Below are 96071 nucleotides of genomic sequence, written 5' to 3' on the forward strand. Positions count from 1 at the left end.
GGATGCGGAACGGGGAGCAGGAGACGTAGTCCAGGCCGACCTCGTGGAAGAAGTGGACCGACTCCGGGTCGCCGCCGTGCTCGCCGCAGACGCCGAGCTTGAGGTCGGGGCGGGTGGCGCGGCCGGCCTCGGCGGCCAGCTTCACCAGGGAGCCGACGCCGTCCTTGTCGATCGTCTCGAACGGGCTGACGCCGAAGATGCCCTTCTCCAGGTAGGCCGTGAAGAAGGAGGCCTCGACGTCGTCGCGGCTGAAGCCCCACACCGTCTGGGTGAGGTCGTTCGTGCCGAAGGAGAAGAACTCCGCCGCCTCGGCGATCTGACCGGCGGTCAGGGCGGCCCGCGGGAGTTCGATCATCGTGCCGATCGACAGCTTCAGCGCCACGCCCGTCGCCGCCTCGACCTCCGCGATGACGGCGTCGGCCTCCTCGCGGACGATCTCCAGCTCCTGGACCGTGCCGACGAGCGGGATCATGATCTCGGCGCGCGGGTCGCCCTTGGCGTTCTTGCGCTCCGCCGCCGCCTCGGCGATGGCGCGGACCTGCATCGTGAACAGGCCGGGGATGACCAGGCCCAGGCGTACGCCGCGCAGGCCCAGCATCGGGTTCTGCTCGTGCAGGCGGTGGACGGCCTGGAGCAGGCGCAGCTCGTTCTCGTGGGGCTCCTGGCGGGACTCCGCCAGGGCCACGCGGACCGACAGCTCGGTGATGTCGGGGAGGAACTCGTGCAGCGGCGGGTCCAGGAGACGGACCGTCACCGGGAGGCCGTCCATCGCGGAGAACAGCTCGACGAAGTCCTGCTTCTGGAGCGGGAGGAGCGCCTTCAGGGACTCCTCGCGCTCGGTCTCCGTGTCCGCCAGGATCAGGCGCTCGACCAGCTCGCGGCGGTCGCCGAGGAACATGTGCTCCGTACGGCACAGGCCGATGCCCTGGGCACCGAAGCGGCGGGCGCGCAGCGCGTCCTCGGCGTTGTCCGCGTTGGCGCGGACGCGGAGGCGGCGCTTGCGGTCCGCGAAGGCCATGATGCGGTGGACGGCCTCGACCAGCTCGTCGGCGTCCTGGGCGCCCGCGTGCATCCGGCCCTCGAAGTACTCCACGACCGGGGACGGGACGACCGGGACCTCGCCCAGGTAGACCTTGCCGGAGGAGCCGTCGATGGAGATGACGTCGCCCTCCTCGACCACATGGCCGCCAGGGACGGTCATCCGGCGGCGCTTGGTGTCGACCTCCAGCTCCTCCGCGCCGCACACGCAGGTCTTGCCCATGCCGCGGGCGACGACGGCCGCGTGGGAGGTCTTGCCGCCGCGCGAGGTCAGGATGCCCTCGGCCGCGATCATGCCGTCGAGGTCGTCGGGGTTGGTCTCACGGCGGACCAGGATGACCTTCTCGCCCGAACGCGACCACTTCACGGCCGTGTACGAGTCGAAGACGGCCTTGCCGACCGCCGCGCCCGGGGAGGCGGCGATGCCCCGGCCGACCTGCGCCACCTTGGCGTCCTCGTCGAAGCGGGGGAACATCAGCTGGGCGAGCTGGGCGCCCGTGACCCGCTGGAGCGCCTCGGCCTCGTCGATGAGCCCCTGGTCCACCAGCTGCGTGGCGATACGGAAGGCCGCGCCCGCCGTGCGCTTGCCGACGCGGGTCTGGAGCATCCACAGCTGGCCGCGCTCGATGGTGAACTCGATGTCGCAGAGATCCTTGTAGTGGTTCTCCAGGGTCTCCATGATCCGCATCAGCTGGTCGTACGACTTCTTGTCGATCGACTCCAGCTCCGCGAGGGGGACCGTGTTGCGGATGCCCGCCACGACGTCCTCGCCCTGCGCGTTCTGGAGGTAGTCGCCGTAGACGCCCTGGTGGCCGGAGGCGGGGTCGCGGGTGAACGCGACGCCCGTGCCCGAGTCGGGGCCCAGGTTGCCGAAGACCATGGAACAGATGTTGACCGCGGTGCCGAGGTCGCCGGGGATGCGCTCCTGACGCCGGTACAGCTTGGCCCGGTCGCCGTTCCAGGAGTCGAAGACGGCCTTGATGGCGAGGTCCATCTGCTCGCGCGGGTCCTGCGGGAAGTCCCGGCCGGCCTCGGTCTTGACGATCTTCTTGAACTTGGTGACGAGCCTCTTGAGGTCGGCCGCCTCCAGCTCGGTGTCGACGACGACCTTCTTGGCCGCCTTCGCCGCCTCCAGCGCGTCCTCGAAGAGCTCGCCGTCGACGCCGAGGACGGTCTTGCCGAACATCTGGATGAGACGGCGGTAGGAGTCCCAGGCGAAGCGGTCGTCGCCGGCCTGCTTGGCCAGGCCCTGGACCGACTTGTCGGAGAGACCGATGTTGAGGACGGTGTCCATCATTCCCGGCATCGAGAACTTCGCGCCCGAGCGGACCGAGACGAGGAGCGGGTCGTCGGCCTGGCCGAGCTTCTTGCCCATCTTCTCCTCGAGGGCGACGAGATGAGCGCTCACCTCGTCACGCAGTGCCGTCGGCTCCTCGCCGCTGTCGAGGTAGACCTTGCAGGCCTCGGTGGTGATCGTGAAGCCGGGCGGGACCGGCAGACCCAGGTTGGTCATCTCGGCGAGGTTCGCGCCCTTGCCGCCGAGGAGGTCCTTGAGGTCCTTGTTGCCCTCGGTGAAGTCGTAGACGAACTTCACGCCCTCAACGCTCGCGGCCTGATCGGCTACCGGGAGATCTTTGTTTTCCGACACGGGTCTCGACTCCTCGAGGACGCGGTGGCTGCCCTGACGGCCAGGAACATACCCAGATCGAAGGCTTCTGGGTACGTCCACTTGCGCGTCGTGCGCGCGTAACCAGCCGTCCGCCAGGGGATCGAAAGTCAAGGCTGGGCAAGCGTTCAGCAGTCGATGTTTTCACTTCTTGAACGCAAGCATCGTTCCGGGCTCTAGTTTACGCTCATTTGAGCAGCGAGCGCCACGTCTGATTTCGATCGATGAACGATCAAGAGGTGGCACTCAGTGCCACCCTTTGAGGAAGTGCAGTCGCTCATGATCCGCTCATCTGAGCGCTACCCCTATCAAGGGTGGCGAGAATCACGCTGTCACGAGCGGCCCTGTTTCACCATCCGGACGACGTCACACCCCCCGCGCCGGGCGATGTCACACCCCCCGGCCCCGTCACGCGCCAGGGCCGTCACACCCCCAGCGCCGCCAGCCGTTCCTCCACCCGCTCCGGCGCGTACAAGTGCTCCACGACCAGCGCACCCGCGCCCACCAGCCCCGCCCGCTCCCCCAGCCGTGAGGTCACCACGTCCAGGCCGGCCGTCGAGCGCGGCAGCGCCCGCTGGTAGAGCAGCTCCCGCACGCCGGTGAGGAAAGGCGTCCCGGCGAGATCCCCGGCGATCATCAGCACGCCCGGGTTGAGCAGGGTCACGACCGTCGCCAGCACGTCCCCCACCTGCCGCCCCGCCTCCCGGGCCAGCGCCGCCGCCGTGGGATGCCCGGCGGCCAGCAGATCGCGCACGTCCGAGCCCGAGGCCGCCGGGATCCCGGTCTCCGCCAGCTTCCGCGCCACCGCGCCGCCGCTGGCGACGGCCGCGAGACAGCCGTACGCCCCGCAGCGGCACAGCGCCTCCGTGCCGACCCGGATGTGCCCGATGTCGCCGGCGCCGCCGTCCACGCCGCGGAAGATCGTGCCGCCCACCACCACCCCGGCCCCGATCCCGGTCGACACCTTGACCAGCACGAACGCCGAGCAGTCCGGGTGTCCGGTGCGCTGTTCGCCGTACGCCATGAGGTTGGCGTCGTTGTCGACGAGGACCGGGACCGGCGGTGCGCCCGTGTGGTCGGTGAACGCCCCGGCGAGGCGACCGCGTATGTCGTAGCCGTCCCAGCCGGGCATGATCGGCGGCTGGACGACCCGGCCGCTGTCGCTGTCCACCGGGCCGGGGACGGCGAGTCCGACGCCGCACACCTCGCCCGCGCGGCGGCCCGCCTTCTCCAGGAGTTCGGCGAACCAGCGGCCCAGTTCGCCGAGGACGGCGTCCGGGCCGTCCTCGACCAGCAGCGGGCCGCCGTGCTCGGCGAGGATCTCGCCGGTCAGGGAGAGGACGGCGGCGCGCGCGTGCCGGGTGTCCAGGTCGGCGGCGAGGACCACGGCGTGGGCGTCGTCGAACTCCAGGGTGATGGAGGGACGGCCGCCGAGCGGGGAGTCGACGGGGCCGCCGGCGCCCTCGCGCAGCCAGCCCGCGCGGAAGAGACGGTCCAGGCGCTGGCCGACGGTGGCCCGGGACAGACCGGTGGCCTGCTGGAGGGCGCCGCGTGTCGTCGCCCGCCCGGCGCGCACCAGCGCGAGCAGGTCTCCGGCGCCGGCCTGAGCGCCGCTCCTGCCCGTCCGTCCCGGCTGTCCGGTCATGCGCACCCCCTTGTGTTTCCCAACCCTGCATTACATATTGGGTTTTGCGTGTTAAATAGACGTAACCCTACGGTAGCCGCTGCCGAACCGACCGGCAGCAACGTCTTCGGGGAGCCCCGAGTGGATCGCACCACGCAGCTCGTCGCCCGGCCGGCGGAGTCCTCCGCCGTATACGATCCCGCCCCCGCGGCCGGATCGCTGCACCTCAGGGCGGTGGAGGTGCTGGAGGGCAACTGGACGGGAACCTCGACGGTCCCCTCGCGCAGGCTGTACCCGCACCAGTGGTCCTGGGACTCCGCGTTCGTCGCGATCGGGCTGCGGCACGTCTCGCCGCTGCGGGCGCAGACGGAGCTGGAGACGCTGCTGGACGCCCAGTGGGGTGACGGGCGGATCCCGCACATCGTGTTCAACCCCTCCGTGCCGCTCGACGCGTACTTCCCGAGCCCCGACTTCTGGCGTTCCTCGGCCGCGGGACGCGCCGCGGGCGCCCCGCGCACCGTACAGACCTCGGGCATCGTGCAGCCACCGGTGCACGCCCTCGCCGCCTGGCTGGTGCACCGCGCCGACCCGGGGCTGTCGCGGGCGCGCGGCTTCCTCGCCCGCGCGTATCCCCGGCTGGCCGCCTGGCACCGGTATCTGCTGCACCGGCGGGACCTGGGCGGGGGCGGGCTGGCGTCCGTCGTCCACCCGTGGGAGCAGGGGATGGACAACGCCCCCTCGTGGGACGCGCCGCTGGCCCGGATCACCCCGGCCCCGGCCCGCTCCTTCCGGCGCGCCGACCTGGACCACGGGGCGGCCGAGGACCGGCCGACGGATCTGGACTACGGGCGGTACGTGCGGCTGGCGACGGAGTACCGGGACGGCGGCTACGCCGACGGCGGCGGCGACTTCGCCGTCGAGGACCCCTCGTTCAACGCCCTGCTCATCGCCTCCGAGCACGCCCTCGCCCGGATCGCGCACGAGTTGGGCGCGACGGGCGCCGCCCGGCACGCGCGCGCGGAACGGCTGACGGCGGCGCTCGTCGCCCGGCTGTGGGACCCGGCCGAGGGGATCTTCCTCTGCCGGGACGTGCGCGGCGGGGGCCTGATCGAGGAGCGCGGGGTGTCCGGGCTGGTCCCGCTGCTCCTGCCGGGCCTTCCGCGCGAGGTGGTCGACGCCGTCGTCCGCACCCTGCGCGGCCCGCACTTCGGGGTGGGCGCCGCCACCCGACTGGTCCCGAGCTACGACCTGCTCGGCGAGGCCTTCGACCCGCACCGCTACTGGCGCGGTCCGGCCTGGTTCAACACCGGCTGGCTGCTGGAGCGGGGGCTGCGCGTCCATGGTGAGCGGGCCCTCGCGGACGGGCTGCGCGCGGCCTCGCTGGAGGCCGCGGGCGCCTCCGACTTCGCGGAGTACGTCGACCCGTACACCGGCGAGGCCTGCGGGGCGACCGGCTTCAGCTGGACCGCCGCGCTCACCCTCGACCTGCTGCACGACACGGAGGGCCTGCACGGCGACGAGAACGCGAGGCACGCCGGCGACGCCGGAGACGAACCGCACGACACCGAAAGCGTCAGGCGCGACACCGAGAACGCCAGGGACGACACCGTGCTCAAGGGAGGGGACCGGGGATGACGGACCGGCATCATCTGCTCGTGTACGGCGGGACGTTCGCCGCCGTCGGGGACCGCGGGGACATCAGCGGCGTGCGCGGCGCCGGGCCTCCGGACGGGCTGTTCGTCCGGGACGCGCGGCACCTCAGCCGCTGGCAGCTCACGCTCGACGGGGCCGTGCCGGAGGCGCTGGTCCCGGTCGCGGACGGGGACGCCGCGCGCTGCGTCCTCGTCCCGCGCGGCGGCCGGGCCGAACCGCCGTCCTGCGCGCTCTTCCGCGAACAGGCCGTCGGGGACAGCTCGTTCGTGGAGGCGCTGCGGGTCGTCAGCAACCGTCCCGTTCCGCTGACGGTCCGTCTGGCGCTCACCGTGGACGCCGACTTCACCGACCAGTTCGAACTGCGCTCCGACCACCGCACCTACGCCAAGACCGGAGCCGTCCGCCGCCGCCAAGTCCTCGACGACGGCGTCGAGTTCACCTATCAGCGGGGCGAGTGGCGGTCCGTCACCACGGTGAGCGCCGAACCCGCCCCGGACGCCGTGGAGGAGACCGGCACCGGCGCCCGCCGCCTGGTGTGGACGCTGGAGTTGGAGCCGCACGGCTCGGCCGAGCTGACCCTGCGGGCGATGGCCCGTCCGCACGGCGAGCGGCGGGCCCTGCGGGTGCCCAGCTCACCGGCCGCGATGACCGCCGAACTGCTGGCGCGGGAAGGCGAGTTCGTGGAGGGCGTGGCCTTCCCGACCGGCTGGCCCGAGCTCGCCGCCGCCTGTGCGCGGGGGCTCGCGGACCTGGCCGCGCTCCAGGTCCAGGCGACCGGCCCGGACGGCGAGGAACTGCGCGTCCCGGCGGCGGGCGCGCCCTGGTTCCTGACCCTGCTGGGCCGGGACGCCCTGCTCACCTCGCTGTTCGTCCTCCCCTACCGCCCCCGCCCGGCCGCCGCGACCCTCCTGGCCCTCGCCGCGACCCAGGCGACCGAGACCGGCCCGGAGTCGGTCGCCCAGCCCGGCAAGATCGTCCACGAGGTGCGGCACGGGGAGCTGGCCCACTTCCGCCAGGTCCCCTACGGCCGCTACTACGGCTCCGTGGACGCCACCCCGCTCTTCCTCGTGCTGCTGGGCGCGTACGCCGAGCGGACCGGCGACACGGATCTCGCCCGCCGGCTGGAGCCGCACGCCCGCGCCGCCGTCGGCTGGATGCTCGACCACGGCGGCCTCACCTCGCGCGGCTATCTGGTCTACCGCGCCGACCAGGGCGGTCTGGCCAACCAGAACTGGAAGGACTCCCCCGGCGCCATCTGCTCCGCCGACGGCGCCCGCGCGAGCGGCCCGGTGACGGCGGCGGGCGCCCAGGGCTACGCGTACGACGCGCTGCGCCGCACGGCGTGGCTGGCGCGCGCGGTGTGGCGGGACGAGACCTACGCGGCGCTGCTGGAGCAGGCCGCCGCCGATCTGCGCGACCGTTTCCAGCGGGACTTCTGGATGCCGGAGCGCTCCTTCCCGGCGCTCGCGCTGGACGGCGCGGGCCGCCAGGTCGACGCGCTCGCCTCGGACGCCGGGCACCTGCTCTGGTCCGGGCTGCTGGACAAGGAGTACGGGGAGGCCGTCGGCCGGCGGCTGCTGGAGCCGGACTTCTTCTCCGGCTGGGGCGTGCGCACCCTGGCCGCGGGGCAGCCGGCGTACCACCCGCTGTCGTACCACCGCGGTTCGGTCTGGCCGCACGACAACGCGCTGATCGCGCTGGGCCTGGCCCGCTACGGCCTGCACGACGAGGCCCGCGCGGTCGCCCACGGCCTGGTCGACGCGGCGACCGCGACCGGGCACCGGCTGCCCGAGGTCCTCGCGGGGTACGGCCGTGACACCCACGCCGAGCCGGTGCCGTACCCTCACGCGTGCGTACGGGAATCCCGCTCGGCCGCGGCTCCGTTGGCGCTGCTCACGGCGGTGGGCGGGGCCTGACGGGGTACTTGGCCGGGCATTTGCACGGTGTTTGCCGACCGCTGGCCGAGCGGGGTGAACACCGGCCCGGAGCAAGCCGTACGAAAAGGTGGCGGATCCGATCCCCCTGTCGGATCCGCCGATCCACCCGGCTTCGTACGGAAGGACCCTCGGGTGCCCGCCTCCACACGCTCCCGCCACCTGCCCGACCCGAAGGATCCTGGGAACGCCGGGCCTTCCGACAGCTCCGGCAGCACCGGCAGCTCCGGCGACGCCGAGAACCCCGAGACCAGCCCTGAGAACCCGGTGGACGTCGAGGGCGTCGGGGAGGTCCCCGAGACCGTCCCTGAGGACCCGGAGAAGGCCCCCGAGGGCCCGGAGAAGGTCCTTGAGCAGGACCCTGGGGAGGTCCCTGAGAACGCGGAGGCCGCCCCCGAGCCCCCCGCCCGTGCCTCCCTCAAGGCCCGTCTCGCCTACCGCCGCGCCTGGCGGGGCCGGCATCCGCGTGCCGCCGAGGCGCTGTGGTGGACGGCGACCGCGCTGTCCGTGGTGCTCGTGCTCGGGGCCATGCTGCTGCCCAACCAGCTCCAGCTGCTGCGCACGGACCAGTTCCTGCGGCTGCCCGGCGAGGCGATCATCGCGGCGGCCCTGCTGCTGGCGCTGCCGGCCAGGCCCCGCAAGGCGGTCGCCGTCACCGGCGGGGTGATCCTCGGGACGCTGACCGTGCTGAACCTGCTGGACATGGGGTTCGCCGAGTACCTCGGCCGCGGCTTCAACCCGATCCTGGACTGGGGCCTGCTCGACGACGCCCAGTCGTACATCGAGGACTCGATGGGCGAGGCGACAGCCGTCGGCGCGGCGATCGGCCTGGTGGCGCTGATCGTGGGGCTGTTCGCCGTCATGGCGCTGGCCGTGCTCCGGCTGAGCGGCGTGCTGGCGCGCCACCGGCAGACCGCGACCCGCGCCACCCTGGCCGCGGGCACGGTGTGGATGACCTGCTCCGCCCTCGGGCTCCAGTACGCCGGGGAGCCGATCGCCCTCGACCGCGCCGCGACCGCCCTCACCGGCAAGGCCGCGGAGGTGCGCAAGACCCTGCGGGACGAGGCCGAGTTCGCGAAGGAGACCCGTGTCGACGCCTTCGGCAACACGCCCGGCGACCAGCTCGTGCCCGATCTGCGCGGCAAGGACGTGATCTTCGCGTTCATCGAGAGCTACGGCCGCGTCGCCCTGACGGACCCGGAGATATCGCCCGGCGTCGACCGGGCGCTGGACGCCGGCCAGCAGGCGCTGACGGCGGCCGGTTACCGGGCCAAGAGCGGCTGGATGACCTCGTCGACGTTCGGCGGCGGCAGCTGGCTCGGGCACTCCACCACGATGTCGGGCCTGTGGATCGACAACCAGCAGCGCTACCGCACGGTGATGAGCAGCGACCACCTGAGCCTGACCAAGGCCTTCCAGAAGACCGGCGCGTGGGACACGGTCGGGGTCATGCCGGGTGTGCAGAAGGCGTGGCCGGAGCAGAAGTACTACGGGCTGGACAAGGTCTACAACGCCTTCCAACTGGGTTATCAGGGGCCGGCGTTCAGCTGGTCGACCATGCCCGACCAGTACGCCCTGGAGTCGTTCCAGCGTCTGGAGCACGGCAGGGACCGCGCCAAGCCGCTGATGGCGGAGATCATCCTGACCTCCAGCCACCAGCCGTGGGCCCCGGTGCCGGAGATGGTCGACTGGAAGGACGTCGGCGACGGTTCGGTCTTCGAGAGCGTCGAGAAGAAGGGGCAGAAGGCGGCCGACGTCATCAACGACTCCGACAAGTCCCGTGTGGCGTACGGCAAGTCGGTCGAGTACTCGGTGACCGCCCTCACGCAGTGGCTGGAGCGCTACGGCACCGACGACACCGTCCTCGTCTTCCTCGGCGACCACCAGCCGATCACCCGGGTCACCGGGAACACCGCCGTCCGGGACGTGCCGGTCACCATCGTCGCGAAGGACCCGAAGATGCTCGACAAGATCGCCGACTGGAAGTGGACGGACGGGCTGAAGCCCGCGCCGGACGCCCCGGTGTGGAAGATGAGCTCGTTCCGGGACCGCTTCCTGACGGCGTACGGCTCGACGCCGCATCCAACGAATTGAAGCGGGGGGCGGGGAGGGCTGGGGCGGCGGTCGATCAGCCCCCGGAGGTGTCCAGTTCCGCGTCCTCGCCGACGCCGGCGCAGTCGTAGGGGTCCTTCAGCCAGCCGTCCGGCAGCACCACCCGGTTGTTGCCGGAGGTCCGGCCGCGGGGCCCGTCGGCGCCGGTCGGCCAGGGCTGGTCGAGGTCCAACTCGTCGAGTCCGGTGCGCAGTTCGGCCAGCGAGGAGGTGATCGCGAGCCGCTTGCGCATCTCGGAGCCGACGGCGAAGCCCTTCAGGTACCAGGCGACGTGCTTGCGGAAGTCGACGACGCCCTTGGTCTCGTCGCCGATCCACTCGCCGAGCAGGGCGGCGTGCCGGACCATGACGTCGGCGACCTCGCGCAGGGCGGGCCGGGCGAAGGCCGTACGCCCCTCGAAGGCCGCGACCAGGTCCGCGAACAGCCACGGCCGCCCCAGGCAGCCGCGTCCGACGACGACTCCGTCGCAGCCCGTCTCGCGCACCATCCGCAGCGCGTCCTCGGCGGACCAGATGTCGCCGTTGCCGAGGACGGGGATCTCCGGGACGTGCTCCTTCAGCCGGGCGATGGCGTCCCAGTCGGCGGTGCCGCCGTAGTGCTGGGCGGCCGTGCGGCCGTGCAGCGCGATGGCCGTGACGCCCTCCTCGACGGCGATGCGGCCGGCGTCGAGGTAGGTGATGTGGTCGTCGTCGATGCCCTTGCGCATCTTCATGGTGACGGGGAGGTCGCCGGCGCCGCTCACCGCCTCGCGCAGGATGGCCCGCAGCAGGTGACGCTTGTACGGGAGCGCGGAGCCGCCGCCCTTGCGCGTCACCTTGGGGACCGGGCAGCCGAAGTTCAGGTCGATGTGGTCGGCGAGGCCCTCCTCCGCGATCATGCGGACGGCCTTGCCGACGGTCGCCGGGTCCACGCCGTACAGCTGGATCGAGCGCGGCTTCTCGGTCGCGTCGAAGTGGATCAGCTGCATGGTCTTCTCGTTGCGTTCGACCAGCGCCCGGGTGGTGATCATCTCGCTCACGAACAGGCCCTTGCCCCCGCTGGCTCCATCCTTTGCTTCGCCTCCGGCGAAGGCTTCGCCTTCGGCGAAGTGCCTGCACAGGGTACGGAAGGGCGCGTTGGTGATCCCCGCCATGGGGGCCAGCACGACGGGCGGCTGGACGGAGTGCGGGCCGATCCGGAGCGTGGCGTTCTGGGCGGGCGCGGTCGGGGGCACGGCCGTGGGCACGGTCGGGTGCGCGGTCGTGGGCGTCGGCGCGGTCGTGGACATCCGCTCATTCTCTCTCACCGTGCGGCGTTGCGACGATATTCATTAGTTAGGCGTACTATGCATGCATGCCCGAGCTCAGCCACCGCCGACGCCTGCTCGTCCTCGCGATCTGCTGCATGAGCCTGCTGATCGTGAGCCTGGACAACACCGTCCTCAATGTCGCACTGCCCTCCATGGGGCGCGACCTGCACGCCTCCACCTCCGGTCTCCAGTGGACGATCGACGCCTACACGCTGGTCCTGGCCGCGCTGCTGATGCTCGCGGGCTCCACGGCGGACCGGATCGGCCGCCGGAAGGTCTTCCTGGCCGGACTGGTGCTGTTCTCGCTGGGGTCCCTGCTGTGCTCGCTCGCGCCGAGCCTGGAGCTGCTGGTCGCGGCGCGCATGGTGCAGGCGGTCGGCGGGTCGATGCTCAACCCGGTCGCCATGTCGATCATCACCAACACCTTCACCGACCCGCGCGAGCGCGCCCGTGCGATCGGCGCGTGGGGCGCGGTCGTCGGCATCTCGATGGCGGCGGGTCCGCTGGTGGGCGGGGTGCTGGTGGAGTCCGTCGGCTGGCGGTCCATCTTCTGGCTCAACCTGCCGGTCGGTCTCGCGGCCCTTCTGCTGACCCTGCGCTATGTCCCCGAGTCCCGCGCGCCCAAGGCCCGGCGGCCCGACCCGCTCGGGCAACTGCTCGTCATCGCGCTGTTCGGCGCGCTGACGTACGCGATCATCGAGGCGCCGACGGCCGGGCTCGGGACGGTCCTGCCGTTCGGGGCGGTCGCGCTGGCCGCGCTGGCGGGCCTGCTGTGGTACGAGCCGCGGCGCGACGAACCCCTCATCGACCTGCGCTTCTTCCGTTCGGCGCCGTTCAGCGGGGCCACGGTGATCGCGGTCTGCGCGTTCGCCGCGCTGGGCGGCTTCCTCTTCCTGTCGACGCTCTACCTCCAGAACGTGCGCGGTCTTGACGCCCTGCACGCCGGTCTGTGGATGCTGCCGATGGCTCTGCCGACGTTCCTGTGCGCGCCGCTGTCCGGGCGGCTCGTGGGCAGCACGGGGCCGCGGCTGCCGCTGGTGGTCGCCGGGGTCGCGATGACGGCGAGCGGGGTGCTGTTCGCCGCGTTCGACGCGGAGACGTCCGACGTCACCATGTTCCTGGGCTTCCTGCTGTTCGGCATCGGCTTCGGTTTCGTCAACGCGCCGATCACCAACACGGCGGTGTCGGGCATGCCCCGCAGCCAGGCGGGCGTCGCCGCCGCCGTCGCCTCCACCAGCCGCCAGCTGGGCCAGACCCTCGGCGTCGCCGTGATCGGCGCGCTGCTGGTCGCGGGCATCGGAAGCTCCTCGTACCGCGAGACGTTCGTGTCGGCCGCGGTGCCGGGGTGGTGGGTCCTGACGGCCTGCGGCCTGGCCGTCCTCACGGTCGGCGCAGCCACCACCGGCCCCTGGGCCCGCGGAACGGCCGAACGAACGGCGAAGCAACTGGACGCCGAGGAAATCAGGGAGGCGGTGGGGGCACCGGGGCGGGGGTGAAGCCGAAATCGGCGGCGGTGTGATGGTGGCCACTCAACGGGCCTCGCCGGCACTGGGCGTGGCCGCCCTGGGCACGCTGTTCCTGTCCCTGGCACCGGAGTCGGGGATGCGGAACGCGCTGATGACGACGCCGGCCGTGCAGCTCGGCGGGGTCGTCCCGACCGGCCCGCTGAGCCCGCGGCTGCCGCGCGGGGTGCGGTGAGGAAAGGCACAGCTCGGTCAACTCGGCGGTGTGCAGGCCCCGTTGAGGCCAGCCTTGTTGCAGACTCCTTGCCGTCCGGGGTCCGCCCACGACGGAACACTGGAGGCGTCATGCCGCAGACCACGACGAGCAAGGTGAGCCGCTGGGACCAGCACGGCCGCGAACACGTGGTCCACGTCCGCCGCACGGGAGTGCAGCGCACCCTGGACTGCGCCACCTGCGGCTGGCGCAGGGGCGCGCAGTTCCTGCCCTGGCTGAAGGCGGAGGAACACCTCACAGAGGCCCACCAGGCGACGGTGAACCCGGGCAACGGCGCGAGACCCTAACCCGATCGCAGCGCCCTCAGCAGCAGTTCCACCACGGCCTCGAAGTCGGGGTCGGCCTCCGGGCGTTGCCAGAGGCTGGCGTAGCCGGGGTCGTGGAAGCGGGCGGTGGCCTGGAAGACGGCTCGGGCGTCGGTCGCGGGATCGGCGGAAGCGAAGGTTCCGGAGGCGACGCCCGCCTCGATGATCGTGGTGAGCTGGCCGGTGAGGTCGGCGAGGTGTTCGCCGACCACCGCGCCGGTCTCGCCGGTGAGGACCAGGTAGGTGGCGAAGAGCTCGGGGTCGTCGCCCGCCTTGCGGCGCTTGGCCTCGAAGAGGGTCGCCAGCCAGGTGCGCAGCCGGGTCTCGGGGGCGCGGTCCTCGTCGGCGGCGATGCCGGCGAGCTCCCGCGAGGTGCGGTCCAGCCAGCGCTTGGTCACCGCCTCGCGCAGCGCCGCCTTGGTGCGGAAGTGGCGGTAGACGCTGCCGTGGCTGACGCCGAGCGCGCGGGCCACGTCCACCACGGTGGCCTTGGCGGGGCCGTGGCGGCGCAGCACCTCCTCGGTGGCTTCGAGGATGCGCTCGGCGGTCAGGGTCTCGGACGTCTGCGGTGCCATGCTCCGACCGTACCGGGAGGCCGGATCAGCGTTCGCTGTCGAGGTGCGCCATGGCGGCCGCCGCGTACCGGTCGCCGGCGGCGGCGTCGGCGGGCACGGCCGCCTCCATCGCCGTGAGGTCCGCCTCGTCCAGGACGACGTCCAGGGCGCCCAGCGACTCCGTGAGCCGCTCCCGGGTGCGGGCGCCGATCAGCGGGACGATGTCCTCGCCCCGGCCCAGCACCCAGGCGATGGCGATCTGGGCGACGGAGACGCCCTTCTGCTCGGCGATCTTCCGCAGGGACTCCACGAGGGTCAGGTTGTGCCGGAGGTTGTCCCCCTGGAAGCGGGGCGAGTGGGCGCGGAAGTCGTTCGCGGCGAGCTGCCGGTCGGCCGTGAAGTGCCCGGAGATGAGCCCCCGGGACAGCACTCCGTAGGCGGTGACGGAGATGCCCAGCTCACGGGTGGTCGGCAGGATCTCCCGCTCGATGCCGCGCGTGATCAGGCCGTACTCGATCTGGAGGTCGGCGATCGGCGCGGTGGCGGCGGCCCTGCGGATCGTCTCCGCGCCGACCTCGCTCAGGCCGATGTGGCGGACGTACCCCGTCTCGACGAGTTCGGCGATGGCGCCGACCGTCTCCTCGATCGGGACGTCCGGGTCGAGGCGGGCGATGCGGTAGACGTCGATGTGATCGACGCCGAGGCGCTGGAGGGAGTAGGAGGCGAAGTTCTTCACGGCGGCCGGGCGGCCGTCGTAGCCGGCCCAGCCGCCGTCCGGGTCGCGCAGGGCACCGAACTTGACGCTGGTCAGGGCCTGTTCGCGGTGGGCGGCGGGCGCGGTGCGCAGGGCTTCGCCGATGAGGAGTTCGTTGTGGCCCATGCCGTAGAAGTCGCCGGTGTCGAGCAGGGTCACGCCGGCCTCCAGGGCGGCGTGGATCGTGGCGATCGACTCGGTGCGGTCCGCGTCGCCGTACAGCGCCGACATGCCCATGCAGCCGAGGCCGAGGGCGGAGACGCGGGGGCCTGTCGTTCCGAGGGTGCGGGTCTGTGTCGTCGTCATGTCCTCCACCCTGACATGACAGCTGACAGATTTCAATATCTGTCAGCTGTCACCTCCGGCCTCGCCGCCGTCACCCGTCGTCCGTCGCCCGTGGCCCGTCCGGTCGACGGGCCGGGCTGCCCGAGGACAATGGAAGATGTCGGCGTGCAGTCACCCGGGCGGCGCCTGCCGTCGACCCGAGCGGCCCTTCCGCGCCGCCCGAGGAGGCCGCCATGAGCATCCGAATCGGCACGTTCAACATGGAGAACCTCTTCCGCAGGCCCACGGCCTTCCGGCTCCAGGACCCGGCCGAGCGCGCGGAGATCCTGGGCGACTTCGCCCAGCTGGTCGCGCTCCTCGACCTGCTCGCCTACGGAGACACGGAGAAGAAGGAGATCGCCCGGATCGTCAAGAAGCACCGGGCCTACGCGGTCGACCCCGAGGACCCGCCGCCGATCTTCATCAACCAGGCCCGGCCGGGCAAGGACTCAGGACTGTTCAGGACTTCGGGGTCGGGGAAGAACACCACCGTCGAGGTCACCGCCAAGGGCCGTGCCGCGTGGGCCGGTTGGGCCGAACTGGGGCAGGAGGACCTCGACCTGGACGTGGTGCGGAACACCGGCCGGGTGGTCTCGGAGGTCGACGCCGACATCCTGCTGGCCGTGGAGGTCGAGGACCGGCTCACCCTGGAGCGCTTCAACACACAGGTGCTGGCCGGAGCGCTCGGCCGCCGCCCGTACCCCTACAACCTGCTGATCGACGGCAACGACAGCCGGGGCATCGACATCGGGATCCTCAGTCGTCACCCGATCACGTCCGTCCGGTCGCACGTCTTCGACACCGATCCGGAACGCCCCGACGAGCGCCTCTTCAGCCGGGACTGCCCCGAGTTCCAGATCGGGCTGAACGGGACGCCTCTCGTGCTCCTGGGCAACCACCTCAAGAGCAAGTTCCGCGACGACCCCGAGCTGCGGCTGGCCCAGGCGAAGCGGGTCGCGGAAATCTACGGGACCGCGCTGGAGCGCACCCCGCACGTCGTGGTCGCCGGGGATCTCAACGACGCGCCGGACAGCGAAACGGCCGCGGTACTGCGGGACACCGGTCTGCGCGACGTGATGAGCCACCGCACCTATAGCGGACTGCCCGGCACCCACGGCGACTGCAAGAGGGAGCGGGACAAGCTGGACTACCTGCTGCTGCCTCCGCCGCTGTGGGACGAGGTGCAGCACGTCGGCCTGGAGACCCGGGGAATCTTCGCGGACGACATCAAGTCCTTCGACACTGTGACCTCGAAGGTCGACGCGGCGTCCGACCATGCCGCGCTCTTCGTCGACCTGGACCTGTGAGACGCCCGAACGCCGAGTTCCCCGCACCAGGCACGGGTACGGGGAACTCCGGCCGGCCGGACGCCGGCCCCGCGGGAAGTGCTAGCAGCCGATGAGCCGCGCCGCGAGGTAGCCCTCGATCTGGTCCAGCGACACGCGCTCCTGCTTCATGGAGTCACGCTCGCGCACCGTCACCGCGTTGTCCTCGAGCGTGTCGAAGTCGACGGTGACGCAGAACGGCGTGCCGATCTCGTCCTGGCGGCGGTAGCGGCGGCCGATCGCGCCGGCGTCGTCGAACTCGATGTTCCAGTGCTGGCGCAGCGCCTGGGCGAGGCCCTTGGCCTTCGGGGACAGCTCCGGGTTGCGGGAGAGCGGGAGCACCGCGACCTTCACCGGGGACAGCCGCGGGTCGAGGCGCAGCACCGTGCGCTTCTCCAGCTTGCCCTTGGCGTTGGGCGCCTCGTCCTCGACGTAGGCGTCCAGCAGGAAGGCGAGCATCGCGCGGCCGACACCGGCCGCCGGCTCGATGACGTACGGCGTCCAGCGCTCGCCGGCCTCCTGGTCGAAGAAGGAGAGATCCTGGCCGGAGGCCTTGGAGTGCGCGCCGAGGTCGTAGTCGGTGCGGTTGGCCACACCCTCCAGCTCGCCCCACTCGTTGCCGCCGAACTGGAAGCGGTACTCGATGTCAGCGGTGCGCTTGGAGTAGTGGGAGAGCTTCTCCTTCGGGTGCTCGAACCACCGCATGTTCTCCTCACGCAGGCCGAGACCGGTGTACCAGTTCCAGCGCTGCTCCATCCAGTATTCCTGCCACTGCTCGTCCTCGCCCGGCTTGACGAAGAACTCCATCTCCATCTGCTCGAACTCGCGGGTGCGGAAGATGAAGTTGCCGGGCGTGATCTCGTTGCGGAAGGACTTGCCCATCTGCGCGATGCCGAACGGCGGCTTGCGGCGCGAAGTGGTCTGCACCTGGGCGAAGTTGGTGAAGATGCCCTGGGCGGTCTCGGGGCGCAGGTAGGCGACGGAGCCGGAGTCCTGCGTCGGGCCGAGGTGGGTGGAGAGCAGACCCGAGAACTGCTTGGGCTCGGTGAAGGTGCCCTTGTTGCCGCAGTTCGGGCAGTTGAGGTCCGCCAGGCCGTTCTCCGGCAGGCGGTTGTGCTTGGCCTCGTACGCCTCCTCCAGGTGGTCCGCGCGGAACCGCTTGTGACAGGAGGTGCACTCGGTGAGCGGGTCGGTGAACGTGGCGACATGGCCGGAGGCGACCCAGACCTCGGGGGCAAGGATCACGGACGAGTCGATACCGACCACGTCCTCGCGCGACGTCACCATGTAGCGCCACCACTGGCGCTTCAGGTTCTCCTTGAGCTCGACACCCAGCGGTCCGTAGTCCCAGGCGGCGCGCTGGCCGCCGTAGATCTCACTACAGGGGAATACGAAGCCACGGCGCTTGCTCAGGCTGACGATGGTGTCGATCTTGTCGGCGGCCACGGTGCTCTCTTCATAACGACGACGGGCGACGAAGCGAGATGCTTCCAGCGAATGCTTCAGCGTACCGGCGAGGCCTCCCCCTCAACCAAATCGGTCCACCGCTCAGACCTCGCCCCGACTTTTGCCGCGGGCCTCGCCGCAGACCTTGCCGTAGGCTTGTTGACAACGGTTTCCATATTTGTTGAAAATGAGTGTCATGAACGTACGACGACTCATACCGGGCACCGCGGTCGCGGCGGCCACCGCGCTCGGCCTCGCCACCCTCTCGGCCTGCTCCGGCGCGAGCGCCGCCGGGAACACGGACAAGTTCGACGTCGTCGCGTCGTTCTACCCGATGGCCTTCCTCGCCGAGCGGATAGGCGGCGACCACGTGAAGGTCAGCAGCCTCACCGGGCCCGGCCAGGAGCCGCACGACCTGGAGCTCAGCACGCAGCAGCGCGTCCAGGTCGAAGAGACCGACGCGCTTCTGTACCTCAAGAACCTCCAGCCCGCCGTCGATGACGCGGTGGCCCAGTCCGAGGTCAAGACGAAGATCGACGCCGCGAAGCTCACCACGATGGAAGAGCACGGCAGCGAGGTCGGCGGCCACGCGGCCGAGCACGACCACGAGCACGGCGGCGAGGAGTCCGGACTCGACCCCCACATCTGGCTCGACCCGGTCAAGTACGCCGAGGTCGCCAAGGGCGTCGGCGCCGCCTTCGAGAAGGCCGACCCGGACCACGCGGCCGACTACAAGAAGAACACCGCCGCCCTGGTCTCCCAACTGGACGCCCTGAACACGAAGTTCAAGACGGGCCTCGCCGACACCCGGACCAAGGTGTTCATCACCACCCACGCCGCCTTCGGCTACCTCGCCGAGCGCTACGGCCTGACCGAGGAGGCCATCAGCGGCCTCGACCCCGAGTCGGAGCCGAGTGCCGCGCGGGTCAAGGAGCTTGAGAAGATGGCCAAGGCCGACGGCGTCTCGACCGTGTTCTACGAGACGCTCGTCAGCGACAAGACCGCCAAGACCGTCGCCAAGGACGCGGGCCTGAAGACGGACGTCCTCGACCCGATCGAGGGCATCACCGAGAAGTCCCGCGGCAAGGACTACTTCGCGGTCCAGGAAGCCAACCTCAAGGCGCTTCAGACGGCCCTGGGAACCAAGTGACCTTCACGGAGGGCGTCATGGACACCGGCGTCACGGACGGCGAGCGCGAGCCCGTCATCGCACTGCGCGGCGTCAGCGCCGAGCTGGGCTCGCGCCCCGTCCTGCGCGGCATCGACCTGACCGTGCGCCGCGGCGAGGTCGTCGCGCTGCTCGGCGCGAACGGCTCCGGCAAGTCCACCGCCGTGCGCACCGTCATCGGGCAGGTGCCGGCGACCGCCGGGCGGATCGAGCTGTTCGGCACCGACCGCGCGCGCTTCCGCGACTGGCGGCGCGTGGGCTACGTACCGCAGCGCACCACCGCCGCGGGCGGCGTCCCGGCGACCGTCACCGAGGTCGTCTCCTCCGGACGGCTGTCCCGGGCCCGGTTCGGCGTTCTGCGCAAGGCCGATCACGAGGCCGTACGGCGCGCCCTGGACCTCGTCGGCATGGCCGACCGGGCCAAGGACTCCGTGAACGCCCTCTCCGGCGGCCAGCACCAGCGGGTCCTGATCGCCCGCGCGCTCGCCGCCGAACCCGAACTGCTGATCATGGACGAGCCGATGGCGGGCGTCGACCTGGCCAGCCAGGAGGTCCTGGCGCGGACCCTGGAGAAGCAGGTGGCGCAGGGCGCCACGGTCCTCCTCGTCCTGCACGAGCTGGGCCCGCTGGAGCCCCTCATCGACCGGGCGGTCGTCCTGCGCGACGGCTGCGTGACCCACGACGGCCCGCCCCCGCGCGCGGTCGGCCAGCATGCGCTGCCCGGCCACGACCACGTGCACCCGCACGCGCCGGCGGGCGCCGAACCGATCCGCACGGGACTGCTGAGCTGATGGACTTCCTGAACTACGCCTTCATGCAGCGGGCGCTGCTCGCCGCCGTCCTGGTCGGCATCACCGCCCCCGCCGTCGGCATCTACCTCGTCCAGCGCCGCCAGGCCCTCATGGGCGACGGCATCGGCCATGTCGCCATGACCGGCGTCGGCCTCGGCTTCCTGCTGTCCTGGTCCCCGGTGTGGATGGCCACGGCCGTCTCCGTCCTCGGCGCGGTCCTGATGGAGCTGATCCGCTGGTACGGCCGCACCCGCGGTGACATCGCCCTCGCGATGCTCTTCTACGGCGGCATGGCCGGCGGCGTGATGTTCATCAACCTCGCGCCGACCGGCTCCAACGCCAACCTCAACTCGTACCTCTTCGGCTCGCTGTCGACGGTGTCGGAATCCGACGTCACCGCGATCTGCGTGCTCGCCGCCTTCGTGGTCCTCGTCACCCTGGGGCTGCGCCGGCAGCTGTTCGCGGTCAGCCAGGACGAGGAGTTCGCGCGGGTGACCGGGCTGCCGGTGCGCGCGCTGAACCTGCTGACGGCGGTCACGGCCGCCGTGACGGTGACCGTCGCGATGCGCGTGGTCGGGCTGCTCCTCGTCTCCGCCTTGATGGTGGTCCCGGTCGCGGCGGCCCAGCAGCTCACCCGCAGCTTCGCGGCGACCTTCGCCATCGCCGTGGCCATCGGCATCACCGTGACCATCGGCGGCACCGTCACCTCGTACTACCAGGACGTCCCGCCCGGCGCGACGATCGTGCTGCTCACCATCGCCGCGTTCATCGCGCTGACCGCGCTGGCCGCCCCGCTGGCCAGGCGGCGCGCCCGCGCGGCGGCCGCCGGTCAGCCCGCCGGGGATCCCACGGAGTGTGCGATTCCGGCCACACGGGGGGCGGGCGACGGAGTCGGCGTCTGACCGCGCACAGTCCGGGCTGGCACAATGGCCCGGCAAGCCGCAGACGTGAGCCGAGCCATCGAAGGAGGCAACGGTGACGACCGCTGGACCGCCCGTGAAGGGCCGCGCCACCCGGCAGCGTGCCGCAGTGGCGGCGGCGCTCGACGAGGTCGACGAGTTCCGCAGCGCGCAGGACCTCCACGACATGCTCAAGCACAAGGGCGACTCCGTCGGTCTGACCACGGTCTACCGCACCCTCCAGTCCCTCGCCGACGCCGGCGAGGTCGACGTCCTGCGCACCTCCGACGGCGAGTCCGTCTACCGCCGCTGCTCCAGCGGCGACCACCATCACCACCTCGTCTGCCGCAGCTGCGGCAAGGCGGTCGAGGTGGAGGGGCCGGCGGTGGAGAAGTGGGCGGAGGCGATCGCGGCGGAGCACGGGTTTGTGAACGTGGCTCATACGGTGGAGATCTTCGGGACCTGTGCGGAGTGCTCCGCGGGTTGAGCGGTTCGCGCCGCGGGGGTGCGGGTCGGTTGTCCGCTGCGGGTCCACGGTGGCTGGTCGCGCCCACGCGGCGGAGCCGCATATGGATACAGCCCCGCGCCCCTGAGGGAACTGCCGCGACCTCGGTCATGAGGCTCAGCGTCGGCCGAAGCAGGTTTTGAGGTCGGCGTAGTCGTAGAACTTGCTGTTCTTCGTGATGGGCCGGCAGGTGGGCTTGAAGGTTGTTTCCTTCTCGTTGTAGAGCATGTGGACCAGGTAGCGGCCGTTCTTCTCGTAGACGTCCCACTGGATGTTCGAGCCGAGGGGGGCGACGTCCGCGCCGCGCCAGGGGTTGGCGGCGTAGGTGTACGGGTGGTTCGGCGTCGCCGGCTTCGTGCTGCCGGGCAGGCCCATCAGGGCGGCCAGCGGGATGATCTCCTCGGCGTGGGTGAAGCGGAGTTCGGCGCCCAGGGCGGCGGCGCCCGTCTTCCTCGCCTCGATCTGCTGCTCGATCTGCCGGAAGAAGTCGTCGAGCAGGACGTCCGCCATCTTGTACGTGATGTCGCTGCCGGCGAAGCCGGGGCCCTTCTCGTAGAAGTCCTCGGCGTCGCCGAGATACCCGAACCAGGCGGCCTGGGCGGTGGAGATGTAGCGCTGCATGTCCCAGCCCCTGCCGCCCGGGGACTCCTGGGCCATGGCGGGGGCGATGGCGTACAGGTTGTAGACCGCCGTCGCGGCGGCGACCTGGTCGGCGGCGCTCAGCTGGTCGACGAAGGCGTCCTCGAAGAGGCGGCGCAGGACGCCGCGGGCGGCTTCGTGGGTCTTCGGCTGGTCGGTGATGCTCTTCAGCGTGCTCGCGAGGCGCTGGTCGTTCGCGAGGTAGTCGCGGTAGGCCGCGCCGCCGGCGGCCTTGTGGAAGTACAGCAGGTCCTTGTCGGTGCGGGTCGCGCCGATGAGGGGCCGCAGCGCCGGGTCGGTCGCGGCGAGGCCGGCCGTGAACAGGTCGGCGCTGTCGACGGCCCGGCCCTGCCCCGAGCTGACCACGTCGATCTTCTCGCCGTCGCGGGCGATCCCGGCGAACAGGGACGGCAGCCGCTTCGCCATGCGGACGGCCGTGTCGTGGATCTCCTGCTTGCCGAGGCCGCTGAGGTCGCCGTAGCCGACCTTCGCCATCGCGGCCTCCAGCGCCCGCACCGTGGGGCCGAACTCCCGCCCCTTGCCGGTGAGTTGACCGTCCGCCGCCGCCTTGTCCCAGAGCGCGAGGATCAGGTCGCCGTCCTCGCTGTCGGTGGCGGAGCGGGAACCGTGCCGGGAGACGTTCTCCGTGAATACGGGGGTGTAGCCGGCCGGCGGGCGCCGGTCGCCGTGCGCGCTCCGCTCCGGCTCGTACGTGGCTTTCGTGCCGTAGCTGTCGCGGTGCGCCAGGTGCGTGGCGGAGTCGGCGTGGGCGGGCAGCGCGGTGAGGACCAGTGCACCGAGGGTGAGGGCGAGGGCGGGGGTGAGGCGTCTCATGGTGCGGGCCGTTTCGACGAGCGGGGGAGGGGGTGGCGATCCCCCGCAGCGTCGGCGGGCCCGGTGAACGCGCGGCGGCTACGAGGTGGCCTGCTGGTCTGGTGTTCCCCCTTCCATGGCCAAGAGTTCCTCATTGGGGATCGCCCCGCCGAAGCGGCGGTCCCGGGAGGCGAACTCGATGCAGGCCCGCCACAGGTCACGGCGGTCGAAGTCCGGCCACAGGACGTCCTGGAAGACCAGCTCGGCGTAGGCGCTCTGCCAGAGCAGGTAGTTGGAGGTGCGCTGCTCGCCGCTGGGCCGCAGGAACAGGTCCACGTCCGGCATGTCCGGGTAGTACAGGTACTTCGCGAGGGTCTTCTCGTTGACCTTCGACGGGTCGAGGCGGCCGGCCTTCACGTCCTCGGCGAGGGCCTGCGCGGCGTCGGCGATCTCGGCGCGGCCGCCGTAGTTCATGCAGAAGTACAGGGTCAGCCGGTCGTTGTCCTTGGTCTGCTCCTGGGCGATCTGGAGCTCCTTGGCGACCGACTTCCACAGCTTGGGCATACGGCCCACCCAGCGCACCCGGATGCCCAGCTCGTCGAGCGTGTCGCGGGTCTTGCGGATGAAGTCGCGGTTGAAGTTCATCAGGAAGCGGACCTCGTCGGGCGAGCGCTTCCAGTTCTCGGTGGAGAAGGCGTAGAGGGAGATGTTCTTCACGCCGATCTCGACCGAGCCCTGGAGCACGTCGAGCACGCGCTCCGCGCCGACCTTGTGCCCCTCGGTGCGCGGCAGGCCGCGCTCCTTGGCCCAGCGGCCGTTGCCGTCCATCACGATCGCCACGTGCTCGGGGACCAGCTCACCGGGGAGCTTCGGCGCGCGGGCGCCGGAGGGGTGCGGTTCCGGCGCCTTGTACTCCCGACGCTGCCGCCCCAGGAACCCGCGTACCACCATGTGACTCTCGTCTCCTCTGTCGCTTGCTTCTACTTTTCCACGTACCGCAGGGAGCGCAGTCCGCGCTCCAGATGCCAGTGCAGGTAGGCGGACACCAGTCCGCTGCCCTCCCGGACATGGCGCGCCTCGCACGCGTCCGCCGTCTCCCAGTCTCCCGTCAGCAGCGCGCCGAGGAGTTCCAGGGTCTGCGGCGAGGGTACGACGCTGCCGGGGACCCGGCAGTCGACGCAGACGCTGCCGCCGGAGGCCACGGAGAAGAACCGGTTCGGGCCCGGCATGCCGCATTTCGCGCACGCGTCGAAGCTGGGCGCGTAGCCGTTCACGGCGAGGGAGCGCAGCAGGAACGCGTCGAGGACGAGGTGGGGGGCGTGCTCGCCCCGGGCCAGAGTCCTCAGGGCGCCCACGAGCAGCAGGTACTGCTGCACGGCCGGCTCGCCCTCGTGGTCGGTGAACCGCTCGGCGGTCTCCAGCATGGCCGTCCCGGCGGTGTAGCGGGCGTAGTCGGTCACGATGCCGCCGCCGTACGGCGCGATGGTCTCGCTCTGCGTGCACAGCGGCAGCCCGCGCCCGATCAGCTCACTGCCCCGCGCGAAGAACTGCACGTCCACGTGCGAGAACGGTTCGAGCCGGGCCCCGAACTTCGACTTCGTCCGCCGCACCCCCCGGGCCACGGCCCGCACCCGCCCGTGCCCCCGCGTGAGCAGCGTGATGATCCGATCGGCTTCGCCGAGCTTCTGCGTGCGCAGGACGATGCCGTCGTCCCGGAACAGGCTCATCGCACACCACCGCGGGCCTGCCGGGGGTGCGGGGGTCGCCCCCCGCAATCACGCAGCATGACCCGATCGGCTTCGCCGAGCTTCTGCGTGCGCAGGACGATGCCGTCGTCCCGGAACAGACTCATCGCACACCGCTGTGGAACTGGCTCATGGGGCCATTCTCGCTTACCTCGGGAGGGTCGCGGGGTGGGCCCGTTAGGATCCCGCGGGTGGTGCGGTGGGCGCTGGGGCGCGACTTCGGGTGGTTGTGGGGTGCTTACGCGGTCAGCACGTTCGGGACGCGGCTGGCCTTCGACGCTTTTCCGCTGATCGCGGTGCTGGTGCTGCACGCCGGGCCGGCGGAGGTGGCGGCGCTGGCCGCGGTGGGGCCCGCGGTGGGGGCGCTGCTTGCGGTGCCGTTGGGGCCGTGGGTGGAGTTCCGGCGGAAACGGCCGGTGATGATCGGGGCGGACCTGCTGCGGTGCGCGGTGCTGCTGAGCGTCCCCGTCGCCTACTGGCTCGGCGGGCTCGGCATCGGTCAGCTGCTGCTGGTGTCGACGGTGGTCGCCGCGGCCGACATCTCGTTCACGGCGGCGAGCGGCGCGTTCCTGAAGTCGCTGATGCCGCCGGAGCAGCTGCTCGCCGCCAACGGCCGTCTGGAGTCGACGACCTGGACGGCCCTCATGCTGGGCCCGCCCCTGGGCGGAGCCGCGATCGGGCTGTTCGGCCCGGTGGTGACGGTCACGGCGGACGCGGTCAGCTACCTGCTGTCGGCGCTGGGACTGAGGGCGATCGGGAGCCGGGAGCCGACCCCGGTACGCAAGGACGCCTCCGGCGGCAAGCCCGCCCACGAGGGCCCCGCCCGCAAGGGCCTCGCTCACGAAGGCCCCGCTCAAGAGGGCCCCGCTCAAGAGGGCCCCGCTCACGAAGGCACCGCCCGCAAGAGCCCCGCCCACGAAAGCACCGCCCGCAAGAGCCCCGCCCGTGTCGACGCACCTCGTCGGCTCAGCGCAGGGGACCTGCTCGCGGGGTGGCGGCATCTGCTCGCGCATCCCGTGCTGCGGCCCCTGTTCCTCAACGCCGCGCTGGTCAACGGGCTGATCCTGGCCGCGTCGCCGCCGCTGGCGGTGCTGATGCTCGGGCCGTTGGGATTCGCGCCCTGGCAGTACGCGCTGGCCTTCGCCGCGCCCTGCGCCGGCGGACTGGTCGGCTCCCGGCTGGCTCCCCGACTGGTGGCCCGGTACGGCAGGCGGCGGGTGCTGCTCACCTCGGGGACGCTGCGCGCGTGCTGGCCGCTCGGCCTGGCGTTCGTCCGGCCCGGCGTAGGCGGGCTCGTCCTCGTGATGGTCGTGGAGCTGGGGCTGATCACCTGCTCGGCGGTGTTCAACCCCGTCCTCGCCACCGCCCGGCTGGAGCTGACCCCGACGGACAGGGTGGCCCGTACGCTCTCGGCGTGGTCGGTCGGCACCAAGGCGTCCGTGGCGGCCCTGACGGCGTTGTGGGGCGCCCTGGCGGCCCTGACCGGCCCGCGCACCGCCATCGCCCTCGCGGGAGCGCTGCTGCTGACGACCCCGCTCCTGCTCGCAACCGTGCGCCACAAGGAGACGCCCACGACGAAAGACCCCGCCCGAATCACCTAGCGCCCCGCACCGCGACGCGACCCTCCCGGCAACCGCAGGGCACGCGCCGCGACGCCGGCCCTCCCTGCGACCGACAACCGCTTCCGGGCCGGTCTGCCGCCGGCGTGGACGCTCGCCGACAGAACCGGCGGCGGCTGGTACGGCGCGAACGACGACGCCGGGATCGCCCGGACGCCGGACGGCGCCCCGGTCGTGCCGGCGGTACAGCTCACCAAGCCCGGCCGGGACGCTGGGCTGAGCCCTCAGTCGCCCCCGTCCGGGTCGGACCCCCCGGTCCTGGCCCGGACCTGGCCGGGCACGCCGTTCGGGGAGTTGGCCGGGTCGGCCGCGTCCCATAACAGGTTGAACCGGCGCTTCAGCGGCTCCACCTCGTTCGCGCGGGCGTTGACCGTGGTGGAGGAGTTCACGCTCAGCTGGTCCGCGTGGATCTCGTACGACAGCGCCCCGTCGAAGACGATGAAGTCGATCATCTTGCCGCGCCGGAAGTAGGGCGGCAGCTCCTCCAGGGCGACCACGCGGACGTCGATCCCCATGTCCCGCTGCTCGGTGCAGATCGGGACCAGCGCGGCGAACTGCTCGGGGCGTTTGACGATGAACAGCCGCCGCACCCTGATGCTCCGCTCCGGGTCGAGGATGGCCTCGCGCTGGGCGGTGAGGTAGCGGCCGGCCGGCTCGGTGTTCCAGAAGCTGTCGTCGACGACGGTGGTGCTGATGGCGTCGATGCTCTGCCGGGTGCACCTGGTGAGGGTCAGCAGCCAGTCGTGGTTCTCACCGGGACACTCGGCGACGAGGTTGGTGAAGTCCTCCATCTGCGCGGCCAGCCGGTCGATCTCCGCGTGCGCGAACGCGTGCAGGATGTCCGGGCCCATGGAGACGACCTTGGTGGCGTGCTCGGCGAGCCGGGGCACGCCGTCGCCGCGCAGTTTCTCCACCTCGTTGAAGAGCTTGGTCGCCTTGCCGATGTCGGCGAACCGCTTGTCCACCGAGTCCTTCACGGCGTGCATCTGGTTCACGAAGGACACGAGGAACTGCACGATCAGCACGATGCCGCCGCACAGCACGGACAGCACGAGCTGCCACGGGCCCTCCTCGTCGGAGCCGAGGACGTTCGTGAGCAGATAGACCGCGCCGCCCACCACGACGGTGACCAGGAGCTTCTGGGTCACATGCCGGGTGCCTCTGGTGCCGTCGAACGGGCTGGTCGGTGCATTCATCTCTCTTTCTCCCCCCGTCGGGATCGTGCGCGAAAGCGGTGCCGTGGTGCCTTGCCGTAACGGTGGTGCCGTGGTGCCGTCAGGGTGTGGTCAGCGCGTCGGTGCGGTCCTCGCGGCGGATCAGGTTCTGGAGGGCGAGCTGGTCGCGGACGCGCTGGGCCAGGGTGTTCCACTGCCTGCTGAACCCGGGGTGCTTCTCCAGCTCCTCCCAGGGCGTGCCGAGCGCGCGGTCGACGCGGGCCTGCGGCATCCACAGGTGCAGCAGATGGTCGACGAGGGGCCGCAGCACCTTCAGCGCGGCCCTGCGGTCGTCGGAGCCGAGCCTGAGGCCGTCGAGCTTGTCGGCGACGGTCGTCAGCAGCCAGTCGTGCAGGGCGAGATCCTCGCAGAGGTCGGCCACGGCGGCGGGCTCGGTGCCCGGCGGCAGCCGCAGCTCGACGATCCGCAGTCCGTCGCCGGCCTCGGTGAAGTGCAGGGACGCCTCCTCGCCGGCCGCCGTGGGGGACGCCGTCCAGCGCAGGCTGGTGTCGGCGGTGGTGAGCGGGGCGTCGTGGTCGAGCAGTTCGTGCCGGCGGGAGATCCGCGCCAGGAGGCTCTCGGCGATCGAGCCGACGTCCAGCTCGCCCTGCCGGCGCCCGGTCAGGAAGCCCTCGCGGACCGACTTCTCGGGAAGCCGGCCGACGGGGACGACGGAACCGGGGCGGACCAGGTAGTAGCCCCAGGGCTGCCGCCGGTCGGGGCCGCCGGCCGGGAGGGAGAAGGACGCCGTCGACTGGAGCACCCGGCCCTCGACGAGCGCCGCGCGGGCGGTCACCGTGCCGACGGCGCGGATCCGGGCCCCGTTGGCGGTGGGCAGCCGGCAGTCGACGCCGGTGAGGACGTCCGGGGAGACGGCGTGCCGGTTGGGGCGCCGGGACAGCCGGACGCGTTCGTCCGCCCGTAACCGCAGCAGCCGCTCGGCGGCCTGCTCGTCCACCGCGTCCCGGTTGGGCAGCAGGCAGGTCCGCACCTCGCCGCAGGCGAGGACGAGCCCCGTGGTCGCGCCCAGGCCGCTCATGTCACAGCCCCGGCGGGAAGACGTAGGAGGTGCGGTCCACGACGCCGGCCGGCACGGCGACGCCCTCGCCGGCGGAGCGCTCGGCGACCTGGCACAGCGCCTCCTCCTCGACGTGGACCTGGTCCAGGACGACGCGTACGGCGTGCTCCACGGGCAGGAAGCGGGCCGGGAGGATGCTGCACGTGGCGTACGCGGTGAAGGGCGGCGCGAGCGGGTTGAGGCGGACGACGGCCGGCAGCGCGTCCCAGTCGGCCGGGAACGCCTTGTCGTCCCAGGCGGCCGGACTCAGCACGGCCTGGCCGTTGTCGCGCAGCAGCCCGAGCCGGACGAGCTGCCAGACCGAGGCGAGGAAGGCGCAGGACCAGGTGCGCTCCTCCTCGGGTCCGCTCCACAGCTCGACGTCCATGAAGACGGAGTGGCCGCGCGCGCCGGTCTCGCTCGGCGGCTCCCAGACGGCTCCGGTGGAGTCCAGCGCGGCGGAGGTGCGCCGGGACGGGGCGCGGCGGCCGTTGGTGAGCCAGCCGGTGCGGCTGACGGGCGGGCGGAAGCCGTTGCTGCCGGGCGGGGGCGACTCCACCAGGCGGTGCAGGACGGCTTCGGCGAGGACGGCCCGGTCCCGGCGGCCGGATCCGGCGGCGGATCCGGCGGCGGATCCGGCGGCGGAATTGGCGGCTGGTCCGGATCCGGCGGCGGCGAAGGCCGGGCCGGCGCAGGCCGACTCGCGGGCCAGGTAGTCGATGGTGAGACCGGCCTCGGCGGCGGCGTCGAGCAGCGGCGGCACGAGTTCGGCGGGCGTGGACAGCCGGCTGAAGTAGTCGTCGATGAGGAAGCAGGTGCTGATCCGCGGCCGCCTGCCCGCCGGGAGCGGGCCGACGCCGGTCCGGGCGGCCTCCACCCAGGGCCGTACGGCGGCGAAGTGACGGCGCAGCCGGTCGGGTCCCTCGACGAAGTCCTCCATGTACAAGTGCCCTAATTCCAGGGAGAGATGGGAGAAGGGAACGGATTCGGTGCGCGGCTGCGCGCTGGTCTCCCGGAACACGGCGCCCGGCCCGCTCACAGCTGCCCCCAGTGCTTGTCCTCGGTCAATCGCTGCGCCAGTTCGCCCATCTTCTGCCAGGTCTCGACATTGGCGATGCGGCGGTCGTGGACGTCCTCGTCGGTGATGAGGCGTTCCTGCCACTGGAGGACGGGTTCCAGTGGAATGGACGACAGCACGCGGGTCTTGCCGATGCCGCGGCTCGCCGCGATTTCCTCGAGTTGTGTGTCGCACTGCCGCATCCACGCGTACTGGGCGGGCGAGACCTGCGACCAGAGCGGTGACGTGAGATCGGGAACGGCGGCCCGTACGAACCGGATCGCGGCGGAAAGCGCGTCCGCGTCATGGCCCATGGCGCAACCGGCTTCGACTATGCCCTGTTTCCCGTACACGAGTTCGGCGGCGGCCATCACGTGCTGGCGGGTCCAGCGGTGATAGACGAGCCATCGCGTTTTCAGCCGTCCGAGTCCGCCGCGGGGCGAGGTGGCGAGCAGGGCGAGGTCCATCGCATAACTGCGTCCGGCGCTCAAGTCGACGATGATGACGTCGAATTCGCGTTTCAGCCGCAGGACGAGGTCGACGCACCGGTGCAGGTTCTCCGCGTCGGTGACGAATTCGCCGCCGGAGCGGTCGCCGGGCAGCAGTACCAGCCGTCCGGAGCCGCCGGGCCGGCTGAGCAGGACGGGGTGTTCGGTGCGGGCCCAGACGTCGACCCGCAGGGGCTCGCCGACCTCGCCCTTCAGGTAGGAGTGCAGACCGCGCCCCTCGGCCTCCCCGAGGACGTCGGGCAGGTCGAACACGGCGGCGGCGGTGGGCGACCCGAAGTCGAAGTCGAGGTAGCAGACGTCGTCCCCGTCCAGCGCGCGGTGGTACGCGAGGTTGGCGCTGGTGACGGAACGGCCCGTGCCTCCCTTGTCGGAGGCGGCGAAGACGAGCACCGTCACCTCCCCTGCGGGCCGGCGTCGCCGCGGGCCCGGGCGAGGGAGTCGAGCCGGGACAGGACGCCGAGGGCGAGCGCGTAGGCGGTGCCGGGCTGGTCGCCGGCCAGTCGCCGGGCTCGGCGCAGGTCGGCCTCGATGGCCTTGATCACTTCTCCCTGGGGGCTCTTGAGGGCGGGTGCGGGCTGCTCCATCTGCTCCCGGCCGAAGAGGTGCGCCGCCTCGCTGATCAACGCCCCGGACAGGGCGGTGAGATCGGGGCTGCGGACCGGTTTCTGGTCGTACAGGCCGTGCGCGGCGACCATGCACTCGGTGATGCGCTCGGTGATGCTCCAGGACAACGGGCCCTGGCGGACCGGCGATTCGGGGTAGACGGCGTGGACGTTGTCCCACAGGCCGACGCCCTCGCCCTCGCTGAGGCGGCGCTGCCAGAGGTGGTCGAGGATGCTCTCGGCGAGTTGCAGCAGGCGGTCCTGGGAGGCGATGTTCCGTGACAGCGAGCAGAGTTGGATGGTCCGCTTGAGCAGCTGCGCGGAGAAGTCCGTCATCGTCCACTTCATGGGCGGGCCCAGGGTCTCGCTGCCCAGCAGGGGCAGGGTGACGCCGGGGTTGTGCAGGCCGATCGCCGGGTCGTCGCGGGTCATGCCGCTGGTGATCCGGCCGCGTTCGGCGAGGCGTTCCATGACGTTGACGGTGCGGGTGAGGTCGTCGTCGGTGGCGCGGCGGCGGACCAGGTCGTGGACGAGGATGGAGGCGACGGAGAGGGAGAAGTACTCCGACTCCAGTTGCTGGAGCGTGGTGCGCCAGGGGATCTCCTCCAGCGGCCAGGTGCCGTCGCCGAAGCGGGCGACGGCCGACCAGTACTGCTGGGTGATCTCCCAGCGCAGCCGCAGCGCGTCGGCGAGCTTCTGCTGCTCGGGGTTGAGCAGACCGAGGACGAGGGTGCGCTCGGAGAACAGGTCGGGGATGCCGTCGAGGGCGACCACGGTGAAGTAGAGGTAGGGGACGGGGCTGGCGACGCCCTCGGGCTGTTTGCCGATGGCCGCGGCGGTGTCCTCCTCCACGTCGACCGTGGGGGCGTTCTGCACCAGGCTCCAGGCCCAGCCGCACTCGAACATGCGGTTCTCGAGGCGCAGTTCGTCGGTGACCTCGGCGTCGAGACCGAGGATGAGGCTTTCGCTGATGACGGCGCGCAACTGCTTGAAGCGCTCCTGGAAGCGTTGCTGGACCTGCCGCGGGGAGAGCCGGCCCTGTCCGAGCAGCCGGGTGAGGGCCTGCCCCTGGTCGCCGGCGACGTTGACGACGTTGACGGTGAAGGAGCGCAGCAGGCTCACCATGGCGGCGGTCAGCCGGGCGCTGGTGGCCTCCCAGAGGCGGTCGATCTGGGCGAGGGTGCTCGCCCGCTTGGTCTTGGCCCGGTAGACCTTGAGGAAGCCGAGCGTGGCGAGGCAGAGGGTGACAGACATGGAGTAGGCGTCCACCACGCCCGTTTCCCGCTGTTCCTTGGTGATTTCCTGCTTCGGGTCCTCGGGCTCGAAGTAGTAGCCGCCGGCGAAGGTGGGGCTCTCCTCGCCGCGGTGCTGCTCCATGAAGTGGGTGAGGGCCTTGACGAGGTTCCCGGGAATGGCGGTGGAGTCTCCCGCGTTCCGCAGTGCCCATTCCACGTCCGACTGGGTGGTGTCGGGGTCGTCGAGACGGAACGCGGCGATGGTGGTGGCGGGGTACATCAGGCAGAGCAGTCGCTCCGCGTCGGCGACGCTGCTGCGGCCGCCCCATTCGCCCCAGTCCCATTCTCCGCCGTCGAACGAATGGCGGCCGATGGCCTGCCATACTTCGAGCAGGTTCTGTCTCGGCTTGATCTGCATGCCCATTCCCCTCACACAGGCCCGTCACCATGGAAAGAACGGATCGGGAGTCAGTTCTTCCGTCGCCCGCAGGCGAGGATCATTCCCGTGTATCCGTCGCGCACCAATTGCTGCGGATTGGCCATGCGGTGAATTGACACGTCGTCCGCGTAACCGCTCAGCAGGGTGCGCACTTCCTTCACGTCGACGGCCAGGGCCGGGAATTCCTGCGAGCCGACGTGATATCCCTCGGAGCCTTCCATGAAGGCGGTGGCGAAGGGCGCGCCGGGATTCAGGACGTGCATGAAGCAGCCGACGCCGCGGCGGAATTCCGCGAGGTCGGTGGTGATGGATTCGGCCACGAAGAACATCGTGCCGAGGTCCCAGCGGCGGTCGCTGCCGCAGAGGTCGAAGAGACTGCCCGGCTCGGGGGCTCCGACGGCCTCGCCGAGGCGCCGCTTGCGGACCTCGTCCAGCGTGGCATATGCCTCCTCCTTGCGGAGGACCTCCCAGAACTGGTCCCAGTGCGCGTCGAATCCGTCGCCCCGGAGGTCGACCTGACTGCGGAGGTAGTCGAGGTTCTGCGCCGACCGCTCGAGCAGGGTGATGCTGTCGCACCAGGGAAGCATGGCGAGCGCCGGGTAGAGATTGGGACCCGCGCCCACGTCGATACCGGAACCGCCCCGGTCCGTCGAAGCCCTGAAATGATCACTGAAGTGATCCCGTACACGGGAGAGGATCTCCTCGTCCACGGCCTGGATCTCCAGGTAATTGTGCTTGATGTACTCATCGGGATCGAAGTCGTCCCACGGGACATCAGCATTCAGTTTTTGCTCGGCGGCGGGCGGTCCCAAGGTCATTGGTTCAGCCTAGCAGCAGACGGAGGTCTTGAACGCGTGGATGCACCGGGCAATGATGGACGATCAGGTATGCAAATCCCACAAGAGCCGCCGTACATGTCATTCACATAGACCGGTCCTAGTCGATCCTTCACAAGGGGACTGTATGACTCCTCTTCCCGGAGATCGTTTTCCGTCGGTCGCCGGTTCGAGCCTGAGCCAGGTGTCCGTGAACCAGGTGTCCGCGAGCCAGATGTCCGTGAGCCGGGCACCGGGAGAAACGCGATTACGGATCAGAGCCGCCGGCGAGGAGGATCTCCCCCATATCGTCCGTCTCGACGCGGAGGCCTTCCCGTCCGACCCGTACCCCTACTTCGTGCTGAGGCAGCTCCTCGCCTCGTTCCCCGACTTCGTGTTCGTGGTGGCCGACGGGGAGGACCTGGTGGGGTACGTGCTGTCGACGCCGCCGAACGCGGCGCACAGCTGGATCCTCAGCCTCGGCATCACGCCCGGCCTGCGGGGGCAGGGGCTCGGCCGGCAGCTGATGACGAGGATCCTGAGCCGGCTGCGCGCGGAGAGCGTCCACTCCGTCTCGCTCTCGGTCGAGCCGGGCAACGACACCGCCGTGGCGCTCTACCGCTCCCTGGGCTTCCTCCCCGACCCGGGCGGCCCCCGCCCGGACTACTTCGGCCCGGGCGCCCACCGCCTGCTGATGACGCTCAGTCTGTAGAGCCGAACCGCCGCACGTACCGGCGCTGCCAGGGCGTCTCCACGGCGTGGCGGTCGTAGTGGCGGCGCACGAACCCGACCGCCTCGTCGGCCGGTACGCCGTCCAGGACGGCCAGGCACGCCAGTGCCGTCCCGGTGCGCCCGCGCCCGCCGCCGCAGACGACCTCCACGCGCTCCCCCTCCGCGCGCCGCCACGCCTCGGTGAGCGCCGTCCGCGCGTCCGCCCGGTCCGAGGGCAGCCGGAAGTCGGGCCACCGGATCCACCGCACCTCCCAGGGGAGTTCGGGGGGCGGCGCGCCGAGCAGGCAGAGCCCGTACGAGGGGACGGGGGCCGCCGGGTCGAGTCCGCGCCGCAGCCCCCGCCCCCGCACCAGCCGCCCGGAGGGCAGCCGCAGCACCCCCGGCGCCTCCGGGGACCAGGCCCAGGCGCCCCAACCGGCGTCCTCCTCCGTGCCGTTCCCGGCGTCCTTCTCGGCGTCATGCTCCATGGCCCCATTCGAACGGGTGCCGAACTCACGGGCAACCGATTTCGTCCCAGCGGTGGTCTGGAGGGCGAGGAGGGTGCTTGATGCAGGCCGAACTTGAGGGCCAGTTCCAGGATTTCGTCAGGGCACGGTGGTCACGGCTCGTCCGGACCGCGTACCTGCTCACCGGCGACGTCCACCACGCGGAGGACCTGACGCAGACCGCGCTGGCGAAGGCGTACCGGTCGTGGCGGCGCATCGCGCGCAGCGACAACCCGGAGGCCTATGTCCGGCGGATGCTGGTCAGCTGCAACAGCGACCGGTTCCGCAAGCGGCGGGTCACGGAGGCGCTGACCGCGGCTCCGCCGGAGCGGGCGGGCCGGGACGAGGCCGTCGGCCGGGTGGAGGAACGCGGCTCCCTGATCGCCGGACTGGCGCTGCTGCCCGCGAAGCAGCGGGCGGTGGTGGTCCTGCGGTACTGGGAGGACCTGTCGGAGGCGGAGGTGGCCGAGGTGCTCGGCTGCTCGCCCGGCACGGTCAAGAGCCAGGCCTCGAAGGGGCTGGCGAAGCTGCGGCGGTACCCGGGACTGGTGCGCGAGGGCCGCACGGTGTCCGGACAGGGAGGCGGAAGGTGAACCACGAGGCGCACGAAGCGCATGGGGCGCACGAAGAGCGCGCGGCGCGGGAAGCGCACGGGTCGCGGGAAGCGCGCGAAGCACAAGGGACAGACGACGAGCGGGACTTCGAGGAACTGGTGAGGGAACTGATGACGGACGACGCTTACACCATCGAGCCTTCGGCCGCGCCGTATCCGGCGATCCGGCGGCGGGGCGTGGCGGAGCGGCGACGGCGTGTCGTGGCGGTCGTGGGGGCGCTGGCGGCGGTGGTCGCGGTGCCGGCCGGCGCGTACGCCGTGGTCGGCGGGGACGGGGGGCGGGGCGCCGACACGGCGACGCCGATGTCGTCGGCCAGTGCCCCGCAGAGCACGTCCGCGTCGGGGCCCGCGACGGGCTCCGGGCCCGGACGGCCCGCCACGGACGGGCAGTTGCTCGACGGGATCACGTTCGACCAGGCGTCGCGGGCGCTGGAGCAGTGCCTCGACTCGGAGCACGTGGGACGCGCGGTCAGCGGGGACCTGGCCAAGGCCGAGAGCTACCGGATCATCCTGGCGGCGAAGAGCACGGGCGACTCCAACGACCCCGGCGACGGCGTCCACGTCGTCGGCGTGGCGGAGCGGCCGGAGGGCTTCCGGCTGATCTGCAACGTGAAGGACGGCGTGTCCGCCGGCATCAGCACCAGCTCGAAGGAGGCCAGTGGGCCGGACGTCGGTCTCGTCGTCCCGGACATCAACGGCGGTGACCTGTACCAGCAGTCGGTGATCGACAAGGGCAGCTGGAAGCTCCCGTTCCGCTGGGGCGTGATCGGCACGGTCGACCCGTCCGTGAAGAAGGTGACCGTCTCCTACGGCGACGGCGACGCCACGGCCGCCCTGGACCACGGCTGGTTCGTCGCCTCCGGCGTCCTGAACGAGCAGGTCACGAAGGCCCCGCACATCAAGGGCTACGACGACGGCGGCAAGCTGGTCTACGACTCGGACACCGACACGACGTACGACAAGATCCTGCCGTAGGGCAGTAGGGTCCCTGGTCGCCGCAGACCGCCGCCGCCAGGGAGTGCCCATGCCGTACACCGCCCCGCTGACCGGAGTCGTCCCGCCCCTGTGCACGCCCCTGACGCCCGAGGGGGAGGTGGACGTGGACTCGCTGCTGAGGCTGGTGGACCATCTCGTGGCGGCCAGGGTCAGCGGGCTGTTCGTGCTCGGCACGACGTCCGAGGCGGCCTTTCTGACGGACCGGCAGCGCAGGCTGGTCGTGGAGACGACGGTCGCACATGTGGCCGGCCGACTGCCGGTGCTCGCGGGGGCGATCGACATGACGACGCCCCGGGTGCGGGAGCGGGTCGCGTCCGTGGCGGACGCGGGCGCGGACGCGGTGGTGGTGATCTCGCCGTTCTACGCGGCCACCCATCCGGCGGAGATCGCCCGCCACTTCCGTCTGGTCGCGGCGGCCAGCCCGGTCCCCGTCCTGGCCTACGACCTGCCGGCCGCCGTCCACACCGAGCTCCCGGCCGACGTCGTCGTGGAGCTGGCCCGGGACGGGGTGCTGGCCGGGCTGAAGGACTCCAGCGGCGACCTGGCCGGGTTCCGGCAGGTCGCCGCCGGCGTCCGCGCGCACCCCGCCTTCACTCTGCTCACCGGCTCGGAACTGCTCGTCGACGCGGCGCTCGCGCTGGGCGCGCACGGGGCCGTGCCCGGTCTCGCCAACGTCGACCCGCACGGCTATGTCCGCCTCGACCGCCTCTGGCGCGCGGGCGACACGGAGGCGGCGCGCGCCGAACAGGAGCGGCTGTGCGCCCTGTTCGGCATCGTGCGGGTCGGCGACCCGGCCCGGATGGGCCGCAGCTCGGCGGCCCTCGGCGCGTTCAAGACGGCGCTGCACCTGCTGGGCGTGATCGCCGGCCCGACGACGGCGGAACCCCAAGTCCCCTTGTCCCAGGAGGAGGTGAACCGGGTCGAGGGCCTCCTGATCGAGGCGGGACTGCTGTGACCTGCCCGGCTGCGCCCTGTCGCACAGGGCCTACGCCCGCCCCGCCCCCGGTGTCACCAGTCCGGACTCATAGGCCACGATGACGAGTTGGGCCCGGTCCCGGGCGCCGAGCTTGCCCATGATGCGGCTGACGTGGGTCTTCGCGGTGAGGGGGCTCAGGCCCAGGTTTCCGGCGATCTCGGTGTTGGTGAGGCCGCGTGCGACCAGGGCGAGCACCTCGCGCTCCCGGCCGGAGAGGCACTCCGGTCCGGCCGTGGCGGGCGGGGCGGTGGCGCCGCGCAGGAAGCGGGCGATCAGCCGGGCCGTCGGGCCCGGCGACAGCAGGGCCTCGCCGGCCGCGACCGTGCGGATGGCGTCGAGGAGTTCGGCGGGTCTGGTGTCCTTCACCAGGAATCCCGAAGCGCCCGCGCGCAGCGCCTCCACGATGTTCTCGTCGGTGTCGTAGGTGGTCAGCACCAGCACCTTCACCTCGGCGAGGTCCTCGTCCGCGGCGATCAGCCGGGTCGCCTCGATGCCGTCGAGGTCGGGCATGCGGATGTCCATGACGACGAGGTCGGCCCGCTCGGTACGGGCCAGCTCCACGGCCTGCCGTCCGGTGCCGGCCTCCCCGACGACCGCCATGTCCCCCGCCGACGAGACGAGCAGCGCGAACGCCGACCGCACGAGCGTCTGGTCGTCGGCGAGCACCACCCGGACCGGGCCCGCCGTCACGCCGCCCGGCCTTCCACCGTCCGGCGTCTCCCCGTCCTGCCTCCCCCCGCCCGGCGTCCCCTCGTCCGACGTCATCGTCTCTCCCCCGTGGGCAGTACCGCGCTCACCTCGTAGCCCCGTCCCTCCCGTGGTCCCGCCGTCAGTGTGCCGCCCACGCTGCGGGCCCGCTCGCGCATGCCGAGGAGGCCGAAGCCGGGGACCGCGGCGCCGGCGCCGCATCCGTCGTCGGCGACCGTCAGCCGCAGGGCGCCCCCGTCGTCGTACACCTCCACCCGTATCCGCAGGTCCTCCCGGCCGCCGTGGCGCACGGCGTTGGTCAGTCCCTCCTGGACGATGCGGTAGACGGCCGCGCCGACCGCCGGCGGCACCTTCTCGGCGTCCACCGTCAGCTCGACCCGCGCCCCGGCCGCGCGGGCGCTCGCGGCGAGGTCGGGCAGGCCGCGCAGTCCGGGCAGCGGGCCGCGCGCGTCCGGTGCGCCCGGGTCGCGCAGCACCTCCAGCGTCGTACGGAGTTCGCTGCGCGCGCTGCGGCAGGTCCCGGCGATGTCGTCGAGCGCCTGGGCGACGGCCGCGCGGTCGAGGCGGCCGGGGTCGGCGGCCAGGACGTGGGCGGCGACGGAGGTCTGCACCCCGATCACGGTGATGCTGTGGGCGAGCAGGTCGTGCAGGTCGCGGGCGATGCGCAGCCGTTCCTCGGCGACCCGGCGGCGGGCCTCCTCCTCGCGGGTGCGTTCGGCGCGTACGGCGCGCTCCAGGGCGGCGGCGGCGTTCTCGCGGTGGACGCGGATGTAGCCGCCGAACATCAGCACGGCGACGATCCAGCCGGAGATCCGCAGGAACTCCACCATCCCGTCGATGTCGGTCAACGCGTTGAGGGTCAGCGTCAGGGAGACCACGCCGAGGCCGATGACGAGGGTGCGGCGGGCGGTGCCGGTCACAGCGACGGTGTACAGCGCGACCATGGCCGGTTCGACGGCCGCGATGTGGTTGTAGTCGAGCGCGTGGTAGGGCGCGAGGAAGGCCCCCATCGCGCACAGGACGAGCAGGGGCCGCCGCCTTCGCCAGGCCAGCGGCGCGTGCGCGCCGAGCAGCAGGCCCCAGCCGAGCGCGTCCGGGACCCGGCCGTCCACGAACAGGACGGCGATCACCGAGTCGACGGCGGCCACGGCGGCGGCGAGCCACGCGTCCGACCACCGGTGCGTCACCCAGCGGTGCACCGCTCCCCCTCTCCCCCGCGCCCATCCTGCCCGAGCGGGCGCCTCTCCGGCAGGGAGGGGCACCCTCGGACCGGCCTGAGCCCGGTTCACCTCGGCCCGGGCCCGGTTCACGTCAGCCGTTGACCTGTTCACGCTCGCGCGTCCGTTCCGGCTCCGGCTCCGGTCCTCGCGAGAGCGGTCCCGGCCACCACACGGCCCGTCCCAGCGCCACGCTCGCGCTGGTCACCAGGTAGGTGCGGACGAGGAAGGTGTCCAGCAGCACGCCGACGGCGATCACGAAGCCCAGCTCGACGAGCTGCACCAGGCCCATGTTGGTCAGCACCGCGAACGTCGCCGCGAGGACGAGTCCCGCGGAGGCGATGACCCCGCCGGTGCTGCGCAGCGCGGTGAGCGCGGCGGCGGCCGGTTCCGCGCCCCGCAGGGACTCCTCCCGCATGCGGTGCATGAGGAAGATGCCGTAGTCCACGCCGAGCGCGACCAGGAACACGAAGGACAGCAGCCCCAGCCCCGGGTCCGTGCCCTCGAAGCCGAACACCGGCCCGAAGACCAGCCCGCCGAGTCCGAGGGCGGCGCCCCACACCGCGACCACGGCAGCCACGAGGATCAGCGGCGCGACGATCGAGCGCAGCAGGGCGATCAGGATCAGCAGCACGGAGACGAGGACGATCGGCACGACGATCAGCCGGTCGCGGGCGTTGGTGTCCTCCAGGTCGATCTGCTGGGCGCTGGCCCCGCCGACGTAGGAGCCGTCGAGGCGCTCGCGCAGCCGCTCGATGGTCGCGGTCTCGGCCGCCGACTGGGGCGGCGCGGACGCGGTCACCGTGATCTCCGTCCAGCCGTGCCCGGTACGGCTCTTGCGCGCGTCGGAGACGCCCTGGGTGCCGCGGATCGCGGCGAGCGCGGCGTCGGCGCGGTCGGCCGGGGTCAGCACGTCGATGGGCTGCGCGGAGCCCTCCGGGTAGGCCTCGGCGAGGATCTCCAGGGCGGCGACGGACTCGGGAGGGTCGACGAAGGAGTCCTGCTGCTTGACGGTGCCGGGCAGGTTCAGCGCGCCCAGCGCGAGGGCGGCGAGCAGGGCCGCGCCGGCCGCCAGGACGGTCCTCGGCCGGCGGCCGGCGGAGGCGCCCATCGCGGCGAACAGCGACCGGCGGACCTTGGGCGTGCTGCCGTAGGCGGGCACCAGCGGCCAGAAGACGCGGCGGCCCAGCAGGACGAGGAGCGCGGGCAGCAGGGTCAGCATGGCGACGAGCGCGCACAGCACGCCGACGGTGCCGAGGGGGCCCATCCCCCGGTTGGAGTTGAGGTCGGCGGCGAGCAGGCACAGCAGTCCGGCGGCGACGGTTCCCGAGGAGGCGAGCACGGCGGGCCCGCAGCCGCGCAGCGCGGCCCGCATGGCGTCCAGGGGCCGTTCGACGCGCCGCAGTTCCTCGCGGTAGCGGGAGACGAGCAGCAGGGCGTAGTCGGTGCCGGCGCCGAAGACGAGGATCGTCATGATGCCGGAGCTCTGACCGGACACCGAGGTGCCGAAGGCCTGGTGGAGTCCGTAGGCGACGCCCAACGAGAGGAAGTCGGCGACGCCGGCCACGACGAGCGGGACCAGCCACAGCACGGGGCTGCGGTAGATCAGGATCAGCAGGACGGCGACGACGCCGACGGTGGTGTAGAGCAGCGGCCCGCCGAGCGAGTTGTAGACCTCGCTCGCGTCGGTGGCGAACGCGCCCGTCCCGCCGACCTCGACCGTCAGTCCGCCCTCGCCGTGCGCGACCTCGCGGACGGCGTCGACGAAGGCGTCCCGCTTGTCCTCGTCGGTGCCGGGCTCGGTGGTGACGATCGGGTACATGAGGGTGGTGCCGTCCGTGGACGGGATCCCCCGCGGCGTACCGGTCAGCGCGTGCTCCCCCGCGACCCGCGTGACCTGTTCCGCCGCCGTGGCCCGGTCCCCGGCGGTCAGCCCGCCCTCCCGGTGGTAGACGAGCACCAGCTCGGTGCTCTCGCCGCCCGGCAGCCGCTCCTGGAGCTCGGCGACCTGGGTGGAGTCGGCGCTCGCGGGCAGGTAGTCGGTGATCCGGTTGCGCTGCACGTCGGAGAGTTGCGCCGCGAACGGCGAGACGATCGCGAGCACGCCCGCCCACAGCGCGAGCACCAGCCAGGGGATGGCGCGCTTGCCCTTCGTTTTCCCGGCCCCCATGAGTCGGGCCTCCCTTCGGTACGGATGTCCGGTGACGAACACAAGACTTCCGCGCTGGGAGGGCCCATTCATCGCGCGTCAGGCTGAGTTGGCGGGTACCGCCACGGGTGGCCGGGTGGGTCCGATTACTCCCTGGGGCGTAACGGGTAGCCATGCGAGATGTGTGGCCGGAACGCTGGGGACTTCCGCGCCGCGCGCTTTCGCTGCCCCACCTGGTCCCCTTCACTGTCCACCGGGGGAGAGACGTTCATGGTGACCCTTCTGTTCGTCCACGGTACGGGTGTGCGCGAACCCGATTACAGCGCCGCGCTGGGACGTATTCGGACCGTGGTGGCTGGGCTCCGCCCGGACGTCCGCGTCGAGCCGTGCGACTGGGGCTCTGCCCTCGGGTCGTACCTGCGGGACGGCGGCGCGTCGATTCCGGGCTTCGTCGAGCAAGGCGGCGGGGGACCGGCGGCGCCCGCTCCGGAGAACGAGCAGACAGCCCGCTGGGCCCTGCTGTACGCCGACCCATGGGCGGAGCTGGAACTGTTCGCGCTGACCGCGGCAGCGGCCGGGCGGTCCCAACCATTCGTTCCCGGGACCGTCCCGCCAGGAGACGCACTGCTGACCTCCTTGGCCGCCCTGGAGTCCTCGGACGGAGTGCGGCAGGCCTGGGAAGACGCGGGCCTCGGCTTGCCACTGTCCCGGGCCGTCGCCGAAACAAGCGCGGCGGGGCCCCTGCGCCGGGCGGTTACGGTGGAGGCGGGCGGGCCCTCGCCTCTGCCCCGCCTGGCAGCGCGCGCCCTGGTGGCGTACGCCCTGGGACACGGCGGTGACACCGGACGGGTGCCGGCACCGGTGCGCGACGCGGTGGTGGACGTGCTGACCGAGACGCTCGGCGGCGACGCCCGGGGAGTGTCCGAGGCCCTCTCAGCGGCCACCCGTTTCTCCGTGCGTCTGTTCGAGCAGGCTTTGGGGTCCCGTCTGGTGGTGGCCCGCCGGACCGCGCTGAGCGGCCGGTCGGTCGGCTTCTTCGGCGACATCGTGCGGTACCTGGTCCGCGGCGAGGCCGTCAGGGCGTTCGTGGCCGAGAGGGTGCGCGCCCAGCCCGGCCCGGTGGTCCTGCTCGGGCACAGCCTCGGTGGGATCGTCTCGTTCGACCTGCTTGCCTCTGGCGTCCTGTTGGACGGTGCCCAGGAAGGTCCCGGCGCCCGCCCGGGACGCGTGGCCGCCCTGATCACCGTGGGCTCCCAGGCACCCCTCCTGTACGAGTTGGACGCCCTTCCCTCGCTGGCCCATGGCAGCGGGCTGCCGAAGGGCTTCCCACGGTGGGTGAACGTGTACGACCGCCGTGACTTGCTGTCATACCAGGCTTCGGGGGTGTTCAAGGGCGCGGTCACCGACGTGGAGGTGGACAACCGGCAGCCGGTCTCCGCCGCACACAGCGCGTACTGGTCGAACGACCGCTTCCACGCGGTGCTTCACGAGGTGCTGGACCGGGTCTCCACTTCATGACCTTCGCGGAGGTCATGCCAGGTACGGTCAGTCCGGTGAGCCTGCTGTCGGGACGTTTCCACAGCTCCGCCGCCGGGCATTCCGACCAGCATTCGTACCACGGTATGTACGAAGGGGAACACACGTGGCGACGCACAGGTTCGACGAGGTACAACTCGACCTGATCGCGGGCATGGTGGCGGTACTCGAGGAACCTAACGGCGGCCTGATGCGGGAGGACGGACGGCAACTGTGGCGCCGGCTCGTGCACGACACCGTCGAGCAACTGCCGCAGGACACCTATGGGGTGCCGCACCAGGAGTTCGTGAGCGTGGTGCGCGCGTGCGCCGCGCGCGAGGGCGCGCTGACCCACCTGGGCCAGGTCACCAAGCTGGTGTCCCCCGGGCTCGACCGACATCTCCAGCCCCTGCTGGACGAGTGGCGGGCGCACGGCGTCTACGGCGCACGGAGCTGGTACTCCCTACGGGAGGCCCTCGACCGTCGGCTGACCGGTCCGGCAGACCTTCCCACGTTGATGTCCCGGTCGACGGGCGGCCGCCGGATCCTGCCGCCGTACTGCCTGACTCCGTGGCAGGCGTTCACACATCTCGCGGACGCCAACGCACCGTCGTCCGGGCTGCCACCGAGCATGGTCCTGCTCGAACACCTGGCCCGTCACCCGGAGCTGAGCGCCTTCACGGCCGAGTTGCGGTCCTGGAACGATCACTTCGCCACCGAGTGGGGCCTGTTGAACCGCGCCGACGGGCTGTTGTCCCTGCGGGCGAGCCTGGAGACGTCACACGCACGGGAGTTGTCGTCACCGTCACGGCAGGTGTCGGAGACTTCTCCGCCGCACGAGCGAGTCATCGCCCGGGATGAAGTGATCGAACCGAGGAACGGCGCGGGCGGACCGTCGGACGAACCGGCCGTCACGCGGCTGGATGCCGAGGCACCGCCGGGCCGTCGCACCATCGATGTGTACATCAAAGTGACACCGGACCATGCTCCCCAGGCAACGGCGGGCGGGCGCCGCCGCAGTACCCGCAAGCCGCGCTATCACGTGTCCGCGTGCGTGAAGTACTGGGACTCCCTGAAGCTGTACAGACCAACGGGGACCGAGTCCGACACACCGGTCACCCGTGAGCAACTCGGCGCCTGCTTCTCCGAGCTGCTCACCAGGATGGCCCCGTTGTGGCACGACCGGTCGGAAGTGGTGGCTCTGGAGTTCTTCCTTCCGCTGGACTTGCTGGCCGAGCCCGTCGAGTGGTGGGACCGCGATCCGACCCGCAGGTTCGCCAATCCACTGCTGGGCACACACCAGGTGTCCGTCCACAGCCTGGAACGCGTGCAGCGCCCCGCACTCCACAACCCGTGGCGCATGCGCTGGGCCTACTTCAAGAAGAACGCCGCTGAGAACGCCGCTGACCGGGAAAGCGCGAAGAACGTCGTCCACGAGTGTCCCGCGGACCCGTTACTGTCCGACGATGTGCATCTGGGACAGCTGTACATGGCCGTCGGCAGCGACAGCGACGTGGCGGCGCTGATCCTGTGCGAAGCGCCCCTGCGCAAGGGCGAGTTGGGCCTGGAGGAAATGGGGCTGGCGCTGGACCTGGGCGTTCCCGTCCTGCTGTACCGGCGGGAGAACAGCGCGGCGGAAGCCTGGCGCGCCGCCGTGCGGGAGGCTCTGGCCGACGCCGGCCTCTCCGGTGTTGCTCTACGGGCACAGCGGTGGAAAACCGACACGGCGGCAGGCAGATCGGTGCCACACGCCCCCGCCACGATCCGGGCGATGGGCCTGGTCTGGGACGACCCCGAATACCTTCTCGACGGGGGACCGAGCGCTCCCGCCACTTTCGTAGGGGGTACCGAGTGAACGCGTCACCAGCGAGCGCGGAACCCCTGTACCGCGGCACGGGCGTCCCTCTGCTGGACGACGTCCCCTACGAGGAGCGAGCCTGGCCCGCAGGTCCGCCGTGGCGCACGTTCACCACCCCGCCCGCGATGCCCGCTCCGCCCGACGACGACGAGTCCGAGCGCAGACTGGGCAGTACGCGAATCCACCGGCTCGCCCGCCCTGACGAGGTCCGCCTGGTCAATGCCGCGCTGCTGCTGCGCAGGCCGCTGTTGGTGACGGGCCGGCCGGGCGTCGGCAAGTCAGGCCTCGCCTTCCTCATCGCCCGCGAACTGCGCCTGGGACGGGTGCTGCAGTGGGCGGTGACGAGCAGAACCACGCTCGGCTCCGGGCTCTTCGAGTACGACGCGGTCGGCCGCGCCCAGGCCCTGCACTCCAGAGCGCGGGACGACGAACCGACGGGCACCGGCGACTTCGTCCAGTTGGGCCCGCTGGGCACGGCGCTCCTGCCGTACCGACTGCCCCGGGTCCTGCTCATCGACGAGATCGACAAGTGCGACATCGACCTGCCCAACGATCTGCTCACGCTCTTCGAGGACGGCTACTACGCGATCCCTCCACTGATCCGTGTGAAGGCGAAGGAGCCCACGGTCACGGTGCACACGGCGGATCCGGGCGGGAGGGCGGAGGTCACCGGGGGTGTGGTCGGCTGTCACGTCTTCCCCGTCATCGTGATGACGTCGAACGGCGAACGCGAGTTTCCCGAGGCGTTCATGCGCCGGTGCCTGCGCATGGACCTGCCGGAGCCCGACGCCGCGGCGCTCGGGGAGATGGTGGCCGCCCACTTCGGTGACCGGCTGGGACCCCGCGAGGAGCAGCTCATCCACCAGTTCCTCAGACGCAGTGACCGAGTAGGAGGCCTGGCCGCCGACCAGTTGCTCAACGCGGTGCACCTCGTCACGTCGGGGCATTACCCGCGCGCTTCCACCGGGGAAAGCGGGGAGGCCGAGTGGGCCGACCTTCTCGAATCCATCTGGCATCCGCTGGGCGGTGAGGGGACGGAACCGGCGTGACGCAGCGTCGGTCGCCCGTCGGCCTCGACCCCCGCGACGTCGCCGACGCGCTCTGGCTCGCGAGCGCCCACCCGTGGCTGACCGAAGCGGCCGACACCCGGCCGGACGACCCTTCCGACGGCGGGAGAGGGGACGCGTCGGGGGGCTCCGACCGCCTTCCGCCCGGTGCCGCGCAGGAGCACGACCGGCCGGACAGCGAGGATGCCTCGGCCGAGGCACAGGCGTCCGCATCGGCGCCGGGCGCAGACGCGTTCTCCGCGAGCCACGCCGACGCTCCGGACCCCGATGTCCTCGCCGAGGGCCCGTGGCCTCGGATCACCGCGTCACACGCCCTGCCGGCAGCCTTGAGGCCGGCACCCTCGCCGGGTGAGCGCCCGTTCGGTCCGCGTGCCTGGGGTTTGGCCCTGCGCCCCTTCCGTACCGCGGTCGCATCCGCGTATACGAGCGAACTGGACGAGGACGCCACCGCGCACCGCATCGCGCTGGCACCGTTCCTGCCCCCTGTCCTGCGACCGGCTCCGGAGCGCCGCTGGCGGGCGGTCCTGCTGGTGGACACCGCCCCGCAGATGGCGGTCTGGCAGGGGACGGCGGAGCACTTCGCGAAGGCCCTCCGGCGGCTCGGTGGCTTCCGTGACGTCACCGAGCTGTCGCTGGACGTGTCGTCGGCCGAGCAGGCCGTGGTGACGCTGCCCGGACCGGCCCTCGGGGCGAGACCCCTCCCGCACCGCAGCCTGATCGACCTCACGGGCAGGTCGCTGGTCTTCGTCCTGACCGACGGGGTGGCACCCGCCTGGCGCTCGGGCGCGGCCCAGTGGCTGCTCGCCCAGTGGAGCAGGCGACAGCCGGTGACTGTGCTGCACACGCTGCCCCAGCGTCTGTGGCACCGCACCGGGCTGCACCCCACGCGGGTCAGGCTCCGCGCCGCGAGCCAGTGGGTGGCGGGCCAGCAACCCGACTGGGAGCCGGCCGAAGCGTTGTCCTCGATCCTCGGCTCGCTTACCGGCCCCGGGGTCACCGTGCCGGTACCAGTGCTCGAACCGCGACCCGAGTGGCTGGAGCCGTGGGCCCGCTTCGTGGGCGGGGACCGGCCGCGAGACCTGGTCGTCGCCGCCGTCCTCACCAGCACCGGCGCCCGGCCGGAGCCACCGGTGCCGCCCTCGGCCTCCGACCCCGGTGCCCAGGTGGCGGCGTTCCGTGGCTGGGCCTCCCCGGAGGCCTTCCAACTGGCCACCCATATGGCCGCAATCCCGCTCGACCTGCCCACGATGGCTGACGTCCAGCAGCGCACCATAACCGGCACCAGCACCGAACACCTCGCGGAGTTCCTGGTCAGCGGCCTGGTCTCGCCGCTGCTGAGTCTCGACGACGGCCGGTCGGCGTTCGCTTTCGGCGACGGAATCCGCGAGGAACTGCTCGCGTACGGTTCACGGAGCGTCACCGAACAGGTGATCAGACAGGCGGCCGAACTCAAGGCTCCGCACAGCGCCGCGGCGCGCAATCTGCTGGCGTATCTTCAGGGGCAGGACGCAACTCCGGCCCCGGCTGACGACACGGACGGGGAATTCCGGTTCATCGAGCGCGCGGTGCTGGGCGCGTTGAGTGGTCGTCACGTGCAGCGGGCCACGGAACTGGACGCCCTCGATCGCCGTGAGCCGGCATGGTCCGACGTCCTCACGGTCGGTACGCCTCCCGGCCCACCGACCGAGCCGGGTGATCCGTGGCCTCCGGAAGACACGGACCCGCCGGTGAGCGCTATCCCCACGGCTTCCGGTCCCCCCACCGGACCTCAGCTCTTGAGCGGGATTCCGCCACGCAATCCACGGTTCGCGGGCCGCACCACCCTGCTGAACGAACTCAGATCGAAACTGAGGTCGCACCTTCCGCTGCCGATCGCTCTCCACGGATTGGGCGGTGTCGGCAAGACACAGCTGATCACGGAATATGTGTATCGGCACGGCTTGGCATACGACCTGGTGGGGTGGATCCCCGCAGATCAGCCGAACCGGACCCTCAAGGGGTTCGTCGACCTCGCCGGCAGGATGGGACTCGACCATGGAGGGGAAGGGAGACGAGCCGTTCGGGCGGTGCTCGAGGCACTGCGCACCGGGGCCCCCTACGCCACATGGCTTCTCGTGTTCGACGAGGCGGAAGACCCCGAGTCTCTTCGTCCGTACCTGCCGAGCCAGCCCGCCCGCGGAGGTTTCGGCTCGGTCATCGTGACCTCACGCAACCCTCGCTGGGACCTGGTGGCCGAATCCCTGGAAGTGAACGTCCTCGAGCGCCCGGAAAGCATCGAGCTCTTCCGGCAGCGCAATCCCCGCCTCACCGTCGAAGAAGCCAACTCTCTCGCCGAGATCCTCGGGGACCTGCCCCTGGCCCTGGAGCAGGCCTCGACATGGTTCAGCGAAACCGGAATGCCCCCGGCCGAGTACGTGCGGCTGTTTGAGGAACGCGGCGCCGAACTCCTCTCGCTGCAACCGCCGTTGCAATACGAGGGAGTGGTCGCCACCACGTGGAACCTCTCCCTGGAACATGTCGGGACGAGGAACCCCGGCGCGTTGCAGCTCCTGCGGCTCTGCTCCCACCTCGCCCCGGACCCCATTCCCCGGCGTCTGTTCTCCCACGGGCGCCTGACGCCCATCGCACCCGAGATCGATCACATCCTGAGAGATCCCCTCATGCTCGCGCGGGCCCTCCGGGAGATCAACCGTTTCTCCCTGGCCCGAATCTACATGCCCACCAACTCGATCCAGATGCACCGACTCCTCCAGCACGTGCTGAAGGCCCAGATGACAGAGGAGGAGAGCGAGCACTTCCGTTCAGGCGCCCTGCAACTCCTGGCCGCCGTCAAACCGCATGATCCTTCCGATCCGCGGGACTGGCCGGACTTCGACGAGCTGTACCCGCACGTGATCGCCACCAGTGCCTGGGAGTCGAAAAACCCCTACGTGCGGCAGCTGGTCTATGACATGGCCAGGTACCTCTTCCACCTGGGCGAACACCGCGCCGCTCTGGACTTCTCCGACCGCGTGGACAGCGCCTGGAGGCGGTCGCCCAGCGAGTACGACTCCCAAGCCCTGCTGCTCGCCTTGCACCGACGTCTACTGCTGTGGTCGACGGGTCACTACGCGGAGGCGTCGGCGCTCACCGAGCAGGTCCTTGCCGCGTTCGACGCGATCATGTCGGAGGAGGACCGCCTCAGGGCCGAAAGCCACGTCACGAGCGATCGCAGAACGCGTGGCGACTTCCGCGGTGCTCTGGAGCTCGCCGAGGACATTCACGCCCGCTCGCTGCGCTTCTTCGGCCCGGAGGACCCGGAGAGCCTGGTGCATGGTGCCAATCTGGCCGTGTGCCTGCGCGTCAACGGGGACTTCCAGCGGGCGCACGAAGTGGACGAGTACATCTGGCAGCAGCGAGTGGAACTCATGGGAGCCTCCCATCCGTTGGCACTGGAGGCTGAGGCGGCGGTCATGCTCGACCGGCTCGAGCTCGGCCGGTACCGGGAGGCACTGGCCATGGCCGAGGAGTACCTGGGCGCGGTCATCGCGACGTACGGCGAGTCCCACCCGGCAAAGGTGCGGGCCACCGTCAGGCTCGCCGTCGCCCAGCGCCGGGCCGGCCTGCTGTCCGAGGCCGTGGAGAACACGGGTGCTGCTCTCAGAGCCCTGACCGGTCGCTACGGCGAACGGGCACTCGACGTCCTGCACACCGCACTGAACCACTCCGTCAACCTCAGGCACATCGGAGACCTCGGGCAGGCGCTGCACCTGGGCGAGGGCACCCGCGACCACTACGCGGACGTGCTCGCTCCCACGCACCCGCTCACGCTCACCGCCGACGTCAACCTCGCCGTGACGCTGCGGCTGCTGGGCCGCGCGAACGAGGCGCGGGACCTCGACGCGTCGGCTGTGGACCGCTTCACGGAAGCGCTGGGCTCCGCCCATCCATGCACGCTGATCGCCGGGATGAACCTGGCCAACGACCGGTTCGTCGCCGGGGACCTCCTCGCGGCTCGTTCCTTGGATGAGGGCGTACTGGACCGGATGGAGGTGCACCTCGGTGTGGCCCACCCTCTCACGCTGATGTTGCGTCTGAACCTCGCCACGGATCTGCGTGCCCTGGGGCACACATCCGAGGGGATGACCCAGCACGAACGGGCCGCGGCACAGCTGGGGCAACAACTCGGCGGCGAGCACCCCGTGCTCCTGGCCGCTCGGTCCTGGCAGCGGATCGACGCCGACATCGACCCCGCCTACCTGTAGTTCCCCTCCCTGACCACCGCACGGGTGCCTTCAGGGTCACTCGAGCGCATCACCTTCTGAACCACTGCGGGTACTCCGTCAGAACGGCCTCCAGCCCGTCGAGCGCCAGCGTCCCCGCGTCCAGCAACGACACGGCCTCCCACAGATGGCCCAGCCCGTTGTCGAAGAGCGTGCAGGTTCCGACGAGCTCCAGTATTTCGATCCGCATGACCGTGGAGCGCGGCACCGAGGCACAGATCTCCGAGGGCAGCCGCCCAATGACCGCGGCGCGCAGTCCGGGGTCCTGCATGACGGGTACGGCAGCCAGCGCCTCGTACAGCCTGCGCTGGTCGGCCAGTTCGAGCCGGCGGGGAGAGGCGGTCCGGGCAGCCTGGGTGACGTTCGATTCGCCTGCGCCGTCGAACCAGAGCGACGTCGGCATCGGGGCTCTCTCGCGGGTCTGTGCGGCCGCGTGGAACCGCTCGCGGAGTGCCGCGGCCAGGGAAGCCGTGTCGTGCGCCCAGTCGGGGTGGGCGGACAGCAGGTCTAGTACGGCGGCGCTGAACGCACCGGCGGCCTTCCCGTCCCGCGAACCGGATCCGGTAACCTCCCCCGGACCGCAGGCGAACAGCACTCGCTGCTCCTGTACCTGGCGCAGTCGTCCGCGCGGCACGGGGTCGGGCCGTAACGCTTGGGACGCTTTGGCTGCGTCGACGAAGGTCTGGCACGCGTCGACGATCCACAACTGCCGTGGGTGCCCGGGTACGAGATCGGAGCGGAACGCGGCCAGTGCCGCTTCCAGATCCAGGCTGCGCAAGTCGTCGGCCATGGCATCCGCGTACAGCAGACGGCGGTGTCCGTCCAGGTCGACCAGCCCGTGCCCGGACCAGGCGACGTACAGCCAGTCCGCGGTGGTGACGGCCGCCTCCCGGAACAAAACCTGGTGCACGCTGTCCCTCTGCGCTTCACGCCATTCCACTCCCGCATCCTTCAACAGGGCACGATGATGAGGCGACGGCGACGCCAGGACTGTGATCGCGGCGGGATCGACGCCCTGGTCGAGGAGCCAGGCACGGTGGGCCAGCGCGTCCCGGACAGGCCCGTCCAGTTCCCAGGTGCTCCCCGCCTCGTAGGTCTCGACCGCGACCAGCACCGCTCGGCCCCGCACCGGCTCCCCCTGTGCCTTCGTCATGAGCCGAGTGTCGCGGATGCTCCGGCCGTCGGCCAGACCCACTCACTGTGCGCCGCTACGACGGCGTGCGGGCCGCCGCCAGCAGGCGGGTCACGTCGTCCGCGCAGATGGTCAGGGCCGCCCCCACCGTGGTGAGGACCTCGCGTTCGGCGGGGGTGTACGGGCCGTCGGCCAGGGCGATGCGGGCGCCCTGGAGGAAGATCGATTCGCGGCCGGCGGGGGCGAGGTGCGGGGTGAGCGGGTCGAGGGCCTCGTGGAGCTCTATGGCGAGTCCGGGGGCGCAGGGTTCGCCGCAGGCGCGCCCGGTGTCGGCGGCGAGGGCCTCGACGAGGGCGTCGAGCTGTTCCTCGGTGCAGTCGGGGAAGCCGGCCGCGCGCACCGCCGTGGCCGCCGTCTCCAGCGAGGCGCGGGCGCAGGCGCCGCCCGCGGAGAGCACCGCGAGGGCGACGGTGTGCACGGCGTCGCGGAGCATCGCGGAGAAGCGCACGGTGGTGGGGTGGTCGAGGGCGTCGGTGCCGTAGTGGCGCAGACAGGCCGCGCACTCGACGACGGGCGCGCTCGCGCCGCGCGGGACGACGGGCACGCCCAGCAGGGTGAAGCGGCGGTGGCCGGTCAGCCGCTGGTAGTTGCGGTCGCCGCCGCAGCCGGGGCAGAAGAACTCGCCGTCCCCGACGGGCGTCCACGCGGTGCGGGTGCCCAGGATGCGGGCAAGCCCGGTGGCACGGCCGTCTCGTCCCCGTCCTGGCAGCACGTCGCACCTCCGTAACCGCGCGGCAACATCGCCGTACGTCTGCGTGATGTTAGCCACATCCCGGAGCCGTAGTCAGCACCCCGGACGAGACCTCTCCGTGACCTCCACGGCAGGATGGCCGAGATGTGCCGGGGCCCCGGCCGCCGCCCATGGCGGCCGAGGCCCCGAAACTCCCGGTCAGAGCGGTCAGCGCGTCGCGCGGTTGACGGCCGAGACGACCGCCTTCAGGGACGCACGCGTCGTGTTCGCGTCGATGCCGATTCCCCACAGGACCTTGCCGTCGATCGCGCACTCGATGTACGAGGCGGCCTGCGCGGAGGCGCCCTCGCTCATCGTGTGCTCCTGGTAGTCGAGCAGGCGCACGTCGATGCCGATCGACTCCAGCGCGTCGAAGAAGGCCGAGATCGGACCGTTGCCGGTGCCGGTCAGGACGGTGTCCTCGCCGTCCACGGTGGCCTCGACGGTGAGGGTGTCCACGCCGTCGGTGTCGGTGGTCGACTGGCCGTTGCGGACCTGGATGCGGCCCCACGGGTTCTCCGGGTTCGGCAGGTACTCGTCCCGGAAGGCCGCCCAGATGGCGCCGCCGGTGACCTCGCCGCCCTCGGCGTCCGTCTTCGCCTGGATGAGCTTCGAGAACTCGATCTGCATCCGGCGCGGCAGGTCCAGCTTGTGGTCGTTCTTCAGGACGTAGGCGATACCGCCCTTGCCGGACTGCGAGTTGACGCGGATGACGGCCTCGTAGGAGCGGCCGACGTCCTTGGGGTCGATCGGCAGGTACGGGACGGCCCACTCGATGTCGTCGACGGTGACGCCCTTGGCGGCGGCGTCGGCCTCCATGGCGTCGAAGCCCTTCTTGATGGCGTCCTGGTGGGAGCCGGAGAAGGACGTGTAGACCAGGTCGCCCACGTAGGGGTGGCGCGGGTGGACCTCCATCTGGTTGCAGTACTCCCACGTGCGACGGATCTCGTCGATGTCGGAGAAGTCGATCTGCGGGTCGACGCCCTGGGAGAACAGGTTCATGCCCAGGGTGACCAGGTCGACGTTGCCGGTGCGCTCGCCCTGTCCGAACAGGCAGCCCTCGACGCGGTCGGCGCCGGCCATCAGCGCCAGCTCGGCGGCGGCGACGGCGGTGCCGCGGTCGTTGTGCGGGTGGACCGACAGGCATACGTGCTCGCGGCGGGAGAGGTTGCGGCCCATCCACTCGAAGCGGTCCGCGTGCGTGGACGGCGTCGAACGCTCCACGGTGGCGGGCAGGTTGAGGATGATCTCGCGGCCCGGACCGGGCTGCCAGACGTCCATGACCGCCTCGCAGACCTCCAGCGCGAAGTCCAGCTCGGTGTCGGTGAAGATCTCCGGGCTGTACTGGTAGCCGAACTCCGTTTCGGGGCCCAGCAGTTTCTCCGCGTATTCCATCACCAGCCGGGTGCCGTCGACGGCGATCTGCTTGATGTCGTCCTTGGAGCCCCGGAAGACGACCCGGCGGAAGACCGGCGCGGTGGCGTTGTACAGGTGCACGGTGGCCCGCTTGGCGCCCTTCAGGGACTCCACGGTCCGCTCGATCAGGTCCTCGCGGGCCTGGGTCAGCACGGAGATCGTGACGTCGTCCGGGATCGCGCCCTCTTCCTCGACGATCGAGCGCACGAAGTCGAAGTCGGTCTGTCCGGAGGCGGGAAAGCCGACCTCGATCTCCTTGTAGCCCATCTTGACCAGCTGGTCGAACATCCGGCGCTTGCGCTCGGGCGACATCGGGTCGATCAGGGCCTGGTTGCCGTCGCGCAGGTCGGTGGAGAGCCAGCGGGGGGCGGCGGTGATCCGCTGCCGCGGCCAGCCGCGGTCGGGGAGGTCGACCTGCTCGTACTGACCGTACTTGTGGATCGGCATCTGGCTGGGCTGCTGGCGGTTCGCCATGGTGCGGTGGCTCCTCGTGGGTGGCCGGAATGGTCCGGAAAGGACGGCCGACGACGCAACACCAAGCACCGCGGGGAGGGGGTCGGCCTCGACTACAGGCCCTCGCCGCGGCAGCTAAGGAGAAGCAGCCCGAAACGCATAGTGCTCCGCACTCTAGCCGAGCGGCATCGGGCACGCGGGCCTGTCCCAGTATGCGGGACCGTCGGGAGGAATCGGGCAAAACGTGCGCCATACCACTCCGGCGGGAGACCTCGGCCCCTTTGTCACCGTATTTCACCAATCATGGTTGCCTCTAGTGACAGAAGGGTCACCCAGTGCAAAGGTGCCGGGCATGACGACCCACGGGGGCTTCGAGCCCGTCTTCTGCACCGTCGTTCCGCCGCACGTCCTCCACCGGCTGGCCCGCAACGACGACCCCGCGCTCTCCGGTCCCGCCCGCCGCACCCTGGTGCGCGACAGCGAGCTGCGCGCCGCGCGCAGCGTGACCACCGAGTTCCGTCTCGCCGCCGCCCCGGCGGCGAAGGCTCCCTCGGACCACCCGCTGCGGACGGTCTACGACGCCGGGCACCGCACCGACCTGCCCGGCGCCAAGGTCCGCGGCGAGGGCGAGGACCCCGGCCGCGACGCCACCGTCAACCGTGCATACTCCGGCCTCGGCTCCACCTTCGAGCTCTTCCTCAAGGCCTACGGCCGCCACTCCATCGACGGCGACGGCCTGCCCCTGGACGCGACCGTCCACTACGACCAGGACTACAACAACGCCTTCTGGAACGGCGAGCAGATGGTGTTCGGCGACGGCGACGGCGAGATCTTCGTCGACTTCACCAACTCCGTCGACGTGATCGGCCACGAGCTGGCCCACGGCGTCACCCAGTACACGGCGAACCTGACCTACTACGGCCAGCCGGGCGCCCTCAACGAGTCGATGTCCGACGTCTTCGGCGCGCTGATCAAGCAGTACACGCTCGGCCAGACCGCCGCCGAGGCCGACTGGCTGATCGGCGCCGAGCTGCTCGCCCCGAGCGTGACCGGGCAGGCCCTACGCTCCATGAAGGCCCCGGGCACCGCGTACGACGACGACGTCCTCGGCAAGGACCCGCAGCCCGCGACCATGGACGACTACGTCCGCACCGGCCGCGACAACGGCGGCGTCCACATCAACTCCGGGATCCCCAACCACGCCTTCTACCTGGCCGCCACCGCCCTCGGCGGCTTCGCCTGGGAGAAGGCGGGCCAGATCTGGTACGACGTCCTCACCGGCGGCGAGCTGCGGGAGCGGGCCTTCTTCACCGACTTCGCCAAGCTGACCGTCAAGGCCGCCCGCGAGCGCTTCGGCGACGGCGGCGAGGAGTTCCAGGCCGTGGAGAAGGCCTGGGAGCGGGTCGGGGTGCGGATCCTCTGACTCCGTACTAGACAGGAACCCATGCGGATTCAGGTGAGGCGCACGGGCGGGTTCGCGGGCATCGAGCGGCACGCCGAGGTGGACACCTCGGAGCGGTCCGACGCCCAGGAGTGGCACGCCCTGGCCGAGAAGGCGGTGGCCGACGGCCGGGGCGTGCCCCCGATCACGGTTCCGGACGGCTTCAGCTACCAGATCACCGTGGACGGGAAGACCGTGTACGCGGCCGATCCCCGGCTCACGGAGGAACAGCGCAGGCTCATCACGCGCGTACTGAAAGAAGGGGCGTAACTGGATGTTCCCGTCTGCCCGTTGACTTCCGTTACCGCTGGTACGGATGATCCGGCGCATGGCGACTGATCAGCGCGACGCGGCGCACCCGATACCTCAGTTCCCGGCCGGCTTCCTGTGGGGCGTCTCGACCTCGGCCCACCAGATCGAGGGGGCGGCCGACGAGCGCGAGCCGTCCGTGTGGGACGCCTTCACGGCCGAGCCGGGACGGGTCAAGGACGGCTCGACGGCGGCGGTGGCCTGCGACCACTACCACCGCTACCCCGAAGACGTGGCCCTGCTGTCCGGCCTCGGCGTGGACGCGTACCGCTTCTCCGTCTCGTGGCCCCGGGTCAACTCCCCCGGCGGCCTGGACTTCTACGACCGGCTGGTGGACGAGCTGTGCGCGGCGGGCGTCCGCCCGGTGCCCACCCTCTTCCACTGGGACCTCCCGGCGGACCTCGACTGGCTGGAGCGGGACACGGCGTACCGCTTCGCCGACCATGTGGCGGCGGTCGTCGCCCGGCTCGGCGACCGGGTGACGAAGTGGATCACCCTCAACGAGCCCGCCGAGCACACCCTGTTGGGCCACGCGCTCGGCACCCACGCCCCCGGCAGGCGGCTGCTCTTCGACGCGCTGCCGGTCGCCCACCACCAACTCCTCGGCCACGGACTGGCGGTCGGGGCCCTGCGCGCGGCCGGCGTCACCGACGTCGGCATCGCCAACTCCCACGGCCCGACCTGGCCGGCCTCCCGAGAACCGGCCGACCTGGAGGCGGCGGCGTTCTACGACGTCCTGCTCAACCGCCTGTTCGCGGAGCCGGTCCTGCTGGGCGAATACCCCGAGGGACTGGGAGAGTTGATGCCCGGCGACGTGGCGTCCGACCTCAAGACCATCGCGGCGCCCCTCGACTGGTACGGGATCAACTACTACGCCCCCACGCGGGTCGGCGCCCCGCAGGGCACGGAGATCGAGTTCGGCGGGGTGCGCATCCCGGCCGAACTCCCCTTCTCCGTCCAGGAGATCGAGGGCGTCCCGGTGACGGACTTCGGCTGGCCGGTGGTCCCGGAGGGCCTGACCGAGCTGCTCACCACGTTCCAGGACCGCTACGGCGACCGCCTCCCGCCGGTCGTCATCACCGAGAACGGATGCAGCTACCCGGGCATCGACGACCAGGACCGCATCGCCTACCTCGACGGCCATCTGCGCGCCCTGCACCGAGCGGTGGAGGCGGGCGTGGACGTCCGCGGCTACTTCGTCTGGTCGCTGCTGGACAACTTCGAGTGGGCGGAGGGCTACCAGCGCCGCTTCGGCCTGGTGCACGTCGACTTCGACACCCAGACCCGCACCCCCAAGGCCTCCTACAGCTGGCTGCGGGACGTACTGCGGGCCCAGAGATGACGACCACGGCCTCCGCGGCCCTGGCCGAGCCGGTGGACCGGGTCGGCCGGGGCTGGACGGCGGCGCTGTCCCTCGCCAACGGGGCGATCTGGGTGGGCTGGTACGGCCCGCTCCAGATCCTGCTGGCCTCCCAGGCGGAGGACTTCGCGCCCGGCTCCGGCATGTCCAAGGAGACGATGCTGGCGTGGGTGACCGGCGTGGGCGCGGCGGTGAGCCTGGCCGCCAACCCCCTCTTCGGCGCCCTGTCGGACCGTACGACGTCCCGCCACGGCCGGCGTACGCCGTGGATCGTGGCCGGGGCGGCGGGCGGGGCGCTGTCGCTGCTGGTGCTGGCGGCGGCGGACGGCGTGTGGACGATGGCGCTGGGCTGGTGCCTGGTCCAGCTGACCCTGAACGCGGGCTTCGCGGCGGTGACGGCGGCGGTCCCCGACCGGGTGCCCCGCCTGCAACGGGGTTCGGTGGGCGGCTGGCTGGGCGCGGCGCAGGTCCTGGGCGTGGTCGGCGGGACCGGCCTCGCGACCGTCGCCGGGGGCGTGGGGGCGGGCTACACGGCCTGCGCGGTGTTCACGCTCGTCGGCGTGCTGCCGTACGTGCTGCGCCACGCGGACCTGCGGCTGCCGGCGGCGGACCGCCCCGCCTGGTCCTGGCGGGACTTCCTGGCCGGCTTCTGGCTGAGCCCGCGCCGGTACCCGGACCTGGGCTGGGCCTGGCTGACCCGCTTCCTGATGAACCTGAGCAACGCGCTGGTGCTGCTGTACCTGCTCTACTACCTGAGGGACCGGCTGTCCTACGCCGACCCCGAGCAGGGCGTCCTGATCCTCACGGCGGTGAACGGCGTGACCCTGCTCGCCACGGTCGTCGTCGGGGGCGTCTGGTCGGACCGTGTGGGCCGGCGCAAGCCGTTCGTGATCTGGTCCGGGGTGCTGATGGCGGTGGCCACGGCGGGGCTCGCCGTCTGGCAGACCTGGCCGGGGGCGATCGTCGCCGCCGCGGTGCTGGGCGTCGGCTTCGGCGTGTTCACCTCCGTCGACTTCGCCCTGATGACGGACGTCCTGCCGAAGGCGCTGGACCGCGGCAAGGACCTCGGCGTCATCAACGTGGCCAACGCCCTGCCCCAGGTCGCGGCCCCCGCCCTCGCCGCCCCGATCGTGACGTACCTGGGCGGCTACCGGGTCCTCTACCTGGTCGCGGCGGCGATCGGACTGGCGGGGGCGGTGCTGGTGGGGCGGATCAAGGGGGTGGACTGAGAGGAGGACTGAGAGGAGGACGCTTCTCAGAAGCCCAGCTTGCGCAGCTGCTTGGGGTCGCGCTGCCAGTCCTTCGCGACCTTCACATGCAGGTCCAGGAAGACCGGCGTCCCCAGCAGCGCCTCGATCTGCTTGCGGGACTTGATGCCCACGTCCTTCAGGCGCCGCCCCTTCGGGCCGATGATGATGCCCTTCTGGCTGGGGCGCTCGATGTAGATGTTCGCGTGGATGTCGAGGAGCGGCCGGTCCGCGGGCCGGTCCTCGCGCGGGAGCATCTCCTCGACGACGACGGCGATGGAGTGCGGCAGCTCGTCCCGCACGCCTTCGAGCGCCGCCTCGCGGATCAGCTCGGCCACCATCACCTGCTCGGGCTCGTCCGTGAGGTCGCCCTCCGGGTACAGCGGCGGGCTCTCCGGCAGCATCGGGACCAGCAGGTCCGCCAGCAGCTCGACCTGCTTGTCCCCGACCGCCGAGACCGGGACGATCTCCGCCCACTCGATCCCGAGCTCCTTGCCCAGCTGGTCGATCGCGATCAGCTGCTCCGCGAGCGCCTTGGAGTCGACGAGGTCGGTCTTCGTCACGACGGCGACCTTCGGCGTCCGCTTGATCCCGGCCAGCTCCTTGGCGATGAACCGGTCGCCGGGCCCCAGCTTCTCGTTCGCCGGCAGGCAGAAACCGATCACGTCCACCTCGGCCCACGTCGTCCGCACGACGTCGTTGAGCCGCTCCCCCAGCAGCGTGCGCGGCTTGTGCAGCCCCGGGGTGTCCACCAGGATCAGCTGGGCCTCGGGCCGGTGCACGATCCCGCGGACCGTGTGCCGCGTGGTCTGCGGACGGTTGGAGGTGATCGCCACCTTCTTCCCGACCAGAGCGTTCGTGAGGGTGGACTTGCCGGCGTTGGGGCGGCCCACGAAGCAGGCGAAGCCGGCCCGGTGCGCGGCCTCGGCCGACTGTTCGGATGACTGGGTGCGAACGCTCATGGCGCCCATTGTCCCTGATCCACGGACACCCGCCGACACGTGAGCTTCCCGAAACCCGCACGCAACGAAACGTCACGGAAACACACCCGTACGCGACCGGTAACGCACTGCCGTGAACCTCTGACGAGCCCCCGCACCGTTGGAGACGACCGTGATCCTTGCCGCCGCGCAGGTGGACACCGGCGACACCGCCTGGCTGCTCGCCGCCACCGCACTGGTCCTGCTGATGACCCCGGGCCTGGCCCTCTTCTACGGCGGCATGGTCCGCACGAAGAGCGTCCTGAACATGCTGATGATGAGCTTCGTGTCGATCGCGCTGGTCACCGTGGTGTGGCTGGCCGCCGGCTACTCCCTCGCCTTCGGCGACGACGTCGGCGGCGGCCTGATCGGCGGCCTCGACCACGCCGGGATGGCGGGCCTCGGCCCGGACAGCGTCCACGGGACGGTCCCCACCCTCCTGTTCGCCACCTTCCAGCTCACCTTCGCGATCATCACGGCGGCCCTGATCAGCGGCGCGATCGCGGACCGCGCGAAGTTCGCGGCCTGGCTGGTCTTCGTCCCCCTCTGGGCGCTCCTCGTATACGTCCCGGTCGCCCACTGGGTGTGGGGGCCGGGCGGCTGGATCCTGGAGGGGCTCGGCGCGCTCGACTTCGCCGGCGGGCTCCCGGTCGAGATCACCTCCGGCGCGTCCGGACTGGCGCTCTGCCTGGTCCTCGGCCCCCGCCTGGGCTTCAAGAAGGACGCGATGCGTCCGCACAACCTCCCCATGGTCATGCTGGGCGCCGGCCTGCTCTGGTTCGGCTGGTTCGGCTTCAACGCCGGCTCCGCGCTCGGCGCGAACGGCCTCGCCGCCGCCGCGTTCCTCAACACCCTCGCCGCCGGCTGCACCGGCCTGCTCGGCTGGCTCTTCGTCGAGCAGAAGCGCGACGGCCACCCCACCACCCTCGGCGCGGCCTCCGGCGCGGTCGCCGGCCTGGTCGCGATCACCCCGTCCTGCGGCTCGGTCTCCCTGCTCGGCGCGCTGGTCGTCGGCCTCGCCGCCGGCGTCGTCTGCTCGTACGCCGTGAGCTGGAAGTTCAGGCTGAACTACGACGACTCGCTCGACGTCGTCGGCGTCCACCTCGTCGGCGGCGTCATCGGCACCCTCCTCATCGGCGTCTTCGCCGTCGAGTCCATGACCGGCGGCGCGGAGGGCCTCCTCTACGGGGGCGGCCTCGCCCAGCTCGGCAAGCAGCTGGTGGCCGTGGTCGCCGTGGGGGCGTACGCCTTCCTCGTGACGTACGGCATCGCCAGGCTGCTGGACCGGACGATGGGCTTCCGGGCGGACGAGGAGCACGAGCACACCGGCCTGGACCTTACGGTGCACGCCGAGACCGCATACGATCACGGCGTCCTGGGACATGGCGCCCCGGTCAGCTCACACTCCGTCCCCTCCGCCCAGAAGGCCGACAAGGCATGAAGCTCATCACCGCGATCGTCAAGCCGTACCGTCTCGACGAGGTCAAGACCGCTCTCCAGGAGCTCGGCGTGCACGGCCTGACGGTCACCGAGGCCAGCGGGTACGGCCGGCAGCGCGGCCACACCGAGGTGTACCGCGGGGCCGAGTACCAGGTCGACCTGGTGCCCAAGGTCCGTATCGAGGTCGTCGTCGAGGACGCGGTGTCGGAGGCGGTCATCGACGCGGTCGTGCGGGCCGCGCGGACGGGGAAGATCGGGGACGGGAAGGTGTGGGCTCTGCCGGTTGAGACGGTTGTGCGCGTCCGGACCGGGGAGCGGGGGCCCGATGCCCTTTAAACACCGGTTGCTGTAGGGGATTTCGTCTGCGGGTGCGCTGTGGCTGGTCGCGCCCCGCGGCGGAGCCGCATGATGTCAACGCCCCGCGCCCCTTTAGGGGGTTGCGCCCGCCGTTTCCTCAATAGCAGCACCAGTCCTGCACCCATGGCCGCGCCCAGCAGCAGTGCCGCCAGCCATGGCACGGCGAGGAAACCCGTGCTGGCTGATTCCTGTGTCTGTTTCGCGCTCGCCGTCAATGTCACCTTGCCCCAGTCGAGTTGGGGGGCTCCGTGCCAGGGTTCGGAGAGGTGGACCCGTTGGCCGGGGAGGAGTTCCGAGGGGATCCTCGTCAGGTCGCGGGACAGGAGGGTGCGGCCGAACAGGCCCTTCGCCTTGAGTTCCACCTTCGGGTCGAGGGTGACGTTGCCGGTGTTGCGCAGGGTGTAGGAGATCGTCGCCTCGCTGGCGCCGATGCCGGGGACCAGGGGGCGGCTGTGGTCGATCCGGACGTCCTCGACGGTGAGCGCGGGCAGGGTGGGGCCGCTGACCTGGAGGTAGACGCGGGCGCCGACGGCGCGTTGCACGCCGAGCGCGACCCCGCCGTCGCCCTTCGCGATCCGCTCGTCGAGGGCGACGATCGCGCCGGGGTGGTCGCCGGGCTCGGCGTCCTCGGGGACCTGGATCGTGAACGGCACGGTGACCGCGCCCCGGCCGGGCACGGTGATCCGGTGCTTCGCGGGCTTCGCCCACGCCCCGACGCCCCGCATCCGCTCCCCCGCCGTCCGCACGGCGAACCCGCCGTCGCGTTCGGTGTTGTAGGCGTCGGCGGCGTACAGCCGGAAGGTGAGCGGCTGGTCCGTCTTGTTGGTGACGACGACCTTGTCCTCGATCGTCTGGCCGCGGTCGGCGGAGACATAGAAGTAGGGCCGCGCGGCGACGGCCGTGGCGGCGGGGTTGACGGACCAGCTGCCGTTGTCGGCGGCCCGGGCGGACGCCGTGTACGACAGGCCGAGCAGCAGTGTCAGGAACGGCAGGAGGAGGGCGTACGGCTTGCGCATGGGTGCGGACCCCCGCGGGCATCGGGCACGGCGGGGTGGTCGGGCGGGTGCGGACCTGTGAGGCGGGCGCCCGGCCACCGGTGGACGTCGGTCAGGTGAGCGTGAGGGTCAGGACGCCGGCGTAGGTGCCCGGAGGCGTGAACGCCGGTACGTCGAGGGAGACGCGGGCCGAGGCGGTGAACTCACCGCCGGTGAGCGTGCCGTCCGGCGTGGACGCGAGGGTCGCCCCCGTGCTGCCCACGACTCCGGCCGACCCGGCCTGACACGTGCTCGGGCTGCCCGCCTTGGTGCCGCAGTCGGGCGTCCAGCTCAGCTTCCCGGCGGGGATCTTGGCGCCGGGGCCGTTGAAGTCGGTGACCTTGCCGGTCAGGGACCAGCCCGCGGGTCCTCCGCGGAAGTCCTTGACGGTCACCGTGTGGAGGTTCCCGGTCGACGCGCCGCCGGTGCCGAAGTCGACCGCCGACAGCTGGACGGCGTCCCCGGCCTGGGACATCGACAGGGTGCCCGCCTTCACGGTGGTGGTCAGCTTCTGGCTCCCGTCGGGTACGGGCGTGTCGTCGATGACGACGTACGCGACGGGTCCCGCGCCCAGCTCCGCGCTCCACGCGCCGCCCTCGTACGCCACCACGCCGGTGGTGGTGCGGTCGTTGACGACGAGCGAACCGGAGATGGCGCCCTGCGCGTTCGCGGTCACGGTGGCCTTGTCCGCGGTCTGGGCGGCGCCGGACCGTCCGGCCAGGGTGACGCTCGCGCCCGGCGTGAAGTCGCCGCCGGTGACGGTGACCGCGGCGCCCGGCGCACCGGAGGCCGAACCGAGCTGGATGGAACGGGTGTTGGCGGGCGGGTTGTCCGTGGCGGTGACCGTCTCCGACACCGGGGCGGGCGGGTTGGTCACCGTGCAGGGGGTGTCGAGTTCGAGGATGTAGCTGGTGTGGATGTTGTAGTCGCCGGGCGAGAGGGTGATCGCGCCGGGCGCGGTGACCGTGAAGGTGCCGGTCATGGAGAACGACGGGAAGGGGCCCTTGCCGGGCACCGGGTCGTTCTTCTTGGGGCCCGCGACGGTGACGCTGCCGCTCTGCGCGCCGCCGAGGGTGATCTTGCCGGTCGGGGTCATGATGTCGGCCGGCAGGGCGAGGTCGGTGGGGTTGCTGGCGGCGGGCTTGACCACCGTGTAGGTCACGGTGACGGTGTCGCCGACCTCGGCGTCGGTCTTGTCCGCCGTGATCTTGGCGGTGGTGGTGCCGTCGATCGGCGGGATGCCGGCGATGGGCGGCGGGACGCAGTGCGTGGGGAAGTCCACGTTGGTCGCGGCGCCGGCCGGACACGCCAGCGCCCCGCCCGCGGTGACCGCGAGCGCGGTCGCCCCGAGCAGCGACGCCCAGCGCCGTCGTCGGGATCTTCGGGGTGTCGAACCCATGGTGCCCCCTCCTCAAGGGTGCGGGCGCAGCGGCTCTTCTGCGCCGACAGGGGGCATTGAGATGCGGATCGCGAGAGAAGTCAATGGATGCGAACCGGTCAACTGATGGACCGTCAGCTTCCTGCTGTGACAGGAGAACTGACGGTCCGTCGAGCGACTTCGCACCGGTTCTCAGTCGAACACGAACGGTCCTGGCGACTGGGGACCGGTGGCCGTACAGGTGACGGTGATCCCGAAGACGATCATCTTCAGGGAGCCGCCGTAGAAGTCCAGCCTGTCACCGGAGGCCACGGTCCCGTTCAGCGGACCGACCTCGATGGCGGCGCCGGTGGGCATGGCCGGGTTCGCGGTGCCGGTGAAGACCCGGGCGGCGCCGGTCGAGTTCGCCATCGTGAGGGTGGAGTTGATGCTGTTGGCGCCGATCGGGATCGGAGCGGTGATCGCGGTCGACTTGAGGGTGAGGGTGGCCGCGGTGCCGCTCTGGGTGGCCGTGAGGGTGGCGGCGCCGCCGCCGAACAGACCGCAGTTCGCGGTGACGCTCGCCGACGTCGGGCTGACGGCGAGGGCGGAGGGCGCGAACGCCAGCCCGGTGACCGCGAGGGCCCCGGCCAGCACTGCCGCACCTGATCCGATTCGCTTGCCTCTCATGGGGGTTCCGGCTCCTTCCCGGATATGGGGAGACGGACGGCCGGAGCGGGACGGGTGGGTGCGGACACCTGCCCCGGTGGGGGGTGAATCTGACGGTCCGTCGGAATCTACGCCCATTGACGCCCGGGAGACGGGAGACGGCAAGGGTGAATTCCGGACTACCCGAACGAGCCGGCGCGGGTCGCCCCGTCTCAGCCCGTCTCAGCCCGTCTCAGCCCGCGGATGCCGTCGGCCGGACGGTTGTCTCAGCCCGCGGAGACGGTCAGCCGGACGGTGCCGTCGGGGCCCGCCAACAGCACCGGGGTCCCGATGCCGCCCAGGTCGGCGACGGCCGTGCGGTCCGCCTCGGGCACCGACTCCGCCTCGGTGACCAGGGCCGCCGCCTCCAGCGACGTCGCCCCCGAGGCCACCGCCATCGCCACCGCCGTCCGGAGCGCGCTCAGCCGCAGCGACGGCAGCTCCACCGTCCCGGCGACGTACGTGCGTCCCGTCTCGTCGCGTACGGCCGCCCCCTCGGGGACGCCGTTGCGGGCCCGGGCGGAGCGGGCCAGGGTGACGATCTTGCGGTCCTCGGCGTCGAGCGCGTTGCTGTCGGTCATGCCCCGAGCATACGGAGCGCCTGGTCCCCGCGACCTCTCAGGGCCGGTCCAGACGCAGCCGCTCCGCGCGCGGCAGACCGGCCACGACCAGGTCGTACGAGTCCTCCACGAGCTCCCGGACCAGACGGCCGGGGAGACCGCCGTCCACCCGCACCGTGTTCCAGTGGCGTTTGTTCATGTGGTAGCCGGGAGTGATCAGACCGGGGTGGTCGGCGCGCAACCGGATCGCGTCCTCCGGGTCGCACTTGAGGTTGACCTTCAGGGGCCGCTCCTGCGTCCAGCTCAGCGCGAACATCTTGCCGCCGACCTTGAAGACGGAGATCTCCGGCCGGAAGGGGAAGTCCTCCACCGCCGCCTCGAACGACAGGCACAGGGCGCGCAGTTCGTCGGGCGTCACCCGGCCGCCTCGTCGTCCGGCTTGTCCACCGGCTCCACCAGCACCGTCACGATCTTGTTCCGGCGACCGGCCGCCGCCTCCGCCGTCAGCCGCAGACCGCGCCCGTCGGGCAGGTCGACGACCGCGGACGCCCCGGCGATCGGCACCCGGCCCAGCGCCTTCGCGAGCAGGCCGCCGACGGTCTCCACGTCCTCGTCGTCGTACTCCTCCAGGCCGTACAGCTCACCCAGGTCGGTGATGTCGAGGCGGGCGGTCACCCGGTGGCGGTCCTCGCCGAGCTCCTCCACGGGCGGCAGCTCACGGTCGTACTCGTCGGTGATCTCGCCGACGATCTCCTCGAGGATGTCCTCGATGGTGACGATGCCCGCCGTCCCGCCGTACTCGTCGATGACGACGGCGACGTGGTTGCGCTCCTGCTGCATCTCCCGCAGCAGGTCGCCGGCGTTCTTGGTGTCGGGCACGAACGCGGCGGGCCGCATCGCCGTCGACACCAGGTCGGACTCGGCGTCCCGGCTGATGTGCGTCTTGCGGACCAGGTCCTTCAGGTACACGATCCCGACGATGTCGTCCTCGCTCTCCCCGGTGACGGGTATCCGCGAGAAGCCGGAGCGCAGCGCCAGGGTGAGGGCCTGCCGGATGGTCTTGTAGCGCTCGATGACGATCAGGTCGGTGCGCGGGACCATGACCTCCCGGACGAGGGTGTCGCCCAGCTCGAAGACCGAGTGCACCATGCGGCGCTCCTCGTCCTCGATGAGGGACTCCTTCTCGGCGAGGTCGACCAGCGCGCGCAGCTCCGCCTCGGAGGCGAAGGGGCCCCGGCGGAAGCCCTTGCCGGGGGTGAGGGCGTTGCCGATGAGGATCAGCAGCGACGGGACCGGGCCCATGATCCGCGCGAGCGGCAGCAGCACGTACGCGGCGGCCGTCGCCGTGTTCAGCGGGTGCTGGCGGCCGATGGTCCGCGGGGAGACGCCGACGGCGACGTACGACACGAGGACCATCACGCCGATCGCGGCGAGCAGCGCGGGCGCGGTGCCGTCGATCTCGTTCAGACAGGCGTAGGTGACCAGCGCGGCGGCGGCCATCTCGCAGGCGACGCGGACCAGCAGCGCCACGTTGAGATAGCGGGTCGGGTCGGCGGCGATCTGCGCGAGCTTGACGCCGCCACGCCGGCCGGAGCGCACGGCCTCCTCGGCGCGGAAGCTGGAGACGCGCGCGAGGCCCGCCTCCGCGCAGGCGGCGAGCCAGGCGACGACGACCAGGGCGATCGCGCCGGCGACGAGGGCCGGGCTCATGAGACGGTCGGCGCCGGCGAGGGGCCGGTGTGGCCCTTCTCGGCCCGCCAGCCGTCCACGATGGCCGCCTGAAGGCCGAACATCTCGGCCTTCTCGTCGGGCTCCTCGTGGTCGTAGCCGAGCAGGTGCAGCACGCCGTGGACGGTGAGCAGCTGGAGCTCCTCGTCCATGGAGTGCTGCGTCGGCGCCTCCCGGCCCTGCTTCTCGGCGACCTCGGGGCACAGCACGATGTCGCCGAGCAGCCCCTGCGGCGGCTCGTCGTCGTCCTTCGACGGCGGACGCAGCTCGTCCATCGGGAAGGACATGACATCGGTCGGGCCGGGCAGGTCCATCCACTGGATGTGGAGCTGCTCCATGGCGTCGGCGTCCACGACGATCACCGAGAGTTCCGAGAGCGGGTGGATGCGCATCCGTGCGAGCGCGTAGCGGGCGATGTCGAGGACCGCCTGCTCGTCTACCTCGGTTCCGGACTCGTTGTTGACGTCGATCGACATGGCGCTGCGTCTGTCTACTTCCCCTTGTGCCCGGACTTCCCCCGGCCGCCCTTGTGCGCGCCGTTCTCCGTGCCGTGCGTGGTGTCGTACTTCTCGTACGCGTCGACGATACGGCCCACCAGCTTGTGCCGTACGACGTCCTGGGACGACAGTCGCGAGAAGTGGACGTCCTGGACGCCCTCCAGGATCTCCTGCACCTGACGCAGACCCGACTTCGTGCCGGAGGGCAGGTCGACCTGGGTCACGTCACCCGTGATCACGATCTTCGAGTCGAAGCCGAGGCGGGTGAGGAACATCTTCATCTGCTCGGGGCTCGTGTTCTGGGCCTCGTCCAGGATGATGAAGGCGTCGTTCAGGGTGCGGCCGCGCATGTACGCCAGGGGCGCCACCTCGATCGTCCCGGCGGCCATGAGCCTCGGGATGGAGTCGGGGTCGAGCATGTCGTGCAGCGCGTCGTAGAGCGGGCGCAAGTACGGGTCGATCTTCTCGTAGAGCGTGCCCGGCAGGAAGCCGAGGCGCTCTCCCGCCTCCACCGCGGGGCGGGTCAGGATGATGCGGTTGACCTGCTTGGACTGGAGGGCCTGGACCGCCTTCGCCATGGCCAGGTACGTCTTGCCGGTGCCGGCGGGGCCGATGCCGAAGACGATCGTGTGCTTGTCGATCGCGTCGACGTACCGCTTCTGGTTGAGGGTCTTGGGGCGGATGGTGCGACCGCGCGAGGACAGGATGTTCTGCGTCAGTACCTCGGCCGGGGTCTCCTGGCCGTCGCTCGTCCCGTTCTCACTCGCCCGCAGCATGGCGATCGAGCGTTCCACTGCGTCCTCCGTCATCGGCTGCCCGGTGCGGAGCACCAGCATCATCTCGTCGAACAGGCGCTGAATGAGGGCGACCTCAAGCGGGTCGCCCGTCGCGCTGATCTCATTGCCCCGGACGTGGATGTCGGCCGCCGGGAAAGCCGTCTCGATCACGCGCAGGAGGGAGTCGCCGGATCCCAGCACGGTCACCATGGGGTGCTGGGCGGGAACGGTGAACTGTGCTCTCGCCTTGCCCTGCGCGGGCGTCTGAGCTGTGGGTGTCTGAGTCATAGGCCGGCCCTAAGGCCTCTACGTCCTCCCGGATGCGTCTCGCCTGCCACGAGGGCGGCCTGGCGTGTTCCAGGGTACGCCAGGGGGCTGACAACGCCGAGGGCTTTTCGAACGGCCGCCCGGCCTCCGCTTTCCGCCGGCCGCCCTCCGGTTCGGCCCGGCCTCCCCCGCGTCAGGCCGAGCGGCGGAAGCCGATGGTGGGGACCGCGCGGCGGCGCGGCCACGGGGTGGGGTCCTGGGCGGGGACGAGGCCGGCGAGGAACTCGTAGCGGCGCAGGGCCTCGGGGGCCTGGCTCTCGACCGACTGGACCCTGCGCCACCAGGCGGCGATCTCCGACCAGCCGGGGGCGGAGAGCGATCCGCCGAACTCCTGGACGGAGAGGGCGGCGGTGAGCCCGGCGAAGGCGAGGCGGTCGGCGAGCGGCCAGTCGGCGAGGGTGCCGGTGACGAAGCCGGCCACGAACACGTCGCCCGCGCCGGTGGGGTCCAGGGCCTCCACGGCGATGGCCGGGACCTCGGCGCTCTCGCCCGTGCGCCGGTCCACGGCGTACGCGCCGTCCGCGCCGAGGGTGACGACGGCGAGCGGCACGTGCTCGGTGAGGGCGTGGGCGGCGGCGCGGGGGCAGGAGGTGCCGGTGTAGCGCATGGCCTCCTCGGCGTTCGGCAGGAACGCCTCGCAGTGCTTCAGGTCGGTGAGGCCGGCCAGGTCCCAGGCGCCGGTGTCGTCCCAGCCGACGTCGGCGAAGACGCGGGTGCCGGTGCTCGCGGCGCGGGCGATCCAGGGGGCGCTCCGGCCGGGGGTGAGGGAGGCGACGGCGGCGCGGGCCCGCGGCGGGGCGGCGGCGTCGCCGTCCTGGATCAGCACCTGCTCGGGGGGCGGTTCGTGGCCGTGGGAGACCATCGTGCGCTCGCCCTCGTAGGCCATGGAGACGGTGACCGGGGAGTGCCAGCCGGGGAAGGTGCGGGAGGGGGTGAGGTCGATGCCCTCGCCCTGTTCGAGCGCGTCCCAGCAGTACTCGCCGTAGTGGTCGTCGCCGAAGGCGGCGGCGAGGGACGTGCGCAGGCCGAGGCGGGCGAGGGCGGTGGCCATGTTGGCGACGCCGCCGGGGCTGGAGCCCATGCCGCGCGCCCAGGACTCGGTGCCGCGCACGGGGGCGGAGTCGAGGCCGGTGAAGATGATGTCCAGGAAGACGGTGCCGGTGAGATACACGTCCCAGGGCGGGTCGGCCGGGGTCCGCACGGCGGCCAGCGGGTCGACCTGGGCCTCGCGGTGGTGTCGGTGGTGTCCCTCTCCGGTGGACGCGGTGGACGCGGTCACGGTGCGCTCCCTGACGTGGTGCCGATCTGGCCAGTGTGCACCACACCGGGAGCGGGACGCGTCTACGCGCGCGGGACGGGTGTCACCACGCGCGCGGGGCGGGTGTCACCAGCGGGGGACCGGCGGGGTGGTCCAGGTGGGGTCGGCGGCGCGCATCGCCGCCGTGTCGTCGCGGTCGCGTAGCGTGCCGTCGTCCTCCAGCCAGCGGCGGTGGAGGAAGGCGAGGCGGTCGCGGTCCAGTTCGACGCCGAGGCCGGGGGCGTCGGACACGGTCACCCGGCCGTGCTCGAAGGTCAGGCGCTCGGTGAGGACGTCCTCGGACTGCCACGGGTAGTGGGAGTCGCAGGCGTGGTGGAGGTCGGGGACGGTGGCCGCGACCTGGGTCATGGCGGCGAGGCTGATGCCCAGGTGGGTGTTGGAGTGCATGGACACGCCGACGCCGAACGTCCGGCAGACGGCGGCGAGTTGCTGGGTGTTGCGCAGTCCGCCCCAGTAGTGGTGGTCGGAGAGCACCACCTGCACGGCCCCCTTGGCGAACGCCTCCGCGATCTCCGCGAACGTCGTCACGCACATGTTGGTGGCGAGCGGCACGTCGGTCCCGGCGGCGACCTCGGCCATGGCGGAGGTGCCGAGCGCGGGGTCCTCCAGGTACTCCAGCACGTCCCCGAGCTCCTCGGCGACTCTCAGTGAAGTGGCCACGCTCCAGGCCCCGTTGGGGTCGAGCCGCAGCGGGTGCCCGGGGAAGGCCGCGGCGAGCGCGCGCACGGCGGCGATCTCCTCGTCCGGCGGGAAGACGCCGCCCTTCAGCTTGAACGAGGTGAAGCCGTACCGCTCCTTGAACCGGCGGGCCTGCTCGACCACGCCCGCCGGGTCCACGGCGGCCCCCCAGTCGTCCTTCTCGCAGGCCACGCCCTCGGGGTGGTCGGCCCACTTGTAGAAGAGGTACGCGCTGTACTCGACGGCGTCACGGACCTTGCCGCCGAGCAGCGTGTGCACGGGCAGGCCGAGCGCCTTGCCGAGGGCGTCGAGACAGGCGACCTCGAACGCGGAGACGACGGACAGGCGCAGCTTGTCGGCGGTCTGCACCCCGCGCAGCCCGCCCACGTCGACCTGCCCCGAGACCCGGGAGTCGTCGACGGCCACCGCGCCCGTGAGCACGAACAGCCCGTTGTGGTCGCTGACCTGACGTCCGATCAGCTGATCGGCGAAGGGTCGGGCCAGTTCCAGGTACTTGGCGTCGCCGTAGGTCTCGCCGACGCCCGTGACCCCGTCGGCGGTCACCACCTCCACGATCAGCCGGGGGGTGTACGGCTGGTGCACGCCCTGGGTGTTCAGCAGCGGCGGGTCGGCGACGAGGATCGGGGTCAGCCGCACGTCCGTGATGGTGAGGTCCACGTCCATCTCCTGTCTGCCTGTCTACGTATGAAGATGAAGGTTAGGTAGGTGAACTTGTCGCGTCAACGGCGCCCCGCCCGCCGAGCGCCGCCGGACCGGCCCGCGCACCGCCGTCGGACCGGCCCGCGCACCGCCGTCGGACTACCATCGGCGCATGTCGGAGACAGGCGGCGTCCGCGAGGTGAAGTCCGCGGCGCGCACGGTCGAGCTGCTGGAGCTGCTCGCGGCGCGCGCGGACCGTCCGGCGCGGCTCCAGGAGCTGGCGGACGAGCTGGGCGTGCCCCGCAGTTCGATGTACGCGCTGCTCCAGACCCTGATCGGCCGGGGCTGGGTCCGCACGGACGTCACCGGCTCCCTCTACGGCATCGGCATCCACGCCCTGTTGACCGGCACCAGCTACCTCGACTCCGATCCGCGGGTCCGGCTGGTGCGGCCGTATCTCGACGAGGCGTCCGAGGCGCTGGGCGAGACGATCCACCTGGGCCGGCTGGACGGACGGGACGTGACCTATCTGGCGACCCGTGAGTCGCACGAGTACCTGCGCACGATCAGCCGGGTCGGCCGGCGACTGCCCGCGCACGTCGGCGCGCTGGGCAAGGCCCTGCTGGCCGAACGCCCCGACGCGGAACTGCCCGAGGGGCCCTTCGAGGCGCTCACGCCGAATTCGCACACGAGCCGCGGCCCGCTCCTCGCCGACCTCGCCGAGGTGCGGGCGCGCGGCTACTCCGTGGACCGCGAGGAGGGTGTGACCGGCATCGTCGGCTTCGGCCTCGCGCTGCGCTACGACACTCCCGCGCAGGACGCCATCAGCTGCTCGACGCCCGTCGCCCGGCTGACGCCGGCGCACGAGGCGCGGATCGTCGCGGTGTTGCGGGAGACCAGGGCGCGGATCGAGGCGACCGCGCCGAGGGCGACCGGGGCGGTCGACTGGCGGTAGGACCGGCGGTAGGGCTGGTTCCGGATCCCGGTTCACCCCTTGGGGCGCTCGCGTCTACCCGCCCCTCCCCTGCCCAAACCGAACGTGATCCACATCACGTGACCCTCGCTTCTGCCGGCAAGCGCGTGCTTGATACAAATTGCCCGCGCGTTCCTGTCCGTCGACGGTCGACGCCCAACCCCCCTTTTCGAGCCGCTTCTTTCGCACGCCCAGGAACGCCCGTGTTCGCCCCCCGCACCACTCCCTGGCCCCTCGTCGCCCTTTTCACGGCCGGGTACCTCGCCCCCTACCTGCTGCCGACCGTCGTCGGCCGCCTGGACGCGGGGCTCCCGCTGTCCGCGACCGAGGCCGGAGCCGTCGGCAGCGCCCTGCTGCTGAGTTCGGCGTCGGCCGGTTTCGCCCTCGCCTCCCGCGTCGAGCGGATCGGCGCGCGCACCCTGGCCCGGCTCGGGCTGCTGCTCGCCGTGCTCGGCTACGGCGGGGCCGCCCTCGCCTGGAGCGTGCCGGCGGTGATCGCGGGCGCGGTCCTCGGCGGGTTCGGCTCCGGCACCGCCACGACGGTCGCCGCCACCCGGATCGCCGCCCAGCCCGACCCGCACCGGGCCTCCACGCTCGGCCTGCTGGGCGTCTCCGCCCTGGCCGGGGCCGTCTACCTGACGGTCCCGCACCTCGGCCCCGGGCACGGGCAGCCGCTGGCGGCGATCGCGCTCACCGCCCTCGCCGTATGGCCGACGACCGGCCGCCTCCCGGGGCGCACCGCCGCGCCGCGGGTCCGGCAGGACGCCACCGCCTCCCGTCTGCCGCATCTGCGCTCGGGGCTGGTGCTGGCCGCCGCGATGCCGTGCTGGTCGCTCGTGCAGAACTCCCTGTGGGGGGTCAGCGGGCGGATCGGCCTGACGCAGGCTCATCTCACCGAGGCCACCGTCGGCGTGGTGTTCGCGGTGGCGCTGGGCGCGGGACTGCTGGGCGTGCTCGGCGCGGGCGCGCTCGGGCCGCGGCTCGGGCGGGCCGCGCCGATCGGCGGCGGGACCGTGCTGATCGCCGGATGCATCGTGGTGAGCGCGTCCGCGACCGGCCTCGGGAGCTTCGCGGCCGGTGAGATCGCCTGGAACACGCTGTACCCGATCGTGCTGTCGTACCTGATAGGGCTGGCCGCCTCGCTCGATCCGCGCGGCCGTTGGGCGGTGCTCGTCGGCTCGGCGTCCTCGCTGGGGACGGCGGCGGGTCCGCTGACCGGGAGCGTGCTGTCGGCGCAGGCCGGGTTCCCCGCGATGGGGCTGATCCTGGGCGCGGGTCTGCTGGTCGTCGCCGTCCCGATGACCGCCGTCGCCCTGCACACGGGCGGACGTCCGCTGCTGCCGGGCGCGGTGCGGCGGCGCGGCGGCACGCCGGCGGCCGTGGTCGCCGCGGCCACCGGCACGCCGAACGGCTCGGTGCCGTGGGTCGGCGCTCCCGAGCAGCCGGTCGTGGACATCGCCCTGGACACCCCGGTCGCGCCCGACCGGGACGCGTACGACACGGCGGGGCCCCGCCGGGCGGCGGCCGGGGACTGAGACACCCCGCTCACGCTCACCCCGCTCACCCCGCTCACCCCGCTCAAGCGTCGGCCCCGGTACGGAGTTTCCGTACCGGGGCCGTCGTGCTGCCGCGAGCGATGCGGCTACCGGCCGGTGCGGGCCGCCTGGGCGCGGCGGCGGACGTACCAGCCCGCGGCCGTGAGCAGGAGGGCCGCGCCGGCGGCCGTGCCGACCGTCGCGCCGGTGGAGGCGAGGCTGCCGCCGGACGAGCCGGTGGCGGAGGTGCCGCCGGTCGTGCCGGAGCCGCCCGTGACACCGCCGGTCGAGCCGCCGGTCGTCGAACCGCCGGTGGCCGAGCCGCCGGAGGAGCCGCCGGTCGAGCCGCTCGTCGAACCGCCGGTGGTGCCGCCCGTGGTGCCGTCGTCCGTGTCCACCGGGTCCTGGCCGACGAAGCTGACCGGGACCTTGACGTCCTGGGAGCGGTCGCCGGAGAGGGTGTGGTCGGCGCGGGTGGCGAGCACGCACTTGGCCTTGAAGCAGTCGGTGTACTGGTCCTTGGCGTCGAGGGTCAGCTCGACCGAGAAGGTGCCGCCGGCCCCGTACGGGGTGGCCAACTCCTGCCCGTAGTCCGGCGGGTTGGAGGAGATCCAGGCCGAACTGTGCGAGCCGCCGGACATGTCGACGCCGCCGATGCACGGAGTGGGCAGCTGCCCCGCGCCGTTGTCGACGCACAGGGCGACGTAGATGCCCTTCTTCACGTCGTAGCCGGAGCCGGTGATCTTCACCTTCTGGTCCTCGGTGGCGAGGCCGTTGACCGGGGTGACGGTGAGCTTCTGGCCGCTCGCGCCGGTGCCGGTCTTGGTGCCGGAGGGGCCGGAGGGGGTCTCACCGCCGTTGCCGCCGTCGGTCCCGCCGTCGGTGCCGCCGTCGGACGCCTTCACGGTGAGGGTGATCGGGGCGGTGCGGGTGGTGCCCACGGTGTTCTTGAACTCCGCGCGGTACTCGTGACCGTCGTGCACCGCCTTCGCGTCGAAGGTGTACGCGTTCTTCGTCGCGCCCTCGATCTTCGTCCAGTTGTACCCGCCGTCGGTGCTGACGCTCCAGCTCACCGTGGGCGCCGGGGTGCCCTCGGCCGCCGCGACGAAGGTGACCTCGTCACCCGGGGCGACGGTCCGGTCGGTGGGGGCCTGGGTCACCTTCGGGGACGTGTGCAGGTCGATCTTGACGACCTGGTACGCCGTGTAGTCGGTGACGTACACGGACGTCGCGCCCGGGGTGACGGCGATGCCCGCGTAGGTGCTCGACTCGTTGCCCGCCAGGGTGACCGGTGGGGCCGCCTGCCGGAAGGTCGCGCTGTCCAGGATCTCCAGGGAGCCGTCGTCGTCGTCCGCCGCGCTGCCGGCGATGTCCCCGCGCAGCACGAAGGCCCGCCCGGTGGTCTTGTCGAAGGCCGCCGCCACGGGCCGGTCCGTGCCGGTCAGCGTGGTCAGCTCCTTGCCGTCCTTGTCGCGGACGAGCACGGAGGTGCTGCCGCCCAGCCAGACGTTGCCGGTCGCCGGGTCCGTCTCGACGAAGTAGTAGCTGTCGTCGGGGATCTGGTTCGTGGCGGTCACCTGGAAGGTGGCGGTGTCCACCCGGCGCAGCACCTTCTTGCCCTCGGCGGTGCCGATGGACCAGGCCGCGTTCCGGGCGGCGTCCACGCCGAGCTGGTTGCCGCCCTCCAGCGCGGCCGTCTTCTTCACGGCGCCGGTGGCGAGGTCGACGCGGCGCAGTTCGGGGCCGGCCGCGACCAGCACGGAGGAGGTGTCGGCGTCCTGTTCGAAGCCGGTGAACGTCGCACCGGTGTACCAGTGGCCCTTGACGGCGGCGTCGCCGTCCTTGGCGGTGCCCAGGCCGCGCAGCGGGTAGTGCAGGAGCACGCCGTCGCCGGCGAGCGGGGCGGCGATCTCGCGGACCGCGACGTTGGCGAGCACCGCGCCGTTCAGCCCGGGGGCCTGGGTGACGTAGCTGCGGACCTTGCCGTCCTGGGGATCCACGGCGTAGAGGCCCTGCTCCCTGACGTCGGCGGTGTCGGGGATGTTGTCCGAACCGACGTACAGCTTCCCGGAGTCGGGGTGCAGCAGCAGGTCCAGGGGGCGGCCGACGCCGGTGAACGCGGCGGACCGGACGTAGCTGACGGTGCCGGGCGGCACGTCCACGCCGTCGCCCCCGCCGTCGCCGCCACCGGTGTCCTGGCCCTTCCAGGTGACGGGCACGCGCACGTCCTGGGAGCGGTCGCCGGAGTTGCGGTGGTCGACGCGGGTGACGACCGAGCAGGCGTACCGCAGACAGTCGATGTTCGCGTCCTTCGCCGGCACCTTGATCTCGACGTCGAAGGTGCCGCCCGCGCCCCAGTTGAGGGTGAGGGGGCCGTCGTACACGTCGCCCACGGGGACGATCCAGTGCGAGGCGTTGCCGTGGCCCTCCAGGTTGACGCCGCCGATGCAGGGGGTCGGCAGCTTGCCGTCGCCGTTGTCCCGGCACACGGCCACGTAGACGGCCTTGGAGGTGTCGTAGCCCGCGCCGGTGACCCGGAGCGTCTCGCCGGCGGGGTCCAGGTTCGCGGTGGCGGAGACGGTGAGCTTCTGGCCGTCCTTGCCGAGGGCGGTCTTCGGGGTGTCGGCGGCCTGGGCGGCCGGGCCTGCGGCGACGGACGCGGTCATGAGGGCGGCGGCCCCGAGGAGCGCCGCCAGGCGTCTGAGGTGCATGGAGAGTTCCTCACTCGTCCGGTTGGGGCCCGGCCTGATGGATGGGTCCGCTGTCGGTGGTGCCGGAACGGGCCGGCCGGGTGGCGGCCGGCCCGCGGATCAGTCAGTCGGTGCCACGCGCGCTCAGTTGAACTCGATCGGGACGTGCACGTCGTACTTGCGGTCGTTGGTGTCGAAGTGGTCGGCCCGGGTGACGATGGCGCAGTCGACGTTCACGCCGCAGACGTTGCCGCTCCCGAGGTCGGGGTTGACGTAGATGTTCACGTTGAACGTGCCGCCGGCGCCGAACTTGGAGCTGTTGGCGAAGAGGCCGCCGAAGACGTTGTTGACCCAGTGCGAGGCGCCGGTGGAGCCGGACTCGTCCTGGCCGCCGAGGCAGGGGGTCGGCTTGTTCGCGCCGGGCTCGCCGTCGACCACACACAGGCCGACGTAGATGCCCTGGCCGGTGTTGTAGCCGGAGCCGGTGACGTTGACGACCTGGCCGGCGGAGGAGGCCGTGCCCGGGGCGGTCACCGACAGGTTGTAGGTGGTGGCGCCGTCGACGATCGTGCGGGTCGAGGTGGCGGCGGAGGCGGAGGTGGCCAGGCCCAGGGTGAGGGCGGCGGAGGCGACGGCGGCGATGCCGGCGCGGGCGGCGGTGCGGGCGGTGGGGACTCTCATGGCTGGAAGACCTCTCTTCTCAGTGAGTTCGACTCGAACTTAGGTAAGGCAAACCTAAATACGATCTTCGGCCGTTTGTCAACGGAGGGCAAAGAACCCCAACTCCGTTGCGAGCGAGGGCTTTTCGGGCACGCCGAGGAGCGGACCGCGCGGTCCGCTCCTCGCTGCGTGTGCAACGACGTCACCACGCCCGTCAGTTCGAGGCCTCGACCCCGAACTGGGCACTGACCGCCGCCGGTTCACCGCTCACCGCGGTCAGCTCCACGGTGTGCTCGCCCTCGAAGGCGGTGGCGTACACCGGGAAGCGCTGGGCGATCCGGCCGTCGGCGTCGGCCACGGCCTGATAACGGGTGTCGCCGTCGATCGCGACGAGCACGACCGCGCCGGGCGCGAACCCCGCGCCGGTGACGGCCTGTTCACCGCCGGGCGCGAGCGCCTGAAGCTCCACGGCGGCGGTCGGCGCGGCGGATCCGGCGGACTGCGCGTCCGCGCCGGACCCGGCGGAGCCGCTCTGCTGGGCCCCCTGCGGCTGCCCGCCGCCCGGGGACGGCTGCGGCGACCCGGACTCCTGCGGAGCCGCCGGCTGTCCCGCCCCCGTGCCGACGGTCACGTCGAGCACGCCCAGCCCGTCGCCCGCGGCGAACGGGTCGCCGCTCCACGCGGACAGCAGCGCCGCCCCCTCGGCGGTGAGCGAGGCCCGCAGCCCCGCCCAGGTCACGCCGCCCGTCCGGACGACGGGGCCCGCGCCGGACAAGGCCACCTCGGCCAGGGCCAGTTCACCGCTCCGGCCGCCCGCGGCGGTACGGGCGTACAGCGCGCCCTCGTCGCCGTCCAGCTCCAGTCGCAGCCCGCTGAGCAGCAACGGCCGCGCCGCCGCCCCCGTCAGACGGGCCGCGCCGCCCAACTCCACGTCGGCCGCGCCTGTTTCGGGGTCGGCCGCGCCGCCGTCGGCCGGGAACCAGGCCCGTTCGCCGGCCGATCGCACGGCGGGCGCGGTGACGTCGAGCGAGACGCCCCGGCCGGTCAGCTCGCCGTCGGCCGTGGCCCAGCTCGCGTAGCCTCCGGACACCTCCCGCGGCAGCGGTTTCCCCGCGGGGGCGCCCTCGACGGCCACCGCGGTCGGGCAGCACAGCGCGAACAGGGCACCGGCCGCCAGGGCCGCGGCGCCGGGTCTCTTGCCCATCTTCGGTTCTCCCTTTGGAATATGAGGTTATGTCAGCCGTTCCGGCCGGGTCAGCTCACCTGCGAGGTTCCGGTACGGCGTCGGCGCGCCCAGTACCAGGCGCCGGTCCCGGCCGCGACCAGTCCGGCGGCGGTGAGCCCGAGGGGCAGCGCGAGGTCGGATCCGGTGCCGGCCATGGAGCCGTCGGCGGCCGTGCCGGAGCTCTTCGTGGCTCCGGTGCCGCCGCCGGTGCCGCTGCCGCCGGTCGTGCTCGCCGGGGCGGTCGCGCTCGGCGTCGCCGACGCGCCGGCGCCGGCGCTGGAGCCGCTCTGCGCGCCCCCGGTCCCGAACGTCACCGGGACGCGGACCGTCTGGCTCTGGTCGCCGCCCCGGGTGTGGTCGTTGCGGGTGATGACGGCGCACTTCACACCGGCGGCGGTGCAGTCGGTGTTGGCGTCCTTGGCGCGCACCTTGATCTGGACGCTGAAGGTGCCCTGGCGTCCGCTGCCGCCGTAGGGCTTCGCCAGTCCCGTGCCGTAGGAGGGCGGGTTGGACGACACCCACACCGACGCGCCCGACTCGCCGGACATGTCGACGCCGCCGACGCAGGGCGTGGGCGTCTTGCCGGCGCCGTTGTCGACGCAGAAGGCGACGTAGATGCCCTTCTCCGTGTTGTAACCGGAGCCGGTCACGGTCACCGTCTCGCCCGCCGCGGCCAGCCCCGTGGTCTTGGAGACGGTGAGTTTCTGGCCCTCCGGGCCCGTCGCCGAGCCACCCGCCGCGATCGCCGGCGAGGCCGCCGGGAGCAGCAGGACGGCCGCCGAGGCCACCGCGAGAGAAGAGCCAACTACGTGACCGCGCAGGCCACTTGGCGATGCCATGAAACACCCCCACCACGGGAAACTAAGGAAAGGCTAACCTAAACTATTCTCCAAATCTCTGCCATGCGAGTGAAAGGGAAAGCCGATGCGCGTATCCGGAAGGAGGCCGTCCGGCAGACGCCTCGCCGCCCTCGGCCTGGCCCTCGCACTGCTCACGGGGGCCTGCGGAGGAAGCGGCACGGCGACCGGCGGCTCCACGGACCCGTCCGCGAAATCGGGTAACTCCGCGAGCGCGCGGGCCGCGGCGGCGGAGAATCAGCTCGCGAAGAACTCGATCGTCCCGCTCGACGGCGAACCGCCCGCCCCTGAACTGCCCGTCACCGTCGCCTCCTCGGACGGCAGCCGGGTCACGGTGAAGGACGCCTCACGCATCCTCCCGCTCAACGGGGGCGTGGCGGAGATCGTGTTCACGCTCGGGCTCGGCGACCGGGTCGTGGGCAAGGACATCACGGCCACGTTCGCGGAGGCGAAGAACCTCCCCCAGGTGACCAAGGCGCACGACGTGAGCGCGGAGAGCGTGCTGTCGCTGCGGCCGACGGTCGTGCTCGCCGACACCGACACCGGCCCCAAGGAGGCCGTGCAGCAGATCCGGGACGCCGGCATCCCCGTCGTCGTCCTCGACCCGGCGACGAAACTGTCCGACGTCACCGCCCGCACCACCCGCATCGCCGAGGCGCTCGGCGTGCCCGAGGCCGGCAAGGCGCTGAACAAGCGCATGAGCGACGACATCGCGGCGGCCCGCGCCGGCGTCCCCGAGGGCAGCAAGCCCAAGGTCGCCTTCCTCTACATGCGCGGCAGCGCGGCCGTCTACCTGATCGGCGGCAAGGGATCGGGCGCCGACTCGCTGCTGGACGCGGCGGGCGCGGTCGACGCGGGCACGGCGGCCGCCCTGGACAAGCCGTTCACCCCGATCACCACCGAGGCGCTGGCCCAGGCTCAGCCCGACGTCATCCTGATGATGACCAAGGGCCTGGAGTCGGTCGGCGGCCTCGACGGCCTGCTCCAGATCCCCGGCATCGCCCAGACCCCGGCCGGCATGAACCGCAGGATCGTCGACATGGAGGACGGCGTCCTCCTCGGCTTCGGCCCGCGCACACCGCTCGTCATCGACATCCTGGTGGACCGCGTCCACCGCACCTGACGCACGCCGCGTCCACCGGAACTGACGCACGCCGGGGCCACCGGACCCGACGCGCGCGGCCGTCAGGAGAACTCGTAGGCCTCCACCTCGGCCAGGTACCGCGCCCGCAGCTCCTCGTCGTCCTCCAGGAAGGAGGCGACGAAGGAGTTGCGGGCCAGCTCGCGCAGCCGCTCCTCGTCCAGGCCCAGCGTGCGCCGCACGGCGTCGAAGTTGTCGCCGGCGTAACCGCCGAAATAGGCGGGGTCGTCGGAGTTGACCGTGCAGAGCAGCCCGGCGTCCAGCATCGCGGGCAGCGGATGGTCGGCGAGGGTGTCGACGGCGCGCAGCCGGACGTTGGACAGCGGGCACAGCGTCAGCGGGATCCGCTCCCGCACCAGCCGCGCCACCAGCTCCGGGTCCTCCATGCAGCGCAGCCCGTGGTCGACGCGCTCGACGCCCAGCACGTCCAGCGCCTCGACGATGTACGCCGGCGGCCCCTCCTCCCCCGCGTGCGCGACCCGCCGCAGACCCAGCGCAGCGGCGGCCTCGTACACCTCGCGGAACTTGACCGGCGGATGCCCCACTTCCGCCGAGTCCAGCCCGACGCCGGTGATCCGGTCCAGGTAGGGCTTGGCCGCCTCCAGCGTGGCGAGGGCCGACTCGGCGGACTCGTCGCGCAGGAAGCACAGGATCAGCCGGGTGGAGACCCCGTGCCGCTCCTCGCTGCGGCCCAGCGCCCGCCACAGCCCCTCGACGACCGTGCCCATCGGCACCCCCCGGTCGACATGGGCCTGCGGGTCGAAGAAGATCTCCGCGTGCCGCACGCCCTGCGCGGCGGCCCGCGCGAGATAGGCGTCCGCGAGGTCCTCGAAGTCCCGCTCGGTGCGCAGGACGGCCATCAGCTCGTAGTACAGGTTCAGGAAGGACTGGAGGTCCTCGAACCGGTACGCCTCACGCAGCGCGTCGGTGTCCGCGTACGGCAGGGCGACGCCGTTGCGGGCGGCCAGCTCGAAAGCCAGCTCGGGCTCCAGGGTGCCTTCGATGTGCAGGTGCAGTTCAGCCTTGGGGAGGGACATCAAAGCATCGTACGGGTGCTTTACCGCCGTTTCGGAACCGGCACTCGCAGCAGATCGTGCGCCACGGTCAGCTCCCCCTCGAAGCCAGCCGCCCGCGCCTGCCGTTCGAACTCTCCCCCACTCTCGGCTTCGCTCGAGCGGGAGGTACCCCCAGGTTCGGGGTAGCGCTGGCTGAAGTGGGTGAGGACGAGATGCCGCACCCCGGCGTCCCGCGCGACCCGCGCTGCCTGACCTGCCGTCAGATGCCCGTGTTCGATGGCCAGTTCCCGGTCCTCGTCCAGGAACGTCGACTCGATCACCAGCATGTCGCAGCCCTCCGCCAGCGCGTGCACGCCGTCGCACAGCCGGGTGTCCATCACGAACGCGAACCGCTGCCCGCGCCGCACCTCGCTGACATCCTCCAGGGTGACGCCGCCGAGGGCCCCCTCCCGCTGGATCCGGCCCACGTCCGGGCCCCGGACGCCGTGCGCGGCGAGCAGCTCGGGCAGCATGCGGCGGCCGTCGGGCTCGACCAGCCGGTAGCCGTAGGACTCGACGGGATGGGAGAGCCTGCGCGCTTCGAGCGTGTACGAGGGCGCCGTCGCCAGGGGCCCGTCCGCGTCGACCGGGGCCTCGGTGACGCCGACGGTCTCGCGGTAGGCGGTGGCGTACCGGAGCCGGTCGAAGAAGCGCTGGCCGGAGCGCGGGTAGTGGGCGGTGACCGGGTGCGGCACCTTGTCGAGGTTGACGCGCTGGATGACCCCGGCGAGGCCGAGGGAGTGGTCGCCGTGGAAGTGGGTGACGCAGATCCGGTTCAGGTCGTGGGCGGCGACGCCGGCGCGCACCATCTGGCGCTGGGTGCCCTCGCCGGGGTCGAAGAGGAGGCCTTCGCCGTCCCAGCGCAGGAAGTAGCCGTTGTGGTTGCGGTGCCGGGTCGGCACCTGGCTGGCGGTGCCGAGGACGACCAACTCGCGTGCGGACACGGCGGGTTACCCGGGGGGCCAGTGCAGGCCGCGGCCGCCGAGGACGTGCGCGTGGGCGTGCCAGACGGTCTGTCCGGCACCGCTGCCGGTGTTGAGGACGGTGCGGTAGCTGTCCAGCTTCTCGTGGTCGGCGACGGCCTGCGTCTCGCGCAGGACGTCCGCGGCGAGCTGCGGGGCCTCGGCGGCGAGGGCGGCGGCGTCGACGTGGTGCGCCTTGGGGATCACCAGGATGTGGGTGGGCGCCTGGGGGTTGATGTCCCGGAAGGCGAGGGTGGTCTCCGTCTCGCGCACGATGGTCGCCGGGACGTGGCCCGCGACGATCTTGCAGAACAGGCAGTCGTCCTGCGGTTCCCCTGCCATGCGGGTCTCCTTCTCGCGCCGGTGATCTCTGTGGGGGCATGGTATCGAGCGACGCCCGGTCGCGGGCGCAGGCGGACTTCGCCTCGAACGCCGGACGGGCTGAATCACCTCACCCTTGTTCCCAACCGATCGGGTGGTGGGTGGGCGCAGGGCGGGGGTCCGGGGGCGGAGCCCCCAGGGCGGGCGCGGGGGCGTGGACGTGGCACCATGCGGGCATGTGCTCCGCGCTGACCGATCTCCTTCGACATCCGATCGTGCAGGCCCCCATGGCCGGCGGCGTCTCCGTTCCCCGGCTCGCCGCCGCCGTGTCCGAGGCCGGGGGGCTCGGCTTCCTCGCCGGCGGGTACAAGACCGCCGACGGCATGTACCGGGAGATCAAGCAGCTGCGGGGCCTCACCTCGCGCCCCTTCGGCGTGAACCTCTTCATGCCGCAGCCGGAGTACGCGGAGACCGGCGCCGTCGAGGTGTACGCCCATCAGCTCGCCGGTGAGGCCGCCTGGTACTCGACGGAGCTCGGGGACCCGGACAGCGGCCGGGACGACGGCTACGACGCCAAGCTCGCGGTGCTGCTGGACAAGCCGGTGGCGGCGGTGTCGTTCCACTTCGGCGTGCCCAGCGGGCAGGTGCTGGAGTCGCTGCGCCGTGCGGGGACGTTCACGCTGGTCACCGCGACGACCGCCGAGGAGGCGCGGGCCGTGGAGCGGGCCGGCGCGGACGCGGTGATCGTGCAGGGCGTGGAGGCCGGCGGCCACCAGGGCACCCACCGGGACGTCCCCGAGAACGACGGCTCCGGCATCGGGCTGCTGTCGCTGATCGCCCAGGCCCGTGAGGCCGTCGGGCTGCCGCTCGTCGCCGCCGGCGGCATCATGCGCGGCAGCCAGATAGCGGCCGTCCTCGCGGCCGGGGCGAGCGCGGCCCAGCTGGGCACCGCGTTCCTGCCCACGCCGGAGTCGGGCGCGGCGTCAGCGCACAAGGAGGCGCTGACGAACCCGCTGTTCGTGCGCACGCAGCTGACGCGGGCGTTCTCCGGCCGTCCGGCCCGCGGGCTGGTCAACCGTTTCCTGCGCGAGCACGGCCCCTACGCGCCCGCCGCCTACCCGGAGGTGCACCACCTCACCAGCCCGCTGCGCAAGGCGGCGGCCGAGGCGGGCGACGCGCAGGGCCTGGCGCTGTGGGCGGGACAGGGCCACCGGATGGCGCGAGAGCTGCCGGCCGGGGAGCTGGTGGAGGTACTGGCGGCCGAGACCGACGCGGCGTGGACCGTGTCGTCGGCCGACGCCGAAGGAGGTGCGGAGCGATGACGGCTCCGGTGTTCGTGCTCGACCCGCTGAGGATCCCGGATTTCAGCGGCGGGGAGATCGTCCTCGACGGACCGGAGGGACGGCACGCCGTCTCCGTGAAGCGGCTGCGGCCCGGCGAGGACGTCGTCCTCACCGACGGGCGGGGGCGCTGGACGGAGGGCGTCGTCAAGGCCGCCGAGGGCAAGGACCGGCTGGTCGTCACGGGCCTGGAGAGCTACCGGGAGGAGCCCCCGGAGCAGCCCCGGATCACGGTCGTGCAGGCCCTCCCCAAGGGCGACCGGGGCGAGCTGGCCGTGGAGACGATGACCGAGACCGGCGTCGACGCGATCGTCCCGTGGGCCGCCTCCCGCTGCATCACGCAGTGGAAGGGCGACCGGGGTCTGAAGGCGCTGGCGAAGTGGCGGGCCACCGCCCGCGAGGCCGGCAAGCAGTCCCGCCGGGTGCGCTTCCCTGAGGTCTCGGACGCGGCGACCACCAAGCAGGTGGCGGCACTTCTGGCCGGCGCCGACTTCGCCGCCGTCCTCCACTCGGACTTCGAGCACGGCAGCGAGCCCCTCGCCACCGCCGAACTCCCCTCCGAGGGAGACATCGTGCTCGTCATCGGTCCCGAAGGCGGCGTGTCCGACGAGGAGTTGGCGCTGTTCAAGGAGGCGGGCGCGAAGGCGTACGTGCTGGGCCGCAGCGTGCTGCGCACGTCGACCGCCGGCACCGCGGCCACCGCCCTGCTCCTCGGCCGCACCGGACGCTGGTCCTGACGCCCCCGCGGACGGCCGCGGAACTCCCCCGGCTCCGGACGGTGTCGCGCGGCTGACGACGGCGCGCGCGTCGCCGTACGCGCCCTACCGCGACCGTCCGGGCGGTGGCAGTCTGCTGTGCATGGGGGCTTGGAGAAGACGTAGGCGGATCCGGCCGCGCGGGACGCGTGCGGCCGTGGTGGCGGGGCTCGCGGTCGTGGCCGCGGGCGGGCTCGTGGCGTGCGATCCGGGCGGGCTCAGCGCCGCGTCCGTGGCGTACACGACCGACGAGGCGGCGACGGCGGAGCTTCAGCGCCGTGACACGAAGGTGCGGTGGCTGACCTGCACCGCCGACTACGGCAAGGGCCGCGCCTCAGGAGGCGAGCAGACCGTCGCCTCGGTCACCTGCGAGGGCCAGACCGACGACGGGCAGGACATCGACGTCACCGGCACGGTCACGCGCGCCGTCGACGGCTCCTGTGTGCGCGGGGACCTGAGGGCGCAGGTGGGCGGCAAGCAGCTCTTCCGGGTGAGCGGGCTCGGGGACTGCAAGTCGGCCACGCCGTCGGCGCTGGAACCGCCCCCCTCGGGCAAGCCGGCGGAACCGGGACGGCCCACGGTCACCGTGACCGTCACCAAGACCGTCTGGTGCCCGCCGGACGTCCGCTGCGGCCCCGTCCAGGGCAAGTGAGCGGCGCGGCAGACGAGGAGCGGTGCAGGCGACGAGCCGAGGAGAAGTGGCGAAAGCCCCTGTCCACGGCCTGCACCCTTGCTTAGAGTGATCGGGTGACACAGTCCGCGACGCCTGCTGCCGCTTACTTCCGATACCCCCATCCGCACGGCGAGTTGCTGGCCTTCGCCGCCGAGGACGACGTGTGGCTCGCACCCCTCGACGGAGGGCGAGCCTGGCGGGTCAGCGCCGACAACGTGCCCGTCTCGACGCCGCGCGTCTCACCCGACGGCACGACCGTCGCCTGGACCTCCACCCGCGACGGCGCACCCGAGGTGCACATCGCCCCCGTCGACGGCGGCCCGTCCACCAGGCTCACCCACTGGGGGAGTTGGCGCACCCAGGTGCGCGGCTGGACCCCGGAGGGCCAGGTCCTGGCGATCACCGCGCACGGCCAGGCGAGCCTGCGCCGCAGCTGGGCGCACGCCGTCCCGCTCGACGGCGGACCGTCGACGGTCCTGCCGTACGGGCCCGTCGGCGGCGTCGCCCACGGCCCGCACACCGTGCTGCTGTCGGCGACCATGGGCCGCGAGGCCGCGCACTGGAAGCGCTACCGGGGCGGCACGGCGGGCAAGCTGTGGATCGACCGGGACGGCACGGGGGAGTTCGTCCGGCTGCACGAGGAACTCGACGGGAACATCGAGCACCCGGTGTGGACGGGCGACCGGATCGCGTTCCTCTCCGACCACGAGGGCACCGGCGCCCTGTACTCGTCGCTCGCCGACGGCTCCGACCTGCGCCGGCACACCCCCCTCGACGGCTTCTACGCCCGGCAGGCCGCCGGCGACGGCCGGCGGATCGTGTACGTCAGCGCGGGCGAGCTGTGGATCCTCGACGACCTCGACGGGGCCGAGCCGCGCCGGCTCGACGTCCGGCTCGGCGGGCAGCGCACCGACCGGCGGCCCCACCCGGTCGCCGCCGCCCACTGGCTGGGCTCCGCCACGCCCGACCACACCGGGCGCGGCAGCGCCGTCGAGGTGCGCGGCGCCGTCCACTGGGTCACCCACCGCCACGGGCCCGCCCGCGCGCTGGCCGCCGAACCCGGCGTACGGGCCCGGCTGCCGCGCACCTTCCGCGTGGAGGGCGAGGAGTGGGTGGTGTGGGTGACGGACGCCGAGGGCGAGGACGCCCTGGAGTTCGCGCCCGCCACCGGGGCCGCGCCGGGGGCCGCCCCGCGCCGGCTGGCCGCCGGACGCCTCGGCCGGGTCCTGGAGCTGGCCATGGCCCCCGACGGCAGCCGGGCCGCCGTCGCCGCGCACGACGGGCGGCTGCTCCTCGTGGAGCGGGAGACCGGCGAGGTCCGCGAGGTCGACCGCAGCGACGACGGCGAGGTCAGCGACCTCGTCTTCGCCCCCGACTCCGGCTGGCTGGCCTGGTCGCACCCGGGACCGCGCCCGCTCAGCCAGCTCAAGCTGGCCAACACCACCGACCTGTCGGTCAGCGAGGCGACCCCGCTGCGCTTCCGCGACTACGCGCCCGCCTTCACCCTCGACGGCAAGCACCTCGCGTTCCTGTCCACGCGCGCCTTCGACCCCGTCTACGACGAGCACGCCTTCGACCTGTCCTTCGTCGCCGGCGCCCGTCCGCACCTCATCACGCTGGCCGCGACGACGCCCTCCCCGTTCGGCCCGCAGCGGCACGGCCGCGCCTTCGAGACGCCCGACAAGGACGAGACCCCCGACAGCGAGGGCGCCCCGGCCACCCGCGTCGACCTCGAAGGCCTCGCCGACCGGATCATCCCCTTCCCCGTCGAGGCCGGCCGCTGCTCCACGCTGCGGGCCGCCAAGGACGGCGTGCTGTGGCTGCGCCACCCGGTGCGCGGCGTCCTGGGAGCCTCCCGTGCCACGCCCGACGATCCCGACCCGCACACCGAGCTGGAGCGCTACGACCTCGCCCACCGCCGCCTGGACCATCTCGCCTCCGACGTCGACGACTTCGACGTGAGCGGCGACGGCAAGCGGCTGCTGCTGTGGTCCGACCACAAGCTGAAGGTCGTCCCCAGCGACCGGCGCGCCTCCGGCGACGAGGACAGCGACTCCAACATCACCGTCGACCTCGGCCGCGTCCGCCGGACGGTCGACCCGGCCGCCGAGTGGCGGCAGATGTACGACGAGACCGGCCGCGTCATGCGGGACAACTTCTGGCGGGCCGACCTGGGCGGCGTCGACTGGGACGGCGTCCTGGACCGCTACCGGCCGGTGCTGGACCGGCTGGCCACCAAGGACGACCTGATCGACCTCCTGTGGGAGGTGCACGGCGAACTCGGCACCTCGCACGCCTACGTCATGCCCCGCGGCGGCTACGGCAACGGCGCCCGCCAGGGACTGCTGGGCGCCGACATCTCCCGTCACGAGGACGGCAGTTGGCGCATCGACCGGATCCTCCCCTCGGAGACCTCCGACCCCGACGCCCGCTCCCCGCTCGCCGCGCCCGGCGTCGCCGTGCGGGCCGGCGACGCGATCGCCGCCGTCTCCGGGCATCCCGTCGACCCGGTCACCGGGCCCGGGCCGCTGCTCGTCGGCACCGCGGGCAAGGCGGTCGAGCTGACGATCTCACCGGTCGGCGGGGGCGAGCCGCGGCACGCCGTCGTGGTGCCGACCGACGACGAGGAGGCGCTGCGCTACCACGCGTGGGTCGCGGACCGGCGGGCGTACGTGCACGAGAAGTCGGGCGGCCGGCTGGGCTATCTCCACGTCCCCGACATGGTCGGCTCCGGCTGGGCGCAGCTGCACCGGGACCTGCGGATCGAGGTGGCCCGGGAGGGGCTCGTGGTGGACGTCCGGGAGAACCGGGGCGGGCACACCTCGCAGCTGGTGGTGGAGAAGCTGGCGCGGCGGATCGTCGGCTGGGACGTGCCGCGCGGGATGCGGCCGACCAGCTATCCGGAGGACGCGCCTCGCGGGCCCGTCGTCGCCGTCGCCAACGAGTTCTCCGGGTCCGACGGGGACATCGTGAACGCGGCGGTCAAGGCACTCGGGATCGGGCCCGTGGTGGGGACGCGCACGTGGGGCGGGACGGTCGGGATCGACAGCCGCTACCGGTTGGTCGACGGGACGCTGATCACCCAGCCGAAGTACGCGATCTGGCTGGAGGGGTACGGGTGGGGCGTGGAGAACCACGGGGTCGACCCTGACGTGGAGGTCGTCGTCCGCCCCCAGGACTACGCGGCGGGCCGGGACGTCCAGCTCGACGAGGCGGTGTCGCTGGCGCTGGCCGCACTGGAAACCACGCCGGCGAAGGTGCCGCCCACGGTGGACTGACCCCGTGCCTGGGGGGCGGCAGCCCCCCAGGCACGGGAACCGGTGTCAGCGGCCGTTGAACGCGTCCTTCAGCCGGGAGAACAACCCCTGCTGACCGGGCTGGAACTGCCCCTGAGGCCGCTCCTCGCCCCGCAGCTTCGCCAGCTCCCGCAGCAGCCGCTCCTGCTCGGGATCCAGCTTCGTGGGCGTCTGCACCTCCACGTGCACGATGAGGTCGCCACGGCCGCCGCCGCGCAGATGCGTGACCCCGCGCCCGTGCAGCGGGATCGACTGACCCGACTGCGTCCCGGGCCGGATGTCGACCTCCTCCAGCCCGTCCAGCGTCTCCAGCGGCACCTTCGTGCCGAGCGACGCCGCGGTCATCGGCAGCGTGACCGTGCAGTGCAGATCGTCCCCGCGCCGCTGGAACATCGCGTGCGGCAGTTCGTGGATCTCGACGTACAGGTCACCGGCGGGACCACCGCCCGGCCCGACCTCGCCCTCACCGGCGAGCTGGATCCGGGTGCCGTTGTCGACGCCGGCCGGGATCTTCACCGTCAGCGTGCGCCGCGACCGCACCCGGCCGTCGCCCGCGCACTCCGGGCACGGCGTGGGCACCACGGTGCCGAAGCCCTGGCACTGCGGGCAGGGCCGCGAGGTCATGACCTGGCCCAGGAAGGACCGCGTCACCTGCGACACCTCGCCGCGACCGCGGCACATGTCACAGGTCTGGGCGGTGGTGCCCGGAGCCGCGCCCTCGCCGCTGCACGTGGTGCAGACGATCGCCGTGTCGACCTGGATGTCCTTGGTCGTGCCGAAGGCGGCCTCCTCGAGGTCCACCTCCAGCCGGATCATCGCGTCCTGGCCGCGCCGCGTGCGCGACCTCGGCCCCCGCTGGGACGCCGTGCCGAAGAAGGCGTCCATGATGTCGGAGAAGTTGCCGAAGCCACCGGCCCCGAAGCCGCCCGCGCCACCGCCGCCGGCCTGCGAGAGCGGGTCGCCGCCGAGGTCGTAGACCTGCTTCTTCTGCGGGTCCGACAGCACCTCGTAAGCGGCGTTGATCTCCTTGAACCGCTCCTGGGTCTTCGGATCCGGATTGACGTCCGGGTGCAGCTCGCGGGCGAGCCGCCGGAAGGCCTTCTTGATCTCTTCCTGCGACGCGTCGCGGCGCACGCCGAGAACGGCGTAGTAGTCCGTGGCCACTTACGACTCCGCCAGGATCTGTCCGACGTACCGTGCCACTGCGCGTACCGCTCCCATCGTTCCCGGGTAATCCATGCGGGTCGGTCCGACCACGCCGAGCTTGGCGACTGCCTCGCCGCCCGAACCGTAGCCGACCGACACCACGGAAGTGGAGTTGAGCCCCTCATAGGCGTTCTCGTGACCGATCCGCACGATCATGCCCGAATCCCCCGCCTCGCCCAGGAGCTTGAGGAGCACGACCTGCTCCTCGAGGGCCTCCAGGACGGGCCGGATGGTGAGAGGGAAGTCATGTCCGAAGCGGGTGAGATTGGCGGTGCCGCCGATCATCAGCCGCTCCTCGTTCTCCTCGACGAGGGTCTCCAACAGGGTGGAGAGCACCGTCGAGACCGTGCCGCGGTCCTCCGCCTCGAAGGCGTCCGGCAGATCCTCCACCAGACGCGGCACGTCCGTGAACCGGCGGCCCGCGACCCGGCTGTTCAGCCGGGCGCGCAGATCCGCCAGCGAGGCCTCGCCGAACGGCGCGGGGCAGTCCACCAGCCGCTGCTCGACCCGTCCGGTGTCCGTGATCAGCACGAGCATCAGACGGGCGGGCGCGAGCGACAGCAGTTCCACGTGCCGCACGGTGGACCTCGTCAGCGACGGGTACTGCACGACGGCGACCTGCCGCGTGAGCTGCGCGAGCAGCCGTACCGTCCGCGCCACGACGTCGTCGAGGTCGACGGCGCCGTCGAGGAAGTTCTGGATGGCGCGCCGCTCGGGCGCGGTCATCGGCTTGACGCCGGCCAGCTTGTCGACGAACAGCCGGTAGCCCTTGTCGGTGGGGATGCGCCCGGCGCTGGTGTGCGGCTGGGCGATGTACCCCTCGTCCTCCAGGGCGGCCATGTCGTTGCGGACCGTCGCCGGGGAGACGCCGAGGTTGTGCCGTTCGGTGAGCGCCTTGGAGCCCACCGGCTCCTCGGTGCCGACGTAGTCCTGGACGATGGCGCGCAGTACCTGGAGCCGTCGTTCACTCAGCATCCGCGCACACCTCCAGTCGTTCGTCCCCTGAGCGCCTCGCCTGGCACTCTTCACATACGAGTGCCAGCGTTCCCCGGCCCAGTGTACGGCCGTGGGGTACGCGGGGGGCAAGGTCGGTCCGGTCGCGTGCTGTCCGGCGGGGTCGTCACCGCTAGCGTCGCCGTATGACGGTGACTTGGGAAGAGCTGGGATGGGAGCAGGTCGCGACGGGGGTCGGACGGCGCCGGCTGCCGGGCTGGGACTGCACGGCGGGGCTGGTCGTGGGGACCGGGGCGGCACTGCTCGTGGACGCGGGATCGAGCCTTGAGGAGGGGACGCGGCTGCGCGCCGAGGCGCAGCGGCTCGCCGGTCGCCGTGTGACTCATCTCGCGCTCACGCATCCCCATTTCGACCATGTCTTCGGGGCGGCGGCGTTCGCGGGCGCGGAGGTGTTCGCGGCGGTGGGCGCGGAGTCGGTGCTCGCGGGGGAGCGGGCGGAGCTGCACGCGGACGCGGTGCGCAACGGGCTCGACGAGGCGGCGGCGACGGAGGCCGTGGACACCCTGGTGCGGCCCCGCCGGCTGGTCTGCGGGGAGTGGACGCTCGACATGGGCGGCGGCCGGCAGGTCCTGCTGGCGAACGTGGGGCCCGGCCACACCGCGCACGACCTGGCGGTGCTGGTCCCCGGTTCGCCGGCGGTGGTCTTCTGCGGCGATCTGGTCGAGGAGTCCGGCGAACCCCAGGCCGGCCCGGACGCCGTCTCCTCGCACTGGCCGGCCGCCCTCGACCGCCTCCTCGGCCTCGGCGGCGAGGACGCGCTGTACGTGCCCGGTCACGGGGCGGTGGTGGACGCGGCGTTCGTCAGGGCGCAGCGGGACGCGCTGGCGGCGCGTTTCGGCGTGTCGCTCTGATCGGCCCCCGGCTTCTCCTATCGTCATCCGAATGCGCCAGTACTCCGCCGATCTGACCCCTCCCTGGAAGAAGCCGCGCCCGGTCCCCGAGGTCGCGGCGGAGCCGGGTCTGGTGGTGGAGGAGCCCGGCAGCGGCTTCTGCGGCGCGGTGATCCGCTGCGAGGCGGGCACGGTCACCCTGGAGGACCGCTTCGGCAAGCACCGCGTGTTCCCGCTGGAGCCGCGCGGGTTCCTGCTGGAGGGCCGCGCGGTGACGCTCGTGCGACCGCCCTCGGGCGGCCCGGCCCGCCCCTCCCGCACGGCCTCCGGCTCGGTGGCCGTCCCCGGCGCACGCGCGCGTGTGGCCCGCGCGGGCCGTATCTACGTCGAGGGGCGGCACGACGCCGAGCTGGTCGAGAAGGTGTGGGGCGACGACCTGCGCATCGAGGGCGTGGTGGTGGAGTACCTGGAGGGCGTGGACGACCTGCCGTCGATCGTCGCCGACTTCGCGCCGGGCCCGGACGCCCGGCTCGGCGTCCTGGTGGACCACCTGGTGCCCGGCACGAAGGAGTGGCGGATCGCGCAGTCGGTGACGAGCGAACACGCCCTGGTGGTCGGCCACCCGTACATCGACGTCTGGGAGGCGGTGAAGCCGTCGGCACTCGGCATCGACGCCTGGCCGCGTGTCCCGCGCGGCCAGGACTGGAAGACAGGCGTGTGCCGGGCCCTGGGCTGGCCCTCGGACAACACGGGCGCGGTGTGGCAGGCGATCCTGAAGCGGGTGGGTTCCTACAAGGACCTGGAGCCGGAGCTGCTGGGCGCCGTGGAGCGGCTGATCGACCACGTGACCGTGCCCTGATCCGCGCAGGTTCGTACAGGACGGGGTCTGGTGGACCGCTCTCCGCGCGCGCGGAGGTGGCCCGTCGATCAGTTCGTCCACCCGGCCGAGCAGCTCGTGCTCCCCGCCGCTGCGGGGGTCGGCCTCAGTCCACCAGGTCCCGCACCACCGCGTCCGCCAGCAGCCGCCCGCGCAGCGTCAGCACCGCGCGTCCCGCCTCGTAGGGCCCCTCCTGGAGCAGTCCCTCGGCCAGCGCCCGGCGTGAGGCCGCCAGGCCGTCCGCGCGCAGGAGGTCCAGCGGGACGCCCTCCCGCAGCCGCAGTTCCAGCAGGATCCGCTCGACGCGCCGGTCCTCCTCCGACAGCAGCTCCCGGCCGGCCCCCGGCGACCTCCCGCCCGCCAGCGCCGCCGCGTACGCCCCCGGGTGCTTCACGTTCCACCAGCGCACCCCGCCGACGTGGCTGTGCGCTCCCGGCCCCGCGCCCCACCAGTCGGCGCCGCGCCAGTACAGCTCGTTGTGCAGGCAGCGGCCCGCCTCCGAGGTGGCCCAGTTGGACACTTCGTACCAGTGGTAGCCCGCCGCCGACAGGGTCTCCTCGGCGATCAGGTAGCGGTCGGCGTGCACGTCGTCGTCCGTCATCGGGACCTCGCCGCGGCGGATGCGGCGGGCGAGCTGGGTGCCCTCCTCGACGATCAGGGCGTAGGCGCTGACGTGGTCGGGGCCGGCGTCGAGGACGGCGTCCAGGGACGCCCGCCAGTCGTCGTCCGACTCGCCCGGCGTGCCGTAGATCAGGTCCAGGTTGACGTGCTCGAAGCCCGCCGCCCGCGCCTCCGCCACGCACGCCTGGGGGCGGCCGGGGGTGTGGGTGCGGTCGAGGATCTTCAGCACGTGCTGCTTGGCGCTCTGCATCCCGAGGGAGACCCGGTTGAAGCCGCCCTCCCGCAGCCGCGCGAGGTACGCCGGGTCCACCGACTCCGGGTTCGCCTCCGTCGTCACCTCCGCGTCGGCCGCGAGCCCGAACTCGTCACGGATCGCGTCCAGCATCCGTACGAGGTCGTCCGCGGGCAGCAGGGTCGGCGTGCCGCCCCCGACGAAGACAGTACGGACCTCGCGCGGGTCGTCGCCGAGCGCCTTGCGGGCGAGCCGGATCTCGTCGACGAGCGTGTCGGCGTAGTTCTCGCGGGAGGCGAGGACGCCGCCGGTGCCGCGCAGCTCGGTGGCGGTGTAGGTGTTGAAGTCGCAGTAGCCGCAGCGGGTCGCGCAGTACGGGACGTGCAGGTAGAAGCCGAGCGGACGGTCGGCCGCCCCGGCGAGCGCGGACGCGGGCAGCGCGCCGTCGTCGGGGACGGGCTCACCGTCGGGGAGTGCGGAAGGCATGGGCCCCATTGTCCCGCACGCGCGCGAAGACCCGGCCGCCCCGCCACGGCGGCCCGCTACTCGGCCTGGAGCACCAGCAGGGCCAGGTCGTCCTCCGGGGGATGGTCGCCGAAGTCGTGGACGAGTCTGCGGATGCGTTCGGCGAGCAGGTCGGCGTCGAGGCCGACGCAGCCGGCCAGCGCGGTGGCCAGGCCGTCTCCGTCGTCGAACTGGTGCGGGCCCGAGCGCCGCTCGGTGACGCCGTCGGTCACGCACAGCAGGGTGTCGCCGGGCCGCAGCTCCAGCGTCTCGCTCGTGTACGTGGCGTCCTCGACGACCCCGAGCAGGGTCTGCGGGTGCGCGGCCGTGGTGACCGTGCCGTCGGGGTCGAGCAGCAGCGGCAGGGGGTGGCCGGCGGAGGCGAGCGTGCAGCGGACGCCGCCGCCGTCGCAGGGGACGAGTTCGCCGTAGAGGAGGGAGAGGAAGCGGGTCTGCGGCCCGTCCGCGGGCCCGGCCGGGCCGACGAAGGCGCGCGCCGCGGCGTCCGCGGCCTCGGTGGCGTCGTCGAGGAGCAGTTGGTTGAGGCGGTCGAGGACGTCGGGGACGCCGTACCCCTCGCGGGCCAGCAGCCGCAGCCACGGCCGGGCCAGGCCGATGACCACGGCCGCCTCCGGCCCCTTGCCCTGGACGTCGCCCACCGCGAAGCACCAGCGGCCGTCGCTCGCCGGGAACAGGTCGTAGAAGTCGCCGCTCGGCCCGCCCTGCTCGCGCGGCTCGTAGACGAGGGCGCTGCGCAGTCCGGGTATCTCGGCGACCGCGCCGGGCAGCAGCCCGCGCTGGAGGACGGCGCTGATGGTGGCCTGGCGGGCGTACTGGCGGGCCGCGCCGATGGCGAGCGCCACCCGGCGGCCCAGGTCCTCGACGAGCCCGGTGACCTCGTCGGGGAAGCGGAGCAGTCCCGCCCGGCCGATGACGAGCGTGCCGAGCGGGCGACCGCCGGCGATCAGACGGTAGGCGAGGGCGGCCCCGCCGTCGCCGAGGGCCGCGGCGGGCCAGGGGTAGGCGGCGGGCCCGGAGCGCAGTCCGTCCTGCGGGCGCGGCGGGTCCTTCTCCAGGGTGCGGCGCAGTTCCTCGATGCAGTTCTCGCTGCCGTGCCAGACGCGGGCCAGCCGCGGCCCGGGACCGCCGGCGCCGTCGCCCCAGCCGCGCGCGCTGAGCTCGTCCTCCAGCCACACCGCGCACCAGTCCGCGAGCCGCGGCACGAGCAGCTGGCCGGTGAGCGCGGCGACGAGGTCCTCGTCGAGCTGCCCGGCGAGGAGGTCGGAGGCCTCGGCGAGGAAGGAGAGCGCGCCCCGGCCGAGCCAGTCGCGGGCGTGGGGGGCGGGGTCGGGGGCGGGGAAGCGGCCGGGCTCGGGGGCGTGCACTGCGGTGGCGGGCATGCCCGTGGGCGTGGGCGTGGGCGTGGTCGCGGGTGCGCCGATGGACGCGGTCGTAGTCGCGGGTGCGCCCATGGACGCAGTCGGAGTCGTGGCCGCAGTCGCAGTGGTGGTCGCAGTCGCAGTAGTGGTCGCAGCCGCACCCGTCCCCGCACCCGTCGCCGCAGCCGCAGCCGCCCCCGTGGTCCCGCTCGCGGTCTCGTCCTCACCCCCGGCCCCCGCGCCGCGCTCCACCTCGCCCACCGGCCCCAACCGCGCCCACACCGTCTTCGTCCCCCGGCGGTACGTCACCCCCCAGGCCTCCGCCAGCGCGGCCACCATCCGCAGGCCCCGGCCGTACTCCGGGGTGTCGTGGGCCGAGTCGGGCTCGCTGTCGCGGGGGGCGCGGGAGGGGTGGTGGCCGGAGACCTCCACGACGACCGCGTACGCCTCGGGCTCCTCGTCCGGCCGGCACAGCCGGCACACCAGGTCGATGTCGGTGCCTGCGTGCACGACGGCGTTGGTGACCAGTTCGCTGACGACGAGCACCGCGTCCTCCGCGAGCCGCCCGGCGAGGAGTTCGGCGCCGGGGAAGGCGAGGCCGCTCCACTCGGTCAGCGTGTCCCGCACGAGGTCGCGGGCGGCGCCGGGCGCGTGGGAGCCCCCGGCGAGGGTCGCGCGGGCGCGCGCCGGCGGCCGGCCCGTGGACGCGGGCGCACCGCCGGCACGGGACGCGGTCTCCCGTTGCGTAGGAATGGCTCCCATGCGCAGCTCCCCGGACGGTCGGAGGATGAGCCTCGGTCTGACGAATGAGCCTCGTTCTTCGGACGATTACGCCTCTCTCGACGCCGTCAGGGTGACAGACTGGCCACGCCCATAAGCGCCGAGTTACCGAAGTGGGCCGTCATGAGTGAGAACCATGCTCCGCGTGTGCTCGAAGACGGACGGATTGAGAGCGGGATTCGAGCATCCGAGCTGCGCCCGCTGCTCGCCGCGATGACCGCCGCCCGAGACGGCGACTTCACGAAGCTGCCGGAGACGGGCGACGGGATCGTGGCCGAATTGACGGCCGTCTTCAACCAGATCCTGGACCGCAACGTCCATTTCAACACCGAGGTCCGCCGGGTCAGACGGGAGCTGGTCCGCTACGGCCGGCTCGACGAGCGACTGTCGGCCAGTCCGGGCCACGGCGGCTGGACCCAGCGGGTGGACGACGTCAACCAGTTGCTGGACGCGCTGGTGGCGCCGGCGGCCAACGCGACGCGCGTCCTGGACGCGGTGGCCGGCGGCGATCTGACCCAGCGGGTCGATCTGCACGACGGGACCCGGCAGTTGCGCGGTGATCTGCGCCGGCTGGGCCGGGCCGTGAACAAGATGGTGGACCAGCTCTCGCTGTTCACCGGCGAGGTGACCCGGGTCGCCCGTGAGGTGGGCACCGAGGGGCGGCTCGGCGGGCGGGCCAAGGTTCAGGGCCTGTCGGGCAGTTGGCGTGATGTGACCGAGGCGGTCAACACCATGGCGTCCCGGCTGACGGCGCAGGTGCGGGACATCGCCCTGGTGACGACGGCGGTGGCGCGCGGCGACCTGACCCGCACGGTGACCGTCGAGGCCACGGGTGAGCTGCTGGAACTGAAGCTCACCGTGAACACGATGGTCGACCAGCTGTCCGCGTTCGCCGACGAGGTGACCCGCGTCGCCCGCGAGGTGGGCACCGAGGGGCAGTTGGGCGGACGCGCGCAGGTGAGAGGCGTCTCGGGGGTCTGGAAGGACCTCACGGACAACGTCAACTTCATGGCGTCGAACCTGACTTCGCAGGTCCGCAACATCGCGCAGGTGACCACCGCGGTCGCCAACGGCGACCTCAGTCAGAAGATCACCGTGGACGCGCAGGGCGAGATCCTGGAGCTGAAGTCGA

Annotated in this window: 79 protein-coding genes and 1 pseudogene (1 of these 80 cut by a window edge); 36 read left to right on the plus strand and 44 right to left on the minus strand. The window is 72.1% G+C overall.

Annotated features, from left to right (window positions below; all coding sequences use genetic code 11):
- On the minus strand, positions 1 to 2686 hold the 5' portion of the coding sequence (gene ppdK, locus ACFYX4_RS03615) for a pyruvate, phosphate dikinase (protein ID WP_389325147.1). It extends 62 nt beyond the left edge of the window; the window shows 2686 of its 2748 coding nt (coding positions 1-2686); the start codon lies at positions 2684 to 2686; its stop codon lies beyond the left edge, outside the window.
- A gap of 442 nt (positions 2687 to 3128) precedes the next feature.
- Positions 3129 to 4349 carry an ROK family protein gene (locus ACFYX4_RS03620; protein WP_389325150.1) on the minus strand — a complete coding sequence of 407 codons (1221 nt, stop codon included), beginning with the start codon at positions 4347 to 4349 and terminating at the stop codon, positions 3129 to 3131.
- A gap of 120 nt (positions 4350 to 4469) precedes the next feature.
- On the opposite strand from ACFYX4_RS03620, the gene ACFYX4_RS03625 reads away from it, so the two are divergent.
- The 3 genes from ACFYX4_RS03625 (at position 4470) to ACFYX4_RS03635 (ending at position 10009) form a co-directional block, all read left to right on the plus strand.
- The gene (locus ACFYX4_RS03625; RefSeq protein WP_389325153.1) at positions 4470 to 5963 is read left to right on the plus strand and encodes a hypothetical protein; all 1494 of its coding nucleotides are present in this window, start codon (positions 4470 to 4472) and stop codon (positions 5961 to 5963) included.
- Positions 5960 to 7897, plus strand: a complete 1938-nt coding sequence (locus ACFYX4_RS03630; protein ID WP_389325156.1) for a glycogen debranching N-terminal domain-containing protein — start codon at positions 5960 to 5962, stop codon at positions 7895 to 7897. The genes ACFYX4_RS03625 and ACFYX4_RS03630 overlap by 4 nt, the downstream gene beginning before the upstream one ends.
- A gap of 153 nt (positions 7898 to 8050) precedes the next feature.
- On the plus strand, positions 8051 to 10009 hold the full coding sequence (locus tag ACFYX4_RS03635) for a CDP-alcohol phosphatidyltransferase (RefSeq protein ID WP_389325159.1): 1959 nt from the start codon (positions 8051 to 8053) through the stop codon (positions 10007 to 10009).
- A gap of 34 nt (positions 10010 to 10043) precedes the next feature.
- On the opposite strand, the gene dusB is transcribed toward ACFYX4_RS03635, so the two are convergent.
- Positions 10044 to 11294, minus strand: coding sequence for a tRNA dihydrouridine synthase DusB (gene dusB, locus ACFYX4_RS03640; protein WP_389325162.1), 1251 nt, complete (start codon positions 11292 to 11294; stop codon positions 10044 to 10046).
- A 65-nt stretch (positions 11295 to 11359) separates the two neighbouring features.
- Here dusB and ACFYX4_RS03645 point away from each other — a divergent pair, with 65 nt between their 5' ends.
- The 3 genes and pseudogenes from ACFYX4_RS03645 (at position 11360) to ACFYX4_RS03655 (ending at position 13339) form a co-directional block, all read left to right on the plus strand.
- A complete protein-coding gene (locus tag ACFYX4_RS03645) occupies positions 11360 to 12811 on the plus strand; it encodes an MFS transporter (RefSeq protein WP_389325165.1) in 1452 nt (483 codons plus the stop codon).
- A 1-nt stretch (position 12812) separates the two neighbouring features.
- Positions 12813 to 13013: pseudogene (locus ACFYX4_RS03650) on the plus strand (MFS transporter); the annotation flags it as partial.
- Between the two features lie 110 nt (positions 13014 to 13123).
- A complete protein-coding gene (locus ACFYX4_RS03655; RefSeq protein WP_389325168.1) occupies positions 13124 to 13339 on the plus strand; it encodes a hypothetical protein in 216 nt (71 codons plus the stop codon).
- Here the strand turns inward: ACFYX4_RS03655 and ACFYX4_RS03660 are convergent.
- Positions 13336 to 13932, minus strand: coding sequence for a TetR family transcriptional regulator (locus tag ACFYX4_RS03660; RefSeq protein ID WP_389325171.1), 597 nt, complete (start codon positions 13930 to 13932; stop codon positions 13336 to 13338). The two genes, ACFYX4_RS03655 and ACFYX4_RS03660, sit on opposite strands and share 4 nt — an antisense overlap.
- A gap of 25 nt (positions 13933 to 13957) precedes the next feature.
- The gene (locus tag ACFYX4_RS03665) at positions 13958 to 14971 is read right to left on the minus strand and encodes an aldo/keto reductase (protein ID WP_389325174.1); all 1014 of its coding nucleotides are present in this window, start codon (positions 14969 to 14971) and stop codon (positions 13958 to 13960) included.
- A gap of 212 nt (positions 14972 to 15183) precedes the next feature.
- Here ACFYX4_RS03665 and ACFYX4_RS03670 point away from each other — a divergent pair, with 212 nt between their 5' ends.
- Complete coding sequence (locus ACFYX4_RS03670) at positions 15184 to 16296, plus strand: endonuclease/exonuclease/phosphatase family protein (RefSeq protein ID WP_389325177.1); 1113 nt, start codon at positions 15184 to 15186, stop codon at positions 16294 to 16296.
- Positions 16297 to 16377: 81 nt separating this feature from the next.
- On the opposite strand, the gene ACFYX4_RS03675 is transcribed toward ACFYX4_RS03670, so the two are convergent.
- Positions 16378 to 17760, minus strand: coding sequence for a glycine--tRNA ligase (locus ACFYX4_RS03675; protein WP_389325181.1), 1383 nt, complete (start codon positions 17758 to 17760; stop codon positions 16378 to 16380).
- A gap of 196 nt (positions 17761 to 17956) precedes the next feature.
- Between ACFYX4_RS03675 and ACFYX4_RS03680 the strand changes: the two genes are divergently transcribed.
- The 4 genes from ACFYX4_RS03680 to ACFYX4_RS03695 all read left to right on the plus strand — a co-directional run bounded on the left by ACFYX4_RS03680 (position 17957) and on the right by ACFYX4_RS03695 (position 21105).
- The gene (locus ACFYX4_RS03680; protein WP_389325184.1) at positions 17957 to 18910 is read left to right on the plus strand and encodes a metal ABC transporter substrate-binding protein; all 954 of its coding nucleotides are present in this window, start codon (positions 17957 to 17959) and stop codon (positions 18908 to 18910) included.
- A 17-nt stretch (positions 18911 to 18927) separates the two neighbouring features.
- Positions 18928 to 19719 carry a metal ABC transporter ATP-binding protein gene (locus ACFYX4_RS03685; RefSeq protein ID WP_389325187.1) on the plus strand — a complete coding sequence of 264 codons (792 nt, stop codon included), beginning with the start codon at positions 18928 to 18930 and terminating at the stop codon, positions 19717 to 19719.
- On the plus strand, positions 19719 to 20621 hold the full coding sequence (locus ACFYX4_RS03690) for a metal ABC transporter permease (RefSeq protein WP_389325190.1): 903 nt from the start codon (positions 19719 to 19721) through the stop codon (positions 20619 to 20621). Before ACFYX4_RS03685 ends, ACFYX4_RS03690 begins: the two co-directional genes overlap by 1 nt.
- A gap of 73 nt (positions 20622 to 20694) precedes the next feature.
- Positions 20695 to 21105, plus strand: coding sequence for a Fur family transcriptional regulator (locus ACFYX4_RS03695; RefSeq protein ID WP_389325193.1), 411 nt, complete (start codon positions 20695 to 20697; stop codon positions 21103 to 21105).
- Between the two features lie 135 nt (positions 21106 to 21240).
- On the opposite strand, the gene ACFYX4_RS03700 is transcribed toward ACFYX4_RS03695, so the two are convergent.
- The 3 genes from ACFYX4_RS03700 to recO all read right to left on the minus strand — a co-directional run bounded on the left by ACFYX4_RS03700 (position 21241) and on the right by recO (position 24302).
- Positions 21241 to 22596 carry a histidine-type phosphatase gene (locus ACFYX4_RS03700; protein ID WP_389325196.1) on the minus strand — a complete coding sequence of 452 codons (1356 nt, stop codon included), beginning with the start codon at positions 22594 to 22596 and terminating at the stop codon, positions 21241 to 21243.
- Between the two features lie 78 nt (positions 22597 to 22674).
- Positions 22675 to 23526 carry an isoprenyl transferase gene (locus ACFYX4_RS03705; protein ID WP_389325199.1) on the minus strand — a complete coding sequence of 284 codons (852 nt, stop codon included), beginning with the start codon at positions 23524 to 23526 and terminating at the stop codon, positions 22675 to 22677.
- 29 nt (positions 23527 to 23555) lie between these two features.
- Positions 23556 to 24302, minus strand: coding sequence for a DNA repair protein RecO (recO, locus tag ACFYX4_RS03710; protein ID WP_389325202.1), 747 nt, complete (start codon positions 24300 to 24302; stop codon positions 23556 to 23558).
- Positions 24303 to 24511: 209 nt separating this feature from the next.
- Here recO and ACFYX4_RS03715 point away from each other — a divergent pair, with 209 nt between their 5' ends.
- Positions 24512 to 25921 carry an MFS transporter gene (locus tag ACFYX4_RS03715; RefSeq protein ID WP_389325205.1) on the plus strand — a complete coding sequence of 470 codons (1410 nt, stop codon included), beginning with the start codon at positions 24512 to 24514 and terminating at the stop codon, positions 25919 to 25921.
- A 242-nt stretch (positions 25922 to 26163) separates the two neighbouring features.
- On the opposite strand, the gene ACFYX4_RS03720 is transcribed toward ACFYX4_RS03715, so the two are convergent.
- From ACFYX4_RS03720 to ACFYX4_RS03745, 6 genes are all read right to left on the minus strand, one after another.
- Positions 26164 to 27135 (minus strand): hypothetical protein, encoded by a 972-nt coding sequence (locus ACFYX4_RS03720; RefSeq protein WP_389325208.1) that lies wholly within the window; start codon positions 27133 to 27135, stop codon positions 26164 to 26166.
- A 79-nt stretch (positions 27136 to 27214) separates the two neighbouring features.
- Positions 27215 to 28192, minus strand: a complete 978-nt coding sequence (locus ACFYX4_RS03725; protein ID WP_389325211.1) for an SCO2521 family protein — start codon at positions 28190 to 28192, stop codon at positions 27215 to 27217.
- Position 28193: 1 nt separating this feature from the next.
- Complete coding sequence (locus tag ACFYX4_RS03730; protein ID WP_389325214.1) at positions 28194 to 29249, minus strand: SCO2522 family protein; 1056 nt, start codon at positions 29247 to 29249, stop codon at positions 28194 to 28196.
- On the minus strand, positions 29246 to 30166 hold the full coding sequence (locus tag ACFYX4_RS03735) for an SCO2523 family variant P-loop protein (protein WP_389325217.1): 921 nt from the start codon (positions 30164 to 30166) through the stop codon (positions 29246 to 29248). Before ACFYX4_RS03735 ends, ACFYX4_RS03730 begins: the two co-directional genes overlap by 4 nt.
- A 2-nt stretch (positions 30167 to 30168) precedes the next feature.
- Positions 30169 to 32031: an SCO2524 family protein gene (locus tag ACFYX4_RS03740; RefSeq protein ID WP_389325220.1), complete on the minus strand. Its 1863-nt coding sequence runs from the start codon at positions 32029 to 32031 to the stop codon at positions 30169 to 30171.
- A 50-nt stretch (positions 32032 to 32081) separates the two neighbouring features.
- Positions 32082 to 32870 carry an SCO2525 family SAM-dependent methyltransferase gene (locus ACFYX4_RS03745; RefSeq protein ID WP_389325223.1) on the minus strand — a complete coding sequence of 263 codons (789 nt, stop codon included), beginning with the start codon at positions 32868 to 32870 and terminating at the stop codon, positions 32082 to 32084.
- Between the two features lie 202 nt (positions 32871 to 33072).
- Between ACFYX4_RS03745 and ACFYX4_RS03750 the strand changes: the two genes are divergently transcribed.
- Positions 33073 to 33579 (plus strand): GNAT family N-acetyltransferase, encoded by a 507-nt coding sequence (locus ACFYX4_RS03750; protein WP_389325226.1) that lies wholly within the window; start codon positions 33073 to 33075, stop codon positions 33577 to 33579.
- Here ACFYX4_RS03750 and ACFYX4_RS03755 read toward each other — a convergent pair.
- Positions 33569 to 34066, minus strand: a complete 498-nt coding sequence (locus tag ACFYX4_RS03755; RefSeq protein ID WP_389325229.1) for a protein phosphatase — start codon at positions 34064 to 34066, stop codon at positions 33569 to 33571. The genes ACFYX4_RS03750 and ACFYX4_RS03755 overlap by 11 nt on opposite strands.
- Before the next feature lie 80 nt (positions 34067 to 34146).
- Between ACFYX4_RS03755 and ACFYX4_RS03760 the strand changes: the two genes are divergently transcribed.
- The 3 genes from ACFYX4_RS03760 to ACFYX4_RS03770 all read left to right on the plus strand — a co-directional run bounded on the left by ACFYX4_RS03760 (position 34147) and on the right by ACFYX4_RS03770 (position 36648).
- Entirely contained in the window at positions 34147 to 34677 is a 531-nt protein-coding gene (locus ACFYX4_RS03760) for a SigE family RNA polymerase sigma factor (RefSeq protein ID WP_389325232.1), read from the plus strand.
- A 131-nt stretch (positions 34678 to 34808) separates the two neighbouring features.
- Complete coding sequence (locus ACFYX4_RS03765; RefSeq protein ID WP_389325235.1) at positions 34809 to 35672, plus strand: hypothetical protein; 864 nt, start codon at positions 34809 to 34811, stop codon at positions 35670 to 35672.
- Between the two features lie 49 nt (positions 35673 to 35721).
- Complete coding sequence (locus ACFYX4_RS03770; protein WP_389325238.1) at positions 35722 to 36648, plus strand: dihydrodipicolinate synthase family protein; 927 nt, start codon at positions 35722 to 35724, stop codon at positions 36646 to 36648.
- A 30-nt stretch (positions 36649 to 36678) separates the two neighbouring features.
- Here ACFYX4_RS03770 and ACFYX4_RS03775 read toward each other — a convergent pair whose 3' ends face one another.
- The 3 genes from ACFYX4_RS03775 to ACFYX4_RS03785 all read right to left on the minus strand — a co-directional run bounded on the left by ACFYX4_RS03775 (position 36679) and on the right by ACFYX4_RS03785 (position 40764).
- On the minus strand, positions 36679 to 37434 hold the full coding sequence (locus ACFYX4_RS03775; RefSeq protein ID WP_389325241.1) for a response regulator: 756 nt from the start codon (positions 37432 to 37434) through the stop codon (positions 36679 to 36681).
- Positions 37431 to 38576, minus strand: coding sequence for a sensor histidine kinase (locus ACFYX4_RS03780; protein WP_389325244.1), 1146 nt, complete (start codon positions 38574 to 38576; stop codon positions 37431 to 37433). Before ACFYX4_RS03780 ends, ACFYX4_RS03775 begins: the two co-directional genes overlap by 4 nt.
- A gap of 112 nt (positions 38577 to 38688) precedes the next feature.
- Positions 38689 to 40764: an MMPL family transporter gene (locus ACFYX4_RS03785; protein WP_389325247.1), complete on the minus strand. Its 2076-nt coding sequence runs from the start codon at positions 40762 to 40764 to the stop codon at positions 38689 to 38691.
- Between the two features lie 249 nt (positions 40765 to 41013).
- On the opposite strand from ACFYX4_RS03785, the gene ACFYX4_RS03790 reads away from it, so the two are divergent.
- The 4 genes from ACFYX4_RS03790 (at position 41014) to fxsT (ending at position 49427) form a co-directional block, all read left to right on the plus strand.
- Positions 41014 to 42261: a hypothetical protein gene (locus tag ACFYX4_RS03790; protein WP_389325250.1), complete on the plus strand. Its 1248-nt coding sequence runs from the start codon at positions 41014 to 41016 to the stop codon at positions 42259 to 42261.
- A 124-nt stretch (positions 42262 to 42385) separates the two neighbouring features.
- Entirely contained in the window at positions 42386 to 44113 is a 1728-nt protein-coding gene (locus tag ACFYX4_RS03795) for a hypothetical protein (protein ID WP_389325253.1), read from the plus strand.
- Positions 44110 to 45165 (plus strand): AAA family ATPase, encoded by a 1056-nt coding sequence (locus tag ACFYX4_RS03800; RefSeq protein WP_389325256.1) that lies wholly within the window; start codon positions 44110 to 44112, stop codon positions 45163 to 45165. Before ACFYX4_RS03795 ends, ACFYX4_RS03800 begins: the two co-directional genes overlap by 4 nt.
- Positions 45162 to 49427, plus strand: coding sequence for an FxSxx-COOH system tetratricopeptide repeat protein (fxsT, locus tag ACFYX4_RS03805; protein ID WP_389325259.1), 4266 nt, complete (start codon positions 45162 to 45164; stop codon positions 49425 to 49427). The genes ACFYX4_RS03800 and fxsT overlap by 4 nt, the downstream gene beginning before the upstream one ends.
- A 49-nt stretch (positions 49428 to 49476) precedes the next feature.
- Here the strand turns inward: fxsT and ACFYX4_RS03810 are convergent, their stop codons facing one another.
- The 3 genes from ACFYX4_RS03810 to leuA all read right to left on the minus strand — a co-directional run bounded on the left by ACFYX4_RS03810 (position 49477) and on the right by leuA (position 53257).
- Complete coding sequence (locus ACFYX4_RS03810) at positions 49477 to 50598, minus strand: hypothetical protein (RefSeq protein ID WP_389325262.1); 1122 nt, start codon at positions 50596 to 50598, stop codon at positions 49477 to 49479.
- A gap of 55 nt (positions 50599 to 50653) precedes the next feature.
- On the minus strand, positions 50654 to 51349 hold the full coding sequence (locus ACFYX4_RS03815) for a TerB family tellurite resistance protein (RefSeq protein WP_389325265.1): 696 nt from the start codon (positions 51347 to 51349) through the stop codon (positions 50654 to 50656).
- Between the two features lie 186 nt (positions 51350 to 51535).
- Positions 51536 to 53257, minus strand: coding sequence for a 2-isopropylmalate synthase (gene leuA, locus ACFYX4_RS03820; RefSeq protein ID WP_389325268.1), 1722 nt, complete (start codon positions 53255 to 53257; stop codon positions 51536 to 51538).
- A 331-nt stretch (positions 53258 to 53588) separates the two neighbouring features.
- Between leuA and ACFYX4_RS03825 the strand changes: the two genes are divergently transcribed.
- From ACFYX4_RS03825 to ACFYX4_RS03840, 4 genes are read left to right on the plus strand one after another with little or no spacing between them, the layout of a single operon-like run.
- A complete protein-coding gene (locus ACFYX4_RS03825; protein WP_389325270.1) occupies positions 53589 to 54659 on the plus strand; it encodes a M4 family metallopeptidase in 1071 nt (356 codons plus the stop codon).
- Positions 54660 to 54680: 21 nt separating this feature from the next.
- Entirely contained in the window at positions 54681 to 54947 is a 267-nt protein-coding gene (locus tag ACFYX4_RS03830; protein WP_389325273.1) for a protealysin inhibitor emfourin, read from the plus strand.
- A 46-nt stretch (positions 54948 to 54993) separates the two neighbouring features.
- Positions 54994 to 56328, plus strand: a complete 1335-nt coding sequence (locus tag ACFYX4_RS03835) for a GH1 family beta-glucosidase (RefSeq protein ID WP_389325276.1) — start codon at positions 54994 to 54996, stop codon at positions 56326 to 56328.
- Positions 56325 to 57575, plus strand: a complete 1251-nt coding sequence (locus tag ACFYX4_RS03840) for an MFS transporter (RefSeq protein ID WP_389325279.1) — start codon at positions 56325 to 56327, stop codon at positions 57573 to 57575. Before ACFYX4_RS03835 ends, ACFYX4_RS03840 begins: the two co-directional genes overlap by 4 nt.
- A 26-nt stretch (positions 57576 to 57601) precedes the next feature.
- Here the strand turns inward: ACFYX4_RS03840 and era are convergent, their stop codons facing one another.
- Positions 57602 to 58555 carry a GTPase Era gene (gene era, locus ACFYX4_RS03845; RefSeq protein ID WP_389325282.1) on the minus strand — a complete coding sequence of 318 codons (954 nt, stop codon included), beginning with the start codon at positions 58553 to 58555 and terminating at the stop codon, positions 57602 to 57604.
- A gap of 151 nt (positions 58556 to 58706) precedes the next feature.
- Here era and ACFYX4_RS03850 point away from each other — a divergent pair, with 151 nt between their 5' ends.
- Together ACFYX4_RS03850 and ACFYX4_RS03855 are read left to right on the plus strand one after the other, a co-directional pair.
- Positions 58707 to 60014, plus strand: coding sequence for an ammonium transporter (locus tag ACFYX4_RS03850; RefSeq protein WP_389325285.1), 1308 nt, complete (start codon positions 58707 to 58709; stop codon positions 60012 to 60014).
- Positions 60011 to 60349 (plus strand): P-II family nitrogen regulator, encoded by a 339-nt coding sequence (locus ACFYX4_RS03855; RefSeq protein ID WP_389325288.1) that lies wholly within the window; start codon positions 60011 to 60013, stop codon positions 60347 to 60349. The genes ACFYX4_RS03850 and ACFYX4_RS03855 overlap by 4 nt, the downstream gene beginning before the upstream one ends.
- Here the strand turns inward: ACFYX4_RS03855 and ACFYX4_RS03860 are convergent.
- The 10 genes from ACFYX4_RS03860 to ACFYX4_RS03905 all read right to left on the minus strand — a co-directional run bounded on the left by ACFYX4_RS03860 (position 60346) and on the right by ACFYX4_RS03905 (position 70037).
- Positions 60346 to 61386, minus strand: coding sequence for a WxL protein peptidoglycan domain-containing protein (locus tag ACFYX4_RS03860; protein ID WP_389325291.1), 1041 nt, complete (start codon positions 61384 to 61386; stop codon positions 60346 to 60348). The two genes, ACFYX4_RS03855 and ACFYX4_RS03860, sit on opposite strands and share 4 nt — an antisense overlap.
- 91 nt (positions 61387 to 61477) lie before the next feature.
- Positions 61478 to 62803 carry a beta-xylosidase gene (locus tag ACFYX4_RS03865; protein ID WP_389325294.1) on the minus strand — a complete coding sequence of 442 codons (1326 nt, stop codon included), beginning with the start codon at positions 62801 to 62803 and terminating at the stop codon, positions 61478 to 61480.
- Positions 62804 to 62974: 171 nt separating this feature from the next.
- Positions 62975 to 63451 (minus strand): hypothetical protein, encoded by a 477-nt coding sequence (locus ACFYX4_RS03870; protein ID WP_389325297.1) that lies wholly within the window; start codon positions 63449 to 63451, stop codon positions 62975 to 62977.
- A gap of 245 nt (positions 63452 to 63696) precedes the next feature.
- A complete protein-coding gene (locus tag ACFYX4_RS03875; protein ID WP_389325299.1) occupies positions 63697 to 64050 on the minus strand; it encodes a cytidine deaminase in 354 nt (117 codons plus the stop codon).
- A gap of 37 nt (positions 64051 to 64087) precedes the next feature.
- Entirely contained in the window at positions 64088 to 64447 is a 360-nt protein-coding gene (locus ACFYX4_RS03880) for an MmcQ/YjbR family DNA-binding protein (RefSeq protein WP_389325302.1), read from the minus strand.
- On the minus strand, positions 64444 to 65739 hold the full coding sequence (locus ACFYX4_RS03885) for a hemolysin family protein (RefSeq protein ID WP_389325305.1): 1296 nt from the start codon (positions 65737 to 65739) through the stop codon (positions 64444 to 64446). The genes ACFYX4_RS03880 and ACFYX4_RS03885 overlap by 4 nt, the downstream gene beginning before the upstream one ends.
- Positions 65736 to 66233 (minus strand): rRNA maturation RNase YbeY, encoded by a 498-nt coding sequence (gene ybeY / locus ACFYX4_RS03890; protein WP_389325308.1) that lies wholly within the window; start codon positions 66231 to 66233, stop codon positions 65736 to 65738. Before ybeY ends, ACFYX4_RS03885 begins: the two co-directional genes overlap by 4 nt.
- Before the next feature lie 14 nt (positions 66234 to 66247).
- On the minus strand, positions 66248 to 67318 hold the full coding sequence (locus ACFYX4_RS03895; RefSeq protein WP_389325311.1) for a PhoH family protein: 1071 nt from the start codon (positions 67316 to 67318) through the stop codon (positions 66248 to 66250).
- Between the two features lie 172 nt (positions 67319 to 67490).
- Positions 67491 to 68636: a carbohydrate kinase family protein gene (locus ACFYX4_RS03900; protein ID WP_389325314.1), complete on the minus strand. Its 1146-nt coding sequence runs from the start codon at positions 68634 to 68636 to the stop codon at positions 67491 to 67493.
- A 105-nt stretch (positions 68637 to 68741) separates the two neighbouring features.
- Positions 68742 to 70037: a glucarate dehydratase family protein gene (locus ACFYX4_RS03905; RefSeq protein ID WP_389325317.1), complete on the minus strand. Its 1296-nt coding sequence runs from the start codon at positions 70035 to 70037 to the stop codon at positions 68742 to 68744.
- 148 nt (positions 70038 to 70185) lie between these two features.
- Between ACFYX4_RS03905 and ACFYX4_RS03910 the strand changes: the two genes are divergently transcribed.
- Together ACFYX4_RS03910 and ACFYX4_RS03915 are read left to right on the plus strand one after the other, a co-directional pair.
- Positions 70186 to 70968, plus strand: a complete 783-nt coding sequence (locus ACFYX4_RS03910) for an IclR family transcriptional regulator (RefSeq protein WP_389325320.1) — start codon at positions 70186 to 70188, stop codon at positions 70966 to 70968.
- 221 nt (positions 70969 to 71189) lie between these two features.
- The gene (locus ACFYX4_RS03915; protein WP_389325323.1) at positions 71190 to 72521 is read left to right on the plus strand and encodes an MFS transporter; all 1332 of its coding nucleotides are present in this window, start codon (positions 71190 to 71192) and stop codon (positions 72519 to 72521) included.
- 107 nt (positions 72522 to 72628) lie between these two features.
- Here ACFYX4_RS03915 and ACFYX4_RS03920 read toward each other — a convergent pair whose 3' ends face one another.
- The 4 genes from ACFYX4_RS03920 to ACFYX4_RS03935 form a co-directional block, all read right to left on the minus strand.
- Complete coding sequence (locus tag ACFYX4_RS03920; protein WP_389325326.1) at positions 72629 to 75232, minus strand: immunoglobulin I-set domain protein; 2604 nt, start codon at positions 75230 to 75232, stop codon at positions 72629 to 72631.
- A 123-nt stretch (positions 75233 to 75355) separates the two neighbouring features.
- Positions 75356 to 75892, minus strand: coding sequence for a hypothetical protein (locus tag ACFYX4_RS03925; protein ID WP_389325329.1), 537 nt, complete (start codon positions 75890 to 75892; stop codon positions 75356 to 75358).
- 193 nt (positions 75893 to 76085) lie between these two features.
- Entirely contained in the window at positions 76086 to 77075 is a 990-nt protein-coding gene (locus ACFYX4_RS03930; RefSeq protein ID WP_389325332.1) for an HtaA domain-containing protein, read from the minus strand.
- Positions 77076 to 77125: 50 nt separating this feature from the next.
- Positions 77126 to 77935 (minus strand): hypothetical protein, encoded by an 810-nt coding sequence (locus ACFYX4_RS03935; protein WP_389325335.1) that lies wholly within the window; start codon positions 77933 to 77935, stop codon positions 77126 to 77128.
- 85 nt (positions 77936 to 78020) lie between these two features.
- Between ACFYX4_RS03935 and ACFYX4_RS03940 the strand changes: the two genes are divergently transcribed.
- Entirely contained in the window at positions 78021 to 79076 is a 1056-nt protein-coding gene (locus ACFYX4_RS03940) for a hemin ABC transporter substrate-binding protein (RefSeq protein ID WP_389325338.1), read from the plus strand.
- Between the two features lie 62 nt (positions 79077 to 79138).
- Here ACFYX4_RS03940 and ACFYX4_RS03945 read toward each other — a convergent pair whose 3' ends face one another.
- Genes ACFYX4_RS03945 through ACFYX4_RS03955 form a run of 3 tightly spaced genes read right to left on the minus strand, consistent with a single transcriptional unit; the run spans position 79139 to position 81453 of the window.
- The gene (locus ACFYX4_RS03945) at positions 79139 to 80131 is read right to left on the minus strand and encodes an adenosine deaminase (RefSeq protein ID WP_389325341.1); all 993 of its coding nucleotides are present in this window, start codon (positions 80129 to 80131) and stop codon (positions 79139 to 79141) included.
- Between the two features lie 20 nt (positions 80132 to 80151).
- Positions 80152 to 81093, minus strand: a complete 942-nt coding sequence (locus ACFYX4_RS03950) for a ribonuclease Z (protein WP_389325344.1) — start codon at positions 81091 to 81093, stop codon at positions 80152 to 80154.
- Between the two features lie 6 nt (positions 81094 to 81099).
- Positions 81100 to 81453, minus strand: coding sequence for an HIT domain-containing protein (locus ACFYX4_RS03955; RefSeq protein ID WP_389325347.1), 354 nt, complete (start codon positions 81451 to 81453; stop codon positions 81100 to 81102).
- Between the two features lie 215 nt (positions 81454 to 81668).
- On the opposite strand from ACFYX4_RS03955, the gene ACFYX4_RS03960 reads away from it, so the two are divergent.
- The 4 genes from ACFYX4_RS03960 to ACFYX4_RS03975 all read left to right on the plus strand — a co-directional run bounded on the left by ACFYX4_RS03960 (position 81669) and on the right by ACFYX4_RS03975 (position 87478).
- Positions 81669 to 82754 (plus strand): nitronate monooxygenase, encoded by a 1086-nt coding sequence (locus tag ACFYX4_RS03960; RefSeq protein ID WP_389325350.1) that lies wholly within the window; start codon positions 81669 to 81671, stop codon positions 82752 to 82754.
- Positions 82751 to 83509, plus strand: a complete 759-nt coding sequence (locus ACFYX4_RS03965; protein ID WP_389325353.1) for a 16S rRNA (uracil(1498)-N(3))-methyltransferase — start codon at positions 82751 to 82753, stop codon at positions 83507 to 83509. Before ACFYX4_RS03960 ends, ACFYX4_RS03965 begins: the two co-directional genes overlap by 4 nt.
- Positions 83510 to 83630: 121 nt before the next feature.
- Positions 83631 to 84179 carry a hypothetical protein gene (locus ACFYX4_RS03970; protein ID WP_389325356.1) on the plus strand — a complete coding sequence of 183 codons (549 nt, stop codon included), beginning with the start codon at positions 83631 to 83633 and terminating at the stop codon, positions 84177 to 84179.
- Between the two features lie 95 nt (positions 84180 to 84274).
- Entirely contained in the window at positions 84275 to 87478 is a 3204-nt protein-coding gene (locus ACFYX4_RS03975; RefSeq protein WP_389325359.1) for a S41 family peptidase, read from the plus strand.
- Positions 87479 to 87523: 45 nt separating this feature from the next.
- Here the strand turns inward: ACFYX4_RS03975 and dnaJ are convergent, their stop codons facing one another.
- Together dnaJ and hrcA are read right to left on the minus strand one after the other, a co-directional pair.
- A complete protein-coding gene (gene dnaJ / locus ACFYX4_RS03980; RefSeq protein WP_389325362.1) occupies positions 87524 to 88660 on the minus strand; it encodes a molecular chaperone DnaJ in 1137 nt (378 codons plus the stop codon).
- Positions 88661 to 89677 carry a heat-inducible transcriptional repressor HrcA gene (hrcA, locus tag ACFYX4_RS03985; protein ID WP_389325365.1) on the minus strand — a complete coding sequence of 339 codons (1017 nt, stop codon included), beginning with the start codon at positions 89675 to 89677 and terminating at the stop codon, positions 88661 to 88663.
- A 164-nt stretch (positions 89678 to 89841) separates the two neighbouring features.
- Here hrcA and ACFYX4_RS03990 point away from each other — a divergent pair, with 164 nt between their 5' ends.
- A complete protein-coding gene (locus tag ACFYX4_RS03990; protein ID WP_389325368.1) occupies positions 89842 to 90567 on the plus strand; it encodes an MBL fold metallo-hydrolase in 726 nt (241 codons plus the stop codon).
- Positions 90568 to 90598: 31 nt separating this feature from the next.
- Entirely contained in the window at positions 90599 to 91405 is an 807-nt protein-coding gene (locus ACFYX4_RS03995) for a DUF3097 domain-containing protein (protein WP_389325371.1), read from the plus strand.
- Positions 91406 to 91529: 124 nt separating this feature from the next.
- Here ACFYX4_RS03995 and hemW read toward each other — a convergent pair whose 3' ends face one another.
- A complete protein-coding gene (gene hemW / locus ACFYX4_RS04000; protein WP_389325374.1) occupies positions 91530 to 92762 on the minus strand; it encodes a radical SAM family heme chaperone HemW in 1233 nt (410 codons plus the stop codon).
- 56 nt (positions 92763 to 92818) lie between these two features.
- Positions 92819 to 94921 (minus strand): SpoIIE family protein phosphatase, encoded by a 2103-nt coding sequence (locus tag ACFYX4_RS04005; RefSeq protein WP_389325377.1) that lies wholly within the window; start codon positions 94919 to 94921, stop codon positions 92819 to 92821.
- 231 nt (positions 94922 to 95152) lie between these two features.
- Between ACFYX4_RS04005 and ACFYX4_RS04010 the strand changes: the two genes are divergently transcribed.
- Positions 95153 to 96071: HAMP domain-containing protein (locus ACFYX4_RS04010; RefSeq protein ID WP_389326712.1), on the plus strand; the 919-nt coding region annotated here is incomplete at its 3' end.

The organism is Streptomyces sp. NPDC002328 (genome assembly GCF_042890065.1).
Lineage (GTDB): Bacteria > Actinomycetota > Actinomycetes > Streptomycetales > Streptomycetaceae > Streptomyces.

Excerpts from the sequence above, each read along its gene's own strand:
- ACFYX4_RS03895 (WP_389325311.1), bottom strand. The coding sequence starts at position 67,318 with ATGACTCAGACACCCACAGCTCAGACGCCCGCGCAGGGCAAGGCGAGA.
- ACFYX4_RS04005 (WP_389325377.1), bottom strand. The coding sequence starts at position 94,921 with ATGGGAGCCATTCCTACGCAACGGGAGACCGCGTCCCGTGCCGGCGGT.
- ACFYX4_RS03700 (WP_389325196.1), bottom strand. The coding sequence starts at position 22,596 with ATGAGACGCCTCACCCCCGCCCTCGCCCTCACCCTCGGTGCACTGGTC.
- ACFYX4_RS03830 (WP_389325273.1), top strand. The coding sequence starts at position 54,681 with ATGCGGATTCAGGTGAGGCGCACGGGCGGGTTCGCGGGCATCGAGCGG.
- ACFYX4_RS03920 (WP_389325326.1), bottom strand. The coding sequence starts at position 75,232 with ATGCACCTCAGACGCCTGGCGGCGCTCCTCGGGGCCGCCGCCCTCATG.
- ACFYX4_RS03945 (WP_389325341.1), bottom strand. The coding sequence starts at position 80,131 with ATGTCCCTCCCCAAGGCTGAACTGCACCTGCACATCGAAGGCACCCTG.
- ACFYX4_RS03825 (WP_389325270.1), top strand. The coding sequence starts at position 53,589 with ATGACGACCCACGGGGGCTTCGAGCCCGTCTTCTGCACCGTCGTTCCG.
- ACFYX4_RS03940 (WP_389325338.1), top strand. The coding sequence starts at position 78,021 with ATGCGCGTATCCGGAAGGAGGCCGTCCGGCAGACGCCTCGCCGCCCTC.
- ACFYX4_RS03925 (WP_389325329.1), bottom strand. The coding sequence starts at position 75,892 with ATGAGAGTCCCCACCGCCCGCACCGCCGCCCGCGCCGGCATCGCCGCC.
- era (WP_389325282.1), bottom strand. The coding sequence starts at position 58,555 with ATGAGCGTTCGCACCCAGTCATCCGAACAGTCGGCCGAGGCCGCGCAC.
- ACFYX4_RS03665 (WP_389325174.1), bottom strand. The coding sequence starts at position 14,971 with ATGACGACGACACAGACCCGCACCCTCGGAACGACAGGCCCCCGCGTC.
- ACFYX4_RS03765 (WP_389325235.1), top strand. The coding sequence starts at position 34,809 with ATGACGGACGACGCTTACACCATCGAGCCTTCGGCCGCGCCGTATCCG.
- ACFYX4_RS03660 (WP_389325171.1), bottom strand. The coding sequence starts at position 13,932 with ATGGCACCGCAGACGTCCGAGACCCTGACCGCCGAGCGCATCCTCGAA.
- ACFYX4_RS03965 (WP_389325353.1), top strand. The coding sequence starts at position 82,751 with ATGACGGCTCCGGTGTTCGTGCTCGACCCGCTGAGGATCCCGGATTTC.
- ACFYX4_RS03755 (WP_389325229.1), bottom strand. The coding sequence starts at position 34,066 with ATGGAGCATGACGCCGAGAAGGACGCCGGGAACGGCACGGAGGAGGAC.
- ACFYX4_RS03720 (WP_389325208.1), bottom strand. The coding sequence starts at position 27,135 with ATGAATGCACCGACCAGCCCGTTCGACGGCACCAGAGGCACCCGGCAT.
- recO (WP_389325202.1), bottom strand. The coding sequence starts at position 24,302 with ATGAGCCTGTTCCGGGACGACGGCATCGTCCTGCGCACGCAGAAGCTC.
- ACFYX4_RS03990 (WP_389325368.1), top strand. The coding sequence starts at position 89,842 with ATGACGGTGACTTGGGAAGAGCTGGGATGGGAGCAGGTCGCGACGGGG.
- ACFYX4_RS03870 (WP_389325297.1), bottom strand. The coding sequence starts at position 63,451 with ATGAGAGGCAAGCGAATCGGATCAGGTGCGGCAGTGCTGGCCGGGGCC.
- ACFYX4_RS03645 (WP_389325165.1), top strand. The coding sequence starts at position 11,360 with ATGCCCGAGCTCAGCCACCGCCGACGCCTGCTCGTCCTCGCGATCTGC.
- ACFYX4_RS03960 (WP_389325350.1), top strand. The coding sequence starts at position 81,669 with ATGTGCTCCGCGCTGACCGATCTCCTTCGACATCCGATCGTGCAGGCC.
- ACFYX4_RS03935 (WP_389325335.1), bottom strand. The coding sequence starts at position 77,935 with ATGGCATCGCCAAGTGGCCTGCGCGGTCACGTAGTTGGCTCTTCTCTC.
- ACFYX4_RS03810 (WP_389325262.1), bottom strand. The coding sequence starts at position 50,598 with ATGACGAAGGCACAGGGGGAGCCGGTGCGGGGCCGAGCGGTGCTGGTC.
- ACFYX4_RS03740 (WP_389325220.1), bottom strand. The coding sequence starts at position 32,031 with ATGCAGATCAAGCCGAGACAGAACCTGCTCGAAGTATGGCAGGCCATC.
- ACFYX4_RS03905 (WP_389325317.1), bottom strand. The coding sequence starts at position 70,037 with ATGGACGTGGACCTCACCATCACGGACGTGCGGCTGACCCCGATCCTC.
- hemW (WP_389325374.1), bottom strand. The coding sequence starts at position 92,762 with ATGCCTTCCGCACTCCCCGACGGTGAGCCCGTCCCCGACGACGGCGCG.
- ACFYX4_RS03835 (WP_389325276.1), top strand. The coding sequence starts at position 54,994 with ATGATCCGGCGCATGGCGACTGATCAGCGCGACGCGGCGCACCCGATA.
- dusB (WP_389325162.1), bottom strand. The coding sequence starts at position 11,294 with ATGTCCACGACCGCGCCGACGCCCACGACCGCGCACCCGACCGTGCCC.
- ACFYX4_RS03930 (WP_389325332.1), bottom strand. The coding sequence starts at position 77,075 with ATGGGCAAGAGACCCGGCGCCGCGGCCCTGGCGGCCGGTGCCCTGTTC.
- ACFYX4_RS03875 (WP_389325299.1), bottom strand. The coding sequence starts at position 64,050 with ATGACCGACAGCAACGCGCTCGACGCCGAGGACCGCAAGATCGTCACC.
- ACFYX4_RS03855 (WP_389325288.1), top strand. The coding sequence starts at position 60,011 with ATGAAGCTCATCACCGCGATCGTCAAGCCGTACCGTCTCGACGAGGTC.
- ACFYX4_RS03910 (WP_389325320.1), top strand. The coding sequence starts at position 70,186 with ATGTCGGAGACAGGCGGCGTCCGCGAGGTGAAGTCCGCGGCGCGCACG.
- ACFYX4_RS03705 (WP_389325199.1), bottom strand. The coding sequence starts at position 23,526 with ATGGTGGTACGCGGGTTCCTGGGGCGGCAGCGTCGGGAGTACAAGGCG.
- ACFYX4_RS03760 (WP_389325232.1), top strand. The coding sequence starts at position 34,147 with ATGCAGGCCGAACTTGAGGGCCAGTTCCAGGATTTCGTCAGGGCACGG.
- ACFYX4_RS03725 (WP_389325211.1), bottom strand. The coding sequence starts at position 28,192 with ATGAGCGGCCTGGGCGCGACCACGGGGCTCGTCCTCGCCTGCGGCGAG.
- ybeY (WP_389325308.1), bottom strand. The coding sequence starts at position 66,233 with ATGTCGATCGACGTCAACAACGAGTCCGGAACCGAGGTAGACGAGCAG.
- ACFYX4_RS03620 (WP_389325150.1), bottom strand. The coding sequence starts at position 4,349 with ATGACCGGACAGCCGGGACGGACGGGCAGGAGCGGCGCTCAGGCCGGC.
- ACFYX4_RS03690 (WP_389325190.1), top strand. The coding sequence starts at position 19,719 with ATGGACTTCCTGAACTACGCCTTCATGCAGCGGGCGCTGCTCGCCGCC.
- ACFYX4_RS03670 (WP_389325177.1), top strand. The coding sequence starts at position 15,184 with ATGAGCATCCGAATCGGCACGTTCAACATGGAGAACCTCTTCCGCAGG.
- ACFYX4_RS03745 (WP_389325223.1), bottom strand. The coding sequence starts at position 32,870 with ATGACCTTGGGACCGCCCGCCGCCGAGCAAAAACTGAATGCTGATGTC.
- ACFYX4_RS03685 (WP_389325187.1), top strand. The coding sequence starts at position 18,928 with ATGGACACCGGCGTCACGGACGGCGAGCGCGAGCCCGTCATCGCACTG.
- ACFYX4_RS03955 (WP_389325347.1), bottom strand. The coding sequence starts at position 81,453 with ATGGCAGGGGAACCGCAGGACGACTGCCTGTTCTGCAAGATCGTCGCG.
- ACFYX4_RS03885 (WP_389325305.1), bottom strand. The coding sequence starts at position 65,739 with ATGAGCCCGGCCCTCGTCGCCGGCGCGATCGCCCTGGTCGTCGTCGCC.
- ACFYX4_RS03770 (WP_389325238.1), top strand. The coding sequence starts at position 35,722 with ATGCCGTACACCGCCCCGCTGACCGGAGTCGTCCCGCCCCTGTGCACG.
- leuA (WP_389325268.1), bottom strand. The coding sequence starts at position 53,257 with ATGGCGAACCGCCAGCAGCCCAGCCAGATGCCGATCCACAAGTACGGT.
- ACFYX4_RS03995 (WP_389325371.1), top strand. The coding sequence starts at position 90,599 with ATGCGCCAGTACTCCGCCGATCTGACCCCTCCCTGGAAGAAGCCGCGC.
- ACFYX4_RS03680 (WP_389325184.1), top strand. The coding sequence starts at position 17,957 with ATGAACGTACGACGACTCATACCGGGCACCGCGGTCGCGGCGGCCACC.
- ACFYX4_RS03860 (WP_389325291.1), bottom strand. The coding sequence starts at position 61,386 with ATGCGCAAGCCGTACGCCCTCCTCCTGCCGTTCCTGACACTGCTGCTC.
- ACFYX4_RS03790 (WP_389325250.1), top strand. The coding sequence starts at position 41,014 with ATGGTGACCCTTCTGTTCGTCCACGGTACGGGTGTGCGCGAACCCGAT.
- ACFYX4_RS03655 (WP_389325168.1), top strand. The coding sequence starts at position 13,124 with ATGCCGCAGACCACGACGAGCAAGGTGAGCCGCTGGGACCAGCACGGC.
- ACFYX4_RS03865 (WP_389325294.1), bottom strand. The coding sequence starts at position 62,803 with ATGGGTTCGACACCCCGAAGATCCCGACGACGGCGCTGGGCGTCGCTG.
- ACFYX4_RS03630 (WP_389325156.1), top strand. The coding sequence starts at position 5,960 with ATGACGGACCGGCATCATCTGCTCGTGTACGGCGGGACGTTCGCCGCC.
- ACFYX4_RS03775 (WP_389325241.1), bottom strand. The coding sequence starts at position 37,434 with ATGACGTCGGACGAGGGGACGCCGGGCGGGGGGAGGCAGGACGGGGAG.
- ACFYX4_RS03970 (WP_389325356.1), top strand. The coding sequence starts at position 83,631 with ATGGGGGCTTGGAGAAGACGTAGGCGGATCCGGCCGCGCGGGACGCGT.
- ACFYX4_RS03840 (WP_389325279.1), top strand. The coding sequence starts at position 56,325 with ATGACGACCACGGCCTCCGCGGCCCTGGCCGAGCCGGTGGACCGGGTC.
- hrcA (WP_389325365.1), bottom strand. The coding sequence starts at position 89,677 with ATGCTGAGTGAACGACGGCTCCAGGTACTGCGCGCCATCGTCCAGGAC.
- ACFYX4_RS03785 (WP_389325247.1), bottom strand. The coding sequence starts at position 40,764 with ATGGGGGCCGGGAAAACGAAGGGCAAGCGCGCCATCCCCTGGCTGGTG.